The organism is Amphibacillus cookii (assembly GCF_016908375.1).
Lineage (GTDB): Bacteria > Bacillota > Bacilli > Bacillales > Amphibacillaceae > Amphibacillus_C > Amphibacillus_C cookii.
In genome coordinates, this window is record NZ_JAFBDS010000010.1 from 1 (window position 1) to 115,343 (window position 115,343).

At 38.1% G+C, this 115,343-nt stretch carries 95 protein-coding genes and 1 pseudogene (1 of these 96 running past the window's edge); 22 read left to right on the top strand and 74 right to left on the bottom strand.

Annotation, left to right across the window (positions count from 1 at the left end; genetic code table 11):
- Positions 1-113: 113 nt before the first annotated feature.
- Complete coding sequence (locus JOE23_RS14135; RefSeq protein ID WP_204439345.1) at positions 114-749, bottom strand: nitroreductase family protein; 636 nt, start codon at positions 747-749, stop codon at positions 114-116.
- A gap of 167 nt (positions 750-916) precedes the next feature.
- On the opposite strand from JOE23_RS14135, the gene pdxK reads away from it, so the two are divergent.
- The 3 genes from pdxK (at position 917) to JOE23_RS14150 (ending at position 3,291) form a co-directional block, all read left to right on the top strand.
- Positions 917-1,711 (top strand): pyridoxine/pyridoxal/pyridoxamine kinase, encoded by a 795-nt coding sequence (gene pdxK, locus JOE23_RS14140; protein WP_204439348.1) that lies wholly within the window; start codon positions 917-919, stop codon positions 1,709-1,711.
- A 373-nt stretch (positions 1,712-2,084) separates the two neighbouring features.
- A complete protein-coding gene (locus JOE23_RS14145; protein ID WP_204439350.1) occupies positions 2,085-2,498 on the top strand; it encodes an Rrf2 family transcriptional regulator in 414 nt (137 codons plus the stop codon).
- 154 nt (positions 2,499-2,652) lie between these two features.
- A complete protein-coding gene (locus JOE23_RS14150) occupies positions 2,653-3,291 on the top strand; it encodes an NAD(P)-dependent oxidoreductase (protein WP_204439352.1) in 639 nt (212 codons plus the stop codon).
- 406 nt (positions 3,292-3,697) lie between these two features.
- Here the strand turns inward: JOE23_RS14150 and JOE23_RS14155 are convergent, their stop codons facing one another.
- The gene (locus JOE23_RS14155) at positions 3,698-4,231 is read right to left on the bottom strand and encodes a transposase (RefSeq protein ID WP_239585444.1); all 534 of its coding nucleotides are present in this window, start codon (positions 4,229-4,231) and stop codon (positions 3,698-3,700) included.
- Positions 4,232-4,804: 573 nt separating this feature from the next.
- On the opposite strand from JOE23_RS14155, the gene JOE23_RS14160 reads away from it, so the two are divergent.
- Positions 4,805-5,218, top strand: coding sequence for a DUF2188 domain-containing protein (locus tag JOE23_RS14160; RefSeq protein ID WP_239585445.1), 414 nt, complete (start codon positions 4,805-4,807; stop codon positions 5,216-5,218).
- 112 nt (positions 5,219-5,330) lie between these two features.
- Here the strand turns inward: JOE23_RS14160 and JOE23_RS14165 are convergent, their stop codons facing one another.
- From JOE23_RS14165 to JOE23_RS14265, 21 genes are all read right to left on the bottom strand, one after another.
- Positions 5,331-6,098 (bottom strand): MurR/RpiR family transcriptional regulator, encoded by a 768-nt coding sequence (locus JOE23_RS14165; RefSeq protein ID WP_204439355.1) that lies wholly within the window; start codon positions 6,096-6,098, stop codon positions 5,331-5,333.
- 113 nt (positions 6,099-6,211) lie between these two features.
- Positions 6,212-7,540 (bottom strand): 6-phospho-alpha-glucosidase, encoded by a 1,329-nt coding sequence (locus JOE23_RS14170; protein WP_204439619.1) that lies wholly within the window; start codon positions 7,538-7,540, stop codon positions 6,212-6,214.
- Positions 7,541-7,542: 2 nt separating this feature from the next.
- Entirely contained in the window at positions 7,543-9,132 is a 1,590-nt protein-coding gene (locus tag JOE23_RS14175; RefSeq protein WP_204439357.1) for an alpha-glucoside-specific PTS transporter subunit IIBC, read from the bottom strand.
- A gap of 572 nt (positions 9,133-9,704) precedes the next feature.
- Complete coding sequence (locus JOE23_RS14180) at positions 9,705-10,052, bottom strand: DUF4260 domain-containing protein (RefSeq protein WP_204439358.1); 348 nt, start codon at positions 10,050-10,052, stop codon at positions 9,705-9,707.
- Positions 10,053-10,124: 72 nt separating this feature from the next.
- A complete protein-coding gene (locus tag JOE23_RS14185) occupies positions 10,125-11,072 on the bottom strand; it encodes an ABC transporter permease (RefSeq protein WP_204439360.1) in 948 nt (315 codons plus the stop codon).
- A gap of 12 nt (positions 11,073-11,084) precedes the next feature.
- Positions 11,085-11,981, bottom strand: coding sequence for an ABC transporter ATP-binding protein (locus tag JOE23_RS14190; RefSeq protein ID WP_204439361.1), 897 nt, complete (start codon positions 11,979-11,981; stop codon positions 11,085-11,087).
- Positions 11,978-12,691, bottom strand: coding sequence for an ABC transporter ATP-binding protein (locus tag JOE23_RS14195; protein ID WP_204439363.1), 714 nt, complete (start codon positions 12,689-12,691; stop codon positions 11,978-11,980). The genes JOE23_RS14190 and JOE23_RS14195 overlap by 4 nt, the downstream gene beginning before the upstream one ends.
- Positions 12,681-13,025, bottom strand: coding sequence for a GntR family transcriptional regulator (locus JOE23_RS14200; RefSeq protein ID WP_420827545.1), 345 nt, complete (start codon positions 13,023-13,025; stop codon positions 12,681-12,683). Before JOE23_RS14200 ends, JOE23_RS14195 begins: the two co-directional genes overlap by 11 nt.
- A 39-nt stretch (positions 13,026-13,064) precedes the next feature.
- Entirely contained in the window at positions 13,065-13,844 is a 780-nt protein-coding gene (locus JOE23_RS14205) for a hypothetical protein (RefSeq protein WP_204439367.1), read from the bottom strand.
- A 737-nt stretch (positions 13,845-14,581) separates the two neighbouring features.
- Entirely contained in the window at positions 14,582-15,562 is a 981-nt protein-coding gene (locus tag JOE23_RS14210) for an endo-1,4-beta-xylanase (RefSeq protein ID WP_204439369.1), read from the bottom strand.
- 31 nt (positions 15,563-15,593) lie between these two features.
- Positions 15,594-17,087: a xylulokinase gene (gene xylB / locus JOE23_RS14215; RefSeq protein ID WP_204439372.1), complete on the bottom strand. Its 1,494-nt coding sequence runs from the start codon at positions 17,085-17,087 to the stop codon at positions 15,594-15,596.
- Between the two features lie 64 nt (positions 17,088-17,151).
- A complete protein-coding gene (xylA, locus tag JOE23_RS14220) occupies positions 17,152-18,465 on the bottom strand; it encodes a xylose isomerase (protein ID WP_204439375.1) in 1,314 nt (437 codons plus the stop codon).
- A gap of 215 nt (positions 18,466-18,680) precedes the next feature.
- On the bottom strand, positions 18,681-19,526 hold the full coding sequence (locus JOE23_RS14225; protein ID WP_204439377.1) for an SDR family oxidoreductase: 846 nt from the start codon (positions 19,524-19,526) through the stop codon (positions 18,681-18,683).
- Entirely contained in the window at positions 19,523-20,593 is a 1,071-nt protein-coding gene (gene uxuA / locus JOE23_RS14230; protein WP_204439378.1) for a mannonate dehydratase, read from the bottom strand. The genes JOE23_RS14225 and uxuA overlap by 4 nt, the downstream gene beginning before the upstream one ends.
- A gap of 19 nt (positions 20,594-20,612) precedes the next feature.
- Entirely contained in the window at positions 20,613-22,661 is a 2,049-nt protein-coding gene (locus JOE23_RS14235; protein WP_204439381.1) for an alpha-glucuronidase family glycosyl hydrolase, read from the bottom strand.
- A 168-nt stretch (positions 22,662-22,829) separates the two neighbouring features.
- Positions 22,830-23,750 carry a carbohydrate ABC transporter permease gene (locus JOE23_RS14240; protein WP_017472994.1) on the bottom strand — a complete coding sequence of 307 codons (921 nt, stop codon included), beginning with the start codon at positions 23,748-23,750 and terminating at the stop codon, positions 22,830-22,832.
- 13 nt (positions 23,751-23,763) lie between these two features.
- Entirely contained in the window at positions 23,764-24,765 is a 1,002-nt protein-coding gene (locus JOE23_RS14245) for an ABC transporter permease (protein WP_204439383.1), read from the bottom strand.
- 233 nt (positions 24,766-24,998) lie between these two features.
- The gene (locus tag JOE23_RS14250; RefSeq protein ID WP_204439385.1) at positions 24,999-26,684 is read right to left on the bottom strand and encodes an extracellular solute-binding protein; all 1,686 of its coding nucleotides are present in this window, start codon (positions 26,682-26,684) and stop codon (positions 24,999-25,001) included.
- A 150-nt stretch (positions 26,685-26,834) separates the two neighbouring features.
- Positions 26,835-28,583 (bottom strand): sensor histidine kinase, encoded by a 1,749-nt coding sequence (locus JOE23_RS14255; RefSeq protein ID WP_204439387.1) that lies wholly within the window; start codon positions 28,581-28,583, stop codon positions 26,835-26,837.
- Positions 28,584-28,592: 9 nt separating this feature from the next.
- The gene (locus JOE23_RS14260; protein ID WP_204439389.1) at positions 28,593-29,306 is read right to left on the bottom strand and encodes a YesL family protein; all 714 of its coding nucleotides are present in this window, start codon (positions 29,304-29,306) and stop codon (positions 28,593-28,595) included.
- A 19-nt stretch (positions 29,307-29,325) separates the two neighbouring features.
- The gene (locus JOE23_RS14265; protein WP_204439391.1) at positions 29,326-29,874 is read right to left on the bottom strand and encodes a type 2 periplasmic-binding domain-containing protein; all 549 of its coding nucleotides are present in this window, start codon (positions 29,872-29,874) and stop codon (positions 29,326-29,328) included.
- A gap of 285 nt (positions 29,875-30,159) precedes the next feature.
- On the opposite strand from JOE23_RS14265, the gene JOE23_RS14270 reads away from it, so the two are divergent.
- The 4 genes from JOE23_RS14270 (at position 30,160) to JOE23_RS14285 (ending at position 36,090) form a co-directional block, all read left to right on the top strand.
- Complete coding sequence (locus tag JOE23_RS14270) at positions 30,160-31,704, top strand: glycoside hydrolase family 43 protein (RefSeq protein WP_204439393.1); 1,545 nt, start codon at positions 30,160-30,162, stop codon at positions 31,702-31,704.
- A gap of 115 nt (positions 31,705-31,819) precedes the next feature.
- Positions 31,820-33,319 carry a GH39 family glycosyl hydrolase gene (locus JOE23_RS14275; RefSeq protein WP_420827546.1) on the top strand — a complete coding sequence of 500 codons (1,500 nt, stop codon included), beginning with the start codon at positions 31,820-31,822 and terminating at the stop codon, positions 33,317-33,319.
- A gap of 20 nt (positions 33,320-33,339) precedes the next feature.
- Entirely contained in the window at positions 33,340-34,470 is a 1,131-nt protein-coding gene (locus JOE23_RS14280; protein WP_204439397.1) for a family 8 glycosyl hydrolase, read from the top strand.
- A gap of 15 nt (positions 34,471-34,485) precedes the next feature.
- On the top strand, positions 34,486-36,090 hold the full coding sequence (locus JOE23_RS14285; protein WP_204439398.1) for a glycoside hydrolase family 43 protein: 1,605 nt from the start codon (positions 34,486-34,488) through the stop codon (positions 36,088-36,090).
- A 545-nt stretch (positions 36,091-36,635) separates the two neighbouring features.
- Here the strand turns inward: JOE23_RS14285 and JOE23_RS14290 are convergent.
- The 13 genes from JOE23_RS14290 to JOE23_RS14350 form a co-directional block, all read right to left on the bottom strand.
- The gene (locus JOE23_RS14290) at positions 36,636-38,258 is read right to left on the bottom strand and encodes a response regulator transcription factor (protein ID WP_204439400.1); all 1,623 of its coding nucleotides are present in this window, start codon (positions 38,256-38,258) and stop codon (positions 36,636-36,638) included.
- A complete protein-coding gene (locus tag JOE23_RS14295; RefSeq protein WP_204439401.1) occupies positions 38,251-40,002 on the bottom strand; it encodes a sensor histidine kinase in 1,752 nt (583 codons plus the stop codon). The genes JOE23_RS14290 and JOE23_RS14295 overlap by 8 nt, the downstream gene beginning before the upstream one ends.
- A 36-nt stretch (positions 40,003-40,038) precedes the next feature.
- A complete protein-coding gene (locus tag JOE23_RS14300) occupies positions 40,039-41,724 on the bottom strand; it encodes an extracellular solute-binding protein (RefSeq protein ID WP_204439404.1) in 1,686 nt (561 codons plus the stop codon).
- 956 nt (positions 41,725-42,680) lie between these two features.
- Entirely contained in the window at positions 42,681-43,625 is a 945-nt protein-coding gene (locus JOE23_RS14305) for a carbohydrate ABC transporter permease (RefSeq protein WP_204439405.1), read from the bottom strand.
- 60 nt (positions 43,626-43,685) lie between these two features.
- Entirely contained in the window at positions 43,686-44,600 is a 915-nt protein-coding gene (locus tag JOE23_RS14310) for a carbohydrate ABC transporter permease (RefSeq protein ID WP_204439409.1), read from the bottom strand.
- Positions 44,597-47,152 (bottom strand): DUF5696 domain-containing protein, encoded by a 2,556-nt coding sequence (locus JOE23_RS14315; protein ID WP_204439411.1) that lies wholly within the window; start codon positions 47,150-47,152, stop codon positions 44,597-44,599. The genes JOE23_RS14310 and JOE23_RS14315 overlap by 4 nt, the downstream gene beginning before the upstream one ends.
- Before the next feature lie 20 nt (positions 47,153-47,172).
- Entirely contained in the window at positions 47,173-47,799 is a 627-nt protein-coding gene (locus JOE23_RS14320; RefSeq protein WP_204439413.1) for a YIP1 family protein, read from the bottom strand.
- Positions 47,789-49,246 carry a hypothetical protein gene (locus JOE23_RS14325; RefSeq protein WP_204439415.1) on the bottom strand — a complete coding sequence of 486 codons (1,458 nt, stop codon included), beginning with the start codon at positions 49,244-49,246 and terminating at the stop codon, positions 47,789-47,791. The genes JOE23_RS14320 and JOE23_RS14325 overlap by 11 nt, the downstream gene beginning before the upstream one ends.
- A 17-nt stretch (positions 49,247-49,263) precedes the next feature.
- Entirely contained in the window at positions 49,264-50,118 is an 855-nt protein-coding gene (locus JOE23_RS14330; RefSeq protein ID WP_204439417.1) for a carbohydrate ABC transporter permease, read from the bottom strand.
- Between the two features lie 2 nt (positions 50,119-50,120).
- The gene (locus JOE23_RS14335; RefSeq protein ID WP_204439419.1) at positions 50,121-51,104 is read right to left on the bottom strand and encodes a carbohydrate ABC transporter permease; all 984 of its coding nucleotides are present in this window, start codon (positions 51,102-51,104) and stop codon (positions 50,121-50,123) included.
- A gap of 17 nt (positions 51,105-51,121) precedes the next feature.
- A complete protein-coding gene (locus tag JOE23_RS14340) occupies positions 51,122-54,040 on the bottom strand; it encodes an extracellular solute-binding protein (RefSeq protein WP_204439421.1) in 2,919 nt (972 codons plus the stop codon).
- A gap of 251 nt (positions 54,041-54,291) precedes the next feature.
- A complete protein-coding gene (locus JOE23_RS14345) occupies positions 54,292-55,659 on the bottom strand; it encodes an ABC transporter substrate-binding protein (protein WP_204439424.1) in 1,368 nt (455 codons plus the stop codon).
- 184 nt (positions 55,660-55,843) lie between these two features.
- Positions 55,844-57,433 carry a glycoside hydrolase family 43 protein gene (locus JOE23_RS14350; protein WP_204439426.1) on the bottom strand — a complete coding sequence of 530 codons (1,590 nt, stop codon included), beginning with the start codon at positions 57,431-57,433 and terminating at the stop codon, positions 55,844-55,846.
- 276 nt (positions 57,434-57,709) lie between these two features.
- Here JOE23_RS14350 and JOE23_RS14355 point away from each other — a divergent pair, with 276 nt between their 5' ends.
- A complete protein-coding gene (locus JOE23_RS14355) occupies positions 57,710-58,483 on the top strand; it encodes a response regulator transcription factor (protein ID WP_204439428.1) in 774 nt (257 codons plus the stop codon).
- A gap of 655 nt (positions 58,484-59,138) precedes the next feature.
- On the top strand, positions 59,139-60,416 hold the full coding sequence (gene xynC, locus JOE23_RS14360; protein WP_204439430.1) for a glucuronoarabinoxylan endo-1,4-beta-xylanase XynC: 1,278 nt from the start codon (positions 59,139-59,141) through the stop codon (positions 60,414-60,416).
- Between the two features lie 278 nt (positions 60,417-60,694).
- Here the strand turns inward: xynC and JOE23_RS14365 are convergent, their stop codons facing one another.
- The 3 genes from JOE23_RS14365 to JOE23_RS14375 form a co-directional block, all read right to left on the bottom strand.
- Positions 60,695-62,245 (bottom strand): glycoside hydrolase family 43 protein, encoded by a 1,551-nt coding sequence (locus tag JOE23_RS14365; RefSeq protein WP_204439432.1) that lies wholly within the window; start codon positions 62,243-62,245, stop codon positions 60,695-60,697.
- Positions 62,246-62,383: 138 nt separating this feature from the next.
- Positions 62,384-63,928 (bottom strand): response regulator transcription factor, encoded by a 1,545-nt coding sequence (locus tag JOE23_RS14370; RefSeq protein WP_204439434.1) that lies wholly within the window; start codon positions 63,926-63,928, stop codon positions 62,384-62,386.
- A gap of 705 nt (positions 63,929-64,633) precedes the next feature.
- On the bottom strand, positions 64,634-65,269 hold the full coding sequence (locus JOE23_RS14375) for a pentapeptide repeat-containing protein (RefSeq protein WP_204439436.1): 636 nt from the start codon (positions 65,267-65,269) through the stop codon (positions 64,634-64,636).
- A 506-nt stretch (positions 65,270-65,775) separates the two neighbouring features.
- Here JOE23_RS14375 and JOE23_RS14380 point away from each other — a divergent pair.
- Positions 65,776-66,567 (top strand): Nif3-like dinuclear metal center hexameric protein, encoded by a 792-nt coding sequence (locus JOE23_RS14380; RefSeq protein WP_204439438.1) that lies wholly within the window; start codon positions 65,776-65,778, stop codon positions 66,565-66,567.
- A gap of 54 nt (positions 66,568-66,621) precedes the next feature.
- Here JOE23_RS14380 and JOE23_RS14385 read toward each other — a convergent pair whose 3' ends face one another.
- From JOE23_RS14385 to JOE23_RS14400, 4 genes are all read right to left on the bottom strand, one after another.
- Positions 66,622-67,167: a DUF6944 family repetitive protein gene (locus JOE23_RS14385; protein ID WP_204439440.1), complete on the bottom strand. Its 546-nt coding sequence runs from the start codon at positions 67,165-67,167 to the stop codon at positions 66,622-66,624.
- Positions 67,168-67,290: 123 nt separating this feature from the next.
- Complete coding sequence (fosM, locus tag JOE23_RS14390) at positions 67,291-67,755, bottom strand: FosM family fosfomycin resistance protein (protein WP_204439443.1); 465 nt, start codon at positions 67,753-67,755, stop codon at positions 67,291-67,293.
- Positions 67,756-67,797: 42 nt separating this feature from the next.
- On the bottom strand, positions 67,798-68,454 hold the full coding sequence (locus tag JOE23_RS14395) for an endonuclease III domain-containing protein (protein ID WP_204439445.1): 657 nt from the start codon (positions 68,452-68,454) through the stop codon (positions 67,798-67,800).
- 1 nt (position 68,455) lies between these two features.
- Complete coding sequence (locus JOE23_RS14400; protein WP_204439447.1) at positions 68,456-69,256, bottom strand: YusW family protein; 801 nt, start codon at positions 69,254-69,256, stop codon at positions 68,456-68,458.
- Between the two features lie 325 nt (positions 69,257-69,581).
- On the opposite strand from JOE23_RS14400, the gene JOE23_RS14405 reads away from it, so the two are divergent.
- Positions 69,582-71,147, top strand: coding sequence for a SulP family inorganic anion transporter (locus tag JOE23_RS14405; RefSeq protein ID WP_204439449.1), 1,566 nt, complete (start codon positions 69,582-69,584; stop codon positions 71,145-71,147).
- A 100-nt stretch (positions 71,148-71,247) separates the two neighbouring features.
- The gene (gene rarD, locus JOE23_RS14410; RefSeq protein ID WP_204439451.1) at positions 71,248-72,162 is read left to right on the top strand and encodes an EamA family transporter RarD; all 915 of its coding nucleotides are present in this window, start codon (positions 71,248-71,250) and stop codon (positions 72,160-72,162) included.
- Positions 72,163-72,377: 215 nt separating this feature from the next.
- Here rarD and deoC read toward each other — a convergent pair whose 3' ends face one another.
- From deoC to JOE23_RS14465, 11 genes are all read right to left on the bottom strand, one after another.
- Positions 72,378-73,049, bottom strand: a complete 672-nt coding sequence (deoC, locus tag JOE23_RS14415; protein ID WP_204439453.1) for a deoxyribose-phosphate aldolase — start codon at positions 73,047-73,049, stop codon at positions 72,378-72,380.
- Between the two features lie 5 nt (positions 73,050-73,054).
- The gene (gene cdd, locus JOE23_RS14420; RefSeq protein WP_204439455.1) at positions 73,055-73,459 is read right to left on the bottom strand and encodes a cytidine deaminase; all 405 of its coding nucleotides are present in this window, start codon (positions 73,457-73,459) and stop codon (positions 73,055-73,057) included.
- Positions 73,460-73,472: 13 nt separating this feature from the next.
- Positions 73,473-74,291, bottom strand: a complete 819-nt coding sequence (locus tag JOE23_RS14425; RefSeq protein ID WP_204439457.1) for a purine-nucleoside phosphorylase — start codon at positions 74,289-74,291, stop codon at positions 73,473-73,475.
- Positions 74,288-75,481: a phosphopentomutase gene (deoB, locus tag JOE23_RS14430; protein ID WP_204439459.1), complete on the bottom strand. Its 1,194-nt coding sequence runs from the start codon at positions 75,479-75,481 to the stop codon at positions 74,288-74,290. The genes JOE23_RS14425 and deoB overlap by 4 nt, the downstream gene beginning before the upstream one ends.
- A 22-nt stretch (positions 75,482-75,503) precedes the next feature.
- Entirely contained in the window at positions 75,504-75,671 is a 168-nt protein-coding gene (locus JOE23_RS14435) for a XapX domain-containing protein (RefSeq protein ID WP_204439461.1), read from the bottom strand.
- Between the two features lie 18 nt (positions 75,672-75,689).
- The gene (locus tag JOE23_RS14440; protein WP_204439463.1) at positions 75,690-76,994 is read right to left on the bottom strand and encodes a pyrimidine-nucleoside phosphorylase; all 1,305 of its coding nucleotides are present in this window, start codon (positions 76,992-76,994) and stop codon (positions 75,690-75,692) included.
- A 323-nt stretch (positions 76,995-77,317) separates the two neighbouring features.
- Positions 77,318-78,043 carry a GntR family transcriptional regulator gene (locus tag JOE23_RS14445; protein WP_204439465.1) on the bottom strand — a complete coding sequence of 242 codons (726 nt, stop codon included), beginning with the start codon at positions 78,041-78,043 and terminating at the stop codon, positions 77,318-77,320.
- Positions 78,044-78,228: 185 nt separating this feature from the next.
- Positions 78,229-78,741, bottom strand: a complete 513-nt coding sequence (locus JOE23_RS14450; protein ID WP_204439467.1) for a GNAT family N-acetyltransferase — start codon at positions 78,739-78,741, stop codon at positions 78,229-78,231.
- A gap of 9 nt (positions 78,742-78,750) precedes the next feature.
- Positions 78,751-79,266, bottom strand: a complete 516-nt coding sequence (locus JOE23_RS14455; protein WP_204439468.1) for a GNAT family N-acetyltransferase — start codon at positions 79,264-79,266, stop codon at positions 78,751-78,753.
- A gap of 6 nt (positions 79,267-79,272) precedes the next feature.
- Positions 79,273-80,412: an N-methyl-L-tryptophan oxidase gene (solA, locus tag JOE23_RS14460; RefSeq protein WP_204439470.1), complete on the bottom strand. Its 1,140-nt coding sequence runs from the start codon at positions 80,410-80,412 to the stop codon at positions 79,273-79,275.
- Between the two features lie 13 nt (positions 80,413-80,425).
- Entirely contained in the window at positions 80,426-80,668 is a 243-nt protein-coding gene (locus JOE23_RS14465) for a putative signal transducing protein (RefSeq protein WP_204439472.1), read from the bottom strand.
- 348 nt (positions 80,669-81,016) lie between these two features.
- On the opposite strand from JOE23_RS14465, the gene JOE23_RS14470 reads away from it, so the two are divergent.
- The gene (locus JOE23_RS14470) at positions 81,017-81,460 is read left to right on the top strand and encodes a hypothetical protein (RefSeq protein ID WP_204439475.1); all 444 of its coding nucleotides are present in this window, start codon (positions 81,017-81,019) and stop codon (positions 81,458-81,460) included.
- Positions 81,461-81,514: 54 nt separating this feature from the next.
- On the opposite strand, the gene JOE23_RS14475 is transcribed toward JOE23_RS14470, so the two are convergent.
- The 3 genes from JOE23_RS14475 to pxpB all read right to left on the bottom strand — a co-directional run bounded on the left by JOE23_RS14475 (position 81,515) and on the right by pxpB (position 84,229).
- On the bottom strand, positions 81,515-82,258 hold the full coding sequence (locus JOE23_RS14475; RefSeq protein WP_204439477.1) for a LamB/YcsF family protein: 744 nt from the start codon (positions 82,256-82,258) through the stop codon (positions 81,515-81,517).
- Between the two features lie 159 nt (positions 82,259-82,417).
- Positions 82,418-83,503 (bottom strand): 5-oxoprolinase subunit C family protein, encoded by a 1,086-nt coding sequence (locus tag JOE23_RS14480; protein ID WP_204439479.1) that lies wholly within the window; start codon positions 83,501-83,503, stop codon positions 82,418-82,420.
- Positions 83,504-84,229, bottom strand: a complete 726-nt coding sequence (gene pxpB, locus JOE23_RS14485; protein ID WP_204439481.1) for a 5-oxoprolinase subunit PxpB — start codon at positions 84,227-84,229, stop codon at positions 83,504-83,506. It abuts the gene before it with no gap.
- Between the two features lie 422 nt (positions 84,230-84,651).
- Between pxpB and JOE23_RS14490 the strand changes: the two genes are divergently transcribed.
- On the top strand, positions 84,652-85,734 hold the full coding sequence (locus tag JOE23_RS14490) for an AI-2E family transporter (protein ID WP_204439483.1): 1,083 nt from the start codon (positions 84,652-84,654) through the stop codon (positions 85,732-85,734).
- Between the two features lie 201 nt (positions 85,735-85,935).
- Here JOE23_RS14490 and JOE23_RS14495 read toward each other — a convergent pair whose 3' ends face one another.
- From JOE23_RS14495 to JOE23_RS14520, 6 genes are all read right to left on the bottom strand, one after another.
- Positions 85,936-88,095, bottom strand: coding sequence for a heavy metal translocating P-type ATPase (locus JOE23_RS14495; RefSeq protein WP_420827544.1), 2,160 nt, complete (start codon positions 88,093-88,095; stop codon positions 85,936-85,938).
- Positions 88,079-88,471, bottom strand: coding sequence for an ArsR/SmtB family transcription factor (locus JOE23_RS14500; RefSeq protein ID WP_204439487.1), 393 nt, complete (start codon positions 88,469-88,471; stop codon positions 88,079-88,081). The genes JOE23_RS14495 and JOE23_RS14500 overlap by 17 nt, the downstream gene beginning before the upstream one ends.
- 439 nt (positions 88,472-88,910) lie before the next feature.
- Positions 88,911-89,318 (bottom strand): GNAT family N-acetyltransferase, encoded by a 408-nt coding sequence (locus tag JOE23_RS14505; RefSeq protein WP_204439489.1) that lies wholly within the window; start codon positions 89,316-89,318, stop codon positions 88,911-88,913.
- Positions 89,319-89,377: 59 nt separating this feature from the next.
- Positions 89,378-90,361: an HD domain-containing protein gene (locus JOE23_RS14510; RefSeq protein ID WP_204439491.1), complete on the bottom strand. Its 984-nt coding sequence runs from the start codon at positions 90,359-90,361 to the stop codon at positions 89,378-89,380.
- A 159-nt stretch (positions 90,362-90,520) separates the two neighbouring features.
- A complete protein-coding gene (locus JOE23_RS14515) occupies positions 90,521-91,342 on the bottom strand; it encodes an ABC transporter permease (RefSeq protein WP_204439493.1) in 822 nt (273 codons plus the stop codon).
- Positions 91,339-92,322, bottom strand: a complete 984-nt coding sequence (locus JOE23_RS14520; RefSeq protein WP_204439495.1) for an ATP-binding cassette domain-containing protein — start codon at positions 92,320-92,322, stop codon at positions 91,339-91,341. The genes JOE23_RS14515 and JOE23_RS14520 overlap by 4 nt, the downstream gene beginning before the upstream one ends.
- A 507-nt stretch (positions 92,323-92,829) precedes the next feature.
- Between JOE23_RS14520 and JOE23_RS14525 the strand changes: the two genes are divergently transcribed.
- A complete protein-coding gene (locus JOE23_RS14525) occupies positions 92,830-93,123 on the top strand; it encodes a MazG-like family protein (protein WP_204439498.1) in 294 nt (97 codons plus the stop codon).
- A gap of 93 nt (positions 93,124-93,216) precedes the next feature.
- On the opposite strand, the gene JOE23_RS14530 is transcribed toward JOE23_RS14525, so the two are convergent.
- On the bottom strand, positions 93,217-93,780 hold the full coding sequence (locus tag JOE23_RS14530; RefSeq protein ID WP_204439500.1) for a DNA-3-methyladenine glycosylase I: 564 nt from the start codon (positions 93,778-93,780) through the stop codon (positions 93,217-93,219).
- 579 nt (positions 93,781-94,359) lie between these two features.
- The gene (locus tag JOE23_RS14535; protein ID WP_204439502.1) at positions 94,360-95,199 is read right to left on the bottom strand and encodes a CsxC family protein; all 840 of its coding nucleotides are present in this window, start codon (positions 95,197-95,199) and stop codon (positions 94,360-94,362) included.
- A 452-nt stretch (positions 95,200-95,651) separates the two neighbouring features.
- Here JOE23_RS14535 and JOE23_RS14540 point away from each other — a divergent pair, with 452 nt between their 5' ends.
- Positions 95,652-96,347 (top strand): hypothetical protein, encoded by a 696-nt coding sequence (locus JOE23_RS14540; RefSeq protein ID WP_204439504.1) that lies wholly within the window; start codon positions 95,652-95,654, stop codon positions 96,345-96,347.
- A 588-nt stretch (positions 96,348-96,935) separates the two neighbouring features.
- Here JOE23_RS14540 and JOE23_RS14545 read toward each other — a convergent pair.
- The 4 genes from JOE23_RS14545 to JOE23_RS14560 form a co-directional block, all read right to left on the bottom strand.
- Positions 96,936-98,084, bottom strand: coding sequence for a mannitol-1-phosphate 5-dehydrogenase (locus JOE23_RS14545; RefSeq protein WP_204439506.1), 1,149 nt, complete (start codon positions 98,082-98,084; stop codon positions 96,936-96,938).
- Positions 98,085-98,519 (bottom strand): PTS mannitol transporter subunit IIA, encoded by a 435-nt coding sequence (locus tag JOE23_RS14550; protein ID WP_204439508.1) that lies wholly within the window; start codon positions 98,517-98,519, stop codon positions 98,085-98,087.
- Positions 98,520-98,533: 14 nt separating this feature from the next.
- Positions 98,534-100,633 (bottom strand): PRD domain-containing protein, encoded by a 2,100-nt coding sequence (locus tag JOE23_RS18210; protein WP_204439510.1) that lies wholly within the window; start codon positions 100,631-100,633, stop codon positions 98,534-98,536.
- 278 nt (positions 100,634-100,911) lie between these two features.
- On the bottom strand, positions 100,912-102,327 hold the full coding sequence (locus tag JOE23_RS14560; RefSeq protein WP_204439512.1) for a PTS mannitol transporter subunit IIBC: 1,416 nt from the start codon (positions 102,325-102,327) through the stop codon (positions 100,912-100,914).
- Positions 102,328-102,674: 347 nt separating this feature from the next.
- On the opposite strand from JOE23_RS14560, the pseudogene JOE23_RS18000 reads away from it, so the two are divergent.
- From JOE23_RS18000 to JOE23_RS14585, 5 genes and pseudogenes are all read left to right on the top strand, one after another.
- Positions 102,675-102,845 (top strand): annotated as a pseudogene (locus tag JOE23_RS18000) (LytTR family DNA-binding domain-containing protein); the annotation flags it as partial.
- A 214-nt stretch (positions 102,846-103,059) separates the two neighbouring features.
- Entirely contained in the window at positions 103,060-103,875 is an 816-nt protein-coding gene (locus tag JOE23_RS14570) for an ABC transporter ATP-binding protein (RefSeq protein ID WP_204439514.1), read from the top strand.
- A 25-nt stretch (positions 103,876-103,900) separates the two neighbouring features.
- Positions 103,901-104,878 (top strand): ABC transporter substrate-binding protein, encoded by a 978-nt coding sequence (locus JOE23_RS14575; protein ID WP_204439516.1) that lies wholly within the window; start codon positions 103,901-103,903, stop codon positions 104,876-104,878.
- A 4-nt stretch (positions 104,879-104,882) separates the two neighbouring features.
- Positions 104,883-106,868, top strand: coding sequence for an iron ABC transporter permease (locus JOE23_RS14580; protein ID WP_239585447.1), 1,986 nt, complete (start codon positions 104,883-104,885; stop codon positions 106,866-106,868).
- Between the two features lie 665 nt (positions 106,869-107,533).
- Complete coding sequence (locus JOE23_RS14585) at positions 107,534-108,691, top strand: hypothetical protein (RefSeq protein WP_204439518.1); 1,158 nt, start codon at positions 107,534-107,536, stop codon at positions 108,689-108,691.
- 654 nt (positions 108,692-109,345) lie between these two features.
- Here the strand turns inward: JOE23_RS14585 and JOE23_RS14590 are convergent.
- The 5 genes from JOE23_RS14590 to JOE23_RS14610 form a co-directional block, all read right to left on the bottom strand.
- Positions 109,346-110,188: a metal ABC transporter permease gene (locus JOE23_RS14590; RefSeq protein ID WP_204439520.1), complete on the bottom strand. Its 843-nt coding sequence runs from the start codon at positions 110,186-110,188 to the stop codon at positions 109,346-109,348.
- Positions 110,125-110,841: an ATP-binding cassette domain-containing protein gene (locus JOE23_RS14595; protein WP_204439522.1), complete on the bottom strand. Its 717-nt coding sequence runs from the start codon at positions 110,839-110,841 to the stop codon at positions 110,125-110,127. Before JOE23_RS14595 ends, JOE23_RS14590 begins: the two co-directional genes overlap by 64 nt.
- A 283-nt stretch (positions 110,842-111,124) precedes the next feature.
- Positions 111,125-112,699 (bottom strand): metal ABC transporter solute-binding protein, Zn/Mn family, encoded by a 1,575-nt coding sequence (locus JOE23_RS14600; protein WP_204439525.1) that lies wholly within the window; start codon positions 112,697-112,699, stop codon positions 111,125-111,127.
- 286 nt (positions 112,700-112,985) lie between these two features.
- Positions 112,986-113,957 (bottom strand): metal-binding protein ZinT, encoded by a 972-nt coding sequence (locus tag JOE23_RS14605; RefSeq protein ID WP_204439527.1) that lies wholly within the window; start codon positions 113,955-113,957, stop codon positions 112,986-112,988.
- Positions 113,958-114,788: 831 nt separating this feature from the next.
- Positions 114,789-115,343 carry the 3' portion of a MurR/RpiR family transcriptional regulator gene (locus JOE23_RS14610; protein ID WP_204439529.1) on the bottom strand. 258 nt of this gene lie beyond the right edge of the window, so 555 of the gene's 813 nt are visible here — the last part of the coding sequence; its start codon lies beyond the right edge, outside the window; it ends in the stop codon at positions 114,789-114,791.

Below are 115,343 nucleotides of genomic sequence, written 5' to 3' on the forward strand. Positions count from 1 at the left end.
TCTTTCCCCATTTACTGTTTTTTCTCTAATTATACACAAAAGTACCCTATAGGTAGACTTTTTTTAAAGTGTCTACTCTATAGGGTACATTTTAAAAAATCCCTGCTTTTATGTTAAACCCATTCAGTTATTCGCTCAACCGGAAGTCGGACTGATTGATAGCCTTCTTCTGCTGCCTTACCAATAGAGAGCAGCATAATAGGCAGATAACGTGTTTTATCCATCTTCAAAAGTTCAGCAACAGCTTCCCTGTCAAATCCGCCAATTGGATTGGTATCATAACCATGAGACCTTGCAATAAGCATGAGCTGCATCGAGACGAGACCACCATCTATTAAAACCGTTCGTTTATTAACTTCTGGTGCAACTTTACCAAAATGCTCAGTCAAAAAAGAGAGTTGTTTCTCTTTTACTTCCGCCGGCATAAGCCCTTTCTCCACTGCTGTTCCATAAATCTCTTCAGCATAATCAAAATTATTTAAATCACCAAATATGGCAATCATTGCTGATGAAGTATCTAATTGCTTTTGATTAAATTGCACCAACGGCTTTAACTTTTCTTTCATCTCTTCGGTCTCGATCACTACAAACCGCCATGGTTGCATATTGACAGAAGATGGTGCCCGAACCGCCTTCGCTAATATATCTGCCATTTCTTCTTTACTAATTTTTACATTCGGGTCGTATTCTCGAATTGAACGACGTTGTAACACAATATCATTAAAATCATTAGTCAATGATTTTGACATTTCGCTTCTCTCCTTTTTTATTTAATTTTTTCACTCCATAACGTACCACTATTTAAAAATGCAAGAAAACAATTTGCTCATCGTTGGATCGATAACAAATCATTTCTATCCTCTCTTTATTAATGATATGATAGAAATAAATAGACATTCTTGAGGAGGTATAAATCTTGAAAAAAGCATTGACATTGGCTGGCTCAGATTCCAGCGGCGGTGCTGGCATCCAAGCTGATTTAAAAACATTCCAAGAGCATGATGTATATGGGATGACAGCACTCACTTCTATCGTTGCTATGGCCCCAAACAATTGGAGTCACGATGTCACACCGATCGACGTCAAAACCGTGGAAAAACAACTTAACACCATTCTATCCGTAGGTATCGATGCAATGAAAACTGGCATGTTAGGATCAGTAGACATCATTGAACTTGGTGCCTCAAAAATAAAAGAGCATAAACTTGATAAAGTCGTGATTGACCCTGTCATGGTATGTAAAGGGGAAGATGAAGTCCTTCAACCTGAAAATACAGATGCCATGCGTGAACTTCTGCTTCCTATTGCAACCATTACTACACCCAACCTGTTTGAAGCTGGACAGTTAGCAGGAACTGGACCCATTCATGATGTTGACGGGATGAAAGAAGCTGCGAAAAAAATCATTGATCTCGGCGCTGAAAATGTTGTGATCAAAGGTGGAAAAGCTCTTGAACATGATAAGGCAGTCGACCTTTTCTATGATGGATCTGACTTTCTCTTATTGGAAAAAGACAAGGTTGCGACAAACTATAACCACGGCGCTGGTTGTACGTTTGCAGCTGCAATTACGGCCAACCTCGCGCATGGTATGCCAGTAAAAGAAGCGGTCATTGCTGCTAAAAATTTTGTTCATGCCGCCATTACTCACGGTTGGAAACTTAATCAGTTTGTTGGGCCCGTTATGCACGGTGCCTTCAATACAAAATAATAAAGAGAGGGTCTGCATGAAAATAAATGCACGGCTTTGATTTCCATCATTTTTTCATGGAGCTCTAAAAGCATAGTTACACTTAAAAATTTCTGCTTGGCTAATCGAGTGAGGTCACCTTCACATATAAAGCGAACCTTCAATCAGTGGGCGGAGGGCTACAGGATGTAGGTCATGCAGACGTTGCCACAGGATGTGGCGGTTTTAGCCTACGATCTTACCCGCCCACTGATTGGTAGTTGAGTGATAGCGTCCGTTATCGTCCACCTATATAGATTTACTTCTGCTCTCTATATTTACGTGATAAAGTTAAGTAAACATTTCATCTGACTTTCTGTCAAGAGCTTCATAAACTTATAATGGTGGTGAAATTATGATAAATACTAAGCTTTCTGTCGCTATTCATATACTAACACTAATCGCTACAAATCCTCACGATCCTGTGACATCGGAATCTATTGCCAAAAGTGTTAATACCAATCCTGTTGTTATCCGTCGACTAAGCGGACAATTAAAACAAGCTGGTTTAATTTCGTCACAGGCTGGGAAACCAGGATTCACCCTATTAAAAGCGCCAGGTCAGATTACAATCCTGACAGTATACCAAGCGCTCCAAACCAAGGGAGACCTATTTTTAATACACCCAGACCCTAATCCTAATTGTTGGGTTGGTAAGAATATTCAATCGGTATTGGAGACAACATATAAACGAGCACAAGACGCATTAGAACAAGAGCTTGCCCAGCAAACATTGGCTAATATTATTAAACAACTAACTAGCCACTAGCAGTTTTTCCTGAGCGAACGCTCCTGTTTGTCCATTAAAATTAGACTTTTCTATAGAAGTACTGTCAACAAACTTTCTTAGAAAACGTGTGAGTTGACATTTCAGCGATATGTAACTAAAATAGTTACATATGAAAATAAGAGGAGGATATTTTATGAAAATCGGTATTATTGGAGCAACAGGAAAGGCCGGAACACTCATTTTAAAAGAAGCAAAACAAAGAGGACACGATGTAACTGCTATTATTAGAAATAAGAGCAAGTTAACCGATCAAGATGTCGCTGTAATTGAAAAAAATATCTTTGACTTAACTAAAGAAGATTTAACTGACTTTGATGTTGTCGTTAACGCGTTTAATGCCCCTCAAGGCGAAGAACATTTACATGTTGATTCACATCATGCATTGATTGAGGCTCTAAAAGGAACAGATACCAAGCTTATCGTTGTTGGTGGGGCAGGCAGTCTGTTTGTTGACCAAGAAAAAACGACACGCCTTTTTGATACACCTGACTTTCCTGATTTTGTCTACCCCACTGCCTCTAACATGGGGAAAGCACTTGATATCCTTTCTTCCACAACTGATATAACATGGACCCATTTGAGTCCCGCGATTAATTTTGATCCTGAAGGAAAGCGAACGGGAAGCTATCAAGTCGGAAAAGATCATGTGATTACCAATCGTGCAGGTGATAGCTATATTAGCTATGCCGATTATGCCATTGCAATTGTCGATGAAATAGAAAATCCGAAACATGAGAATGAACGCTTTACTGTCGTTGGAGAAAAAGCTTAATTATTTAACGAGGCCGGGACATAACAAAAATATGCTCTTCAAATACGAATGATGTTATCATGTCTAGGTTTATCACATATCCGCAGAGGAAATATACTCCCTTTCTGCGGGCACGGCTTCAGCTAATTCAGCTCGTGCTGTTCCCGCTAGAGTGTCGCATATTTCCTCTGCTAATTGGTATCATTCGTTTTAATATAATAAAGACGAATCATCCATTCACAAAACAAACGGATCATTCGCATTTGATCTTATGTCTTTTACTTTTGTCCCAACCTCTTTCCTACGATTAGTCAAGTACTTAATCGAAATTAATTATATATTTATGGATTTTTCTGCTGGTATTAATTTTGTGCATCGGAAATAAACCTCAGCTATTTTATTTTTAAAACTGAGGCTGGGTATGGTATTACAAAATTATACTATTGGTCCTTAGAGACCGTGCCGAGTAATCGTACTTCGTATTATTCTTGACCATGGAATAGATACATTTCAGTAGCTTGTTCATGCAAGCTACAGTGGCGACCTTATCCTTTTTGGATATAGGTTGCTTTTTTAATTTATAATAATAATCGACGATATGATTGGGTCCTGCCTTTTGTTGACGGATCATATTCCTAACAATCAGATATAGAATTTTCCCTTTGGGATTTCCTCGTTTATTGATGTGATCTTGTCCAGTGTACTTACCTGATTGATACCTGCGGATATCAATCCCAATAGATGCGTTGACTTTTTTATGATTTGAAAAGCGTGATAAGTCGCCAAACTCTCCAATAAAAAGTGCAGCGCTAATTTCACCAATTCCCGGCAAACTTATTAGTATTTCAAACTCAGTAAGCAATCTGGAACGATCAATTAACTGTATAGAAATTTTCTCTTTCTCTGCCAATAGATAAAGGAGTTGCTGTGCATAACAGTAACGCAACTGTTCTTTTGACAAAAAGCTTCAACTGGTTGCGAATAAATGCCTGTTGATTCAAAGACTAGAACAGGCGCTTCAGGAAGAAGCTGAATTTCATTAAGTAATGTTTGAAAACCCTCCTTATTGTGAAGTATTTCTTTTTCTGAAAGGCATGTTTGACCATCCATATATGACTTTAAAACTTTTCCCCATAGAAACATCTAAAGCAACGACTAATCCCATGTTTTTCCTCTCTCTTCTTTTTATGATTTGAAAGACCTTCACTTATTCATTTTGATTCCAATTTCCTTTACACGAACTCAATGGCCCCAACATACTTAAATCTGATTCAAAAATGAAAGTGAAGAAGCTCGGTTTTTTATACGGATTCTATGACCCCTGAGGCTTTGGTCGAGCTTTCTTTCACTTCTCACTATAACTCTAAAAAGAAAAATAGTGGGCAAAATCATCCGTCGATGATCTTACCCACTAATCTTAGTATGTTTTTTTGCACTTGTTTAAATAGGGTTTAACACCGATAAAGACGGGTAATATCAAAGAATATAAGGAGGCGATATTATCACGTGGGATACAAATGATTATCCAAGTTCATTGAAGAATTTAAATTTAGTAATACGAAAAAAAGCAATTGACATCGCTAACGCAATGGTTGAAGAAGGCTATCAGGAGAATCAAGCGATCCCAATTGCCACAGAACAAGCTAAAGAGTGGTATGATAATGCAACAGAGGCAGAAAAACAAGAGATTAAACAAAAAACAGATCAAGCATTACGAGCAACCGATCATGAGAGATCAAGTCGACCAGAACTGCTTGATCATGGGGTACATGTGTTACCAGATGGCGATGAATGGATCGTAAAAACTGCTCATGCAGAACAAGCAGCAAACCGTTATCAAGTTAAAGAAGAAGCTATTGAACGCGGTAAAGAGATCGCTAAAAACAAAGGTGAACAGTTAGCGATTCATAAACAATCTGGACAAATCCAAGATGTTTTATCTTATTAACTAATTAAAAATTGAGTGGAACCGGTTGACTCACCGGATACTAGTGGATAGGACACACCTAAAACTAACCTTAAGGCGTACATCATGTTACGAGAGAAGCGGCAATGTCTATTTAATCCTTCCCAGCGCCACTCTTTAAATTTTTTCGATATTGTAAAAATCCTCGAAACAATAAGTCAATCATAACCTGTAATCCAATGAATGATTTTTGCTCCACGCCAGAATATGTACCTAAATCTGTTGATTGATAGTAAAGGTGGTAATGCGATAATTCGGCTAGATGATTATTTTTAAAGCTCGTTATGGATAACGTTGGAATGGCTCTAATCGCTAGAGCTTTTAAAACTGTTATGATGTTTTCCACATCACCACTCAATGAAATAAAGATCACTAAGTCAGTTGGTTTTATTTTTGACAATACAATATTAAGCTCTGTTGCGGCAGGAATGATGTGCATGGGTTTTCCACACGAAATTAAATAACGGGATAATTCTTCTAATGCATTCCTTTGTCCCCACCCTGTTGCAAACCCATAGATTGAATCAGCCTTGTCAATCCCATTAAAAATTGGATTTTTGTCGATTTTATTATAAAGCTGTTCAGTAAATTGAATGTCCTTATGACTTAACTCATAAAAATCAGAGCTTCTATCAACATTTTGAATTTCTCTTTTCAAACTGAATTTAAACTCGCTATAACCGCTAAAACCAAGCTTTTGAGATAATCGGAGTATTGAAGACTTTGAGATCGAACAAGCATTTGATAACTCATTTATGGTCATGCTTGAACATTGAGCAAGGTGAGATTGAACAAAATCTAAAACGTAGAAATCATTATCAGATAACTGATCATAATGTGTGTTGATTAAATCCTTTAGCATCGCTTTCCTCCCTTTCTGTAATTATAGTATAGCTTTTTAAAGCAATTGATTCGAATATTTATTTAATCTATTAAGAAAAAGACATGAACGAAAAGTCGTCCATGTCTTTTATGTTAGCTTAAAGCCGGCCAATAGGCGTGATTAGCTTCAATTAAATCATCTAGTATTTGCTTAGCGATACGTGCATTCGGTACTGTACGAGATAAGATTAACGCTTGCCATAGCTTTTGGTAGGAGCCTTCTTCCCATGCCTCTACGACTAACTTCTCTACCGATACTTGTTGCTCCATTAATCCTTTTTGGAATTGAGGAATATTCCCCTGTGTAATTGGCTCTGGCCCCTCGGAACCGACTATACACGGCACTTCTACCATTGCCGATGAATCAAAGTTATGAATAGCACCCTTGTTTTCAACAATTAACAGCATACGTTCTTGTGTATTATAGGCAATTGCCCTTGCTAAATCAACAATATATGAGGCGTGCTCATCAATTTCTAATGTAGAATTTTGCGTTGAATCGCACTGAGCAATTCGGTTACATTCTGTAAACACATGCTTCTCTCTTCCATCCATCACTTCATTTGCTCTTGTATAGTTTGGATCAGCTTTTTGCGCTTCATCCTGCGGATAAAAATAATACTTTAAATACGTATTAGGTAAGGTATCTGGATCAAGTGCATAAACATCCTTTACCTTTTTAAAGGTCGCTTGCCAGCTTTCATCAATGTGCTGCCCCGCTTCTGAGAAGTTTACAGCATAGCCATGATCTTTCACATGTGCTTTTAATTTTGGTAAAAGATCATGCCCTTGGCGATCACGAACTGCTGTCCACCAACCAAAATGATTTAAACCATAATAACTGATAACCATTTCCTTTCTAGATTGTAAACCTAGTATTTGCGTCATTAGGTTCTCAATAGCAATTGGCATATCACATATATTCAATATTTTAGCATCAGGTCTAAGCTTTCTTGTCGCTTCAGCCACAATTGCTGCTGGATTGGAGTAGTTTAACATCCATGCATTTGGTGCGTATTTTTCCATATAATCAACGAGCTCAAGCACGCCGCCAATTGAGCGCATACCGTATGCGATACCGCCAGGGCCACAGGTTTCCTGACCAACCACTCCATATTTTAATGGAATCTTCTCATCCTTTTCTCGCATCGCATATTTGCCAACACGGATGTGTGCCATCACAAAATCAATGTCGCTAAATGCTATGTCAGGTGTAACAGTAGCAAGAAAATCAATTTCTGGGGCCTTCTCCTTTATAATGACTTGACAAGCATCAGCTATTTGTTGCTGTCGTGCTTCGTCATTATCATAGAGCTTAATTTGTTTAATTGGGAACTTATCCATATTTTCTAAAAGCATTAGAATAATCCCTGGCGTAAACGTACTTCCTCCACCTGCAATGGTAATCGAGAATTTTTTCATCATTAGATCTCCCCTTTTGTTTTATTTTCAGTTAACTTCTCAAACTGCTCCCTGACTTGTGCAACAGACAATCCAACAATGACTTGGATTGCATTCTTATTTCTTACCACACCATGGGCACCACCCTCCTTAAATGCTGTATCATCTTTTACAAGGGTAGGATTTTGAACACTCACCCGAAGTCTTGTTGCGCAATTATTTATTGTTTCAATATTTTCTTTACCCCCTAGGGCTGATAAAAATGCTTCTGCTTGTACTTTGTATTGGGAACTAGAATCATTTTTTGCTTGTTGCTTTGCTTTGTAATCTGATTTACGGTAAAGCTTTGGTCCTTGATCATCACTTCGACCTGGCGTCAGAAAGTTAAACTTTACAATTAAATATCGAAATAAGAAAAAATAGATGCAGGTAAACGTTAAACCAATTAAGATTTGGATAATATACACACTACCATGACTATTAAATAATGGAATCCAGTTTTTTGAAGCTATTTCGATTAAGCCACCGCCCATGTCACCAACAACACCGAAAACATACATTGTCGCTGCCATAGTTGACGCTAATAATGAGTGAATGACAAATAATACGGGTGCGACAAATAAAAATGTAAATTCCAAAGGTTCGGTTATTCCTGCTAGCACAGCTGTCAAGGTTGCTGGGATAACCAATGCTGCTACTTTCTTTCGATTTTCCTTTTTAGCGGTAAAGTAAAAAGCGAGTGCAATACCTGGTGTTGCAAACATTTTTGAGTTCCCATGCAAAGCAAATCCACCAGCCGGAAAAAGCTCTTTTAACGGTTGTGTTGAATTTGCAAATGTCGAAAGATTTTCCATAAATGCTGTAACAATTCCACCTTCTACCGCGGCGGGGCCAAATATAAAGGGGGTATAGATAAAATGATGCAAACCTGTTGGAATGAGTAAACGTTCTAAGAATGTATATAGCCAGACACCTAGTGTCCCAGATGAAACCATGAGATGCTGCATCGATTCAATTCCAGATTGAATCACCGGCCAAATCCAAGCAACTAACACTGCTACCGGTAACATCGTAAAAAAGCCTATAATAACGACAAAGGATGAGCCTTGAAAGATACCTAGCCACTCAGGTAGCTTCGTATCAAAGAAGCGATTATGAAGCCAGACAGCCAGTGCAGATATTAATATTGCGCCAATAATACCTGTATCAAGTGTCTTAATGCCTGCAATAAGCTTCAATCCACTTGTACCACCAACATCAGCTGTGACATCAACACCAAAGGTCGGTCCGAAAAATTCTAAAATGCTTGAAAGAAAATAATTAAAAGTAAAATAAATAACGAGGGCTTCCATCACAGCTCGTGCATTAGCTTTGTTCGCTAAACCAAGCGCAATTCCAATGACAAAAAGAATTTCCATTTGGTTAAATACAGTCCAAGCGCCATCTTCAACAATACTCCAAATCGCATGCCAAACCGTACCTTCGTGCGCAATCCCACCAACCATATCAGGATTATTTAACATTAGGGAAAGTGCAACCATAATCCCCGAAAATGCAAATAGCAGGACTGGTGTAAACATCGCACCTCCAAACCTTTGAAGCTTCTCTCTCATATTGCATCACCTCTTTCTTTTATTAACACCCATTTAACCATTGAATAAAAGCGCTTACAATAGTTGAGAAGGACTTAGGTACGCTTATTCACCGGTAGTTAAATTTCCCATGAAGCGGGAATTTTCCCAGCTATATTTTTAGGTTTTTAGACTAGCGATATCACAGTACTAACGCAAGCTGATCACTACCAAACGGCTTCACTTGTAAAAAATATAGCAAAGCGATGCTTTCATAAATGATTTGCTTAACAGATAGGATGAAAGAAATATATGATCGCTTCTACTTGTGTTAAAGTATTAGGAGCAAGTCATTTGGTTGAAGCTTGGTCATCTAGGAAGGTTTGAAAGGCATTCAAATGAGGACGCATAAATCCAAAATTTTATACTCTTTAAGCCGTACGCCTAGTGTGTTTTAGACTCAATAATATTTAATGGCGTTGAGGAATAATAAGGATCTTAAAACGAATCTTTGAACAAATTTGCTCAAAGATTCGTTTTTTTAACATATTATTATAGGTATTCGTCAACTTAATATATGTTTGTTGAAGTTTTCATTATCACCATTTGATGATTTATATGCGATTTAAATGGGTGTCTTTAAAAGTAGTTGGATACTTTAAACCATACCCACATAAGCGATCGACACCAATATGTGTTACCCAAATCAAACAAACAGCTAAAAGGGGCGCACTATCTATAAATATAGCCAGCAATATCAATAACACAGGAATTATATACGTATGGAAAAAATTATAAACAACCGCTCCTATTCGTACACTGATTAAGTATGCCAACATCGATAAGTCAGGGGCAAGAGCTAAGAGAATAAGTAACCACCAGCTAAAACCATTTAAGTGATAGAAATATAGACTTATAAAAACAACAACTAAACCTTCAAAATGTAGCAATAGTTTGGCCATAACGCACGCTCCTTTAGTAATATAAGCTTATTTATGTGAATTAAAATAGCTCTTATTCTAACTACTCACCTTTTAAGCTGCAACATCTCTTCTTTTAAAGAAAAAGAACGCCAAAGCGTGAAAAATAAGAAAATACAACGCCAACATGATGATCGAGAAAGTTAATGTCATCCCTTCAATTGTCGGTATTCCATCAAAATAAACCGTTAAATCGGTATTTAGAAACAATAAATACTTTGCCCAGTCAAATTGCATGGCTAGAATGTTTGCTACGGTGTTACCTACAAACAGTAAGAACATTGATAAACCAATGGCAAGTGAACTATTGCGAAATACTGCTGATATCATGAACGCCATTGTGGTTAGCATAAGAATATCGATAGAATAAAGTAAATACGTCACGATTAATTGCAAGCCTTGTGAACGTTCAACAACCTCACCATTTTGATAGGCAAGATGAACAGCATCATCAGGTGGAAAACCATATAGAATAACGCCAATTATACTTGATAAACCATAGACAATTGCTAATAATAACAAGCTAAATAAGATAACCGTTAAATACTTCGATAGAAGAATTTTCGTACGACTCATTGGGCGAATAAGCAATAGCTTAATTGTTCCAGTAGAAAATTCCCCTGCCACTATACCTGCAGCTACAACAATGGTAAAGAGACCTATAAAACTCGTTAACATTTTGGCTTCATCAACAAGTGTCCAAACGTTTGATTCGACAGACGGGGAAATCTCGTGTTCAAGGCGATATTCATTAATCGCTAAATTTCGTTGATAGTACGTACCCACCTGTCTATCCCCGTATTCTTCCAAGCCCTCTCGGTCTGCTTCTATTTGTTGTTGAAGATCCACTTGCCAGTCATCACCTGCACCTTCATCATTGTTGTCAACATATTTTAATATACCACTCAGTGCTATAATAGCTAATATGAGCAAGCCTATCATCACGAATGTGCTTTTCTTTTTAAGAATCTTCTCCCATTCATTGCGTATCAAGTTAAACATGTTACACCCTCCTTACGATCCCGTAATTTCCAAGAAACGTTCTTCTAATGTTTTTGTTAATTTTTGAACAAGGTAAATACTAACATCTGCTTCGGTTAATTCTTTAATTAACTTCGCTACCTCTTCTTTTTCAGCATCAATAATAAATCCTTCTCCCTTTAAGGCAATCATCCATTTTTCTCGCAATTGTAGTAGCTTTTTACCTAGATCACTCGTTTCAAAATAATAAGTTGACTTTTCCTCAAGCTGTTGGTCTGCTATCGTTTGTACATCAATGAGCTTTCCTTGCTGAATGATCGCAATACGATCACACATCATTTCCATTTCTGAAAGCAAGTGACTTGAGACAATTACACTTAACTGTTTTTCTCTTGTTAAATATTTAAGATGATCACGAATCTCTCGAATACCAGCTGGATCTAAACCATTTGTTGGCTCATCTAAAATCAAAAGCTTGGGATCATGAAGCAGGCATTGAGCTAACCCTAGTCTTTGTCTCATTCCTAGCGAATACGTTTTAACCTTTTGGTGAATATTCTTCTTTAATTTTACGAGCTCAACAATCTCATCAATTTTCTGCTTAGTAATACCTTTATACATGCGGCTATACTGAATCAGATTTTGATAGCCGGTTAAATGTTGATACATCTCTGGATTTTCAACAATAGCACCGACATGTTTAATTGCTCGCTCGAAATTATCCTTTACACTATCTCCACAAATAACAACGTCTCCTGCGCCTAAACGCATCAGGCCAACCATCATCCGAATCGTCGTCGTCTTACCTGCTCCATTTGGCCCCAGTAAACCAAACACTTCTCCTTCTTGAACCGACAAGCTTAAATCATCTATTATTCTCTTTTTGCCAATAGACTTACTTACATGCTCTAATGATAAAACAGTTGTCATACGGCTCTCTCCTCCACTTCCTGTACAATCGTTTTAAACCACTCTAGTACTGATAATCCTTGCTCTTCTCGTAGTTCCTCCACATTTTCTTGCCCTATAATATCGCCATAATATAAGGCGATCACTTCGTCTAATAGTGATTCAATTTCATTAATTTCGTGTGTAGCAATGACTATGATCTGTTGCTCAAGATCGACATACCGTAATAAGCTTTTCACTGTTGCTTCGCGCACCATAGGGTCTAAGCCCGAAAAAGGCTCATCTAACAAAACAACATCTGTATCTCGCGCCAAAGCCGTAACCAATTTGAGACGACCCCGATTCCCTTTTGATAACTGCTTAACTTTTTTTGAGGGATCAAGCTTTAACTCGGCTAACAGCTGCTCTGCCTTATGGAGGTCAAAGCTTGCAAATTGGCTAGCTACGTAATTGATCGTCTCCGCAACGGAGAAATTATCATAAAACATATCCAACTCTGTTAAATAAGCAACCTGTTCAGCCGTACGTCGTGTGACCTTTTCATTACTCAAGCTAACCTCTCCTCGATCTGGAAAAACAAGGCCAGCAATCATTTTCAATGTTGTTGATTTACCACTTCCATTCGGACCAAGCAAACCGTATATCTTCCCTTTTTGCAAACTTAAATTGACCTCATTTAGTGCATAATCACGCCCATATTTTTTCGTGACACCTTTTAACTTAATCGTCATGCTCTTCCTCTCCCTCTACAAAAGCTTTAAGCTGATCGATCATCTCAATACTTGAAACACCAAGCTGTTTCATATCTTTGACATAGCGATTAATAATTTCTCTTTGCATATCAAGTTTGATCGTAGCAAATAATTCAGGGTTATTTATAACAAATGTCCCTTGACCTCTCCTCGTTTCCACAGCTCCCATCCTCTCCAACTCGGCATATGCTCTTTGAATCGTATTAGGATTCACACCCATTTTCACAGCCATTTCACGCACAGACGACAATTTGTCGCCCACCTTTTGTGTTCCTTGCAAAATATCAATAATAATTTGATCAACAATTTGCATATAAATTGGTTTTGAAGCTTGAAACTCTTGTACCAAGGGTTACACCTCAACCTTCTTAGTAAGTAGCATTGATGCTAACGAAAACAAGAGCACTGTCAAAGCGAGAGAGTATAACAAATAGATTATCGGGACATCAACACTTTCGAACTCTACAAACCATGAACCTTCATTATTAACGAATAATGGATTTGAGATAATCGGTAGTTGGTAACGGGCTACTAACCTTTGAATAAAAGGGATTTTTGCTACTTGTGTTTCTAAATAGTTATAGCCAAAATAGAGAAAAAGAATTAATAACCAACGCACATTCTTTATTTTAGGCATATGGTCCATTGAGCGATAAAGTGTCCAATAAAACAATACCCATGTTGTTAGATAGATGCCTATTAAAATAAGGCCGATGTTAGTCATCACAACCAATTGTGTAAAAGTGCTCATATTTGTGTACTGTAAAACATCTTGGCCAAACACATGAAGACTTAGCATTAAATAACCGACAACAATTAATTGCAACAAAACTTGATACAGCAACAACACGGCTATTTTTGAAATGAGCAACGTATGGGACGGACGTGGACTATAGAGCCAAAGCTGTGTCTTTCCCTCTTTGATTAATAGTGAACCCATCATAACTGGCATAAACGCCATCATCGCTAATGCAGCCATCGTTACTGCCATAAATGCACCTGCACCTTTTTCAAGTCGAACCGAACCCACATAGCCTATCGTTAACAGAAGAGCTAATAAAATACTAAAGAAAATGATATTCAATCTAGCTAATCGATGATCTTTCTTCAACAATCCCCAAAATGCTTGCATGCTTTTTCCCCCAAAAGTATTAGTGTTCTATTTAGATAGTACACTAATACAAATTTTTTTTCAAGACTAATTTAAATTTTTTCCACTTGCTCCAGTTGAAAATGTCCCCGCAGAAGTCTCACGCCTTGCTTATCTCCACTTAGACTGGGGGTTTATACTAAATGCGATTTCTCCATTTTGGGCGATCACAACTAATTTTCATGCGATTTTCTCGCTTTTGCGTGCGATCGCGGATTCATGCGATTTCCTAAGTAAGCCCAACCGCACGAAATAAAGCACTATTTAGCAGGTAAGCTATGTGTAGACTCCTGTGGGAGTAGCGTGAGCTTGAGATCCACTTTGCCAAGTGGTTTTGACTTGGCAAAGTGGATCTCAAGCCACGCCCACGGAAAGCGGAACATAGCTCACCTGCGCGTCTAAAACGAAAGGTTTATAATCAATCGAAAATCTATATTCAAACACAACGCTTATATTTAATATTAGGTTTACCCTTATGCTTTCTTGGCTGAACCTGAACATTCAAATGAGAAAGTTGAGTAAATATTTGAATGACTTACATCCACTCAATCTTTATCGAGTGGGCTAGCTTTTCTTATACTTAGTACTTGCATCGTTCAACTTCGCCTTCTTAACAACGAACAAAATATCCTTAATGTATATATATATCACTGCCCCATTGAGACGAGATAAACTAAAAAACCCCTAAGCATATGATTGCACTCAGGGGTGGGGGAACATTATTTTATTATATGATGAAAAGCGGGTTTAGCTTCTCCATTTCGATCAAATAGAAACGGCCAGTTCTTTCTACCTTTTACAGGAAAGTCACTTAACCATGTATATCGATCGGAGACGCCCCAAAACGTGACAGAAGAAATAGCTTGAGCATACATCATAAACAAATCAAAAAAGTGAGCATAGCGCTCTGCTTGCAAAGCCAACATTTCCTTCGTTGGTTTTTCTAAATCTGTCCGCTTATCATCAAATCTAAACATAGAAACATCCATTTCAGTAATGTGAAGTGTTAAGCCTAGCTCAGCATAGCGTTTAATGGCAGCCTCTATATCTTGCAGGCTCGGATCATAAAGATTCCAGTGGGCTTGTAAACCAATGCCGTGAATGGGCACATCACGTGACAACAATCCTTCAGCTAATTGATAGATTTTTTCCCGCTTCTGTGGATCTGACTCATTGTAATCATTATAAAACAATAAAGCATCAGGATCTGCTTCATGAGCAAAACGAAAGGCATATTCAATAAAATCATCACCAATAATCTCTAACCACTTTGATTGACGATATAACGCATTTCCATGGTCAGAAATGGCTTCATTAACAACATCCCAAGCATAAATCCGCCCTTTATAACGTGTCATCACGGTTTGAATATGAGCTTCCATCCGATTTAGCAATTCAAGACGTGACAGTTGCTGACCACTATCATCATAAAAAAACCAATCTGGTGTTTGATTATGCCAAACCAACGTATGGCCCCGCATTTGCATATGATTAGTTTCAGCGAATGCTAGAAATTGATCCGCCTCCTGAAAATCATATTCGTCAGGTTTCGGATGAATATTTTCAAATTTCATCTCATTTTCTGCGGTAATCGAGTTAAAGTGTGTTTTTAATAATGCTTGATCTGCTTTAATCGTCTCACTATTCACAGCCGCTCCAATTAAAAATTGATCTTTAAATTGATCTTTTAAGGCTTTCATCTTTTAAAAAGCCACCTCTTCCTTTAAAAGGTTATCTAAACATTGCTAATTGATGATTTAATTGTTTAGTTGAATGATATACTTGTTGATATAACTTGAATAACGCCTGATATTTATCAACATTTGTTTTAATAGGCTGATAGATTTTCGACTGTGAAACAAAGTCATTAGCACAATCCTCTAATTTGTTATACCAGCCTGATCCAACGGCAGCCAATATTGCAGCACCCATTCCAGGACCTTGTTCATTAGATAAAGTGACGACCTCGGCATTAAAGATATCCGCTTGAATTTGTAACCATAAATCGCTTTTAGCGCCACCACCAATAGCGACAACTTTATCAATCTTTTTTCCTTTGCTCCGAAAAATTTCAACGGACTCATTCAAACTAAATGTAATACCTTCAATAACTGCTCGAGCAAAATCACCACGGGTATGATTAGCATGAACACCAATAAAGCTCGAACGAATCGCACTATCAGGATGCGGGGTCCGTTCTCCGACAATGTATGGGGTGAATAACAAACCTTTTGCACCGACGGTAGATGCCTTCGCTTCCATTACTAATTGATCAAACGAAATATCTTTAGCAAACGTATCTTTAAACCAACTTAAACTATAACCTGCAGCTAACGTGACCCCCATCGTATAAAATGCTGATGGATCACCATGATTAAAGTAATGCACTTGCCCTTGAAAATCTTTATCACCCGTGGCCTCATAAGATAAGACCACACCTGATGTACCGGTACTACTTAATGTCACACCATCCTCTAAAATACCAGCTCCAATAGCGCCGCATGCGTTATCAGCACCACCAGCAAAAACTTTACACGTGCTTGATAAACCTGTTTCTTTTGCCACCGCTTCAAGAATCGTTCCTGTTTGTTGGTAGGAACCCACTAATGGGGGACAAAGTGAAATAGGAATATCATTTTTTTCACACATTTCTTCACTCCATGCTTTTTCTGCAACATTCAATAACAACGTACCTGCTGCGTCAGAGTAATCCATACTTATATCACCAGCTAAGCAATAGCGTAGATAGTCTTTTGGCAGTAAAAATGTGCTTGCCTTTTGAAACAATTCCGGTTGGTGTTTTTTAACCCAAAGTAATTTAGGCAGTGTAAAACCTTCTAATGCTGGATTTTTTGTAATTAAATGCAATTGCTCTAACCCTATATTCTGTTCGATTTCACGGCATTCACCGGTTGTTCGTGTATCATTCCACAGTATCGCTCGGCGAAGCGGCTCTCCATTTCCATCAACCAAAACAAGACCGTGCATCTGTCCAGAAAAACTTAGTCCTTCAATTTTTGCTGGGTCGTCTAAACGATCGGTTATCGCTTTAATTGCAAGTTTTGTCTGTTTCACCCAATCATTTGGCTCTTGTTCACTATAGCCTGGCTGATCATGATAGAGCGGATAGGACTTGGATTCTTCATCAACGACTTCACCCGTTTTTGAAACGAGAAGAACTTTGACAGCGCTAGTTCCCAAATCAACCCCGATTACGTAACTCATTAACAAACCTCCTTAAATACAAACCATGCGAATAGCGCTGAGCACGATCCGCATGGTTTTTCCATTAAATGTTTAACAAGTATTGATTGATTCTTGCTTTAATCTTTTCAACCTGACCCGAGCGGACATTGATATCTTTTAAGTCTATCGCATGTGCTTCAAGTTCTTTTAAATTCGTCTGTCCAGCAATAATTTTCTTGCCAATCTCAGTTTGATACGTTTGATAACGTTGATCAACAATATTTTCAAAGAAGTTATCATCAATCATTTTTTGGGCGACTTTCAATCCGATCGCAAACGCATCCATACCAGCAATATGTGCATGGAATAAATCTTCTGTTTCAAATGAACCCCGGCGCACTTTAGCGTCAAAGTTTAGCCCTCCACGACCTAAGCCACCATTTTTCAGAATTTCATACATAGCTAATGTGGTTGAATATAGGTCTGTTGGAAATTCATCTGTATCCCAACCTAATAAAAGGTCACCTTGGTTAGCATCGACAGAACCTAACATCCCACTCTCACGTGCAACACGTAACTCATGCTCAAATGTATGGCCAGCCAATGTTGCATGATTAGCCTCGATATTAAATTTAAAATGATCTTGTAAATCATATTGATGTAAAAAGGCTGTAGCTGTAGCGACATCAAAATCATATTGATGTGTTGTTGGCTCTTTTGGTTTCGGTTCAATTAAAAACTGTGCGTCAAAATTAAGTTCTTTTGCATAATCAATTGCCATATGATAAAGATGAGCAAGGTTTTGTTGCTCAAGCTTCATATCTGTGTTAAGTAGAGACTCGTAACCTTCACGCCCTCCCCAAAAAACATAATTTTCAGCGCCTAATTCTTTACCAACCTCTAGACCTTTTTTGATTTTGCCGGCTGCATAAGCATAAACATCTGCATGCGAGGACGTACCTGCTCCATGAGTCCATCGTGGATTTGTAAACATATTTGCTGTATTCCATAATAATTTTGTTTTGCTATCTTTCATGTAATCTTTAATCATGTTAACGATTACATCTAGATTTTTATTTGACTCCCGTAGCGTGTCACCCTCTGGTGCAACATCAACATCATGGAAGCAGAAAAATGGAGCGTCTATTTTCTCAAAAAATTCAAATGCAGCTTCAACGCGAGCTTTAGCTAAATCCATACCTTTCAAGTGATCCCATGGACGTTGGGCCGTACCTGCTCCAAATGGATCACCACCATCCCCTGTAAATGTGTGCCAGTAAGCGATTCCAAAACGAAGAATCTCTTTCATCGATTGGCCACCAACCTGCTCCTCCGGATTATAAAATTTAAAAGCATATGGATTACTTGCATGGCGTCCTTCATAAGTTACCTGAGGAATATCTTTGAAATATGACAAATGAATAACCTCCTAAATATAATAGTTTAAGTTTTAACACTTGTATTCTATCACGTTTCACTTAGTTAGTCCATTGAATTAACTAAGTTTTTATATAATTTTTAGTCAATATAACTATTTGTTTTGTCTCTCTAAATATAATGCCTTTAATCAGCGGCGTTTACAGGCGGTTATCGATGAACATCACTAACATTAAAGAGAGAGTTGCTCATTACTTAAACACCTGAATAAGCCATAAATCCGCCATCAATGGGGACACTAATACCTGTCACAAAACCACTATAACTGTCATCAGCTAGCCACAATAAGGCCCCATGAAGATCTTCAGGCTTTCCAAGTCGGTCCATTGGCGTTTGTGATAAGATTTTCTTCGTTCTTTCAGTATAAGAACCATCTTCATTCGTTAATAATCGTCGGTTTTGTTCGGTCAAGAAAAAGCCTGGCGCCAGCGCATTAACTCTGATTCCTGTCTTACCGAAGTGAACAGCCATCCACTGCGTGAAATTATCTATACCCGCTTTCGCTGCACTATAGGCTGGCACTTTTGTCATCGGAGAAGGGGCACTCATCGATGACATATTAATAATTGAACCTTTGGTTTTTAATAACGCTTTGGTAAATACTTGTGACGGTAAAAGCGTCCCCATCAGATTGAGGTTAAAAACATGATTAAAACCTTCTTGTGTTAAGTCAAAGAAGCTTCGCACTTCTGGGTCCTCAACATCTTCTTGATCGTATACTTCATTTGTCGTAGACCCTTCTGGATGATTACCTCCTGCGCCATTAATTAATAAATCAACACGACCAAATGCCTCTACGACCGCATCCTTTGCCTGTTCAACAATGTCACGCTTAGTTACATCACAAAATATCGAAAGCGCTTCTCCCCCTTTTTCCTTAATAGCCGTTGCCGTCTGATCACCAAATTCCTTAGGATAATTTAAAATCGCAATTTTCATACCATGTTTGGCGAGCTCACGTGCCATCGAACCACAGAGAACACCGCCACCCCCTGTAATCACCGCAACCTTTCCCTTTAGTTGTTGATGTATTGGTCTCATTTTTGTTCCTCCTCTAATGCGTCCCATATCCCTTGCAAATAGACAGCCCCTAAAGCCCGATCATATAAGCCATAGCCGGGCCGACCTTCTTCTCCCCATATCATTCGGCCGTGGTCAGGACGTAAATAACCTTTAAAATGATTTCTAGATAAAACCTCTATAAGCCCCTTAATATCGACAGTACCACTAGCGTCTTTATGTGCGACTTCATGGAAATCACCATCGGCATTGTGGGTAACATTACGAATATGAATGAACGGCACACGATCCATCGCAACAAACTTATCAAAGATATGAACTAAATCATTCGAACGGCTTGCACCTAACGAACCGGAACAAAGTGCTAATCCGTTCTCCGGTTGATCGACAGCGTGAATGATCCGATCCAAATCAGCTTCATTTTTCACAATTCTCGGCAAACCAAAGACCGACCATGGTGGATCATCCGGATGAATCGCCATTCGAATGTCGCAAGCTTTTGCAACAGGAATAATTTGCTCTAGAAAATAGACAAGGTTATTAAACAGACCTTCCTCTGTCATTCCTTCGTATTGCTTAAACAACTTCGCAATATCAGCAAGTCGCTCTGGCTCCCATCCTGGCATGACATGACCTTTAGATCCTTCTTCTATACGATGAATCAATTCTATCGGTTCAATGCCTTCAATCTTAGCACGCTGATAGGCAAGTACAGTAGAGTGATCCGCCAGCGGCATCGCTAAGTCTGAACGCGTCCAATCAAAAATAGGCATAAAATTATAACAAATTACTTTAACTCCATACTTACTTAATGTGCGTATCGTTGCTTTATAATTTTCAATATACCGATCACGTGATGGCAATCCTAATTTAATATCATCATGCACATTAACACTTTCAATGACTTCAAGTGCTAAATTCGCTTGCTTGGCTTGTTCGACAAGTGCTTTAATATCTGCTTCCGGCCAATTTTCACCAGCCGGTATGTGAAAAATTCCACCTACCACACCTGTCATACCTGGAATCTGTTTGATATATTGAAGCGGAATCTGATCGTCACGACCAAACCATCTAAATGTCATCTTCATTGTATTAATCCCTCCTTAATTAATAAATGATACGACCCTGTTGATCTTCTATGCCTGACTTTCGATAGAAATACGTATTTATAATATCGCGCCATTCCTTAGCTGACGCCAATTGATGATCTAATCGCGCCTTCACATCGTGATAACGCTGCTGATCCACAAAATCCTGAAGGCGCTCCCAAGTTTCAATCATGGCTTCAACTTGCATAACACCCTTAAAATGGCTATCATAAATATGCTGAATAACTGTTTTTCCACTTTTCAATTTATGGGTATAAGGCACATGATGAAAGAACAATACCAATTCATCTGGGCACGTCTCTAACGATTCATAAAGCTCACGATTTTCAGGGTGATATTGGCCAGTGTAACCTGTTCCTGTCTTTATGGTTCGATCAACACCAAGACCTTCTCGATCTGCAAAATGATACGTTCCCCATGCCATGTATTCATAGCCATCCACATTTGGGCCATAATGGTGATTAACATTAACCATCCAACCAATGCCAAGCGGAGAGGTGTAGTTCTCGTAGGTCTCCCATGAAGGCATAATCATTTCCATCATTTTTTCATATTCAGGATGACAGCCAAAGGTTTGCTTGATCCATTCTAAAGCAATCTCTTCAGCAGTTAAATTAGGATTCCAAACCAAACGTCCATAACCATACAAGTTAAGTTGTGCCATCGTATGACCAGTCCAATTATAATCTTTGCCAACATTAGAAACAGCTGCAATACCCGCGATTTTATTTTGAAAAACATCTCCACTTACAATATCTTGAACCTTTGTCCCTGCCCCTTTTGCATACGTATCAAACGCCAATACTTCCTTCCATTGGGGAATCAAATAAACAAGATGGCGCTGTTGCCCTAAATATTCTTGAGCAATTTGAAATTCTAAAAATTGATTGGTGTGTTGTAAACCACCAATTAATGGGGAGACTGGCTCTCTCACTTGAAAATCCATTGGACCATTTTTAACTTGCAAAACCACATTATCCTTAAATTGCCCATCAAGTGGCATAAAATGATCATAAGCCGCTCTAGCACGATCTGTTCTTCGATCACGCCAATCTTGTTTACAGTTATAAACGAAACAACGCCAGATCACCTTCCCTCCATAAGGGGCAATCGCATCAGCAAGCATATTAGCTCCCTCCGCATGATTGCGACCATAAGTGAATGGTCCTGGGCGATTTTCTGAATCAGCCTTAACTAAAAAACCACCTAGCTTCGGCACCTTTTGATAAACATGTTTGACTGTTTCTTTCCAAAACGCAATCACTTTCGTTTCTAATGGATCAGCACTATCTAATCCGCCTATTTCAATAGGGGCTGCATAATTAATACTTAAATAAACGGTAATCCCGTATTGATTAAATATGTCTGAAGTTTGCTTAACATCTGCTAAATACATATCCGTAATCAACTTTGACTCGATTTGATGCACATTAACATTATTAATCGTCAAAGCATTAATCCCAATTGAACTGAGCAATCTAGCATAATCATGAATGCGTTGGCGATCTTTAATAAATTGATAATCTTTATAAAAGAAGGATGGTCCTGCATATCCTCGCTCCACCGATCCATCCATATCATCCCAATGATTAATCATTCGAATTGAATTTTTAGGTTTTTCTTTAATGGATAGCTGGGATACGGGCTCTTGCTGTTGAATCAATCGTAACAAGTGAAAAATTCCATATAGAATGGCGCGACTTGAACCACCGGTGATACTAATTCGTTGCTCTGTCGATTCAATTGTGTATGCTTCTTCTTGGTACGATGAATCACACAAAAGGGCAAGCCCTGTTTCATTATGGTCTGCTAAATGAACAGCTGGTTGATAGCCAAACATCGCATCAAGCGCTACATCTAATTCATCTAAACCTCGATCAATGACCTCATCTCTTTTAGTGACGGTAACAATGGAAAGGTACCGAGTCGTAGCTTGTTTATAGCTTTGCACCTTAATCGCTTGATATTGTAGCCAAGCGCGATAACTCGTTAATTGGTTTTCTTCCAGTTGATCAACTAGCCACTCTCCATTTCTATGTTTACACATATATACACTCACTCCCCTCAATTAATGTATAAAACGATCTCCCTAGCATTGCACGCTCCTCTTGCTGTTAATCTTACAGCAAAGGTTTTCTTAACTATTTATAGTTTATGATTTAATTTTAAAAATAGAGCGCCTTGACTTTATAAGCCCAAGGCGCTTGACTTAGCACTAACCTTTTACTCCGCCTAAAGTTAATCCTTTTACAAAGTATTTTTGCAAAAATGGATAGACCATAATAATAGGCACTGAAACCACAACAGTCATAGCAGCTCGGACCGATTGCGGTGTTACCATTTCTACCTGGCCCCCTAAAGAATCTGCAAAAGAGTCTGCTGCGCCACCTCCAGAAGTATTCGTACTTTGTAGTACTTTCATGAGCTCATATTGGAGGGTACTTAATTCAGGTATTGATGAATTGTAGATAAACACATCAAACCATTGATTCCATTGACCCACTGCTACGAATAAAGAAACTGTAGCAATAACTGGAACGGCAAGTGGTAATGCGATCTTAAAAAACTGAACAAACTCTCCTGCGCCATCCATTCGTGCAGATTCGAAGATCGTCTCTGGTAACCCTTCAATAAAAGAACGAATGACAATTAAATTGAATACCCCTATAAGGGTAGGTAGAATATAAACCCAAAAAGAACCAATCAATCCGAGTTCTCTATTAAGTAAATAAGTAGGGATTAATCCTGCATTCATATACATCGTTAAAACAAACGCTAATGTTGTAAATCTTTTCAAAATGAAGTGTGGTCTTGATATCGTGTAAGCGACCATAGCTGATGCAAACACACCTAGACCTGTACCTACAACTGTTCTTAAGACAGATGTAATCCCAGCCCGAATAACCTGCGCTTCATTAAAAACATGCGTATAATTATGCGTTGTAAATGAACGCGGTAAAATATGCAATCCACCACGAACGGTATCTGTAGCATCATTTAATGATATAGCTAATGTATTTAACATGGGGTATAACATAACTACCACTAAAATCAGCATTAATAGAATATTTACTGAATCAAAGATTAGATCATCAATCCCTCTTCTTTTGCCTGCAAGCCTTCTTAAGAGACTCATTATATCCCCTCCTCTAGAATAATCGTGCTTCTCCCAATTTCTCTGCTATCTTATTGGCCCCAAACAAAAAGATAAAGCTTATGATGGTCTTGAACATGCCGGCAGCGGTGGCAAGTGAAAAGTTTGCCATCGATATACCATATCTCAACACATAGATATCTAAGTTTTCCGCAAAATCCATATTCATTGAATTCATAAGTAAGTACTGTGCCTCAAAACCAGATTCAAGAATATAACCAATATTCATGATTAGTAAAATAACCACAACTGGCTTAATACCTGGTAATGTAATATACCATATCCGTTGCATTCTCGAGGCCCCATCAATCTCTGCTGCTTCATATTGTTCCTGATCAATCATCGTCATGGCAGCTAAGTATATGATAGAGTTCCACCCAACGCTCTTCCATACATCTGAAGCACCAATAATTCCCCAAAAATAATGACCAACGCCCAGCCACATAACGGGTGTATCAATAATGCCTAAGTTTAATAGTACGGTGTTAATAATTCCATCATCCATTGATAGCGCAGTTGAAACAAGTCCAGCTACAACTACCCATGATAGAAAGTGAGGCATATAGCTAATCGTTTGAACGATCCTTTTAAATGTAATATTTCTAAGTTCATTTAATAACACCGCTAATGTCACGGCTGTTACAAAACCAAGCACGAGATTAATGATGCTCATCGCTAATGTATTTCGCATAATTTCTAAAAATCGTTCACTTCCAAATAAAAAACGAAAATTATCAAACCCCGCCCACTCTTGATCCAAAAAACCTCTGGCTGGACGGAAATTCTGGAATGCCATTACCCATCCACCTAATGGTAAATATTTGAATATAAATAACCAGATTAAGAATGGAACACTCATCCATAGTAATTCTTTTTGCTCTTTACACTTACGAAAAAAATATTTAGGTCCTTTTTTCGGACGCTGCAGATTGACCTTTTGTTTGTCTTTATATTTTAAACGCTCCTTGACTTGTATGGGATTTACTGGTTGTGCCAAAGTCATCTACCCCCTTCGTTTTTTAGTAATTAATTTAGAAAAATAAACCTACTAGACTATTGCTAGTATTCACTTGTTTTTATAACTGAAAAAATACTTTAATAATTAATCTTCTAAAAATATTTTCACTTCAGTTCGTCTATTTTTCCAAACTAATATTACTTGCAGTGGTGATTGCATAATGGTTATGGCAACTATAGTTACCATAACCATTACGCTTATTATTTCAACAGTTATTCTTCTCCAAACTGCCAGTTACCATTAAGACGCTCTTCAACCGTTCTTGTGAAAAATTCTTCATACGCGTCGACATTTAGCGATCGGTATGCCTCAACAAATGTATCCCACTCAGCTTCAAAGTTACTCGGATCAGCTAAGACTATCCGTGGATAGTGACGTTTTAATAATTGATCAGAATTTTCCTCGAAAATATCAGCATCTGATCCTGGCGCAATATTTGCACTCCATGCTGGGTACCATGGACGATCATCTGGCAATGAGAATATTTCAGAAAAAGTATCTATATCATAAGCATCAAGGTACTCACGATCACCTTCACGGTATTCTAAGGTTGCCACTTCTGGTTGACGTCTTGGTTCAATAGAATTCCCATCAGAGAAAGTCCCGTTGATACGCGGCCAATCCCATGAGAAAGTCGTCATTCCAAATTCTTCTTGAAAACTTTGTGGGCGCACAAGTTCAATTTGTTCTTCTGTACGATAATAACGACCTTCATCATTAACTTCGTAATGTTCACCTTCGATTCCCCACATGATCAAGCGCTGGTTTTCTTCCTTAACCATGTTATCCCAATACTGAACGATGCGTTCAGGATTTTCTGCATTCACTGTAATACCCGTCCCTCTATTTTGAACAAAGGCAGGCGGGTCAATATATTGGTCTTTAATATCTTCATCAAAGACAATCGGTAGCGCCATAAACTCTTTATCCGGATCATTTGCTTCTTGAAGCGCGTTTCTTGCATCTCCAAATGCCCAACCATAATCAAAGAAACCTAACACGCGCCCTGACGATAGTTTCGCTAAATAATCATCGTTATTCATAACAAACATCTCTTGATCTAAATAACCTTCAGCATTCAATTCATTTAATTTCTCCAAATAACGTTTTGCATGCTCAGAATCAGCATAGACAGAAGCTTCATGTGTTTCCATATCAATCATAACCCCACCGTCATTTGGATAACCAGCTAAATGATTTGGTGCATTAGAAATTCTAAAGAAATTTGTGTCATGTCCTATACCGGTAAAAGGGACCGTAGTCATTCCATCTATCTCTGGATTTTCATCAGCATATCGAGTAATTAGGTCAAAATATTCATCAAGGGTTCTCACTTCAGGAAAATCATATTCTTTTAACACGCCACGTTGAATCCAAAAAGCACCCTGATCAATATTAGCCATTGGCTGGTACTCATTAATCTCTGCACCAAACGGAATATAATAAATGTTCCCATCTGGGTAAGTAAAACGATCTAAATATTCACCATACATTTCAAGAATATTTGGACCGTGCTCTTCTAATAAATCATTTAGTGGAATAAAAGCACCTGCGTCAACAAGCATATCTTCTGTTCCAGCTCCAACCACAACGTCTGGGTACGTTCCGCCAGCTAACATAACGCCAATACGCTCGTTAAGATCACCGACAAGATACTCTACTTGGAAATTAACACCTGTTTGTTCTTCAAAAATTTCCCCTATCACCGTTTCATTCGTATTGACATCTCGACCTGAACCACCGATAAAGTAATGGTAAGTTACATTTTCATCACTGGTTTCACCAGAACCATCACCGTTATCAGTTACCGTCTCTTCATCTGCATCTCCACAAGCTACAAAAAACCACATCAGTGCCACCATTAACATAAACAATAAAGATAATTTCTTAACTTTCATTAATCGACAACCCCTTTTCCCTTTTTGTAAGCACTTTCATTATAACGTTGACCATGGTTTACATCACCATAACAAACTAAAGAGCGACCCTAAAAAAATATAGGTATTTCGTTAGGGGCGCTCTTAATTATTTTATTATTTTCTATTGTGTTAGCGGGTGTGATACTTAATCGGCAACTGCAATATGATCGTGGTTCCTTTGTTCAATTCAGTGGATATTTTGAATGTGAATTGTTCTTGAAAGTATAGCTTCAAACGGTAGTAAACATTCTGTAGTCCAATACTATTGCCCATATTTTCATCATTTTCAAGTTGTTCCATAATCGCATTTAACCTTGATTTAGCTATTCCTACACCATTGTCACGAATTTCAAATAGAATGAATCCATCTCGTTGACCGATTGTTATCGTTATTTCTCCTTGCCCTTTCAGTGGCTCAATACCATGGATACTTGCATTTTCTACAAAGGGGAGGAATGAAAGATTTGGAATATAACTTTTTATAATTTGATCATCAACATCTAAATGGTAAGTTAGTTTATCCCCAAAGCGATAAGCCTGAATTTCTAAAAAGGCTTTAATGAGCTGAACTTCATTTTCAATGGTGACCCATTCTCTATTCCATGTGATGGCATTTCGGAAAATCCCAGCCATATGCTCAATAATATTAGCTGTTTCTAGTTCGTTTTTCATTAAACACCGCATTCGAATCGTTTCAAGAGAATTAAAAAGGAAATGTGGATTAATCTGACTTTTAAGTGCACTTAATTGTGCTTGTTTCTCCTTTATTTCCAAATCTTTTTTCGCCAAATTTGCTTTAAATACTTCATTGAATAGCTGATTGATTTTGCGAGTCATTCGATTGATCTGTCGGGTTAACTGTCCAATTTCATCTTTAGATTTGACATAAGGATATTCTTCAAATTTCTGATCTTCGATGCTTTTCATATGCTGCAATACTTTCGCCAAGCGTGAATGAAAAGACTTAGAAATAAAAACAATGATTAATGTTGGCAAAATAAAGTTAATAATACTTAAAACAATAATAAACCGACTTGATTCAAATAGCTCACCTATAAACGCAGACGTATCTACTACCCCTACAATCTGCCAACCTTCTAAATAATTATCACGTATAACCCGTTTGGTTATCAAATCATTTCTCGAAACATCGAGATCATTAAATGAAAGTCGATTTCCTTCCCAATCTACATGTTGATTATTTGTATAAACGATCTGATCCCGTTCATCTAATAAGTATAGATCGCCTTGCAATGTGACATTATGAAAAACTTGCTTAAGTGCCAATGGATTCATATCAATTCTTACGATGGTTTCATATTGATCATACAAGTAAAAATAATTGAGCTCTTGAAATATTGACAAATTAATGGAAGTACCTTCCGCTTCCTCTCGGTAAATAATCGGTTGATGATTATTCTTTAAGTGCCCGTACCATAGCTTCGTTCGCATTTGATCAGTAATGGGGTGTACGCCTCCTGAAAAGATAACGGTCGGATTTTCTGTAAAAAAATTTATATTCTGAATAGAATGATAGAGGGGCGTCGACGTACCATATTGCCTAAGCACATAATTATAGGCTTCGACATAATCAATAGTTGTATCATAATTTTGATCAAAGAAATCGTAAAGTCGAACATCTAAATAGAGTGTAGTTGCCATTCCGATCGCTTGATCAGTTAAGCGTCTAAATTCTTCTTGCGTTTGATTAACGACCAATTCGATGTCTGTTTCCTTCTGATTTAAAAATCGTTTTGTTGTCGTCATATAAAAGAAGGAATTAGATACAACAATAGGAAGAAAGACAGAAAGAATATAGACAATTAAAAACTTGTTACGTATTTTTAAATCGTTAAAAGACTGCATAAATGTTCTCATGTTCCGCACCTAGTCATTAACTGATCGAGTAGCTGAGCTTATTTTTTCTTTAAGTTGTCTTGTTCTAAATATTAAAGAATCCTCATTATTAGCAAGGCGTTGCTTCTTTCGCACAATACGTTCAAAAGCATGCACAGCATTCCACATGATTAACCATAATAGAACACTAACTGAGAAAAAAGGAATTAAACCCGGTATAAATCGAAAGAGATAAGATCCTATTATTAAAGCTAATGCCATGGATACTAGTGCTAACGGATTGGCAACAGCGATCAAAACAGCGACTTTGAAATATTGAAAGAACTTAAGTTGATAATGCACGTAGACAGGGAATAAAAAAAGCACTAGTAAAATATAAATAGTGACTGTAACATACCAAAAAAACAATATCACTGTGTGCTCTAAACCAGAAATCACAGCTAGATAATTATAATTAAAATACAAAATGTAACCCATGACTATTAAACAATAACCTAAGCCATTCGCACCGAAAAAAGCAGCTTTATAATTCGACCAAAACACGCTAAACATCGGTGTATCTGGATCTTTTATCAACCACTTTCTTATCACCGAATAAGCAGAAGCTGTCGCTGGAAATAAACCGAAAACGCCAAGTCCTAATACAGTAAATGTCAACCAAAGTATATTTAAATAAGCAAATCGCCAAATCCATTCCATTAATCGATAAAAACGCGTGGATAGAAAGCCATAATTATTCTCCATCTAAGATCCCCCTCAATATTTATAACCATTCTTCAATTAACTGTCTAGCAAGGCTTTGATGCGGAGATGTCGCAACAACGCCTACTAACCATTCATCTTCCAAGTCAAACCCCATGTCTTGGATAAATGTCATTTCTTCACTTAAAGGAAGTGCATAAACATGTTCAGCGGTTCCCTCTTGATTCTCCCGTATAAATGGATTGAGTCGCGCTGTATTATCAAAATGATCTACATAATCATCAAGAGGTATTAAACCGTATGGATCAATTAACACTTGATCTAGCCAACTGTCAACGACAAACATATCAACCTCTTTATTAAATATCTCGATGGTGAGCTTATCATAAGAAGGTAAAGTTACGGCCACGTTTACTGATATATGCTCATCTAATTGGTCACTCAATAGCTCTTCAATATAAGCTTGTAACGGCTCTTGATAGGACTGAGATATACTTGAAATAAACATGATCTGAAATCGATCTGCATCATGATTACCATCTGTACCACTTCCTTGACAGCCTACCAAAGAAACGAACAGTATCAAGGCCCATATATACTTTTTTTTCATAACCACTCACCTCTTAAATATTTACACCAATTTATAATAAATATACCACCCATGTGAAGCGCTTACAAAATATAAATTAAAGAAGTTACTTTAAAATGTTTAGAAAGTATGAGCTTTCTCATACAATTGTTGACATTCAATAAGCACGCGACTATACTAGCTTTAATTAGTTTGTTCGACAGACAAACTTACAAAAGATTAATCTGATTGTATCATAGTTTAATAGTTGGTGTTTTTATTTTTTTCACATACATTATTTTATTTTAAAGATAGGAGTTGTAAAAAATGAAATATTTAAATCCTGTTATTTCTGGATTCTATCCAGATCCTAGCGTGACAAAAGTTGGTGAAAATGATTATTATTTGGTTAATAGTTCCTTTGAATACTATCCAGGCATCCCCATTCACCACAGCACAGATCTCGTTAACTGGACTCAGATCGGACACGTGCTTTCGAAGGAGAACAAATTCGATTTAACAACAGCTAAAAGTTCAGGAGGTATCTATGCGCCAACGATTCGTTATCACAATGGCACATTCTATGTGATAACGACGAACGTATCAGGTGGAGGGAATTTTTATGTAACAGCGACCGATCCTACTGGACCATGGTCCGACCCAATCAAAATCCCTTATGGCAATATCGACCCATCAATCATGTTTGACGATGACGGTACCGTTTATATTACGACACAATATGGGGCAGGTTACGATTCGCATATTATTCAATATGAGATCGATATTAGCACAGGTCAAGCACTTACTGAACCAGTTACCATTTTTCGTGGCGATGGTGATCAATGGGTAGAAGGCCCACATTTATATCATATTGGTGATACTTATTACTTATTATGTGCAAGCGGGGGGACAGGAGATGGGCATAAAGCGATCATGGCAAAAAGTGATAAACCTTATGGGCCATATGAGCTTTGCCCCTACCCAATTCTAACCCATAAATCTTTACCTGACCATCCGATTCAATGTATTGGGCATGCTGATTTAATCAATGATCACAACAATAACTGGTGGGTTGTCTTTTTAGGGACACGGCCTGTAAAAAACAAATACACGCTTATGGGTAGAGAAACTTTTTTAGCTCCTGTTAAATGGAGTAGCGAGGGCTGGATTGAAGCGATTGATAATAATAGCGGCTATGTAACGACAGTGATGGAATCCAATCTTCTGATCGAAACAAACTACAATAAACAAATTGAAACGACTTACACTTTCGATGATGCACCATTAACGGATTGGTTCTATTTGAGGGCAAAGAAAGAAGAAAAGTATTCACTAACAGATCGTAAAGGTTGGTTGAAAGTAACGAGTAGTGCTGATACGTTGCATGATCGCCTTGGTATTCCTACGTTTATCTGTAAACCACAGCAGCATATTCATATGTCCTTTTCAACTTTAATCGATTTTACACCTGAAAAACAAACGGACGAAGCAGGGATAGCTGTACGTCTAGATGAAGCATCACATTTAACATTAGCAATTAGACAAATCGATAACAAACCGACTATCATCGCTACACGTTATTACCAAGGGGAAAGCACCATCATTGCCGATCACCTGATTGAGGATAACGAAGTTGAATTACGTATTTCTTGTGATCATACAAACTATACTTTCCAGTTCAAGTCCACGCATGGTGAATGGATCACACTGGGTAAAACATCGATTAAATATTTATCCAATCAACTAAATGGTGGCGCAGGGGGCAGCTTCACTGGTGTCTGTATCGGTCTATATGCAACAACAAACGGTGAGGAAGAAGCAATAGATGCTTATTATAACTGGGTGAAATACGAGGGCAAAGAAAATCTTTAATTTCACCATATAACGTTATCTATACTTTTTACACCAAAACCTAGCATTTAACCCCTTTAATTTAAGCGCTTTCTTTTGTAAGCTATAACTTATAATGATGACAAAATGGAGGGATATTGATTTGATTAGAGCTGATATGTATCAATCTAAAAAACGCAATCAGAAGTGGAAATATTGTGTTGGGACTGGAAGATTGGGGCTCGCATTGCAAGAAGAGTATGTTAAACACCTCAAACAAGTTCAAGAAGAAATTGGCTTTCGTTATATTCGAGGGCACGGTCTATTCCATGATGATATAGGTATTTATCAAGAAGTTGAGATTGATGGCGCTATGCAACCTTTTTACAATTTCACTTATATTGATCGGATCTTTGATATGTTTCGTGAGTTAAAACTTAAACCGTTTATCGAACTTGGTTTTATGCCAGGAAAATTAGCATCAGGTATGCAAACCGTTTTTTATTGGAAAGGAAATGTAACGCCACCGAAAGATTACCAAAAATGGGCCGACCTTATCCAGGCAACCATTGAGCACTTCATTGAACGCTATGGTTTAGAAGAAGTCCTTACCTGGCCTTTTGAAGTTTGGAATGAACCTAACCTGACCGGATTCTGGGAAAATGCTGACCAACAAGAATACTTTAAACTTTATCAAATAACAGCAGAAACGATAAAAAGGATTCATCCCGACTTGCAAGTGGGGGGACCTGCTATTTGTGGTGGATCAGATCATTGGGTTGATGCATTTCTAGATTTTTGTCGTGATGAAAAGGTGCCAGTTGATTTCTTTAGTCGACACGCCTACACATCTCGCCCGCCAGAGAAAACACCTGACTATTATTACCAAGAGTTAGAGCCACCCGAAGATATGCTTGAGCAATTTAAATCGGTTAGAAGACAAATTGAAGCATCTGATTATCCGGGACTACCCTTTCACATCACTGAATTCAACACATCGTATAGCCCGATTAATCCGATTCATGACACATTGTTGAATGCCGCTTACTTGGCCAAAATCTTAGTTGAGTCTGGGGACCTTGTCGACTCGTTTTCCTACTGGACATTTAGTGATGTTTTTGAAGAATCTGGAGTGCCAAAAAGTTTATTCCATGGCGGCTTTGGCATGATCGCTTTACACCAAATTCCAAAGCCAACTTATCATCTTTATCATTTCTTTAATCAGTTAGGTGAAACGGAACACTTCAGAAATGATCAGCTACTTATTACACAAAAGCAGGATGGTACGGTGGTCGTTCTTGCTTGGAATCTAGCCATGGAAAAGGGGAGTGGCTTTAGTACAACCGTGTCGTTTCAACTACCATTCGAGACGAATAAGCCTATTTTCAGACAGAGAAAACGTGTAACTGAACAGTTCGGGAATGCATGGAATGTCTGGAAACAACTTGGGCGTCCGCGTTTTCCTACCCAACAGCAAATTGAACTTATCAAACAGTCAGCCATGCCAATTATTGAAACGGAACAAATCCTTAGTGACCACTTAACAGAGTCTATCGTTCTAGAAAAAAATGAAGTCACTCTATTAAGCTATATACCCGTAACCGATGAAACAGCGAGCTATCCACTGTTAAACGATCGGCAATTAACATCCTATTAACTAACAAAAGAGGTGATATCATGACGAAGGGCGCTTATGAAACAGGCAAATATCGTAATCATTTTTCAAGACTGGGTATTAGCAATAACGACGTCGAGGCCAAAGTTCAAGATACTTGGAATCGCTTATTTACGAATCAACACCCAGAAACACAGATCTATTTTGAAACGGACGATAACATGGGCTATCTCGTCGATACCGGTAATCATGATGTCCGTACTGAGGGGCAGTCCTATGGCATGATGATGGCTGTGCAGATGAACGAGCAAGAGGTGTTTGATCGTATTTGGAAATGGTCAAAGGTTCACATGTACATGGATGAAGGTTACCATAAAGGCTATTTCGCTTGGTCTTGCCAATTAAACGGTGAAAAAAACGCCCATGGTCCAGCCCCTGACGGCGAAGAATATTTTGCAATGGCGCTATACTTTGCCTCAAAACGATGGGGGGATCGTGAAGCACCTTTTAATTATGCTGAGCAAGCGACGACGCTTTTAAGGGACTGCATTCATAAAGGAGAAAACAATGATGGCTCTCCAATGTGGGACCCCGATAACAAATTAATCAAATTCATCCCAGAAGTTGATTTTAGTGATCCCTCATATCACCTGCCCCATTTTTATCAGCTATTTGCTGAATGGGCAGATGAGTCAGACCGTCCGTTCTGGAAGCAAGCAGCGGAAGCAAGTCGAGCTTACATTCGTTCAGCCGCCCATGGCGACACAGGTTTGTCACCAGAATATGCTTTTTATGACGGTACACCTAATCATGTCCGTGGTTTTGGAGATTTCTTTAGTGATTCATACCGCGTCATCTGCAACATAGGCCTTGACTATGAGTGGTTTCGAGACGCTGAAACACCTACAGAAGTGAATCAGAAGGTGCAAGCTTTTTTTAAAGACAAGGCTGTCGAAGATTACAGACGCTATAAGATCGACGGTGAACCGTTCGAAGAAAAATCACTGCATCCAATTGGTCTTCTTGCATCATTAGCAATGGCTTCGCTAGCGACAGACGGTCAATTAAGTGATCACTATATCGAAAAATTTTGGGAAACACCTTTACGCACGGGAGACCGGCGTTACTATGACAACTGTCTCTATTTCTTCAGCTTACTCTCACTAGCAGGAAAATTTAAAATTTGGCGATAAACGGAGGTTCTTTCTATGAAAATCAAAAACCCTATTCTAACAGGCTTTAACCCAGATCCTAGTATTTGCCGGGCAGGTGAAGATTACTACATTGCGACATCAACATTTGAATGGTTCCCAGGTGTAAGCATTCATCATTCAAAAGATTTAAAAAATTGGAAGCTTGTTTCACGCCCTTTAAATCGAATTTCTCAACTTGATATGAAAGGCAATCCGAACTCTGGGGGAGTATGGGCGCCTCAATTATCCTATCACGATGGCCAGTTTTGGCTGATTTATTCTGACATCAAGGTAACAGATGGACAATGGAAAGATGCACATAATTATCTAACCACTTGCAAGACCATTGATGGAGAGTGGTCTGAACCGATCTATATGAATAGCTCGGGCTTTGATCCATCACTATTCCATAACCCAAACGATGGTAAAAAGTACTTTGTTAACATGGTATGGGATCATCGAGAAGGTCACCATAATTTCTATGGGATCGTTTTACAACAATATGATCATCAACAACAAAAATTAGTTGGTGAAAAGAAAATAATTTTTAAAGGAACGGATGTAAAATTAACTGAAGCACCTCATCTCTATTATATTGATGGCTACTATTATTTACTGACAGCTGAAGGTGGGACTAAATTTGATCACCAGTCAACGATCGCGCGCTCAAAAACGATTGATGGTCCATATCAAGTTCATCCTGATAACCCTTTAATTTCGTCTTGGGCACATCCTCGAATTACGTTGCAAAAAGCAGGCCATGGATCAATTGTCCATACCCATACCGATGAATGGTTTTTTGTCCATCTTACCGGACGTGTCTTACCTAAGTTAACAGATCCTTTAATTGACCCGCGAGGCTATTGTCCACTTGGACGCGAAACCGCTATTCAACGCTTAGAGTGGAAAAATAACTGGCCATACATTGAAGGTGGCAATTATCCTAAAGATGAAATTGACGGACCAAATATTAAAGAACAACCCTTTGATCCTGAACCTGTAAAAGAAGATTTTGATGGTGACGACTTGCCACTTGATTTTCAGTCATTGCGCATCCCCTTAGGGGAAGACATCGTTTCATTAAAAGCACGCCCAGGTCATTTACGAATTTTCGGGCGCGAATCTTTAACATCTTTATTTACACAAGCATTAGTCGCCCGGAGATGGCAACATTTTAAATTCAATTCTGAAACAAAGGTGGAATTTAATCCGAATAGCTTCCAGCAAGCAGCTGGACTCGTTAACTATTATAATACAGAGAATTGGACCTACTTAAATATTACCCATCATGAAACAAAAGGACGTATTTTAGACATTATGGTTAGTGATAATACAGCTTTCTCTCAACCTTTAAAAGGGGATGAAGTCGTGTTACCGCAAGATAATAGTCCTGTCTATTTACGCGTAACAGTTAATGATAACGACTATCGATATGCTTACAGTCTTGATGGCGTGTCATGGCAGGATATTGGTCCCGTATTTCGTTCTTACAAACTATCAGACGATTACATCCAAGGTGGTGGCTTCTTTACTGGTGCATTTGTTGGTATGGCTGTCCAAGATACTTCTGGTGAACAGCTCCACGCTGACTTTGATTATTTCACCTATGATCCAAGCTAATCAACACTTTTCCACCTAGAACAAGGAGGTTGGGACAAAAGTAAAAGACATAAGATCAAATACGAATAATCCGTTTGTTTTGTGAACGGATTATTCGTATTTATTACATTAAAACGAATGATACCAAATAGCAGAGGAAATATGCGACACTCTAGCGGGAACAAATCATTTCGTTGGGGCGAGTAATCGCAGCCCAGCACGAGCTGAAGATCCATTGTGTGAGGCGCCCTTCTTCACACCGTGGAATATTAGACTAAACCCGTCACCTCGTGTGACAACGTCTAATTGACCTACATCCTGTAGGCCCGAAGCCGTGCCCGCAGAAAGGGAGTATATTTCCTCTGCGGGTACGTGATAAACCTACACCTGCTAACATCATTCGTATTTGGAGAGCATATTTTTGTTATGTCCCGGCCTCCTCTTAATCTCATCAAATGAGCTACCGCTATCATGTAGACGAATACCATTAGCAACATCTACGGTACGAGGGTGAAGGGAGAGATTTAACATACACTCATCCCTTAACTTAAAGCTTTCCCTTCCGCTCATTTAGCACTTTTCGTAAGGTTTTCACGATATTCTTTCGGTGTTAACCCCGTCATCTTTTTAAAAAAGCGAGTAAAGGAATGGGCAGCATTGTAACCCACATGTTTACTTACTTCACGAACCTTTAAATCTCCGTTTTGCAATAATTCTTTTGCCATCCTAATCCTACACCTATCAATATACTCTGATAGGTTAATACCTTGCTCTTGCTTAAAAAAATAAGATAAATAGGAAGGGTTGAAGTAGTGTATTTCAGCTAATCGAACTAAGGATAAATCCTCCTCTAAATGATTTTCAATATACTGACAGATCCGATCAATCACTTTCGTCGCACGATTGCGATCATCCGTTTTTTTGAATTTAAAGATTTGATTTGCTACTTGTTTTAAATATTGAAAGCTACTTTTTATAGAATTATGTTCGTCCATTTTTAGTAGTTTTTCATAGTTAGTGATTCGATCATGCAAACCATTTTGGCTAATATGACTGTATAAAACCACAGCAATCGTGTAATAAATCCCAATCATTTCATCATAGTTGCTATTCTGAGCTGACTTTATAAGATCAGTGAACACTTCAAAGAAATCATCGATCCGACTTGCTTCTAAATGAGCTGTTAAAATATCGATCTTTTGATTAGAAGGTAAATCCACCTTCTTTGGTTCATCATTACATTCCTTCTCCTTAATAATACATGGGTAGCCGTCACTCATCTTTAATTGTTGTAATTGGCGAAGATGCTCATATTTTTGGGAAATGACCACCCAATCTTCTATTTCTCTACTTATAGTAAGTTGAAGTGTTAATCCAATCTTATCTAAGCATTCCTCTTGGTGAATCTCCAATGTTCCCTCCAAATATTCTACTAAATGAGGATGTGGTAATTTGTTATGTTGAGCGGGTTGAATAAACCAAACCATATCACCGTATCGGTCAACGATACCCATGTTATTTATGTGTTTAGATAAATGTCGATTCCAATTTGCTCTAACAAAACTAAGCATCTGCTGGCGTTCTGTATAAGCTTTTCCTTTTGGATAGTCTAATCGTCCAAGCACTAAGTAAACGCGTTTAGTGGGGTCTAAAGAAATGTTTAATTTGCTGAATTCAGTTAATAAACCTGTTGAATTATGACAAAGCATCTTACTTTTATACAATATATCTCTGAAAAAATCGCTTTGTGCTATTAATTCATAGGCATGTTTTTCTTCTTCAGTTTGCTCAACGTGTATACCGTTTAAAGACATCTTTCTCAGTTCTGTGACCACTTCTTTTACCGTCTCCGTCACCTTATCGTAACCTTCCGTTTTTAAAAGGTATCTCACATCGTTCAATTGAATAGCCTGATAAATATATTCAAAATTATGATGACCCGTTAGAAAAATAACCTTGCATCTCGGCCAGAGTTCTTGGATCTTTTCAATGAGCGCTAAGCCACTCAATCCTGGCATAGCTATGTCTGTTAGAATAATATCAATGCGTGTTCTAGACATCCATGCTAATGCTTCTTTTCCCGAGTATGCTTTACACACATCAAGTTGTTCAGGCATTAGGCGGCTGAATACATCATATAAAGTATCTGTAATAATTTCTTCATCGTCTACGATTAATAGTCTATACATCTCTTAATGCCTCCTTAAGTATAAGTCGGACGTTAACCTTTAAGCCATTCATTTCGCTCTTTGATAAGTACAATCCACTACCCTCTGCATAAGTTAAGACAATTCTGCGATGAATATTAGCCAATCCTGTTAATTCTTGCTGTAACTCACGATTTATTATACGTTCCTGTAAATTTTTTATTTCATTATCGCTGATAGCGCCTCCATTATCTTCAACAATAATGTTCACTTCGTATGGACTTATATCAAAGCTAACCTTCAAAATACCTGAATCAGATTTATTTTCAAGACCATATTTATATGCATTTTCTATAATGGGTTGAATAATAAGTTTAGGTACTTTGATACTTTCAATCTCTTTTGGTAATTCATCAAAATAAAAGGATAGCCGTCTCGAAAAGCGCATATTCTGAATTTCGGTATACATTCTTGCATGCTTTATTTCATCTACTAGAGGAACCAAACTCTCTTCATTTCGTGTTATAAATTTGAAGTACTCACCCAACATCCCGGTAAATTGCTCAATACGCTCAGTATCTTCAGTTTTTGCTAATGAATTTAATATGAAGAAACTATTATATAAGAAATGGGGATTTATCTGTGACTGTAGCTGCTTTAGTTCCGCTTGTTGTACCATAAGGGTTTGCTTATAGTCCCGATCAATTAACATCTTTAATCGCATCAACATCTTATTATAACGATTATATATATGACCAAACTCATCCCTGTTATCATGTTTAATTGGATGGTTTAAGCATCCATTTTCCATTCTTTCAAAAGCATCTACAAGAACTAACAATGGCCGATGAACCAATTTATATGTTGTAAATGCATAAATAACAATCGCGATAACGACAAAGATACTAAATATCCAAAACCACTTTCTAAAAATAGTTAACGGACGCATGACCATGGCTTCAGGTAAATAACTTACAATAGATAATCCACGCTCTTCAAGGTAGACCTGGTCAAAATGATAGCTATGACCGTCAATACTTAAAAGCTGGTTACGCACCTCTTGATCTGGATTAGCCCCTTCTAAATATTTCTTTAAAATAGCTTTCGATGCTTCATTAGAAGACCACAATACCTCTCGATTTTCTGAAAGTAAAAAAAATCCATTGTTATCATACATGTTAATTGAATCAAGTGATCGTTCAAGCTTGTGTTTATCTAACTCAATCTGAATCAAATAAAAGGGGATGCCTTCAATATCCCTATTCATATTACCCACCACTAAATTTAATGAGTCGTCTAACACATTTATAAATTGATAATTTTCAACTGCATTAGAATATATTGAAGCATATTGTAGTTGTTCAAAATCTTGAACGGCATGAAGTGCAGAGATCGATTTGTCAATTGATCGAATGTGAATACTAATGTCTTCAATATATGCACTTGTTCCTTTAATAGAAGTTAGGCGATTGACCAAATGATTTATACTTGTCTTTCTTTCAACACTACTCATCATTTCCCACGTTAAGGCAACCTTACGTAGCTCATGATCATGTAACAGGTCATACTGTTGACCTTCCATCCAACTCATTTCACGGTTCAAGTTTTCCAAATATGTGGTTAATTGATTCTCTGTGTGCCTTGAGATCTCTTCACTAGCATTATGATAACTCCATAGATATAAATATAAACCCATAATGACAATGGGAAGAATGATGATATGATACATAACGAGTAATCTTACAAATAAATATTTACTTAAGCCATAAATGGTTTTACTTGTCATATCTATCTCCCTCCCCAATTTAAACGTATAATCCTTTTATTTTTTATCGTTTTCATTTCTTTGTTGAATTAAATTGACCTCTTTCGTCATATTGTTGCCGCCCATCCTGTTCCAATCCTCAACAAACGCATCAAACTCACTCACTGGATTTCCTAATATAATATTTTGATACGTATCAAGTTGACGATCATCTAGCAAAGCCTTCATATCAATCATTGTCTCTGTAGGTGGCCAAATAAATTGATCAATAAGCAACTGATCATTTTTAATATAATCATCTAAAATAGAAAAAGCACCATCAACTCCGTACGTTAGCGACCAACCCCATCCTGTTTTATCGCCTACATTAAAATAATTTTCAATCTTACTATGGATGGCTGCCGCTTCCCCATTAAGAATTGAAAGATCGTCATTATCTCTAGCTTCCTCTAACTGATAGAAGGCCTCTAAGTTCTTTAATACAGGATATGGGGTAACCGGGGAGAGCTGCCAAATCGAATAGGGGGTACTGTAATAAACGTCATATTCAGCAGTCTCCCCCCAATTTTTCTCTAAGTGCAAATTTATCAGTTTAACTATAGCTTCAGGATATTCGAATCCTTTCCTAACCACCCAAAAGTTATTTGTTTTGTTTTGAATAGGTATATGAGGTGAATCAGGTGTTGCCGATACAATAGGAAAAGGCGCCCATTTAGCTTGCGGATTATTTTCAAGACTTTCCTCAACATAAAAGGGAGCCCACTGTTCGCCGTATAGCATGCCTACTTCACCGTTGGCAATCTGTTCTTTAACTTTACTCCCATCTTTAAACATAAACTCGCTATCTATTTGTCCACTTTTATACAATTCTTGTAAAACAGTCAAAGCTTCCTTGACCTCTGACTGAATGCCACCATATACAAGTTCCCCAGCATCATCCATTATCCAAATATTCGGATAGGCGCCGTAACCTGCCATAAAACCCACCAAACCACCCATATTATTCCACAAGTAATTTGTTACAGCTAAACCGTAAGTATCATCTTCTCCAGTTTGGTTTGGGTCATCAAATGTAAACGCTTTCGAAATTGTTAATACATCATCCATTGTTTTTGGAGGATTAAGATTAACTTGTTCCAACCAATCCGTTCGTATCCACATAAATTGAGCTGTTTCAATTGATGACTCTACTTCCGGTATACCCATTAACTTTTCGTCAATGGTTGCTGCTTCTAATGGATGCATACCTTCTTGAATCATCACATCCTTTGTCAAAGGCGTAGCATAATCATCAAATACGTGAGACAAATCTTGTATCAATCCAGCCTCTGCTAATTGTTGTAACTGCTGAGCATTGACTTTAAAAATATCTGGTAACTGACCAGACATGAGATCAATAGCTAATTGCTGATGGTATAATGGTGTTTCAGCTATCCAATCATACTGAATGTTAATACCTAAAACCTCTCTGTACAGATTAATCCAACGATTGTCCGTTAACGTTTCATCTGGAAAATGTTCAACTAACCTTGCCATGTTGTCACTGGTCTCTCGCACCAGGTGAACGTCAATTACCTCTTCATACTTAGCAAGTCCGGGGTGATGATAGTCGTCTTTTACTTCATTATCCATTAATACGAGCTCGTCATCAATCTTTACCGGTGATTCACAACCCATCAAGGCGTAACTTAAAAGTAATACAATAAACCAACACAAAGATTTATGCCTACCTTTTATTTTCAAAATGCACACCTCGTCTTATCAAATTTTGATATCGTCCACTAGTCTCGTAAACATTTAGTAGATTGAGTAAAATAGCCACAAGCGTAAATAATATGACGTTATGATTACTTCCAAATAGGGATAACACCTTTATAATAGCGAATAAACTGCTATTTTAGCAACTAACGATTTAGTTGTACTTGAAAGTTTCTGTTCACTGATTCAGAAGTAACCATTTATAATCGCTCAATTGACTGATCAGAAAGGAGAAATGGCTTAATATGAACAGTTATAAAAACTAAATAAAACTCAGTGGGCGGGGGGCTACAGGATGTAGGTCATGCAGACGTTGCCACAGGACGTGGTGGTCTTAGTCTGTAATCCTTCTTAAAGACGTGGCGGGCTTAGTCTGTCTTCCTTCTTAAAGATGTGGCGGTTTTAGTCTACGATCTTACCCACCCACTAAGGGTTCGTTGAGTAGATCAGAACATTAACGTCCGTTATCCCACGCCTAAATAGATTTGCTCTACTCTCTATTTTGAGGCAAGCGTTTTACGGACGGTTATCCGTGATAAAACTTGTTTGACATAAGAAAACACCTCTATTTTTTTGATCCATAGCATAGGAAGTCTTCCTAGAAGATAAACAGCTAAAGCTATTTAAATACTATTGGCCAAAATCTAAAAATAGAAGCGTCAATCTTTTGGAAAAATTTAAATATTCTTCCTTGAAATAAGAATAGCTTGAATACGCACTAACCTCCACGTAACCTTTTTTCCACTCCTTCCAAAAAGCAAACGCGTTATATATGTTAACTATGACCTAATTCAATAAAATGAACCTTCAATCAGTGAGCGTTTTACTGAAGGCTATCTGTGATAAATACCTCCTACTCTTAAAGATTTGATAAGTTTTTTAATCGTTTTTGAAGGTTATACAAACACCTTTAATTAGGAAATGGCTCCATGGCTATTTCGCTATCCAACAACACCGGTACGTTCAATACTTTGGACAAAATAACGTTGCACAAAAAGATATAGAATAATAAGTGGTAATATAGCTAACAAAATACCGGTATCTTGCACCATACTTAAATAGAATGGATCAGAACTTGCCGCATCACCACCGTCTAAAAACATCTCTAAATTATATGGCAATGAGGATAACTGTGTCGACATAACATGACTTGATGTCAAATAAGTGGTCGTATAGAAACTATCATTCCATTGCCACACAAATGAAAACAAAACAACGGTAACAATCGCAGGAAAAGCATTAGGTAACATAATTCTAAAGAATGTAGATCCGACACCTGCACCATCTATATATGCAGCTTCCTCAATTGCTTTAGGCACACCCCTAAAGAATTGAGTAAATATAAAAATGTATAACCCTGCCTTTAAAGAATTAGCGGTAATCGATGTTAAAATAAATGGCCAATACGAGTCTAATAGATTAACCGTGTTCCCCGTTAATAAAGGGATTAATCCACCCAAACTAAACTCTCTTAAGTTCATGTACACAGGGATCAAAATAGTAGTTGGTGGCACTAATATTGTTAAAATCACACCAAAAAACAAGATATTACTTCCCTTAAATCTTAGTCTTGCAAAAGCATAACCAGCCAGTGCACAAGAAGCCGCCGTTAAAATGGTTGTCATGCCCGATAGCATAAACGTGTTAAATAATGTCTCCCAATAATTCATAATCGACATCGCATCTCTAATATTATCAAATGTGAAATTCTCTGGTATCCAAACAACAATCGGTGAATAGAGGTCACTTTTATGTTTAATAGCTGTAGAAATCTTTTGTAAAATTGGATAAAGTATAACAAAAGATAAACCAGCTATTAATACAAATCGAACAAATGACCAAACCCAACGCTTTAGTTTATCAAAAGAAAATCGTCGAGTTAGCATCAAATTACTCATCCTTCCTTGTTTCATTAGTTTTAACTTTACACCAATCATAGGGCTAACTTATTCTTGATAGAAAACCTTTTTAGAGATCAAATACGTGCTGATTGCTAATATGAGCATAATTGAAATAAAATAAACCCAAGCCATTGCAGAGCTAAGTCCGAAGTTTAAGTTGTCGAAACCGGTAGACATAATCAATTCGGTCACCGGACTTCTAGAAAATGAATCAATAATTGTGTAAATCAAATTGACGAGAATAAGCGGACTTACCATGGGTAATGTAATTTTCCAAAAAGCCTCATACCCTGTTGCTCCTTCCATTTTTGAGGCTTCATAAATCTGTGGTGATATCGTTTGAATACCCGCAAGAAAGATTAAAATTTGTACCCCTGATTGACTAACGATGTCATAAATACGGCTGACCGCACCGGTTAAATAATTAACAACATAATCATTCACACCAGCTCTGAGCATAATTCTTTCTAATTCAAATGCGCCTAATGCGTTAGCTAACCCACCAGCATTAGCATTTTGCTGATTAATCTCTTGTACAAGACTCTCAGCTTCCAAACCCAATATAACCCCCGATGCTAAAATAACTGGTAGAAAGAAAATAGAACGTGCAACTGACCTACCGAAAAATTCTTGGTTCAAAAGCACCGCTATAAACAAACTAAAGATTAAGATTAATGGTACATCAATAACAATCTCAAATAATGACTCCACTAATTGTCTGTTAAAATTGGGGTTAACTGCTAATGCTTCAATGTAATTAGATAAACCCGTAAACGTAACGTTGAGCCCTTCTGAACTAGCCTCAATCGTACTAAAACTATATTGTAACGAGGTAAGCAAAGGGACGAAGAAGAAAAATATAAAGCCGAATAGCCATGGTGAAACAAAAAGCAACCCCCAAAGTACTTTCTGTCCATCATACGACTGTAGTGACATTTTGACCTTTCTCACGGCGTTCATTTTTCTTCACCACCTGTCATATAACTTTGAGCCTTAATGGTCAATCCGTCTACTGTAACTGATTCCGTATTATAGTTCACCACAATGTAAAGCCCATTACCGTAAACGGTTTTGTATACACCTTCAACAAGGCTTTCGTGTGAGATAATTGGTTCACCACGCACGTGTTTAAGCACATCATTAACTTCATGATAGAGCTCTGTTGCTTGTTCTAGCCACTGCTGATAATTCACTGAATATAACTGATTAAATCGCGTATCCTTTAATTCTTCATTAGGTTCATAAATCCACTTAAAATTCACATATGAACCATATTCTAATACTTTTAAAACATAATCGCGATCACTTAAATAAGTCGATAAATTGAAAGGGACCGTTGCATAATCAACATATCCGCGAATCACCATTTGCAGAAATGGAATCGACTCATCTTGAAGCTTAAAACTGCTACTATCCATGGGTATATCAATAATGTCCGTAAGATATGGTAATGAATAAGCATTTCCACCATTAGCCATAATCGACAGTCCTTCTTCATAAATCTGTTCTAAAGCATTTGTAGAAATCGTTTCTGATTCTGTCCGATCAATTTGATCATTTCTTCTAAAATCACTATTTAATATGTCAGCCAAATCTCTAAGTGCAATCCCAGCTGTACCAAATGCCCTGAACTGTTCTAGCATGTCCTCTGTATATTCTTCTACCCGTCTTGGTGATAAAGGATACGAAGGTTTTTGTGATCGATCACGCCTATTCATAGATAAGTCAACCGGATATATGGCGGCAGGGACATTTGTTAATGTCCGCGAAGCCTCCTGCCTCACTTTAAAACCAGATTCTGAATTGACCTTTAATATAGCTGTCTCAGGAAAGAGTGTAATCCCTTGTCCTTCAGTGTATGCAATAAAATCTTTAAAGCCTCCCATCCCACCTATAGCACGATCAACACGAATTTTTGTCGGCACCTTATGATTGATGCCTTTATTAAACCAACCTATATAATTTAACCTAATATCATTAATATCACTTTCTTTCATTTGCCTAAGGATCTGTTCAGCTTGATCAAAGCTCGTTAGTGATGTCGAGGATTGATAAGGAATACCAGCAAAATGCTGTTGTTTCGTTATACTTCCAACTAACTGCAAATAAAATGGCGTATCTTCTGGCAATGCTTCATTATCATGAGAACGAAGACCGTTGTTCTGGATTAAATAATTTTGATAATAGTTAGCCATCCCCTGATAAGACGCTTCTTCACCATCCAAGAACACATATCTAACTGAAAAATCCGTCTTCATAGGTCCTTCCTGGAACCTAGGCAATGTCCGTTCTTGTTGATCGGCACGCAAGGTTACATCACCTTTTGACACGACTGTAAAGCTAGGGTACACATAGTTATAACTATTCACTCTACCACTAACATCAGCACTTATAGTGGCGACAGAAGCACCTTCTTCAATAATGGCTAACCATGCGTCGCCTTCATCTTTTATCAAACCGAAAACGGGAAGCCTTACCGTTTCTTCCATTCTCACGTCGTCTCTTGATAAGGTTGATAAATCTGTTCCATAAACAGCTTGTTGATAGGAAGGTAGATTTGTCCTGCCATTGTTAAAATGGATTAAAGCACCTGATCCATCTGGCACAAATAGTGATCCACTTTCATTGCTATCAGCTGCACCAAAAAAATTAAAAAAGGATATACGATTAACAGGATATTCTGGCGTATAGTGAATACTGTCATTTGGGACAGTGACCAAAATACTATCCTCGTCTAGCCTATATTCAATGGCAGCTAAAAACGTCCTCCCTTCTGCTGATTCTTGAGTGAAATTCAATTCCATCATATCTTGTTGTAAATCTTCCTCTGTGTATCCAGCTTCTTCAAATGCTGTAAAAGCACGTTCTAATTGAAGACCACGTAGTGCGTTATCATTTCTTTCATAAACGCCTGTATCCGTGTTTTCTGTATAGGCGATGGTTAATGCCCGTTGACTCGTATTATCTAGCCGACTTAACAAGTCTTCAATTCTTTCACTACTTAACATTAAAGGCAACTCATCAGCCGAGCGTTGAGCTTTACCAAATTGGTAATTGACACGTAAGCCATCTGGAATCACCTCAATGTTAAACTGATCATGAACGACACTGTCAGTATAGGAATTCATATTACTACTTTGTCCGAAATTGTTAAAAAATTGTAATTGTATTTGCGAAGATAACAAATCTTGATGGACACCTGAGGCGATGGCATCATCACCTCGATCAGTTGGATTACTGTACCAAATCTCCCCACTCGATTTATTATGGACAGCAATACTAGCTGTTTCTTCATCTACAAATAATTGTAAATGTTCATTTTCAACCATGCCCTTCATTCCCTCTACACGACTATCCACAAAAGCTGCTTGTAATGGTTCCATTTGCGTAACCTCAACTTCAGACAAATCTTCTTCAAGTCGATCTTTGTCCGTCGCAGGATCTGAACATCCCACCAAAATGATCATCACTAGCAACAATGTGAGTAGTCGCATGATTATGGCTTTACTCATTCTATCTGACGCTCCTCCCATTAGTACCTAAAGACAATCTCTTGATAAATAACACTGAAGAAAGCTATTATTTGTTGAATTAGGCTAAAAAATAATAGACATAGAAACGCTATAAACCCCATCGCAATGATCGTTAATACGATGGTACCTACCGTTTTAGACGGCGTATATTGATGTACAGTCATATTTCCAACAAATATTAAGAAAAAAAACCAGATGACCGCGAAGCTCTGTGATAAATAATAAAACATCGCTTCTTGCATTGAGATAAAATTACTTAACCAAATCCACGGAAAATTAATCATAACAAGGGGGACTAAAGCAAAACACGTTGCAATAAAAATCTCAACAAATTTCCCCTCCCCATCCATCAGTGTTGTCAACGACCAATTAGCCGTACACCAAAATAAAACGGGAATAAGGACATAAACAATTTCCATTAAACTATTCATTTCCTCTGGGTTGTATATATTGACAATAAACCCTGCATATTGATTACTTAGCACATTCGTCACCATTAGAGACAATAAAATAAAAAAGGAAATGGTTAAATCTATTCGCGTATTGCGTTCATATTTCAAATCCCAAAACCCTTGGAATGGATGGGTAGTTAAATGAAAAGGGTATTTAATATTATCACTGTTCAACCAAAACCCTCCTCTTTCTTTTCGCTATCTTTCGATAAACCACAATGATAGTAATAATTGTTATAGCGCCTAGTATCGTTGACATGATCACGGTAAAATGGTCACGTAACAATCGATTACGATACAATAAATACGCCTTTGAATAGTTATTTTGATCTAAACTTTGCTCAAAATTATGCATTGCCTTTTCGTATTGATCTTGCTGTAAAAGCGCTTTTCCAATGCCAGTGTAGGCAAATTCCAAATTGACATTCATATTGACCACTTCTTCAAAAAGTTGATGTGCCAGGTCTTCATCACCTTGTTCATAACTTCTGACCGCTTCATTTAGCGTTTGACCATAGATCGTTGCTGTGAAAATGGTAATCTCTCCAAGTTCTCGATCAAGCACAAGAAAATAATCATCATATCTCTCGATAGCAATTGGTGTATGAAATTCTCCTAAGCGATTACCTATCCCTCCAAATACATACAATAGATGACCATCACCATTATAGGTGAAGATACGCCCTTTTCTCGAATCTAAAACGGAATAAATCTCATAATCTGCTACACTTATATCAATTAATCTCGAAGCGCCATCTGTTTCGGTATAGCGAACATCACCAATTGGACTGAAGTAACCTTCTCTTCTAAGAATGTCATCACCTCTTGCATTAATTTTTTTTATTACATCATCCGAATTATCCACGTTTGTAGCATAGAGAAAACCTTGTTGGTTAACATCCAGGCTGGTAAATTCAGTCGGCACATAATTGACCATTTGACTTCGCTGCTCCCTCGTTGCAAATCGTTTCCACAAATATTCAATGGGATCCACACGGACACGGTTAGCGCCGATGAAAGTGGTAAAGTACCCATCGACACTAAATTCCATAAATCCGTCAAATACACCATCTGCCATAACAAAAAGGCGTCCAGCATAATCGACCGCCACTTTTAATGGCCGAAAGGTAAAATTATCACTTAGTAGTTCAGACTCTGGTTGCTCAACGATTTTTATAAGATCAAAGTTTGCATCGAGATGAACCACACGATTGTTTCCTGTATCAGCGATAAATACATGATGCTCATCGTTGACGAAGATGCCCTGAGGACTTGAAAATGTTTCTTTTGACTCCTCTATAAAAAAGGATTCAATAACATCAACAACATTAAACGTTTCATTTAAAATAATGATGCGATTATTTCCTGTATCTGCTACGTAAATAGTTCGATCAGTTGATACATGAAAATCATTTGGCTCACTTAATGGTTCAATCCCCAACCGATCACCGTCAATGATTCTTACCGCTTGATAGGCCGGTGGCGCAGGAACCGCGTCTGCCCAGTATGAATAATTATAAGAGCGTTGGTCAACACTTGCTTTAACCACTGGTATTCCTGTACCAAATGCTAATATGATCACGGTAAGAAGGGTTATATATCGTTTCTTTATCAGATACACCTCATACACGCTCCCTTCTAATCTTTCATACCAGAACTTGACATCGTTTGAATGACATTGCTTTGTGAAATGATAAAAAGTGTAATGGGCACAACCATTAGTATCAGTGCAACTGCTGCACCAACACCTGCACGCGCAATGCCTCCTAATATGATTTGTTGCAGAGCATAATTTAACGTTTTTAATTCTTCACTATAAACAAAATCCCCGCCATTTGTACCCCAAAGCACCGGAAATTGTAAGATTAATAGTGTTAACCAGGCAGGCTTAACATTTGGCATAACAATCTTCCAAAAAATGCGATATTCGCTTGCGCCATCAATTTTTGCAGCTTCAAGCATTGCATCTGGAAGTTGCTCCATAAATTGTTTCATCAAAAACAAACCTAGTGGGAATGCCATTGCAGGTACAATGAGTGATAAGTGTGTATCAATCCAGCCAAGCCTTGACATAACCATATAGTTTGGTATAGCAGTTACATGAGGTGAAAACATTAAGGATAACACCACCACCCGAAAAATAGCAGAAGAACCAGGGAACTTATATTTCGCCAATGGATAAGCAGCCATTGAAGCTAAAATAATATGCCCCACTGTTCCGAATAGTGTGATGACAATGGTATTAAAGAAATAACGTGATAAAGGAACCCATGAATCCCCCATGACCGCTGCTAAATCAAAGAAATTATCCAATGTTGGATTCCTTACAAAAAATCTCGGTGGAAAAATAAATAGCTCATCAAGTGGCTTAAATGCATTGTTAACCGCATAAACAAGTGGCAAAGCCATAAAAGCGCCAAATAAAGCTAGGAACAAGAAGAGCATCAGACTAACAGGCAAAGATCGATTAAGCCTTTTTTTAATAAGCGCCATGATCATGTTCCTACCTTTCTTAATAATTTTTGAATAAGCATATTTGTACCCAACATAAGTCCAAATAAAACAGTAGCAATCGCTGAAGCATAGCCCATTTCAAATCGAATCGTACCATAATCCATCAAGTGTGTGACTACTGTATGGGCTGCATAGTTAACGCTTGGAAAACCGGCGAGAGCTATAGAAATATCAGCTACGGCAAATGATTGGGTAATCTGAAGGACCGCCCCAAACAACAATTGAGGCTTCATAGATGGCAACGTAATATACCAAAGCTCCTGCCATCTATTCTTTATTCCATCAACCGCGCCCGCCTCTACCAATGAGTGATCAATGGTCTGTAATCCCGCGATGAAAGCAAGGAAACTTGTACCCAAACTCAACCACAATTGAACTAAAATAACGACCCCTAATACATATTGCTCATCTCTTAACCATTGAATAGGTTCTAATATAATACCTGTTCTCATCAGGAAACCATTTAAGTATCCATAGGCATCACCAGAAAAAATAATGAGCCAGATAAAAAAGACATTACCTGCAATTGAAGGTGCATAAAAAATTACTGTCATAAAAGCCCTAATTTTAGGAGATAGCTCATTAATTATCCAAGCAAAAAGAAAACAAGCTAAATAGCTTAGCGGTCCGGTAATGACAGCAAACACTAGCGTGTTCTTTAAAGCTATCATAAAGACATCATCGCTTAGAAATAAGCGCGAATAATTTCCCCATCCAACAAATTGTGGTAATTCAAGCATGTTAAAGGAGAAAAAACTAAGAAACAATGACACAATAACTGGAACGACCGTAAATAAAGCAAAGATTATCATGTATGGAGCCATTAAAATATAATAGTGTTTCCCTCTTTTTAATTCACTTTTAAATCTATTCATTTTTGATCTTTTATTTGGATGATTAACTTTAACTTTCTTCTTCGGATAGACTGTGCTCTCTATCGGTTGTTCCATTTGTTCCGCTTGCATCTACCCCACCCCCTATCCTAATAAGGTAAATCAAATTCTTTACGTTTAATTTCAATTTCATCATTTATATAGCGTATATAATCTGCCAAAGCTTCTCTTGGATTCTCATCAGCATTAACGACTCGTCTAAAAGCATTGTCAATGTGACGACCAGTGAAGTAACCTCCAGGTACTTGTGGAATACCTCGAACCCACTTCCATTGGCTTTCCAAGTTATTATAATCCTCGATAGGCCAAGGGAGTTCTTCTAACGCCTCAATATTTGCTGTTGGATAACGTGCAGCTTCTCCAAGTAAGCTTTCCATTTCCCTACCAAAAGAAATCTGTGTTTCTTTTTCAGTCCACCATTTTAGGAATTGCCACGATGCTTCTTTGTTTTCTGCATTCTCTAACATCATTGCTGCAGTAGAGAAACTCGGAACATTGTGATTGATCGTACCATCTTCCATAAGCGTTCCTGGTACAGTGGTGAATTCCCATAACCCCCTGATTTCAGGTGCCAAAACCGTTAGCATGTTATAAGTCGCATAATCAGCAATACCAATCGGCATTTCACCAACTCTTAATCGATTAGGGAAATCAGCCATTAATGGGAATTTATAATTGGTATAGAATTGCGTCCATTGATTAAATGCTTCTATCGCAATCTCAGAATCTAATGCACTTGCTTTTTGATCAGCTTGATAGAATTGCCCGCCTTTTTGATACAATAACATCGCAAAAGCTCGATTAGGAATAAGCAACGTATTATTTTGTGCCATTGGATCGTCAATTGGTAAGAAAAACTCTAAATTTTGCCTTTGTAAAATAGAAATCATACGATAGACATCGTCCCATGTTTCAGGTGGGGTCAAATTCAACTCTTCTAATATATCTTTTCGATAAAACATAACAGGAAACATCTGTGTCTCAGGCAATGCATAAACACCATTCTCAAATTGGAACGGAACAATAGCACTTTTGCGAAAGCGCGTTAAAACTTGTTCGTGGTCTGGAAATACAGTCAAATCTGCAGCAGCATTACGCATAGCATAATTAACTGGGACATCCTCACCCATCTGCAAAGCAACATCAGGACCCTCACGAGCTAACGTTGCTGGTAAGAGGATATTCGGTGGCACAAGTCTTAAGTTAACCGATATACCTGTTTCTTGTGTAAATGTATCATCGATTAGTCCTTTCAAGATCTGAGCTTGATCTCTCCCTGTTGTGAGCCAAACCGTAATCGATTGTTCTAGATCCTTGTTTTCAACCGTACTGCCAATACTATCGTAATCTTCAGTGTATGAAGCAACAAAAGCACCTACCTCATGTTTCAAGCGTTCGAAAACAGTCGCCTCAGCTCGTGGCATCTCTTGATCTGGAGATGATACGATCAAATAATCAAGCGTAAGAGGTTGTTCACGAACAGTTTGAATCCAAGTGCCTAGCCCCCCGACATTTAATTTGAATGTATCAAGTCGACGCGCAATTGTATCTGGATCCTTAATCATTTCTTCTAGCTGAACAATTGTTGAATGCAAAACAGCAACTTTATCGCTTCTTTCTCCCGTTGACTCCTCCAAATAAGCGGCTACATCTCCAATAATTGCCGCTTGTTCAGTAAAGACGTCAATCATATCAGGAATACGTCGATCCAATTGATAATCTCTTAACGGATCAGGTGTATTCGATGTAATCATTAGTATTTTTCGATACATTTCATTTAATTCAAGCACACTCGACTCAATCGTCCTTAATAATGGCGCTACATCTCCTAGCGTAACCATCATACGGATTGTATTGGTTCCTTCTTTTAAATGGAATAAATAAGGTTCCTCCTCCGAAATACCAAGAACATCGGTACGCCAATCCAAGTTGTAGTTAAATCTTAGAAGGTTCATTTCCTTAAATGGCTGTTCCCCATTAATCGTTAACGATCTAGACGCATATACCCCGCGCAATTGATCTTGCTTTCTTTTTAAAGCAATTTGATACAGCCCATCTTCTTCTACTTCAAACGCCCATTCAATCCACTGACCAGGTTGTTGCCAGTTTGCACCACCAATTGTATTAACCCGCAATTTCGAAACATGATAAGGCTCAACCGTTGGACTAGAACGATCACTTAAAGGAAATAGAGTTGGGGAAGATTTACTAACTGCATCTTGCGCTTGGATCTGAATAAAGTAACCCGTAGTTGGTTCAATTCCTTTTTCTTGATATTCCTGTTCTATTTCTTGATACGCCTTTGCTGGTACGTGTTGGTACAACTCAATATAGTCGATCACCATTGGCTCCCGTTTTGAAGTTAATGTAATCGTCTGAACACCTTCCTCGAAATAAAAGAAGTATGGTTCATTAAAATAACCTTCACTATCTTTAAAAGGTGCCTTTAACCAATCAGGTTGCTCTACTTGACGTGGACGCAATTCATTATCACGATCATCCTTTATAAATTCTTCATATTGGTTACCCCAAATGCGATCAAAAATCATATAGTCAGCACCAAAAAAGGGAACTTCACCATTAATATTTAATTCTCTTTGTATCGCTGAACTCTTTCCTTCAACGGGATAATAGTGGATTCGCATATTATATAGACCTGGAGATTCAACCTGAACATCCCAGCTTATCGAACCTTCTTCTGGGGTCATCACTGATTGACCATCTAATCCATTAAAGTGATTGAGAACTTCAAACCCCTCTCCTTCTATTTCTGTGTAGTCTTCACCTTCAATACGAATCGTTTGGCTAGGGTGTTCGGCTTCTGAATATTGTTCCAAGTAATGATCGTAACTTTCTTCATTATCTTCGTTTATAATTGCTGTAAATTCAGTTATCGTTTGAGAATAATGTTGATTAGACTCCCTGTTAGCGCTTAAAAACCATATGGAAGAAAAAAGTATCGTAAATACTAAAATGACACGCACATATTTATTTTTTAATATGTACAATTTTTCTCCCTCCTTTTGCTTAGTATCAGCGTTTTATAAAATGAATTTTCAATCAGTGAACGTTTTCGTTCTTCTCCCACTGATTGGTCGTTGAGTGAATCAGGACATTAGCGATCGTTTTCTCCCGCCTCAATAGATGGCTTTACTCTCTATTTTGATCCGGGCATTTTACGGACGGCTATCTGTGATAAAGTGACTGACTTAGCCGATTAATGGCTAAGTCAGATGAATGCTTTCTTAATGCATTATCACTAATCACTATAGACTTCGTCTATTGCTGCTTGGAAAGCTTGACCATAACTCTCAACAAGCGTTGATACAGCTGTTCCTTCCAGTAAATCATGCTCAAATCCCCAATAGTCTAAATTGGGAAAGGCAAAATGATCGAGTACAACTAAGTTTGGACCAACCATTCTTGCATTTTCAATGTCTTCCTCATATACAAATGTTGACTCATACGAAGCTTGTTCTGGGTAATCATAGATCGATTCAATGTCATGGATTTTCTCCCAAATATAAACAAGTTGTTCCGGATTCTCCACTGTTTTAGGTATAGCAATGGCTTGTAAAGCAGATTCAAATGTATAGTAGTCTGAGACACTAGGTCCTTTCGGGAATGGAAGGAAGCCTAATTCATACTCAGGCATATCTGTTTGGAATCCGTCAAATTCATACAAAGCACCCGTATATAACAATGTATTTCCCTCACGGAAAAATTGTTGCGGTTCCGTCCAATCCCCGCCTTCGGTCGGCCGAGCTAGCTGATCATTCGTTATCTCCGCTACAAATTCCAAGGCTTCAAGCGTTGCTGGATCTTCTAAATTTTGTTCATTTCCATCAGTCAAAGCTGTATTATTAGATGACAAAGCTTGCTGAATAACAGAGCGATTAGCTAAACCCCAAGTATCCAAGCTGCCATCATTATTCGTATCTTGGTTTGCTTGTCTCACGACGTCAATAAATGTGTCCCAATTCCAATTATCTTCATCTACATACTCCTGCAAAGGCTTGATTCCGAGCTCGCTCATTAACGTACGATTATAGAAAAGACCCTGGACTAAGATGGTTTGTGCTTCAGTAAAAGCATAGCCTTGCCCTTCGTGCGTAAAGAGTTCGTTAGAAACAAGTTGGTTGAACACCCGATCGTTTTGTGTGTACTCATCAACTGGCCATAACAAGTCTTGCTGAACAAGGGCTGGAATCGTATAGTTTTTACCTAGACGAACCAGATCACCTATTGGCTCACCCGCCAACAAGGAAGCTGTTATTCTTTCTTGATACTCACCATAATCAATGGAAATATATTCTACATCAAAATTATGTTTTTCCTTTAATGCTTCAAGATTCTCTTTAAATTGAATACTGTCAGGGTTATCTTCAGAAAATTCCATATCCCACCACGCTACAATCTTAATTGTTCTTCCATCCATATCAAAATCCATTTCTGGTGTTTGATAATAATCGACTTCATCCTTCTCATCTTCTGCTTGATCATTAACGTCCTCAATTGGATCAGCAGCTTCTGCATCTTGATCATTGTCACCGCTTACATTATCGTTGTTACACGCTACAAGCATTAACATGAAGAGACAATAGATAACCAGCTTCCATTTGTTCAATTTAATACCCCCGTTTACTTTATATTTTGAATGCCTACTGCTAAATATAGCGCTTTCATAATTGCTAAACAACCGGTGAATACTTAGCTTAATTACCGGTCTAATTCTAGCTTCTTTCCTAGAAAGACAGGGTTGACGAACCGCTAACACAACGTTTTAATCGTTTGTTTCTAAACAGATATAGCTATTGATGAAAGCGCCAATAATCAAAATTGAATAAGTGTTTGCCCGATTGACTTCCGGTAAAGACAAAGTATACATCACGAACACCTGCTACACCGGATACAGTTGTCGAAACCGTTTGCCATTGCTCCCATCCGCCAGTATTCGGAACTTCAACCTCACCAATCAGCATTCCTTCTGGGTTATCCAAACGGACTTCGATTGTCCCACCCGTCGCACCACTTGAAACAACTGCTGAAAATTTAGTGGCACCCTGACCGAAGTCAACAGACGAGACAGCCGTCCAGCTTCCTGCTTCGATTTTTGTTAATGCCAACCCTTTCCCTTCTTTTGTTGTTTCAAATACATCAACATCAATGCCAGCATTCCACGCCATCGTTTCAGCTTGAATATTATCATAAGGATTTAACTTTTTAACAGGCTCTACACCTCTTAGGTCTGCATGAATCTCCTCAATGCTACCATCTGCATTGAAAAAAACTTTATTTATATGTGTGGAACGATAGCCTTTTGCCACTCCCATCGCATCAGATAGTGTTTGAGCATGGTATGCAATGTACCATTGATCATGAAATAAAAACAGATCTTGATGGTTATTACCTCCTACACCAAAGAAATGCCATGGATTTTGCAATATTGTCCCTTGATACTCCCACGGTCCCATGGGATGATCACTTGTCATATATGCAATTTCACCACCGCCAGGACTGCCCGGAGGTCGCTCACCACTGTAGAAATTTGTACAGTAGCTATAATAATAAACCCCATCCCTTTTATTAATACCTGAACTTTCAAACATAAACGGTGCTGGAATAGGAACGGCTGAACCAACCGTGCTAGTCATATCTTCACCCAACTCTATGACACGTGCTGTATTTGGCATGGCATGTTCACCAGCAGGTACGCCTCCACCAAAATAGAGGTAGGCTTTCCCATCATCATCAACTAAAACGGCGGGATCAAATAGCCATGTAACCCCAGCCACACCTGGTGTAGACCACGAAATTAGCGGCTTATTAATTGGATCTTCCCAAGGTCCTGTTGGACTGTCACTTGTTAACACGCCAATTCCACTAGCATTATTAGCAAAATACAAGAAAAACTTATCTTCACCATCAATGACTTTATGAGCGGCAGCTGGAGCCCATGATTGACTAGCCCATTTGGCAGCCCCTTCCCTACCAGCTGCATAAACAACACCATGATCCGTCCAATTCACTAGATCATCCGAAGAAATCATCGATAGTCTATTAATGTTGGCATAACTATTTTCAATGATTTCACCGTTAGCATCATACTCAAATTCATCATGTGTATTATAAATGTAAACACGATCATCAAACACAAGGGCATAAGGGTCAGCACCAAATTGATGTGCTAAAAGTGGATTCCCATTAGGAGGTTGCTTGCCAATTGCCGGTCGAGCCGTTAACTCAGCTTTGTCTTTAGACGCAATAACCTCACTATTATTGTCTACCGCGTTTTCATTTCCGCTGTCTGCATTAACCATTTGATCCCTACCTACCTTTCCACCAAAAATAAGAATGATCAATAAACTCACTAAAAACAATGTCACTTTTGCATTTTTCATTTATCCTCCTCCTCTTGATTCAGTATATCCAAACCCAAATATAGCGCTTACATTTAAAGAAAACAACCTGGCATTATTCGTATTTTAGCCCCCTATATTCTATTTTTTAGAATTTTTAAAATTAACATTTATCTACGATAAATAAATTGTTGTGTGAAATATAAAGAAAAGCACATTCTTTGTAAGCGGTTCATTACTTATAATGGAAACATATAGTTAAAGGCTTTATCGCATAGTGTTTACCCATACTTGCTCCATTTAGAGGAGGATCATTTCATGTACAACGTTTTACTGGTTGACCCAGATCGACTGTCAAGAGATGCAATCAAGAATATGATTGATTGGCCTTCCTATGGTTTTGTTATTCAGTCATCCGCTGGCACCATTTCAGATACATTATCCTTAATAAATAAAGATGTTTATAGACTTATTGTATTAAATTTGACAGAGATAACTTTTGATGGATTAGAGTTATGTGCCCGTATTCGTAAAGTTAGTCAAACACCTATTTTATTAGTGGGTGGCGAAAAAGATTTTAATTTTGTTCGTCATGCGATTAGTCTACAAGTCAACGATTACTTACCTAGCCCAGTCCAACCTAACGAATGTATTAGTAGTTTATTAAAGATTAAGCAAACAATTGAAAATCAAAGCAAGATTAGTTTTTATACAAAAAGAACAACTGCTTATCATAGAAGAGATGCTAATATCATTGACGCTGTTAAAAGTTATGTTGAACATTCTATCCATAAGCAAATCACGCTAAAAGAAATCTCCAATCATCTGCATTATAATTGTTCATATCTAGGACAAAAATTTAAATGTCAAGAAAACATAACTTTTAATCAATACTTGCTGAAGAGGCGGATGGAAAAAGCCCAATTTTTATTGGATAACACAGATATGAAAATTTATGAAATTGCTTACGAAGTGGGTTATACAGATTTAGATTGGTTTTATAAGAAGTTTAAAGCGCACACGGGTGTGAGTGCTTCGAAATATAGAGATAAACACTACTTAACTTTTTATGAAAAACAATATAAAATTTGAGTTCGTCTGAATACTTTTCCTTTAACAAAGGCTAAAACAGCCTTCAAAAATAGAAAATTCGATTACGATAAGTTGCCCTCACTCATACGGATCCTTATTTGCACCCCAAAAAACCTTTACCGACACGGGGAGGAAAGCGCCTCCCCGTATAATGGATGCTCAGCACAAATTCACATGTGGAAATACCTTTAAATATAACCCCATTAATCTAGCAACACCTTTCCCTCCCCTTTGATCCCCCCATTCTTTCCTTAGCTTTTATCAAATCAAAAAAATAAAACTTATTAAAAATAAATAAAGGATTTAAGTTATTTGTGGAGAAGATTTTAAATAGTCAATATATGTAAGCGCATACTAACAACTACCTTGCAGAAGATACTTCTTAAACATCCAAATTCTCATATTCTTTAACTTTCCTTACGAATAAAACAAACCCTAAACCATCTGGTATTTTCGTTGTTCGTCTATTGATTGATCATTGAGTGAACGAGGACATTAGCTTTCGTTATCTCTGGTAAAAATGGACCGTCCAGTTTAAACCGCTCCAATGTTAAATTAAACGTTAACTCTATAAAGGAGGTGATTTCTTTCATACAAAGATAGATTTAAGTGCAGAAGGGAACGGCCGATTCAATTTAAAAAGGAGATGAAAATGATGGGTTTGCGTTTTAAAAAAGGTAAGCGTTTATTATTAACGTGTATCATTCTACTCCCACTCATGTTAATCAGTCTAACACCTTCGGAAACACTAGCGGCTAGTGATGTTAACATTAATTTATCTGCAGTGCGTCAAGAGATTCGTGGTTTTGGGGGAATGAATCATCCGGGCTGGATTGGTGATTTAACCGGACCTCAGCGTGAAACAGCTTTTGGAAATAACCATAATCAATTAGGCTTCTCTATTTTGCGTATTTATGTCGACGCCAATAGAAACAATTGGCACAGAGAGGTTGCAACCGCTAGACGAGCGATCGAACATGGCGCTTTAGTCATTGCTTCACCATGGAATCCTCCAAGTGACATGATTGAAACTTTCAATCGCCATGGAGATCGAAATGCTAAACGTTTGAGATATGATAAATATGATGCCTATGCACAGCACCTTAATGATTTTGTTGCATTTATGAGAAATAATGGGGTTGACCTCTATGCCATATCTGTTCAAAACGAACCTGATTATGCGCATGATTGGACTTGGTGGACACCAGCAGAAATGCTGCGTTTTATGAGAGAAAATGCAGGATCAATTAACACTAAAGTGATTGCACCGGAGTCGTTTCAATATTTAAAAAATATGTCCGACCCTATTTTAAACGATCCACAAGCACTTGCAAATTTAGATATTCTTGGCGCTCACACTTACGGAACACGATTTAGTGATTTCAGCTACCCTTTATTTAAAGAGAAAGGGGCAGGAAAAGAGCTATGGATGACAGAAGTTTACTACCCTAACAGTCATGATAATTCAGGCGATCTTTGGCCCGAAGCTTTGGACGTTGCTTATCACATTCACCATAATTTGGTTGATGCAGAATTCCAGGCCTATATATGGTGGTATATTCGTCGCCAATATGGACCAATGAAGGAAGACGGTACTATTAGCAAACGCGGATATTCAATGGCACACTTCTCTAAATTCGTCCGCCCCGGATATGTAAGGGTTGATGCGACCAAAAACCCAGAGACAAACGTTTACACCTCTGCATATAAAGGTGACGGCAAAGTGGTTATTGTAGCTATTAATAGAGGAACGACACCGGTAAATCAAAACTTCGTCGTTCATAATGGCGGTATATCAAATGTAGGTAGATGGATCACAACAGGAAGTAGTAATCTTCAACCAGGAACTAATCTTAATGTAACTGGACGTAATTTTTGGGCACACCTGCCTGCTCAAAGTGTGACCACTTTTGTTGGAGATATTAACAATTAGTCATATTATTACTCAACAATATAAACACTATAATAGCTTTCACACAAATGCTAAACAATCGCTTTATGTTAAGGATGAAAAGCGCCATTTCTGCACCTTTAAATAAGCGATGCGCTCTTGTTTACAGATAAATTTTTTGTTTATTGATAGCATGAACACATTGAATGACGACCGCGTTCATGTAAAATTAAACCCTCAGCAGGCAATAAAGCGCCTTGCTGAGGGTTTAAGCTTTCTTATCGTTTTACGCGCTACATGTCAGATACGTAATTAATACTTCACCTTACTTTAAACGATTTATTCACACTAAAATAATCAAAATCGACATATCCACCCGCTTGCTTTGTTGCATAATTGAAAAGTGCAAATCGATAGCCCATAAAATGTTTGGGTAAAGTATATTTCATTTGCAGCACATCTCCAATGGCATGCCATTGTTCCTGATCTAAACTATAATAAAAAGAAGCTTGATCCTCCATATTTTCAAATTGACAATCCATTCTTAAATAAATACGACCTTGTGTCAGAGGCGTGGATTCAATTTCATTTTCTTCTGATGCATTTCCTCTTACCATAACTAAATATTTTGCTTGATCACAAACCTTAATGCCAACAAATCCGTAATGTTCCTGAAGTGCGGCCAGTCCCGCAATATCCCCATCTTTCATATTATCGATTTCTACTGCTACCTGTCCTGTACAAGACGGCCCAAATGTCCGTTGGGTTAAGGTATTCCTCGCATAAAGAAGTGACTCACTCATACGACCATTAATTAACCTTAAATAGCTAGGGCGATCGGTAAGGTTCCAAAAACGATGATCTGGGTTGTGATTCCACTGCCATGTTCTTTTTAGAACGTCTTGATTTATGTGATCAATATTATTGGAACGTGTGGCGATATCAAAATGATCAGACGCTACAATATTAGGAATCCCGTAATTATTGTTTTGCTCGCATGCATAAACCACTTTCGAACGATGATGAATAGGCCAACCATCCTCCCAAGTTACATCAACTAGGCAAGGACTACGTCCGACGGCACCTCGATCTTGAAACAATAAAGCATACCATGATCCATTAATGGTCTCGACTAATCCACCTTGAGCAATGCCAGCATCGGATAAAGCAATACGTCCTTCGTATTTACCATCAACTCGATCCGATCGAAACATTAACTGTGTTCGGCCGCCTTCTTGAGGGATCATAATTAAAAAGACAAAATACATACCATTAATCTTTTGAAAGTGAGACCCTTCTGCTGGTAAAATACAGTTATCCCCTAATATCTGGCTTGAATTCGGAATCAAAACTTTACTTAATCCATCTTCTTTAATAGCAGTAGCATCCGCTGTTAATTCAATAATTCTAATATCGCCACTACCATATGTCATATAGACCCGATCTTCATCAAAGAGTAATGACATATCATGATAGACACCTTCCAAGGTTGACTTCTCCCACTGATGTTGTTCTATGTTATTGGTTTTAAATATATATGTCTTTCCCGCACTAAACGAGGCAACAGCTAAATAAAATACACCATCATGATAGCGTAAACTACTTGCCCACGAACCTTTTCCATACTCATCTTGTTTGTTAGTTAATGTTTGCTGTTCTCCATCTTCTAAAATATCATACACGTACGTTACAATTTCCCAGTTGACAAGATCAGTTGAAGTCATTATGGGTACACCTGGATTCATATGCATCGTTGTACTTGACATGTAATAAACATCTTTGACTCGAATCACATCCGGATCAGGTACATCAGCCCAAATAATTGGATTTTGAAAATTTGGAGGTGCATTTACACTTCTTTTTTCTACCATTCATTATTGCTCCTTTAATCCTCATAAAACGACCCTTCAATTAACGGACATTTTACGAAAGGTTATCTGTGATAAAAATAATAGTTTTTTGATTAGACTTACGTATTCACGGAACAAGTTAAACAATCGATTAGCTGATTAGTTGATAATCTTTTGTCGATATTTGGACGGTGTACTCCCTTCCATCTTTTCAAATTGGGTAACAAAATAATCCGGGCTTCCAAATCCCACCTCTTCCGCTACCTCATAAATACGCAAATCGGTTTGACGTAAAATTTGTTTTGCTTTCTCAATCCGGACCTTTAGTAAATAATCTTTGAAGTAGACACCATAGGTCTTTTTAAATAATTGGCCTAAATAGACAGGATTCATATAAAATTGATTAGCTATCTTCTTTAATGTTAACGGTTCAGTGAAATGTTTATGAATATAACGTTTTACCTTATAAATATCACCATTATACTTCTCTTTACTAAGCGCACATATAAGGCTACTTCCCCTCAATGCATAGTTTAGTAGAGCTTCCTTAAGTTCATTTAATGTCTTTTTCTCATTAAATATTTCAATTAAAGCTGTGATTTGTTTAGTCGGTTCGTTATGTTCAGCAACGCGTTGAATGGTCGCTTCTAATTCTTTATCTAAATGAAAAAGGAACATTTTTATGGCGTCAACCGGTGCAGCAACGTGCTGGATATCTTTAATCCATTGATTAATTTGTTTTTTTATTGCTTGAATATTATTTTCTTCAATTTCCTCTAGTAATTTATCAATCATTTCATGATTAAGCGGTTTATTCTCCAAATGACAGCGAGCAAGTTCATTATTATACATTAGCGGGGTATCATCACGTCTGTAATATCTCCGATTGCTCGCAATGATAGCAGTTTGGTATGAAGATCGCATCCCCTCTAGCCCTCTGTCTACTACTCCAGCAAATAAAAATATCTTTAAACCAATTTCCTTTTCAATAAATACTTTAAGACGTGATAAGAACCAAGGTACTTCATTTACATTTTGCGGAAGGTGTTTTTCTTGTAAGATCACACCGTAACCTTCGCGCTCAAATGGATGGATAAACACGCGGGGATCACCGACAAAGTTAGCAATTGATCGATTGATCTTTTCATCAATCATATCCGTAATCATCTGGTTTCGTACATCAATAATTAAATAACAGCTTTCTTTATTAATATCTTCAGTAAGGATAGCAAGATCATTAAGGTTAGGCTCCTCACCATCTACAATGATGCGCTGATAGAGACCATAGTTAATAAAGCGCTGATTAGCCTGTTCTTCCAAACGTTCCTTTTCAATCACTTCAGTTAAAATTGAAAAAGTATCCTCTAGTTCCTTCTTGTCAATTGGCTTAAGAAGAAAATCGGTAACACCTAAACGGACAGCGCGTTGAGCATACTCAAAGTCACTATAACCACTAATGACAATAAATTTGGGAGGGGTCTTAGCTTTTTTCTTTATTTGCTGAATAAGCTCTAGACCATCATATACCGGCATCCGGATGTCGGTAAGAACAACGTCAGGCCTTTGTTCAAGAATGAGCTGCAAAGCATCTTCCCCATCACTCGCTTCTCCTACTACTTCATAGTCGATGGCCTCCCAATCAATAAGCGTCATGATGCCTTTCCTTACAAAATGTTCGTCATCTACTAAAACGACACGATTCATTATTAAACCACCCTCACTTTGTAAGCGTTATCAATAAATTACAGAATAATAGTGCAATTATCCTCGTAAAACCTAACCACTAGACTATATCAACTGATATTAAGCATATTACAGTGAATAATTAACAAAGGTGACTTACTACTATATAATAAGTTACCATGTTTTCGATACTTAGATCTGGGCATATTGACTATCGTACGGTGAAGAAACGATTGGCGTTGATTGGAAACTTTCTCTTGCATTTAGCGGCTCGAATCCTTTGTTTATCCGAGTTCGAAGCATCTTTCTTTTTTCGAGAGATGACATTGTTCGGTGCTATTAAGCATTTGTCGATAGCAACATCGGTCATTGACTTTCTTACCTGTCGCGCTGTTGACAAATATAACGAGCCCTCAATTAGTGGGCATTTTACGGATGGTTATCTACGATAAATCATCCATTGCAATATCCAGTCAACAGCATCTTCAAGAGCTTTGCTTTCTATCTCGTTCTCATACACGGTAAGAGTAGAAATATAGTCTTTTACTGATGCAATCATCGAAACGGTACAAAATTTAGTGATATGTTCTGCTAATCATATAAATAACAAAAATAGAACTTAATCATACAAAAATTCTAACCCCACACTTAATATAACCATTGAACAAAGATTTGTCAAGAGCTGGGATTGCTATATTATTACAATATTAATCTTTCGAGTCGTGCTTATTTAACGATTAAACCAAGTAGTGTTGAAAGAACTTTTGCTTGTTCTTCATTTACAATACAACCTTTAAGGTTTGCTATACCGACTGTGATATGATCAAAATACGATCGACTTAAATCAACCCCTGCCAAGCTCGTATTAGTAAAGTTAACTCCTGTTAATTCACATTTATCAAACATTGTATATTTCAAGGTATTTTCGTATAAATCCGTCTGTTTTAGTATACATTCGTTATAGCTAGTATTCTTTTGATTACAAAAACCCAAGCCAGCAAATTGTAAATTACAGTTTTCTAACATCACATGATTGAATCGACCATCTGCCATAATAACACCTGTCATTTGACAATGATAAAATGCAACACGATGCATTGTTACCTCTTCAAAGTGGGCATTAGACAAATCGCACTTTTCAAAAACAACATCTCGTAAATACATTTTTGTTATCTTTGCTTCTTTAAAATTCACATGACGAAAGCGGACATTAACAAACTCGATCGCTTCAGCATCCTGAACCGAAATGGTACAGTTCTCAATGATCACCTCTTCAATATAAGGATCATTTCGATCATATATAGTACTAAAATCATTTGTTACTTTTTCTGCTGTCACGTTTGGTTTATTCAATGGCTTCATTACTATTCTCACTCCCATTACAATATAGATGATTAACATTTAATCCAAGTATCTTCTACTACTTCTCCATTTCGTTTGCCATATAAAACGAACCTTCAATCAACCAACGGGCGGAGGCCTACAGGATGTAGGTCATGCAGACGTTGCCACAGGACGTGGCGGTCTTAGTCTGTAATCCTTCTTAAAAGAAGTGGTGGTTTTAGTCTACGATCTTACCCACCCACGTATGGTTCGTTGAGTGAATCCGTACATTAGCGTCCGTTATCTGTGATAAACATTATGATTATATATGAATAGACGCTCTTTTTCACCACCAATATATGAATTTGCTCCTTAATCTATATTTATTTAAATAAAAACTTTATTTTCAACTGCCCTATTTGATTACCATTTTTAGTACAATATTAAGCAACGTAAACTTTTTCAATAAATCTAAATTAAATGGTGGATTTTCCATCTTTTTAAACTAAACAGGACGACTTATAAATCAAGAAAGGGAGCTAGAGATGACTTTACTTGTCAAAGATATTATCAATTATTTAATTCCCACCGCTGAAGCAACTCACCATACCGTTGATACACTCAAGTTCGGGAATGAAAATACCCCCATTACCGGGATTGCAGTCACCTTTATGCCAACGTATGAAGCGATTGAACGTACGCTTGAACAGCGTGCCAATTTATTAATCTGTCATGAAGGTCTGTTTTACAAGCATTTAGATGATCCTCTACCTACCCATGACAAAGTCTATCAAGCGAAAAAGCAACGGATTGAAGAGACAAATTTAAATATATTTCGCTTACATGATTATATTCATCGCGTTGAACCTGATCAAATCACTTATGGATTAATAGCCAAATTGGAATGGCAACCGTACATCATTGAGCATAAAACAGAGGCCAGTATTATATCGCTCCCGAAAAAATCCCTTTATCAGGTTATCACTGATTTAAAGGATAAGCTTAACTTATCGCACGTTCGTTATACTGGGAACCTTAATCAATCTTGTCAACGTATAGGTTTATTCGTTGGCTATCGAGGTGGAAGTCACCAAACCCTATCATTAATCAATCAATACAACCTTGACCTCGTTATTTGTGGTGAAGGACCTGAATGGGAAACACCTGAATATATTCGTGATGCTCGTTATGTCGAGGGAAATCGAGGGCTAATCGTCATTGGGCATATGGAAAGTGAAGAGCCTGGGATGAGAGTAGTTGCTCAACAGTTGAGTGAAGCCTTTCAAGAAGTACCCGTTTTCTTTATTCGTAACAAAACCGCTTTATCACTGATTTGACTTTTCTGCCCTGTTGCACCAACAATTAAGAAACGATTCCTAATCAAAAAACGGCTACTCACTCCATTCTAGTCTTGCTATATAATTACCACCAATAGCTTGCAGAGTTGAACCAATCACAACAATTAGCTGACCACTCTCTGGGCTTTCATTGATGATTAACAGTGTGCCGATTGCTTCTAAACCAGCTCCTAGGGCTTGCGTTACATTTCCACGCGCACTGTTAATGTTGCCATCTTCATAATCAGCCAGTGCGCTTATCGAGGCCCCCATCGATTGAAAGCTATCACCAACCACAATAATACGTTTACTTTGATCAGAATCTACTGTATTTGTATGTGCTAAGTAGCTACCAAGGGAGGACATTGCAGCCCCAACTCCATCAATCCAATTCCCAGAAAACGATAGGAAATCATCATCAGGTATCGTCCCTATTAAGAAAGCACCAATGGCTTGAAGTCCTTCACCAATTGTTGCAAGCAAATCGTTATAAGCTTCAATACCCATCGCTTCTCTTGTTTCAGCAACTACACTAATATTAGTACCCAATGCTACTATTAAAGATCCCGCTTGAACAATCTCCTGACGCTGCCTATCCACCATTTACACCCACCTCCAATCCATCTTCTCTATTATATTCATGCACAGCAGATTGGAAATGGATGTATATCGTTAAAACTTTAATTAGACAAGGTTTTGTCGCTAAGGAAAAGCTCTATATTTTCAATTTTTAGGGTTGACCGTCCCACCATTATCGTTTAATACTGGTGGATAGAAGGTCATATGTTGCTTGTCTTCTTGATAATAATCTAATCGATCCTGTAACGTCCCGGTATGAAACTCAAACTTGTGTCCATCAGGATCAGTAAAATAAACAGAGCGTTTATCACGCTGATCTCGCTCTCTTCCAGGTAAAATATTGACGTTTAATTGTTTTAATCGGTTATGAACATCATCAAAATCGCTTTCTGCAACAGTGAAGGCAATATGGGTATACGACTGAGCAATCTCATGGCGCGGAATATCTTTTTCTTCATTTAAAGCAAGCCATAACCCATTCAGATCAAAATAAGCTGTTGTTCTTCCCTCAACTAACAAGGTTGCCTCAAATACATCTTGATAAAATTCAATTGATCGCTTTAAATCAGAAACAGAAAAGAGTAAGTGATTAATGCCTTTAATTTTCAAAAAAAACACCTCATTTTTTGGATTTTTAAAAACTAAACAAACTTATGATCCAACGTTTTGCTCACAACGGTCTAATAGTGGACAGGTTGGACAGATCGGTTTCACTTTGCAATGCACTTTGGCATGTTGAACAATTAACGCATGATACTCGTTATAAAGTTGGACATCTTTGACTAAGGCGGCTTCAAATAAATAGCGAAGATCTTGATACTTTTTCGGTAGGTCAAAACCTAATCGTTTAAAGATTCTCCTTGTGTAAGCATCAATGACAAAAACAGGCCGATGCAAAGCATAAAGCAAAATGGAATCAGCGGTTTCTGGACCAATCCCGTTAATGGCTAACAGTTGATTCCGTAATAGATACGTATCTTGACAATGAAGTTGTTCCATTTTAAAATCATAGTTTTTAAACCAAGTTAAGAAGGCATGTAACCGTCTTGCTTTGATACGAAAAAAACCACTAGAACGAATCAACTGCTCTAATTTTTCAATCGGGAGATGAAACATTTGAACCGGATCAAGGTACGGCTCCAATTGCAGCATTGCTTTTTCAACGTTTTTCCAAGCCGTATTTTGAACCAAAATCGCTCCTACCATCACTTCAAAAGCTGTTTCAGCAGGCCACCAATGTTGGCAACCGTAGGTTTGGTATAATTGATTATATACAACTGGAATTTCTGTTAACATCCTATTCGTCATATTATTCATTCAACTCATGTTTTATCTTAATAGCCTGCTTCGTTTCAAATTCAACTTCCAACTCAAACTTAACCACTTCATCTCCATCGATATCAATAATATCTAAAATATCACGCTTAATCGCATTGATCGATTGATCAGTGGCAACATTCATTTGATTTAACAGTATTTCAGTTGCAGCAAGAGCATCATCACCATTTAATTCACTCCCATCACGTTGTTCAACCTCTACTTGATTAGCGAGGCCGTCAAAATAATAATCGAGCTCCTCTCCATTATCGAAAGCAATATCTAACTCAAACATAAATATATTCGGATATTCAACATGATCGTCGTCTGATAAAACATGATCAAACTCGAGTTCTTCTCCATTATTAAAAACAAACTCGACAGCTAGATCCTCAATATCACTTCCATCTAGATCAAGATGACTCAAAATCGTATTTTGAATTTTGTTTAATGAATGCTCTGGCGATATTGATAGAGCTGCCAATAGTTCTTCACTCTCTTGAATGGCTGAATCCCCCGTAATGGTTTCACTTCCTACAATTTGATTGGTCCCTTGATTATGGCGGTCATATTGATAGTGTTTATTATCACCATCACTAACATTGATCGTAAGCTCAAATTCATCAACGGTTAACTCTTCTTCTTGAGTAGCGGTCACTTCTTTTCCTTGTTGTCCCTCTTCAGTTGAATGCTCAAGTGCTGAATCTTCATGATCAATCAACTCATCTGTATCCCCAAGATTATTACAACCAACAAGTAAGGTTAACGTCAATACAACAACTAATAACTTCATGCTTTTCTTCCTTTCCAAACATATTCGTTAGTCTAAATATTACCTTAATCTATAATAAAAAAACACATTAAACACTTAAAATAAGACTAAACGCTCAAGTTTGTTACCTTGTAAAAATTAAATACATCCTGTAAGAGGTTACATTTCTAAACGGTATTGTAATTGCATAAAACATTTGCTATAGTTAATTCTTATGTAATATAAACAGAAAAAAACTCGCTTGCATAAATACCAGATACGAAACTTAAAACACGTTTCTTATCCCTGTCCAGCGACAGGTATTTTTTATGCGTAAACTTATCATTGTGAAGGGGATGGTTTTATCGTGAAATGGCGCCAATTGTCATTAAACAAAACTTTAATTAAAAACGAATGTCTATCTGGGATTACCGTAGCACTTGCCTTGATTCCAGAATCTGTTGCATTTGCCTTTGTGGCTGGCGTTAGTCCCATATTAAGCTTACAAACCGCTGTTATGGTTGGATTAATCGCTGCTATTTTTACTGGCCGACCAGGTATGGTCAGCTCCTCTACTGCCGCTATTGCTGTTGTTTTTGCCGCACTTATTGCCCAACACGGGCTAGATTATTTATTTGCCACCGTCATACTCATGGGAATTATCCAAATCGCCATCGGTGCACTTAAACTCGGAAAGTTTGCAAGGATTATTCCTTATCCGGTTATGCTAGGATTTCTAAATGGATTATCAGTGGTTATCTTCTTAGCGCAATGGGATCAATTTAAAATTAATCAGGTCACCATTGTTAACGGCATTGAAACGATCGAGCGTGTTTGGCTACCGCAAGCTGATTTATTGATCATGTTGCTCTTTGTTGGTTTAACCATGTTAATCATCTATTTAGTCCCTAAATTTACAAAAGCAATTCCTGCAAGTTTAGTTGCTATTATTAGTTTAACGATTATATCTATTATTTTAAGTCGAACAGGTTATCATATGCAAACCGTGCAAGACTTTGCAGGAATGGAACTAAGTGGAGGATTACCTCGTTTTTATCTTCCTCAAGTCCCTTTGAACTTTGAGACCCTGCGTATCATTGCACCTTACGCACTAGTAGGGGCATTGGTTGGTTTAACCGAAGCCGTCTTAACACTTCAAGTCATTGATGAAATGACCGATACACGCGGACGGACAAACAAAGAATGCCTCGCACAAGGTTTAGCTAATACCGCAAATGGCTTCTTTGGTGGTATGGGAGGTGACGCCATGATTGGCCAATCAATTATTAATATTAAATCTGGAGGGCGTACCCGTCTATCAGCCATTGTCGCACCTGTAACCTTACTGGTCTTCTTGATGTTCGGATCTGGTTTTGTTAATGCCATACCACTCGCAGGCTTAGTCGGCGTTATGTTCATGGTGGTCGTTGGTACTTTTGAATGGGAAAGCTTAAAGTATGGTGGGAAAATTCCCTTTCAAGATATGATTGTCGTCATTACCGTAACTGTTATCACTGTCGTTGTAAACCTTGCATCAGCTGTTATTATTGGTGTGATCTTATCAGCATTAATGTTTGCTTGGGAAAAGGGAAAAGTTATCTATGTAAATATTGAAAATGAATCTGACGGAACAAGAATTTATAAAGTAAATGGTTCAATATTTTTTGGTTCAGTCTTAAATTTTAAAGATTTATTTGATATTAACGACGACCCTAACCAAGTTATTATTGATTTTAAATATGCAAAGGTAATGGATCACTCGGCTATAGATGCGATAAATTCAATTGCTTCTCGCTACGATCAAGTTGGCAAATCGGTAACACTCATTCGATTAAGTGATGAGTGCCAACGCTTATTTAGAAATGCTGAAACGATTACGTCAGTTAAGATTGATCACTCGCAATCCATGCAATCAAAACATCGATATGTATAATACAAAGGCGCATTTTCTTAGGAAATGCGCCTTTGTATTGCAAAAGCTGATAACTAAGCGTAAACTAATTCTTATTATATAGAGAAATGTGGGATGTCTTATGAATGAGAAACAAATGAAATCTGGTAGCATCGCTGCCGCTGGGGCATATTTAATTTGGGGATTTTTACCCCTATATTGGAAGGCTGTTGGAGGGATCTCTGCTGGCGCACTACTCGGTCATCGGATTGTTTGGTCTTTTGTATTTATGTTATTAATCATTTTCCTATCAAAGAGTACCAAACGTTTTTTAACAGAAGCTCGACTGATTTTTAAAGATCGAAAAAAGCTTACCGGTCTCATCCTTGCGTCTCTTGTTATTAGCGGAAATTGGCTGATTTTCATTTGGGCAGTAAATAGCAACTACGTGATTCAAGCGAGTTTAGGCTATTATATTAATCCATTACTAAGTATTTTATTAGGTGTAGTTGTTTTGAAAGAATCACTAGCTAAAGTCGAGATTTTATCAGTTATCCTTGCTGGCTTTGGCGTTCTTTTTCTTACTTTCTATTATGGTGTTTTTCCATGGATTTCGTTACTTCTTGCATTAACTTTTGCTTTATATGGTCTAATAAAGAAGACAATTGATATTTCAACAATGAGTGGTCTAACACTTGAAACATTAATTGCACTTCCGGTTGCGCTTGTCTATCTTATGATCGAGGGAGACTCTTTAACAACCATGCAATCATCATTTCGGATGGCACTATTATTAATTGGTGCAGGGGTTGTAACAGCTATACCATTACTTCTTTTTGCCACTGGTGCTAAACGCATTCCACTTTCAATGATTGGCTTTTTACAATACATTGCACCCACCTTTATGCTATTAATCGGTGTCTTTTTATTTAACGAACCGTTTACATATGCACATATGATTGCCTTTTTAGCCATTTGGATGGCACTAGTGATCTATTCAACATCACGTTTTATGAAATTAAGACAATTAAAAAAGAGCCGGCTCAAAGCAAGTTAATAAAATTTCACTTAAAAAAACGGTGTTAGCCAAAAGGTTAACACCGTTTTTTACTTTATCTCAGATAACCGTCCGCTAAACACCCGCCTTAAAAGCAGAATATTGAATCGTTTGTTTAGGCGAAAGATAACGGACGCTAATGACCTGATTCCCTTAACTAACAATCAGTGGGTGAAGAAAGAAAATGCTAACTGATTGAAGGTTTGTTTTATATTTTAATAATCTGCATCTGAAGAGCCACCGCTAACGATAGCAATGCCTGCACTTGCACCAATTCGCGTTGCACCAGCCTCGATCACCGCTTTAGCCATTTTCTGATCACGTACGCCGCCTGAAGCTTTGACACCAATATCTGGCCCAACTGTTTTTCTCATTAATGCAATATCTTCGACAGTAGCACCACCTGTAGAAAATCCTGTTGACGTTTTCACATAATCAGCGCCTGCTGATACAGCTAGCTCACATGCCTTGACCTTCTCTTCATCGGTCAGCAAGCTCGTTTCAATAATGACTTTAACAAGTGCTTTTCCCTTAGCTGCCTCAACAACAGCTCGAATATCTGTTTCTACTAGCTTAAAGTCTCGATCTTTTAAAGCACCGATGTTAATGACCATATCTACTTCCGTCGCACCATGATCAATTGCATTTTTTGTTTCATATGCTTTGGTAGCAGAAGTGGAAGCGCCTAATGGAAAGCCAATAACGGTACAAACTGCCACCTCCGTTGCCGCTAACCTTTCTGCTGCAAACTTAACCCAAGTGGGATTGACACAAACGGAGAAAAAATGATATTCCTTTGCCTCATCACACAATGTTTCAATCTGGTCTTTCGACGTATCAGCTTTTAAAGCGGTATGGTCAATCATGTTTGCTATTTTTTTATCCATAAAACTCATTCCTCCTCTTTTAAATCACTAGCTAAAAAGGCACCTGGTAAAAGGCCAGACACTGTTGTTTCTAACACCTCACCTTTTAAATTCGTTAATACAACTGGCATATCCTGTTCGCAAAGCTCACTAATGACTTGTCGACAAGCCCCACAAGGTGAAACCGGTCGATCGGTATCTGCAACAACCACTAATAAGTCAAATGTTCGCTCACCTTGAGCAAGTGCACTAAATAAAGCGGTACGCTCAGCGCAATTGCACATCGAGTAAGCTGCATTTTCAATATTACATCCATGATAGACATTCCCACTCTTTGTCCGCAAAGCAGCCCCTACTTTAAATTTTGAATAAGGTGTATATGCTTTTTTACGCGCTTCAATGGCCGCATCAATCATTCGTTTCACCGTCATCCCCGTCCTTCTATTATGCTAATTTGCCTAGAATAGCCTTTACAAAATTAAGAAAATCTCCTCTTACTTTTTCTGTCGTTTCTATGACTTCTTGATGGTTTAATGGTTGATCCAAAATGCCAGCTGCCATATTTGAAATACAGGAGATGCCTAATACTTCAATTCCAGCGTGACGCGCAACAATAACTTCTGGAACGGTCGACATGCCAACTGCATCACCACCCATAGCTTGGAGCATATTAATTTCTGCTGGTGTTTCATAACATGGACCGGTATTCCAAACATAAACCCCTTCTTTCAGATCTAAATCAATTGTATTTGCCACTTGCTTTGCCAACCGTTGCAGCTGACGATCATAAGCTGTAGACATATCAGGGAAACGCACACCTTGCTCACTATCATTTGGTCCTATCAATGGATTTTGACCTGTATTGTTGATGTGGTCTGTAATCAGCATTAAGTTACCGGGTTCAAAATCAGGATTCACCCCACCAGCAGCATTCGTAACAATCAAGCGCTCAACACCTAATGCCTTCATCACACGGACAGGGAAAGTCACTGCTTCTAGCCCATAGCCCTCATAATAATGAAAACGTCCTTGCATAGCGATAACAGATACACCTTGCAGATCGCCGATAACCAATTGACCTGCATGCCCTTCAACGGTAGAGACAGGGAAGCCAGGAATCTCCTCATATTTAATGTTAATCGGTGATTCAATTTCGTTAGCTAATTCACCTAGACCTGAGCCGAGAATTAACCCAATTTCAGGCGTTTGAGATAATCGGTCTGTAATAAATCGCGTTGCATCTTGTAATTGTTTTGATTTCATGATCGATCCCCCTTAATATTTGCAAGAAAGCTTTCACCGTATTCAGGCATTTTAACACCAAAATTATCAGCAATGGTCGCACCAATATCGGCAAATGTTTTGCGAATAGGTAGTGCTTGCCCTAATTCAATACCTTTATGATGAACAAGTAATGGTACATATTCACGCGTATGATCGGTTCCATGGTGGACAGGATCATTACCATGATCAGCAGTAATGATTAATAAATCATCTTGACGTAACTTGTCTAGAACTTCAGGCAAGCGTTGATCAAATGTTTCTAACGCTTCGCCATAACCTTGTGGATCCCGACGGTGACCATACTTTGCATCAAAATCAACAAGGTTCAAAAAATTCAACCCATGAAAATCTTGATCAATAGATTGAATGAATTTTTCCATTCCATCATCGTTATTCGCTGTTCGGATTGATTCTGTCACGCCTTCGCCATCATAAATATCTGAAATCTTACCTAAGGCAACGACATCTAATCCTTGATCTTTTAACGTATTCATAACCGTACGCCCAAAAGGCTTCAGTGCATAATCATGCCGATTTGACGTCCGTTCAAACGCACCTGGCTTGCCAATAAAAGGACGAGCAATAATGCGTCCAATCATATATTTGTCATTCATCGTTAACTTACGCGCCGTTTGACAAATTTGGTATAACTCATCAACGGGTACAATGTCTTCATGTGCTGCAATCTGCAAGACAGAATCAGCAGAAGTATACACAATCAACGCACCGGTACGCATATGTTCTGCACCAAGCTCATCAAGAATTTCTGTCCCTGAAGCCGGTTTATTCCCAATGATTTCTCGGCCCGTTTGCGCTTTAATTTCATCTAATAGATCATCAGGAAAGCCCTCTGGAAATGTTTGAAACGGTTGATCAATGTGAAGGCCCATTATTTCCCAATGTCCAGTCATTGTATCTTTTCCATTTGAAGCTTCCTCCATCTTTGTATGGTGCGCTATTGGGGTATCTACTTTTTCTATCCCTTTAATTTCTCTAATATGGCTTAAACCCAATTTCCCTAGCGTCGGCATGTTTAATCCACCCATATGCTCGGCAATGTGCCCTAATGTATCTGCACCAACATCATTAAAATCAGCTGCATCTGGTGCTTCTCCAATTCCAACTGAATCTAATACAACTAAAAAAATTCGCTTAAATATCCCTGACATGGTGATTCCTCCCTGTTCTTATTCAACTAAAAAATACCCGAATATGTTCTGCAATAACGCCACCTAAATAAACACCAAAGACGCCAACAACAGCAGAAAAGACAGGAGGTGCTGGCAATGGCAACTTTAAAAATTTAAACAAAATACCAACCATTACCCCTGCTAATAGTGCTAAAAATACTTCTCTCATCGTTTCTCTCCTAAATTCTTATTCAGTAATAATATCATAAATCAATTGATGCGGTTCCGGCTTTTCAGTTGAAAAGGTATAAGCTTGTTCAACTTTATTTTTAACCTCATTAACATCTTGCTGATTACTGTGAATGACGGCGATGGTATCACCGCTTTCAACCTGATCACCGACTTTCTTTTTTAAAACAATCCCAACGGCTAAATCAATTTTTGATGCTTTTGTCATCCGACCAGCTCCAAGCATGCTAGCAGCAATACCGAGCTCATCAGCAACTATTTCGGAAATATAGCCTGTCTGATGAGCTGCAACGTTGATTTGATAGGCAGCCTGTGGTAATCGATCAGGATCAGCAACGACTGAATCGTCCCCACCTTGCGAAGCAATAAATGCTTTAAACTTTTCAATCGCTTGTCGATTTTCAATAGCAGCTTCAAGCTTTTGTCTTGCTTGTTCAATTGATGACGCTTGTTTGGCTAAGTAGACCATATGACTACCTAGTGTCAAACAGAGCTCTGTTAAATCTTCAGGTCCTCGACCATTTAATGTATCAATCGCTTCCTTAACTTCTAGGGCATTCCCAATCGCAAAACCTAATGGCTGGCTCATATCTGAAATGACAGCAATCGTTTCTCGACCTGCCCCATCACCAATGGCCACCATCGCTTGAGCAAGTTCTTTAGCGTCAGCTAAATCTTTCATAAACGCACCCGATCCTGTTTTTACATCTAAAACAATTGCATCAGCGCCCGACGCTATTTTTTTGCTCATAATCGAGCTTGCTATTAATGGAATAGAATTAACGGTTGCTGTAACATCACGTAAGGCATACATTTTCTTATCAGCAGGTGTCAAGTTGCCGCTCTGACCAACAACAGCAATTTTATTTTGATTCACTAATTTATTAAATGTATCACTATCTAATTCCACCTGAAAACCATTAATTGCTTCAAGCTTATCTATCGTTCCACCTGTATGGCCTAAACCTCGCCCTGACATTTTAGCGACAGGGACTCCGACTGCAGCAACAAGTGGCGCTAAGATAAGGGTGGTGGTATCACCGACACCACCGGTACTATGTTTATCGACTTTAACCCCTTCAATGTCTGATAAATCGATTTGATCGCCGGACGCAACCATCGCCATTGTTAAATGGACACGCTCTTCCGTCGTCATATCTTGAAAATATAAGGCCATCGCCATGGCTGACATTTGATAATCTGGAATATCACCATCGGTATAGCCTTTGATCATGAAATTTATTTCCTGTTTAGATAAGGGCTTACCATCACGCTTTTTTGCAATAAGATCAACCATTCTCATCGATTCACTTCCTTCCTCCATACCTTGGTATTTATGTATAACCACTTCACCTTAATTGGTGAGGTGACATACCGACATCTACACCTTCTATCCATATAGTATAACCAAGTAAATGCATTCACTCATTTTTAAGGGGTAGGACGTCCAACAACTTGTTTAAAACCAATTTAGATAAAGTGCATTACGACACTTTTCTAACATGTAGAACATCTATATATTTTCTAGTTTGTAACAATAAAGCGCCTCTTAATTAGTATAATGATCAGAGGTCGATACAGTCAATTATGAGAGAAGTTTGCAAGTCTAAATCATTAAGGCCATTTTTAAAAGATACGTTTTCTAAGCACATTAAAACTAACTTGATCTGATCTAAAGAAATTTAGTGAATATAAGACAGGTTGATCATTGGCATCATAATGTGTTTGTTTTAATACCAGTAATGGCACCTCAAGGTCACAAGCTAATATTTTTGAAATTTCTTCATGATAACCAATCGTTTTAATTGCTGCTTGTGCATAACTAATGGTGATGTTCGCCTCTTTTTCTAACGCTCGTAGCATCGATTCATCAGCTAAGTGATTTATTCCATTTAATAACTTGGCTGGAATTTTATCAATACAATAAACAAGAGGGACACTATCTGCTTTACGAACGCGTTTAACTAAATAAACGGGTTCCCCTTTCTCTAAATGAAGTTCTAGCTGATCTTCACTATGAGCGTTAGTGTAACCGGTAAAGTGGCATTCGGTTTCTGGTTGTTTTCCTTCACGTTTGATCATGTCGGTAATACTAAATAATTCTTCCAGCCCACCAGAGAAAACAGGCTTTTTGTTAACAAATGTCCCCACACCATGTTTTCTTAATATAATGCCTTCTTCTTCTAAAATACGTAAAGCTTCTCTTAATGTATTTCTAGATACATGTAATTGTTTCGCCAATTCCATTTCTGAAGGCAGGCGTTCACCAGATTCCAACTCACCTTTAGTTATTTTTTCTTTTATTTGTTCAATAACCAACAAATAACGCGGTGTTTGATAATTGTATTCCAAGTTAATCCTTCCTTTATACACACATTTTCATACGTTTATCACAGATAACCAACCGTCAGCGGGAGAAGAACGCCCCTACTGATTGAAGGTTCGTTTTATCATTTTTCTTCATTTAACATCTGACCTGATCGTAGACTGTGATGTTTTATCTTGCTGCACGTTAACGTAAGTGAGTGAGCATAACACTAATCTTTAGACCACGTATAATAAACGAAGTTAACCCGTTCCCCATTCATTTCAAAATCGTTAGCATCTGCCCCTTGATAAGTAAAACCGTTCTTCTCTAATACGCGTTGTGAGGCTAGATTATGAGAGGTTGTTTTTGCCTCTAAACGTATAACTGGTAATTCGTCGATACGGCCGAGCAATAATGCGAGTGCCTGACTAGCTACGCCTTTACCCACACTACTTTCACCGATTCGATAGCCTAAATCGCCCGTCTGTGTTTCGAGATCAATATCTACTATATTAAGACGGCCATGTATAGCTGACGCCTGATCTTTAATCAAAAAAAAGTGTGACTTCCCAGTTTCTTGTTCTGCTAATAAGGCTTGATTATTTTTCTTAAATTGATCGTATACAAAATAATTATCCGGTCGAGGCGGGACCATCTTCTCAAAGAATACTTTATTTTCTTGTTCGAACTTAAAAAGGGCCTCAAAGTCGTGCTGATTTAATTTTTCTAATCTGATATTCATATACTTACCTCACTCATCTTTTAACTTTCGATAAAGCCTTAATGAAATGTATGATTCAATTTCACTATTTCCATAGCTAGATTGTTCATGACTAAAAATAAAACCTTTAGCTTGATAAAAAGGAATAGCTTTCATATTGCCTTTTTGCACAGAAACCCATTGCTTTCTTGCACCTTGTTGCTTCTGTTGTGCAGTAATCGCATCTAACAACTTTGTTCCTATCCCTTGATTTCGCCGTGAAGGATCAATATACAATACAAACAACTCACTAATTTGGCGATCTGTCATACCACCGCCCCCAGCTCCAACCACTTGATCATGATCTAATGCAACAAAGTAACCTCCCCAAGAGCGACTTGTCTTAGTTACCTCATACCATACGCGCTCTGGATGATAAAATGTCTTAACTACTCTATCAATATAAGCCTCTGAATGTGTAGCTTGATAAGTGTCCCAGTAGGCTGACCGACAAACATTGATAATTCCTGAAACATGCGCTTCTGTCGCTCTAATCACTTCAACCATTGCAAATCACCTGTTAAACCGATCGAAACTGAACATAGCTAGATCAATTGTACTTTCTCGCTGCATGACACGGTCGGCTAAACTTTCACCAATGCCACTTGCAAATTTAAAGCCATGACCTGAAAAGCCAGCCGCTATCCAGACTTGTTTATGAATAGGGTGTTGATCGATAATGAAATCTTCATCGGTTGTCATCGTGTATAAACAGGTATTACCTTTCTTAAGCTTCCCTGCTGCTCTTGGCATCCATTTTTCTAGAAAAGATCTTAATACATGTTCGTCTTCAGGATAATAACCAAAATCTCGCTCAAATTGATTGGGATCAACTGGCATACCATAATCATGGCGACCTAGCTTAACACCACTCCCATTCATACTAGGGAAGCCATAAAACAACCCTTCATCTGTTTCCGCTGTGAACCCAGGAAAAACACTGGCATCGAATAAATTAGGATCTGCATCGAACCAACCAATCACTTGTCGTTTCGGTGTTAATTGGATATCTAAGTTTAATTGCTCAAACCATTGCGCTTGCCAAGCCCCAGTAGCAATGACTACCTGTTGGCTTGTATACTGTTGAGCTTGTGTAACAACACGGACACCACCATGATCTATAACAAGGTCTGTCACGGGTTGATTAACAATAAGGTCCGCTCCTTCTACTTGAGCTAAGCGACGATACGTTTTCATGCACTGATCGACAAACAACACACCCGACTCCGATTCAAAGCATCCAATTTGCGGTGCTTTATCCGTTAAATCTAAACTGGGGAAGTTATGCTTAAGTCCATTGTGATCATATAGTGTCAACGGTAATTGATAGTGACTAGCACTTTGTTTTATTTCATTTATAAAAGGAGAGTTTTCGTTAGCAAAACTTAAAATGCCTGTTTTTTTAAAAAGAGGGGCTTCACTTTCGATCTGTAGTTGATCCCAGAGAATTTGCGACCTTAAAGCTAACGGTGTATAAGCTCTTCCTTCTCCATAAGCGTGACGTATCAGACGGGTATCCCCACCGTGACTTCCTTGTTGATGCGGCGGATCATATGTATCAATCATCAACACTGTCGCTCCCTGCTTTGCTAAATAATAGCCTGTGGCCAACCCTATTGTGCCTGCCCCAATAACAGTGACATCATACTTCATCTCGCTTCCCCCCTTATCTCCTTGAATCAGCAATCGCTTGTAATGCCTGTTGTTTATCCTTATCTTGGACATAAATTAAATATTGTGTAGGTGTTGAACCGACAAAAGCGCGTGCATTCACTTGTCTCTTTATATCTGTTTGATAAGCAATACCCTGTGCTTGCAGATGGCTAACACTCCGATAATAACTTGCTTCATCAAATGTAGTAAAAACTTCATGTTTAAACTTTGAAAACAAATAGCGGAATAACCCCATCTTACCATCCTTTCGTAACTTTTAACATGGTGTTCCATAATGTTCAATTTCATTTCCATTATAACACTAGCTGCAATATGTAACTGCTTCATGTGAAACGAATTTTCAATTAGTGAGCAATTTCGTTCTTCTCCATGGATAGCTGAGTGAATCAAGACATAAACCGCCGTTAACTCCCGCCAAAATAGATTTGCCTACTCACTATTTTGTGATGGAAATGTTAAGGACGAGTATTCGCGATAAAAATGCTGTAAATAAAATTTATATATTGACTTAAACTTAAAAAGAAACTAGCATTAAAATTAATCATTAATGCTTTAAACTTAAGATAATAAAGGAGTCTACAACATGAAAAAAATTCTTTTGTTAGTGAGTTTATTATTTCTAGTCGCTTGTCAACCAGCAACAGACGATGACACAACTCAAAAAAAAACAGATGATGAGCTAACAAATGAAGAAACTGTCGAAAACGGCGATGATAAAGAGGAAGACGCAGAAGACCAAGCTGACCTAGATCAAGAGAGCGAGCCAGAGACCGATCAAGGAATTGAGCAGGGTGAGGGTGGCACATATAGTTCGGATGATGCGATTATTCTTGTTCAAGAATACCTCAATGACGAAGGTGTCAACATAGATATGAACTATGTTTATGACGGCGATGATGAGCAAGGGCATTATCGTGTTCAAGTTTTCGAAGTTATTGGCGACGGTGACGGCGAGTCTCACACTGCTACCTACGGTTGGTACATTGTAGACCCTGAAACAGGAGAAGTAACAGATCTTTTTGATTAATTTTTTACTGTGTTAAAAACGTGCGCACTTAGATTAGGTGTGCACGTTTTTGCTTTAACCAATCTTAATCTGATGCCCTTGCAATGCGTCGGTTAATTTTCGAGCGAACTGAACCGCGTACGGGTGATCGCCATGAAGGCAAATCGTATCAGGATCTAGATCAAGCCAATTTCCGTTGATCGTCTTTACACGTTTTTCCTTTACCATAGCTAAAACCCGTCCAATAACTTCTTGTTCATTTCGAATCACTGCACCGTCTTCACTCCTGGATACAAGGGTGCCGTCATCATGGTAGTGACGATCGGCAAAGACTTCTTGAGCATAGGAGAGACCAATCGCTTGCGCTTCACTTATCAATGCACTATTAGCCAAACCGTATAAAATCAACTCAGGATCGAAAGCTTTAATCGCTTCACATATCGCCCTTGCTACCTTTTCATCTTGGGCTGCCATGTTATACAGGGCACCGTGTGGCTTAACGTGATGAAGCTTTTTCGCTTGAGTAAAAGCTGTTAACGCACCTATTTGATAGGTTACGTCATTCGCAATCTCTTCTGGAGAGGCTTGTAGCACCCTTCGGCCAAAGCCAACTCGATCATGAAAACCTGGATGTGCACCTATCTTCACCTGATAACGCTCAGCTAAGCTGACTGTCTTTGCCATCACCATCGGATCAGCAGCATGAAATCCACAGGCAATATTAGCTGATGATATAAAAGGTAAAATGTCTTGGTCATGCCCGAGCGTATAACGGCCAAAGCTTTCGCCCAAATCACCATTCAAATCAATCTTCACCATAAAACCACCTCCATCATTCGGTTAATATAAGATGTATCTTCAATTAGTGAAACGTTTCGTTCTTCTCCCACTGATAGGATTTTACGTAAATCAAGACATTAGCGAACGTTTTAAGGATGGTTCTCTATGACAAATCGTCTAACTTCAATAGATCGGTTTTTATTTATTATGCTTTTTTAAAGTTATTTTAGAATTGTGACTTCGGTAGTCAAATAAAGTTAACTCCGTTAAATCAATCGCTTCAATCAATGCCTTAACATCAGTGAAACTGAAGTCATCAGTTGGTTCAACAGTCGTTAGCTCCATCGTTTCCATCATCATACGGATATTTTCTTTTTGCTTTCTTATTAATGCTTGTGCTTGTTTGACGGTTATCATTTTAAACTTAATGGTGCATCGGTCTGGGCACTGAACCAATTTCCCTAGGTCAGCCATACAAACAACACCAATGATCGGATACCCCCCCGTCGTTTGCCGATCAGCTAATAGTACAATCGGTTGTCCCTCAGGTGGTATTTGAATTGCCCCAAACACCGTACCTTCTGATAACATACTGGCTTGCATCTCTGTTTCTAAACGCGTACCTTTTAAGCGATAGCCCATTCGATCAGATTGTCTCGATGTATGGTAGCTCCCGTCAAAAAATCGTTTGACTTGATCTGCAGAAAACATATCAATATGGGGTCCCTTAATGACTCGAACCGTTAATTCATTGATTCGATCTGTACGAGTTATTTTAGGCCATTTCCTTAAAACATGTGGTTGATCAAGGTCTATTTTTTGACGGAAAGCGAGATTATCTCCAGCTTGCAACGGCCTTCCTTCAAACCCGCCAACAAAGTAACGGGTGCTTGTGGATCGACTCCCCATTATAATAGGAAGATCAAACCCACCCGATAACGCTAGATAAGAAAAACGGGCATTTTTAATCGCTTTTGTCGCCAATTGGTCACCTGCTTGCACCATCACCCCTTGATACATCGGGATTTCCTTGCCATTAATATGTGGCTGACAATCTCCTCCAGTCATAGCAATGATAGCAGGTTCATCAAAAAGATACGAGCCGCCTGTTAACATCATTTCTATCCCCGCTTCATCAATCGGGTTATTCACTAATCGATTCGCTATCTCCAAGGCACGACGATCCATCGCGCCAGCTTCAGAGAAGCCACTATGCTGATACTTGATCCGACCAAAATCTTGAATCGTCGTAAACGCACCGGGGCGCACAACTTGAAGTCCCATCTATTCTCTCACCTCATTAATTAGCAAACGATAAGTACCCGCCTCAACTTGGTTAGCTACAACTTCATAAGTGGAGCGATCAATCGGTTTAAAACGTATATAGTCTCCAGGTTGATAGAGCACCGGTGGTGATTGCTTAGGATTGAAAAGTTTTACTGGTGTTGCACCAATTAATCGCCATCCACCTGGAGAAGCGAGTGGATAAATGCCAGTCTGTTGTCCTGCTATGCCTACTGAACCTGCTGGAATTTTTATACGCGGTTCCTCTAAACGAGGCATTGCTATCGTAGGGTCCAGTCCACCTAAATAAGCAAAACCAGGTAAGAAACCGAGCATATAAATAAGATAATTGTGTTGGCTATGACGGTTAATAATCTCAGCTATCGATAACTTTGTAAATGCTGCTATGGCTGCGAGATCTAAGCCAAACGCTTTATCATAACAAACCGGGATTTCGACGATCCTCTTTGTTTGTCGATGAACACGACCTACGTTATCTATCAAGGGTTTTAATTGATAAGATAATGTTTGAAAATCAATCTCGAGTGGCTCATACAAGACCGTTAGGGTTCGAAAAGCTGGAATCACTTCTTTTATGCCTTGAGTACCACTAGACATAATGAGAGCTGCCGCCTGATGTACACGCCCATTAATTTCTGGGTCAACTTTTTCTTCAAACTGAATTTGTAGACCATGATCACCAAAGGGAACGATTCGTGACTTCATTGGCAACACCCTCTTTCTCTAAAATAAGCGATTCTATTATCTTTGCTCTGCCTTACAAAACCGTCTTTTATAGAGAAATAGACAAGCAACAGCTTGTCTATTTCTAATTTAGTTGATATCAATCATAATGATCATATGTTAATTCATTAACCAATTGCAACGTTTAATTGATGGTCAGTAAAATCACTTTGAATTAAGGGTTCTTTCAACCTTTCTGCCTGAGTCAATTCTTGCTCAGTACGTTCAACTGCAAAAGTTATTATATCTTGATTTATCTATCCAATTAAATCGATAAACAAACTTATCACTATTATTATAACATTTTATCACCTAATAAACTTAACCAATTTGTGTTTACGCTTTAAATAATTAGGTAATGGTTATAAATAGATATTTATCAATTAAAGGAGGAGGCTAATCCAATGACAGATCAGAAAGTTTTTCGTTTTCTTATCTATGCTGTTTTAACCTTCACATTAATTTACTTACTAAACCTCACTGGATTTGTCTTTAAGCCGATCGGGACGTTATTAGCTGCGATTGCTGTTCCCGTGATTGGGGCAGGATTTCTCTATTACATTACCAATCCTTTTGTTAACTTATTAGAAAAAATAAAAGTACCACGTCTTCTAGCTATTATCATAGTCTTCCTCCTCATCATTGTGGTTATTGTTATCAGCGTTTATTTTATTATACCGCCGATTCAAGATCAGATTAATAGCCTTGCCGAAAGTGGACCGGACATACAACAATGGATTGAGGAAATGATTAACATCTGGCGCAATGGACAAGAATTTATACCTGAAAGTGTCCAAAATGCAATCGACAACATGGTTGATAATATCGGACAATACACCGAACAAATGGCTACGTCTGTCTTTAGTTTTTTAGGTGCTTTTTTTAGCTTTTTATTTTCATTCATATTAATTCCATTTTTCTTATTCTTTATGTTAAAAGATCGCGAAAAATTTATTCCTTTCATCACCAACTTCTTTAGTGAGTCAAAAGCGGAAAGTCTGACGCGATTATTAAAAAACATTAATGAAACACTCGGCTCCTTTATTCAAGGGCAAGCCTTAGTTAGTCTTAGTGTGGGGATTATGTTGTTAATAGGTTATTTAATCGTTGGCCTCGACTATGCATTAATCTTTGCTGTCTTTGCGTTGTTCATGAATTTAATTCCTTACCTAGGCCCTTGGTTATCTGCTATTCCTGCTGTTGTTGTTGGATTTTTTCAAGATCCAATGACAGGGGTTTGGACAGCTGTTGTAATGATTGTTGCTCAACAAATTGAAAGCAATTTAATTGAACCGAATATTATGGGGAAAGTGTTAAAGATACACCCGCTAACCGTAGTCATTATAATTCTAGCAGCCGGAGCAATCATCGGTTTTGTGGGCTTAATTTTTGCCGTTCCTGCTTATGCTGTCATTAAAACGATAGTTACTCATTTCTATCAAGCATATAAAAAGACACGACCCGTTGGCAAAAAAAATATTTGGTAACAGGAAAAGAGGGAGTCATTTGAGACACCCTCTTCATTATTAACACCTATTTTACGAATCCATTTCAATAATTTTATCTTTTTCATCATTATATTGATAAAAGAATGTTTGATCAGGTTGAGCATGCTACACGACGGTTGTTAATAATCACCAATTCTCTTCAGCTGATCGGCTTTGCTAACATATAATTAAACAGATGTGCTATGGTTTTACACGCATGAGTCGCATACTATTTAATGAGACAAGCAGAGTAGCTCCCATATCCGATAAAATAGCAATCCATAAGGTGAGCCAACCCGGAACAACTAATAACAAGGCCACCAACTTAATCAAAATTGAGAATGTTATATTGGACTTAATAACACGCAGTGTTTTGCGGCTTAACTTTACAACAAAAGGCAATTTAGTCAAATCATCACCCATCAATGCTACATCAGCCGTTTCTAGAGCGGTATCTGTTCCAGCGCTTCCCATTGCAATTCCTACAGTAGCAGCAGCTAAAGCTGGTGCATCATTTACACCATCACCGACCATTGCCACTTTACCAAATTGATCGCTTAATGCCCTGATTGCATTTAATTTATCTTCAGGCATAAGCTCTGCCTGCGTTCGTGTTACACCAACCTGTTCGCCAATTGCATGAGCGGTTATTTGATTATCACCTGTTAACATAACCGTTTCTTGAATATTAGCTTCATGTAGATGACGCACGACGGATGCACTCGATTGACGTACTTGATCAGCTACAGCAATGACAGCCAGCAATGCTCCCGTTGTGCCAACGAGCATAACCGTTTGGCCCTGTAATTGAAGAGCTTTGATACGCGTCTCAATCGATCGATCAATTCGTTCTGAAAAGTGTTCCTGAAACAAATGTGGGCTCCCAATCCAGTAAACTTCTCCAGCTATTGTCCCCTTAATCCCCTTACCGGTTAAAGACTGGAACTCTCTGACATCAATCGTTTCAAATCCAGTACCCTCAGCTTGCTTTAAAATAGCGGAGGCCAGTGGATGTTGCGATTGATATTCAAGTGCAGCAATGTTTTTTAACAATTCATCCTTATCTCGTTGATCGGATAAAACCTGATAAGTTGTAACAACAGGCACACCTTTGGTTAATGTTCCCGTTTTATCAAAAGCGATTGCCTTTAAAGATCCGAGCTCTTCTAGATAGATACCACCTTTTATCAGAATGCCATTTCTAGCTGCATTTCCAATCGCGGAAACAATCGAGATCGGCGTTGATACCACTAATGCACACGGACAGCCAACAACAAGAACAGCTAACCCTTGGTAGATCCATGTTTGCCAACTCAGCCCGAATGACAGTGGAGGAATGATCGCAACAAGTAATGCAATGATCATGATCGCTGGTGTATAATACTTAGCAAATTTATCGACAAAAGCTTGAGCCGGTGCCCGCTCTGCTTGTGCCTCTTCAACCAAATGAATGATCTTAGCAATTGTTGTATCTTTAACATGCTTAGTCACGCGTACTTCCAATAATCCTTCTTCATTTAACGTACCCGCAAAAACAGTGTCCTCGACATGCTTTTCAACAGGGACGGATTCACCAGTGATCGCTGCTTGATTAACAGAAGAATGCCCTTTGACTACAACGCCGTCCATCGCAATTTTCTCCCCCGGCTTCACAATCATATCATCGCCAACTTCAATCGACTCAACCGGTACCATTTGATCTTGCCCATTCCGTCTAATTAATGCTCTTTTCGGCGCAATATTCATTAACGATTGAATGGAACGACGGGCACGATCCATTGAAAAACGCTCCAGTTCTTCACTAATGGCAAATAAAATGACGACGACCGCAACTTCAAACCACTCCCCAATAATCGCACCACCGATTACTGCCAATGTCATCAATGTCTTCATATCAAAATCAAATTGGCGTAAATTTATCAACCCTACTTTTAAAAGGTCTGATCCAGCAGCGAAAATTGTTATCACAAATAGAAGAATCGTAACGATATTTTCTTCTCCATTAATGAAAAAAGAGATGATACCCGTGAGTAAGAACAGCATCGAAAACAACAAATTATAGTATTTTTTGTAGAAAGGTATTTTCCCTTCATTATCGTAATCGGCACTTTCACCAGCCGGTAATGATTGCTCGTGTTCAGGTGTAACCTTTAAGTGTTCAAAAGCACCCGCTTTCTCTAATTGCTCCACCGAAGCTTCGCCATAAACAGAAATTTTTGAAGCACCGAAATTTACCTTCGCTTCCGAGACACCAGGAAGTGCATTAACATTTCGCTCAAATTTTCCAGCGCAGTTAGCGCATGAGAATCCTTGTACTCGGTAAACATGCTTATTAGCTGGATCATTATTTTTCTGAATCACGATCATCAACCTCTTTTCCATGAACAATCCCAATGGTAATTAATGTTTTCACATGATCATCATCTAACGCATAGTAGACGAGCTTGCCTTGCTTCTCACTTTTCGCTAAACCTAGCTTTTTGAGATGACGCAAATGATGCGATGCTGTTGCTGTTGATGAGCCAATAATATGGGCCACATCACAGACACACAATTTTTCTTCTTGTGTTAAAGCATAAGCAATTTTCAAGCGTGTCTCATCACATAAAGCTTTAAACATATCTGCTACAGAAGCAAGACGCTCACGCTCAACCATTGCCTTGACGCGATATACTTTATCTTCATTAAAACTGAGTACTTCACATGTATCATTTGTTCCTTTATTCTCTTTACTCATATGATCCACCTTCATTCAAATGTTTGTTTGATTATATTTACATTCTAATAATCATTTGAATGTTAGTCAATAGACATTCAAACTATAATTTGAATATATAATTAAAAACGCTTATTTGCTCTTCCTAAGCACATGAATCTAAGTATACAAAAAGGACTTGATCATCATATTGATGACCAAACCCTTTTTCGAACTTTTATCACAGTTAACCGACCGTAAAACACCCACCTCAAAATAGAGAACAGCGGTCAATCGATTGAGAGGGGCCTGATTCACGCAACGAACGTGCAATCAGCGGGCGAAGGAAGAGCCCACCACTGGATTGAAGGTTTGTTTTATTTGTTTTTTTGAATACTCACTTCTTTAAAGCCATTTTACATATTGAAATTATTATTTAAATTAACGCCTACTCTGATAAATAAATCAACAGAACTCCAGGTCATTTATACATCTTAAACATGCCTTGTGAATAAGGATATGTATAGGTAAAGCCAAATTGAGCATATAATTTATCGGCTGGACCATCAGCGATTAAACTTACATAAGAACCTGGGTAAGTGTGTTGATCTAAATAGGTCATTAATTCAGTCATAATGACTTTACCCAATCCTCGACCTTGATAACTCGGTTTAACGACAACATCAACGATTTGAAAAGCGGTGCCCCCATCACCGATGATTCGCCCTAACCCTATTAACATTTCTTGATCATAAATACATACTGTAAACAGCGCATTTTTTAACCCTATTTCTGCCGCTTGCTGTGACTTTTCGCTCATCCCACCTTCAACCCGCAAAGCAATATACGCCATTGGATCTGGTGCATGATAATGTATGGCGTAGTCCATCAAATCTACTCCTTTCTTTTTTTAAGCATTCATACTCAGTCATTAATTAAGATTAAATTTTATTTTACAGAAAAAATCTTAACATAAGCACCTGTTTGTGCTTTTTGATACGTCGTTTCCTTTACTGCCTTTGCGTGTTCTGATAACTGTGAGGCGCTAACTAGCTGATAGCCATCCCATATAGAGGGGTCGACAAGGCGGATTTTGCTCTTTCGATACACATCATAATCACACTGATGACCTGCTTGTACAATCACATCTGAATGTAATTGAGATAAATAACTCTGTATCTGTGGTTGTTGGGAATCTTTAAGTTTAGTCATAACGGTGTTGTCATCTGTTAAAAGATCATTAAAATGTATTATCTTTTCAGTTAACGCTATTTTTAAAACGCGCGCTAATCGATCATAACCATATACATTTAATGGGTCTAAGAAAAAATCAATCACTTCTTTATGATAGGTTTCCATAAACCACGTAGCTGCATCTAACTGATCAAGATAGAGCCTACCGTTCACGACAATTAAATGATCCAGGAAAGTTTGCACTTCTTTTATCGAAATATGACCATACCTGTGCATGTCCCTTATCGTATAGTCGATACGATCAGCACAAAGCTCAGGAGCAGATTGTTCAAGTAAGGTCCATTTCTTTTGATTAAACAAAATATCATCACTATCATAAGCATACTTAGCAAGTATTGATGGGATCTCTGATTCCAATACGACATGTTGATAAATCTGTTCATGATAATCTTCATGTTGGTTATCTAAAGCAAAATCAATCACATGAGAAAATGCCGTATGGGAAATATCATGGAGTAATCCAACAATTTGCTCAGCAATTGAACCACCCACTTTTTTGATCAATAACATCACACCAACTGAATGCTCGTAACGTGTGACCTCCCAATCTGGGTTGACTAAATAGCTGGCTCCACCTTGATGGATCTTCTTTAACCGTTGCACAGGTTGACTCTGGATAAGTTCGACTAATACGTTGTCCAACTGAAACTCACCATATAATGGATCTGCGATATGCAAATTCTCCCCTCCCTTTCTAATAAATAAATTATAATTTATTATACTGAGCAAATCAAGAACGCACGTTCTCTTTTTGGGTGTTTACGGACGGTTACCTGTGATTAAATAAATGAAGAGGCTATATTTTTCATATAGCCTCTTTATCTCCAACCCCATTTTTTATTTGCGTTTATATAAAAACATCGTTAATGGTCCAAAAATGGCAATTAATAAAACTGAAACCACACACACCCACAATAAAGCATGATAATCTGGTGTGCCCTCCATAAATCCTCTAACCGCATCAACTAATAATGATATAGGATTTACCTTAACAAAAGCGGCTAACCAATTTGGCATCGTTTCAGGCGCCACAAATACATTACTGACAAACGTTGTTGGGAAAAGAATCATCATACTAGCTGCCATTAATGACTTCTCTGAACGCATAATTAAACTAAGTGTTGTCCAAATCCATGAAATGCTGAAGGAAAAAAACAATAGAATAGCCAAACCTAAGATAATACCTAAAATACCACCATCTGCTCGAAAGCCTAGTAAATAACCTAAAATAAGCATAATCGTAGAGGCCATTAAGTAACGAACAACATCAACGATCAAAGCACCGACCAATACAGATGGATTCCATATTGGCAACGTTCGAAAGCGATCAAAGATCCCTTTTTTAATATCGTTATTTAATTCAATTCCCGTGTACATGGTGATCATTACAACTGTTAAAACTAAGATACCAGGTAAAACAAATTGCAAATAGGCACTTGTAGAACCGGCAATAGCGCCACCAAACAAATAAGTAAACATAAGCAAATAAATAACAGGAAAAGCAGTGACATCAAATAATTGCTCAGGAACATATTTTATTTTCAACAGCATTCGCCCACTAAAAGTTGCACATGTCGATAATGGACTTGCTTTTTTTGGACGTGAACGATTAGACAATGCTTGTTTAAGGGCTTCTGTTTGATTTAGATTTTGACTCATACATTCCCCTCCGCTTCTTTTACTTGATCCTCAACTGGTTTTCCGGTTAATGTTAGGAATACTTCATCAAGACTCGGTTGACCTAGCGAAAAATCTGTAATCGTTATATTAGCAGATGCCAAATCTGTCAACGCTCGGGCAACATGTTTATGATCTGACACTTGGGCTGTGATCACTAACGGATCCGAACCAAGTTGAACATCCACTTCTAGGGCCCCTTTTAATATCTGTGCTGCGTCGTCACGAGCTTCAGGATCTAATACGCGAACATGCAATTTACCGCTTCCAACAGATGCCTTCAGTTCACTACTCGTCCCCTCTGCAATCACTTTTCCATGATCAATCACCGCAATTCGGTCAGCAAGCTGGTCGGCTTCATCTAAGTATTGCGTGGTCAAGAGGACGGTTGTTCCAGCATCAACCAACAAGCGGATAATATCCCAAACTTGGTTTCGACTTCTAGGGTCTAGACCGGTTGTTGGCTCATCCAAAAATAGTATTTCAGGTGAAACAATAATACTTGCAGCTATATCAAGGCGCCTTCTCATACCGCCCGAATAATTTTTCACCTGTCTTTTGGCCGCATCCTGTAAGTCAAAAGCAGTCAAAAGTTCTTGACCACGTTGTTTTGCTTCTTTTCGTGTGAACCCCAATAAGCGACCTATCATCACCATATTTTCCATCCCTGATAAATCTTCATCTAATGAGGCAAACTGGCCCGTTAAACTAATGCGCTGTCTGACTTGATCAGCATCTTTACTCACATCAAAACCAAGTACTTTGGCCTTGCCTGCGTCAGCTTTCAACAATGTCGTTAACATACGAATCGTTGTCGTCTTACCTGCACCATTCGGCCCTAGCACACCGTAAATGGTGCCTTTTTTTACAGATAAATCTACCCCATCAACTGCTCGGTTCTCGCCAAAATGCTTAACAAGACCCACTGTTTCAATCGCCAATTCTTCTTTTGAATTTGACATCGAACTCACATCCCTTTCTCTAAATATGTAGTAGTATAAAAAACAAAACTTCGATCAGTGAGCGGAGGGCTACAGGATGCAGGTCATCTAGACGTGGGCCTACAGGATGTAGGTCATGCAGACGTTGCCACAGGACGTGGCGGTTTTAGTCTGTCATCCTTCTTAAAGATGTGGTGGTTTTAGTCTACGATCTTACCCACCCACTAATGGTTCGTTGCGTGAATCAGGACATTAGCGTTCCCGTTAGCGCCCTTCTAAATAGATTGACCTCTACTCTCTATTTTGTGATGGGCGGTTTACGAACGGTTATCTGTGATAAAATTCAAATTAAAATAATAGCAATCACAACATCGTCTCGAAAACTCTAATAATAAAGTACTACTAGAATAAATTCGGCAAACACCCGAACAAATCCTTTATCTTTTTCTTAAAGTATCACCATTCTATCCATCTAACAGATAAGATATAATAAAGGCTAACGTCTATTTAAAGTAGGGAGAGATACAAATGGAACAACTCATTCAAGACATTAAGCAAATGAGTGCACATGAGAAAAAGACACTCGAACAAATGGGACTTAAGCTGTCTGAAGAAGTCGGTGAAACAAATCAAGCGATCTTGTCTTATTTAAAAGCAAGTGGCAATGCTTATAAACAGCTCGGCTTAGACGACGTCAAAGAAGAGTGTGTCGATGTTATGTTAATTGCTTTGGCGTTATATTTTAGATTGTCTGAATCAGACGACGAACTTAAGGCGCTCATACGAAAAAAGCTTAAAAAATGGCAAGAGAAAGTAAATTAGGTTAATGTATAATCCACATTATAATTATTATGGCGTTTATCCATTAAAACGTCATAATAATTCACGACCATTTACCTTAACCATAACTTTTACTTATCGCTTATTAATAGAATGATACTGGCATGTTATCAGATGATCGTCTACCATACCTATAGCCTGCATGAAAGAATAGATAGTGACTGGTCCAACAAATTTAAAACCGCGCTTTTTTAAATCTCTACTAATCTGTTTAGATAACAGCGTCTCAACAGGGATTTGTTTTTCCGAACGCCAACTATTTACAACTGGCTTATCATCCAAATAGTGCCAAAAGAATTTTGCTAAACTACCGAATTCCTCTTGAATCTTCAATACGGCTTTAGCGTTATTTCGAACAGATTGCAACTTGGCCAAATGTTTAATTACATCACCCTCTGCTTTAATCTGTGCTAATTGTTGATCAGTTAACCTTGCGCAATAGTTGATATCGAAATTGTGAAACGCAGCTCGATAACCTTGGCGCTTTGATAAAACAATATACCATGACAAACCTGCTTGTGCACCTTCTAATGATAACATTTCAAACAAATAACGATCATCTTTACTAATCACACCCCACTCATTATCATGATAGCTTTGCATGAGTGTATGATTGCCAGGCCAAGAACACGATCCCATTATGTATTCCCCCTCGTATAATATGTTTTTAAACCTATTAATTCTACTCACTTTTCCGAATGGCAGCTTAATAACGCGTTAGCTTTCACTGCTGAAGGACACTTTCCGAAAGACAGATTTAAAAAGTATTAGCTAAATCTTTGAACGAAATTCCAGTACAACACTTCATTTTACTAGTCTAGTTTAACTTTAATTTTAGCAAATTGAACCTTGACAATTAAATCATTCATTATTTACTGACATCATATCACAGGTTTTCTATTCCAAATATTAATGTAGTCGCTCAATATGATAACAGACACTAATTCCATTCTAACAAATTCAACCACCTATTCGCATGATTATTTCGATGATCATCTCCTCTAGCTATGATACGTATCGACCATGGGTCGCCCCCACCGATTAGTCGTTAAGTGAATGAAGACATTAGCGCCGTTAGTTCCCGCCTTAATAGAGGATCTCTGCTCTCTATTTTGAGCCAGCGGTTATCTGTGATAAAAAACGTCAATCCATTTATTAAAGAAGTAGTAATAGTAAATAAAAACTCTGTTTCATGAAGCAACAGAGTTTTTATAGACGTTATTTATCGAGACTCTCAATCCTAGCAACAATCGCTTTAATCCGTTCTTTTGCACTTTCATATTCCTGATCATTTGTCGTAGCTTGAGCTTTACTATCTTGTTTTTCGTTCTTAGCTACTTTGCCCTCACTCGGTTGATCAACTTGGGCTCCAAAGCCTCCTATCGGTAAAGAAGTTTGTTGCTTTTGATAAAGTTTAAAGAATAAGACAACTTCTGCTTTTTCTACGATTTTGTGAAAGCGCCCATATTGATCGACGTCTTTATGAAGATCTAAATCGTTGACCACGCTAAATAGCAACTTACACTCTATCGGTTCATTATAAAATTCATAACTGGCTCCACCTGAAACGTGGCGCTCCGCCCCATGACCTTTTTTGTCAAGATATATTCTCTCATTGGATATGGTAGATTTTTGACTAAACTGCTCTTCCGGTGATCGGAAAACCCGAAAGCTTTGGTTACAGCTGAACGGCACGTTAACAGCATAGTCATGCACGTAACCTTTATAATCATCTACATATTGAATATTTTTATGAACATAACCTGACACAAATACTTTTACTTCAGGAAAAAAGCCTCGCCCCGGAATGACTGATGGAATCGCTTTGCACTGCGTAATATGCACATTTCTCTTTATACTCTTAATTTCTCTAGCTTGAGAAGGAAGCTTAATTTCTGACTCGACTAATGCCTGTAATTCGGCATCTGCTAAAACAACAGGAATATACGCATTCCCACCAAAATAAGATGCGCTGTCACAGTCTACTCTGGTTGTCTTCGCTTCGTGCTGCTTTATTGGCTTCTTGCACATCGCTTCTAATTGATTTTTCTCCTCCAAATAAGTCCTCTCCTTTCTTTATCAATTATCTTTCAATATTGGTATATGCTTGAAAGAGAGGATTGGCATGGTCTAAGTGTGGAAGGTATATAACCATTTTCATAATGATGGCTAACACTAAAAAGAAATCAATCGGTCCTATCAAATCACATTTGTCCCCTTATGCATGCATTGAATGGTTTCACGTTTTTTCATAAAATAAAACTTCAACCAGTTGGCATTTACGTTTTTAACCCACTGATGGTTAGCTGAGTGAATCAGGACATTAACGTCCGTTATCTTCCACCTAAATAGATGATCGCTGCTCTCTATTTCGAGACGGACGCTTATCTGTGATAAATAATTTCATGGAAAATACGTTAATCTAATTAACAACTATGGTAAACTTTATTATACAATTACACGGTCGAATCGTGTTATAAATGAAACCATAAATATAAAGGAAGGTTTATATGTCGCATGATAAAATAGCAGCAACATACGATCGATTATGGCAAGAAGCGATTAAAGCGAAAGCATTTAATGTTGGCACAGACCTTTTAAATCAACAAGACGACTCTAAACGTGCTATTTCTCTGATCTGTCGTCCATCACGAGCTGTCCAACAGGCAATTATGCGTTTTTTAAAACAGGCTTACCAGTTAGAACCCGATCAATATTATTATCAACCGACTGAATTCCATACAACGATTCTTTCAATTATCTCATGTGCCTCGCATATAGATACGAGTCAACTCAGTTACACACCATACATAGAAGCCATTGAAAAAGCTGTACGCACTATTCCTTCATTTCAAATTAACTACGAAGGCATCACCGCCTCACCGGACGGTGTGATGATTCAAGGCTTTCCCGATGATTCAACATTGGTGTTATTACGAGACAACATCAGGAAAAATATTAAAGAAGCAGATGTACTGAATACATTGGATCAACGCTATAAAGCCCACACTGCCCATATTACTTGCCTCCGATTTCAGCAGTCTTATCTAAAACATAGGAAAGATTTTTTTAACTTCTTAGCAGAGAATCGATCCTTGTCCTTTGGAACAAGTAAAATTTCTGAGATAGAGTTGGTAAGAAATAATTGGTTCATGCAGCATGACCAGACAGAACAGATAGCGACTGTTCCGTTGCTATCCACATGAAAGTTTTTGAGCAAACGTTCAAAACTTAAATTTCTTTCACAGGCTGGAAAGCTTTAAATAATAAGAGGCTGTATTGTATAAAGGAAGGGGCTTGGGGATCAGGAATAGCGGTCGAGAATCGCAGGGCTACAAACGGTGAAGTTTTCTCCAGGAAAGGGTAAAAACGAACCTTCAATCAGTAGACGGAGGGCTACAGGATGTAGGTTATGCAGACGTGGGCCTACAGGATGTAGGTTATGCAGACGTTGCCACAGGACGTGGCGGTCTTAGTCTGTAATCCTTCTTAAAATTAAGGACGTGGCGGTCTTAGTCCGTAATCCTTCTTAAAGATGTGGGGGTTTTAGTCTACGATCTTACCCACCCACTAATGGTTCGTTGAGTGAATCCGAACATTAGCGTCCGTTATCACCACCTCAATCGATTTGCTCTACTCTCTATTTTGAGGTGGGGTTTTACGGACGGTTATCTGTGATAAATGAAGACCGAACATATCCGTTCGATCTTCATTTATGATCTTTGTCATAACTGCGACACCCCAACAGAAACTTAGCATTGATCAGTTCGCCAACTATCAAGGTGAACTAACCCTCAAGTTAATGCATCTAATTGTTTTATAACCGCTTCAATCAACGGATGATCTTGTCCTAGTTCAGCGACCTCTGCCAATGCTTGCGAATAACCCTTGGCGTTTACTTTTGTTTGAAGTTCAACTGCTTCTTGATCTTCTTGATAATCAAAACTTAATGCCGCAGCAATTGCCTTAGCTAGATAAACCGGCTCTTCGCCAAATAATTCAAGATACAACGTAGCCGGTCGAATGAATCGATCATTTTTACTCAATTTCCGTAACGGCCCTCGTGCTACACGTGTCACTTGATCAGATATATGTGGATTTAGAAAGCGCGAAATAATTTTCTCAATGTAGGCCTCGTGTTCTGCTTGATCAAATCCAAACTGCTTCACAATCACGCGCCCGGTTTCTTTTAAAGCACCCTTGACTAAACTGAGCACTTGAGAAGAATCCATCGCTTCCTTAATTGTACTGAACCCCATGTTATAACCTAAATAAGCAGCAACTGCATGACCTGTATTAACGGTAAACAGCTTGCGCTCTATAAATGGAGCAAGATCAGATACATAAGTAACTCCTGCAATATTAGGCTTCTCCCCTTTAATCGCTTCTTGATCAACCACCCACTCATAGTAAGGTTCAACCGACACGGTCAATAATTGTTCATGTGATTGATTAGGAACGATTCGATCAACAGCAGCATTTGGAAAACCAACACGTTTATTGATCATACTTTGATCCTGAGCAGACATGTTCTCAAGTATATGATCTTTTAATAAGCCACTTCCGCCAATCATATTCTCACAAGCAATCACGTTAACCGAGGGTTTATTTTCTTTTAGACGCTTTGCTAAGCCTTTAGCAAGTAATTCAGCAATAATCGGTAAGATAGAGGCGCCTACGGCTGTTGTAATGATATCTGCCTCAACAATTGCATCCACTACCGCTTCAGGGTTTGTTGCACTATTAATACCAGAAATATTTGTTACTTGTTCCTGATTTTGTGCTTGGTCAGCCAGTATCACCGTATACGTTTGTTTTTGATTGATTTCATCAATGACTTGCTTATTAATATCAACAAAAGTCGTGTGATATCCTGATCTGTCTAGCAGCAAGCCAATAAAGCCTCGACCAATATTACCTGCACCAAAATGAACAGCCTTCATTTAGTTCACCCCACTAAAAAGATCAATAATTTCTTGCTTTGAAGAAGCTTGAATTAAGATCTGAATATTATTTTCCTCTGCACAAACTAGGGCGATTTTTGATAAAATCTCCAAGTGTTCGTCTCCTTTTCCAGCAATCCCTATTAAAATATTGACCGTATTACCATTAAAATCGACACCATCAGGGCAAATAACAACAGATAACCCGGTTTCCTTCACTGCTTTTTTGGCATCCTCAGTACCATGTGGAATCGCCACATTATTGCCGATATATGTCGTTGTCACCTGTTCTCTTTCTATCATTTTATCGACATATGATGCTTCTACATAGCCATTATCAACTAATATTTGTCCAGTAAAGCGGATTGCCGCTTCTTTATCTGTTAATGTTGCTCCTAAAGTGATATTGTCTTTTGTCAAAATTTCTTTTGCCATGTTGAACACTCCAATCATAATTTTTCATTAATAAATGTATTTAACTGTTGAGATAAATAGTGCTTAATCTTCTCTTTATGGCTTGATTCAAACAATGCCGTGGTCTGTTGATCACGAATAATTAAGCCACTAATAAAACTGAGCACTTCTAAACATTCATCCTCTGCATAAAGAGGGGATAGCATAAACAACAAGGTGTCTGTTGTCATCTCACGATTATCCATGCCTTTAATAGATAGTGGTGTACTTAAATGATAAATAACAAACGCCGGCTTTTTTACTTGTTTTTGCCTTGTGTGAAAAAGCGATAGCCTTGTACCAGGGATCCCTAAGCCGCCTAAAGTTTCCCTATCTAACAGCGCTTGATAAACGTCTGGCGTATTGACAATATATTGACCGTCTAATAGTTGGTCACAGGCTAATTTAATGACTGCTTCTTTTGCAAGTGATTCAGTCACTTGATAAACATCAAAGGATAATAGAAGTCCTAATGACACCCGTGAATAAATTTGCATCCGTTCTAACCTTTTTTGTATGTCTGTTCCCGTCAATCTCTCAACATCACCCGGTTTCGATGGGTTCGATTGATTAGTTAATGTTCTTCTCTTAATAATTGACTTTAATTTGGCTATTTCATTTTCAGTTAAAATAGGCGAGACAAGTACATAATCTTTAATTTGCTCTCTTAAAGGAATTGTTGAAACCACTAAGTCATACTTCTCAACCTCAATATGCTCTAACTCAAATAAAGAGCAATGGTCAATGTTGGCAATTTCATTAATTTCTTGATTAATTCTGGAACCCAGCATTTTAGATGTGCCAATCCCACTTGAGCAAATCACTAATGCTGATAACTTATGTTGACTTTCCCTTTGAATTGAAGCCGCTGCAAAATGCAATACTAAGTAGGCTATTTCTTCATCTGGAAAGCTAATACTATCAAAAACGTTGCGACAGGCTTCTTTAATGATCTGGTATAAGTCTTGATAATCCCGTTTTATTTCTTCCATAAGTGGATTATTAATATGCATATCTTTCTGGATCCGATAGATAGTCGGCTTCAGATGAGTAATCAAATCATGAAACAGGCTTTTATGATTGGTTAAAGGCACCCCTATCTTTTCCTCTACTTCTGTAATTAATGCTTTTGTGTAATAAATAATATTTACGGCGGAATCCTCTAACAAATAATCTTGATCTGACCTTAACTTAGCACCTAGTAAATGCATAGTTATATAGCCTATTTCATCAGCGGGAATTGACAATTGAAAAGCGTGTTGTAATTCTATAATTATTTTCTCAGCTATCTTATATTCCTTTGTATCTTTTAATTCATTTAAATAGTTTAAGTCAAAATGAATCCGCTCTCCTTTTTGGAGGCGCTCAATGGCTAAGGCAAGATGAACCACTAAACCAATATATGAACGATCTGCCAACTCATAAGGAAGCTCTTTTTTTATATGCTCGATACTCTTTTTAATCGTCACAAGCTTTGATTGGTCAACAAGTCCTAATAATCGCTCTGAAATAGAATCTATTGGTGGTTCGTTTTGGTTTTCAATGTTTTTTTTGATAAACAAGATAAAATCTAATTCATCAACATACTTAGAGATTAAATGACTGAGTGCTGCTCGCTTATAAGACTCTTTCCCTTCAACCTTAACGCCATAGCCACGTTTGCGTATCAAGGTCAATTTATATTCTTCCAAACTCGCTTCAAGTTTATCTAAATCATGGCTGACCGTGGCAACGGTAACATTTAACTCGTTTGCTAAAGTAAATAATTTAATCGGTTCACTTGACTCTAATAAAGTTGTTAAAATAATAGCATGGCGCTCTTCAGGCGTGTAATCGGTAAATTCAACTTGAGCCAAAGAGAGATCTAACTGTTTCTTATCTACCTTATTCCCTTCTAACTTAACACCAACGCCGGCTTTTTTGCTTAATGATAGATGATGATCAACAACAATATCTTCAACAATTTTTAAATCCCGATGAATCGTTCGACTACTTACATCAAGTATCGCTGCTAGTTGTTCAATCGTGATGCCGCTCTCATTATTTAATAACTCTTCGATTATCTTTCGTTCACGACCCGATATATACACATTCACCACCCTTTTCTCATTGATTGCAAGCCAACTTTGTTAACACCCTTTACTTATTTCTACCCTTATACCATAATAATAAGCCCAAGCATTATAGTTTCTCAACAAAACAAACAACTAATTTCGTCGATAAAGATGTTGACATTATTTAATAAGTAGCTTTTCTTCTACTTAACATCTTTAAATGTCAACGGTACGTCATCCACTTTTTTGTTAATATTTTTACTTTTCTAACCTGCAAAAAACAACCTTGTCTTCAGTCACACGAAGACAAGGTTGTTTGATTAGGCTTCACTTAAATCTTTAACAAGTTCATCATATTTAGGACTATTTAAAAAGTTCTCAACTGAAATGTGATAAGCATCTGCTTTCTTAGCCTTAGCACGATCTGTTAAATCTTTGTGGGTAATAATAATATCAGCATCATTTGGAATATCATTAATCGCTTTATTAATGACCTCGATATCAATATTTGCTTTATTGAATTTATCTCTTAGCAAGGAAGCGCCCATCGCACTTGATCCCATACCGGCATCACAAGCAAATACGACTTTATTAACATCTGCTGCAGTCACTGATGTCACCTCTGTTTGATCAAATGATCCTGCTACAGAACTTTTCTTTCCTTTCATTTCTTCCATTTTGCCTGCTGCTGTACTAATATCATCCGCTTCTTCTCTCTTATCTGCCTTTAGAATCACAGAAGCAACAAGGAAAGAAACAGCTGCTGCGACCACAACGCCTGCAATAACACCGACATAATTACCTCTTGGTGTCATCGTTAATAACGCAATAATACTTCCCGGTGAAGGTGACGATGTTAAACCAGCATCAAATAATGAGAAGGTTAAAACACCACTCGCACCACCAGCAATAGCTGCTAAAATAAGCATTGGCTTCATTAACACATATGGGAAATAAATCTCATGGATCCCACCAAAGAAGTGAATAATTGAGGCACCAGAAGCAGAAGCTTTTGACGCACCTTTTCCAAAGATCATAAATGCTAGAAGGATACCAAGGCCTGGACCCGGATTTGTTTCAATTAGAAATAAAATTGATTTTCCTGCTTCTAAAGCTTGTTCTGTGCCTAGTGGTGTAAACACCCCATGATTAATCACATTGTTTAAAAATAGAATTTTTGCTGGTTCCACTAATAAACTAGCTGCTGGCAATAAACCGGCATTTACAATGGCTTCAACACCTGCACCTAATGCGCGATTTAGACCGCTTACAACTGGCCCCATTGCTAACACACCAAACCCTGCAATAATCGCACTTACAATACCAGCCGAAAAGTTATTATAAAGCATTTCAAAACCTGAACGAATTTTCGGTAAAAATGGCTTATCAAATGCTTTCATTAAGTAAGCTGATAACGGTCCCATAATCATGGCACCCAAGAACATTGGTGTTCCAGCTGCACCGACAATAACCCCCATGGTTGCAATCGCACCTACAACACCCCCACGGGCACCATAGACCATCTTTCCTCCTGTATAACCAATTAATAATGGTAGTAAATAATTAATCGTTGGCCCGACTAACTCAGCTATAGTTTCATTCGGTATCCAACCATCTGGAATGAATAATGCAGTAATCAGCCCCCAAGCAATAAATGCGGCAATGTTCGGCATCACCATCCCACTTAAATAACTACCAAACTGTTGTACTTTTGAACGAACCCCTTGTTTTGACATGAGACATTCTCCTTTCAAATAATAGGTATCATAGATAATGACTACACCTTAATAATAAAGCGGTTACAGGGTTGGATTCAATCTTTACTAAATCTAGATTTGTCAGTTTCTTTGTTGACAAGATTAAACTACACCGATAATTTAACCCGTTTTGCTTTAAAAATGTATATAAAACGAAACTTCAAACAGTGGTTAAACAGATATATCTGATCTCTATTTTGAGCCCTTTACGACCGGTTATCTGTGATAAAGTGAAATCTTGTTGAACAATCAGGATATTAAGCGTTTACGATCAAAAATCGAACGTTTACGACATTTGTAATTAATATTTTGAAAACCTCCACCCGCGTTTTTACCGTTCTCACAAAAGCTATCTTGTCAACCTTGATTATGTAGAAGATATCAATACAAAGCAACGTCACTTAACCATGAGAAATGGCCATCAATGCTTCGTGGCAGCACGCAAGATAAAGGGTCTACAAGCAAAAGTAGCTGATCATTCCATAATAAACGCTTGAAACAGCTTTCTGAATTAGACACCTGTTTATAACAGAAAAATCAATGTTATTAACAGGTGTTTTTTTATGAATTTTTTCAAAAAATTCGTAATTAATCGCATGCTTTCATAATATTAATCCCAGATAAGTATACAAATCTTTTTTTAGATTTTGTTGCTTATCTCATTGACATAAGCTATAATTTGATATTGATAATCATTTTCAAGTAGGAGGGTTGCAATTGATTTCAGTAGATCAAGTTAAAGTCGGATATGATGATGAACTGATTATAAATGAATTAAGTATTACCATACCCAAAGGACAAATCACGACAATCATCGGACCAAATGGTTGTGGTAAGTCAACACTATTAAAATCTATTGCTCGTATTCTCAAAACAAGTGGTGGAGCAATATATTTAGATGGAAAATCAATTAGTGAAACACCTACACGTGAGGTTGCTCAAAAGATGGCAATTTTACCCCAATCAGCTGAAGCGCCAGCTGGATTAACGGTTAGAGAGCTTGTCACCTATGGACGCGCCCCACATCAGTCTAGATTTGGAAAATTAAAGTCAATTGATATAGAAGCGATTGATTGGGCATTAGAGGAAACAGGGTTGAGTGAAATTCAAGACAGGCCAATCGATGCCCTATCAGGTGGTCAACGCCAGCGTGTCTGGATTGCAATGGCCCTGGCTCAAGATACAGAAATCGTCATCTTAGATGAACCGACCACTTATTTAGATCTGTCACATCAGCTTGATATTTTACAGCTACTTGAAAAATTAAATAGTATACAGAAGAAAACTATCGTTATGGTGCTTCATGATTTAAACCATGCCTCGCGCTTCTCACATCACTTAATTGCTATGCGTGACGGAGCGGTAGTTGAGTATGGTGAACCACATCAGGTCATGACGGTTTCCAATCTGCAACAAATTTTTCAGATTGAGGCGATGTTGGCTGTTTGTCCATTCAGTCAAAATCCAATTTGTCTTTCATATGGAAAAATCAAGCACCAAAAAGAAGCAAGTTCAGCTTTAGGATAAACCATACTATAAAGGGGAATACACAATGAAAAAACGATTAATTATTGCCATACTTTTATTTACATTATTATTAGTAGGGTGTATGGAGCAAGATACATCAACAGATGCTGAAGCAACTGAAGATAAAACAAACGAGGAGTTTGTCATTACGGATAGTCTGGGAGAACAGACATTTGAAGGTGCTCAAGAACGCGTCGTAGCCATTGAATGGAGTATTGCTGAAGAATTATTGGCATTAGGTGTTCAACCTGCTGGCGTTGCAGATGTTGAAGGATTTAACACATGGGTAACGATCGACGCTCAATTGGACGACACTGTCGTTGATGTTGGCTTAAGAACAGAGCCGAATATTGAAGAAATTGCCAAACTAGAGCCTGATGTGATTATTGGTGTAGCTGGTTATCAAGAAGCGATGGTCCCTGAATTAGAAAAAATCGCTCCTGTTGTTTTATATGAAACAGCTACTGAAGAGGTTTTAGAAGATTTATATGCAAATACACTTGAAAATTTACGAACTACTGCTCAATTGGTTGGTAGAGAACAAGAAGCAGAGCAAGCCATTGCTGATTTAGAAGAACGATTAGCAGCCGCAAAAGAAAATATCGAGGCAGCTGATTTGCCAACGACCGAATTTGTCTTTACTCAAGCGTTTTCCGTTAGTGACGCACCAACATTTCGTCTTTTCACACCAAACGCAATGGTGAGCCATGTGCTTGAAGGAATGGGGTTAACAAATAAAATTCAAGATCAAGATGCAGTAGACTATGGCTTTATCGAAGCAAATGTTGAGGGTGTATCAAATTACCAAGAAGCGCTTTTCTTGCACACTGTTCAAAAAGATGATCCTCTATTTGACAACTTAGCCGATAATAGTGCTTGGAATTCACTTTACTTTGTTGAAAATGATGCTATGTACGATATTGGTGCTGGCGTATGGACGTTTGGTAGCGTCTTATCGATGGAAACATTGATTGAAAATGTTGAAGAGGCACTAACGAAGTGATCGTATGAAAATGAAGCCTGCTTTCTTATTGATTGGGACATTATTATTATTTATTGTCCTTGGCCTTATTCATGTCAGCCAAGGGCAAGCCTCAACAGGCTTTTTTAGGTTTTGGCAAGAGGTATGGCACGATGAGCAACAAATGAATTTTCTACTACATAGTCGAATGCCTCGTTTTGTAATCGGCTGTTTAACTGGTGCCGCTTTAGCTATAGCTGGTATGCTTCTCCAAACCATGACAAAAAATCCGCTCGCTAGTGCAAGTACACTGGGCATCCATGCCGGAGCCTATTTTTTTGTCGTTTGTTTTACAATCTTTTTTCCTGCAATCGGCCATGCTTTTCCTCTGCTCGTTACGTTAGCTGGTGGATTTACTGCAGCATTTTGCGTGACCTTTTTGGTAGGGAAATCACTTGATCCTGTTCGAATTGCTTTAACAGGACTAATTATAACCATGCTTTTTTCTTCATTAACAAGTGCATTACAGCTCTTGTTTGCTAATGAAGTTGCTGGTCTGTTTTTGTGGGGATCAGGTACTTTAATGCAGTTAGATTGGGGTGGGGTGACGTTTGCCGCACCATGGATTATTATTTTAGTTTTTATCGGCTTGCTGATCAGCCATCGCTTCGACTTTCTGTTGCTCGGTGATGATGTAGCCATTGGACTTGGACAAAATATTACCATTACCAAAGCGGCTGGATGGCTAATTGCAATCTTACTCACTTCAATTACCGTTTCGGTCGTCGGTCCGATTGGGTTTGTTGGTATTATCGCTCCACATTTAGTTCGATTAATGGGATTCACCAAACATCGTTCGATGATTATTGGCAATATCATTGTCGGCGCAAGCTTACTCATTACTGCTGACATATTAGTCCGGATTATCTCCGAAACATCGGAATTGCCAGTTGGGGCAATGACCGCAATTATCGGGGCACCTTGGCTTATTTATTTGGCATTAAAAATGCGTAAGCAAACACGTGCTTCAGGTAGTGCTTTAGAAGGAAAAGTACGGATCGTACGTTATAAGCCTTTCTACTTTATGATCGTTCTAGTAACATTACTTTTAATCGTCATTAGTCTGTCCTTTGGTGGGACGAGCTTCACTAGGCTGATTGAACTCCCCCAAGAAATGATGCACAACAGCTATGTATGGGACTTTCGTGTTCCACGTGTGCTTGTGAGCTTTTTAATTGGGATGCTGATGGCAGGAAGTGGTTTATTAATGCAAACCGTTCTGCGTAATCCACTAGCTGATACATCTGTTTTAGGAATTTCATCAGGTGCTAGCGTCTTTGCGATGTTATTCTTGCTCGTCTTTCAACAAGCACCGATTTCCTTTGTGGCTGTTGGTGCTTTTATAGGTGCTTTTTTAACAATGGGGATGATTCTTGTCATTAGCGCAAGAAGCGGCTTTCAACCAATGATTCTTATTTTAATAGGTATTGCCATTTCTGCCGTTGGTTCGGCGATTATCCAAATTCTATTAGTACGCGCTAACCTTTATGCAGGACTTGCTTTAACGTGGTTGGCTGGTAGTACTTACGGGACCAGTTGGAATGACTTTATAATCATCGGCGTTGCTAGTTTCATTATTTTACCGATCATTATTCTATTTGCTTCTACCTTCGATATTCTTTCGTTCGATGATGAAGTCTCGATTGGACTCGGGGTAAAAGCAAGCCAGATGCGTCTTTTAATGATCATTCTTGCTGTTGCATTAACGGCGATAAGCGTTGCTGTTGTTGGAACAATAGGTTTCATCGGATTATTAGCACCTCATATCGCAAGGCAGTTAGTCGGACCGAAATTAATCCGACTGCTTCCGTTAAGTTTAATGATTGGTGGTATATTATTGCTTAGCGCCGATTTCTTAGGGCGATTTTTGCTGGCGCCAAAAGAAGTTCCATCTGGAATCATCGTTTCATTAATTGGTGCACCGTACTTGCTTTATTTGTTGAAGAAGATAAATAGTGTTAAGGTGAAATAATCCCTTGCCGTTCGCGCATAAAACGAACCTTCAATCAGTGGGAGTTTTCGTCCTTCTCCCACTAATGGTTAGTTAAGTGAATCAAGAGATTATCGCCGTTATCACCCACCTCAATCGATTTGCTCTACTCTCTATTTTGAGGGGGATTTTACGGGCGATTATCTGTGACAAAATCAAGCTCCAAAACAGAATCCGTTTTGATAAAAGAGAGAAGCCTTTACTCATTTTAAAATAAAGCTTATTACTTGCTCGTTTTAAACACCGTTTATTTCAATCCACTCATCTTATCTCTATGATAAGTACTGCTTATCATACCGAGACCTTTTTTTCTTTATTACTCAACTTTCTCATCCAAATTTTCAGGTTCAGCCAAGATAGCATAAGGGTAACCCTAATATTAAATATAAGCGTTGACTTTGAATATAGATTTTCGATTGATTATAAACCTTTCGTCTTAGATTCGCAGGTGAGATATGTTCCGCTTTCCGTGGGTGTGGCTTTGGCTTATTCATTTAACACTCAGAAAATTTCATGGAGATATTTTTCATTCCATCACTTTTATCTACTCTCTTGTGTTTGCTTAATACCTTTATTGGGTAGTAGTTATACAAGCATTTCAATTTGCAATGTTAGACGTTGAAAACAAAAATGGGGGAGAAAATGAAATGAAGAAACGGACCTTTATCGTATTTATTATCACAATATCGCTATTAGTCGCATGTGCTGACACTAGTGAAAACATGAGAGAGACAGAGAATGACACAACACCTACAGAAAATACTAGCGATCAAAATAATGATGAAGAACAACCTGATGCAGATCTAGACCACTATACAGAAAAAGAGGTTATCGAAGTTGACGGCTATGCAAACAATCAGGTCTTTTCATTTTCAGGTGAAGGAAATAGATTGCTTTGGGGAGAGGCTGATGAGCGACTCTCTAATACAGAGCGTGCATATGTCTGGATAAATGGGGAAATAACAGAACTTGATTTCAACACGGACAATATAAGTTCTATCTTCATGTCAGAACAGGGGAAAGTCATTCGGAATCAAGCGGATTGGGACTTGCCAGTTGAAGAGCGACATGCCATCTTAGCCTATGATCCTGAAACAGAGGAAACCACCAAATATGTCATGGACAATGATTGGGATGAAATTCTAACACCTTCTCGATCGAATTATAATGAAGATCCTCACTTTTATCATCGTTACTTAGATTATGATGAAAATGTGACCATAACATTTTGGGACATTGAAGAAAATGAAGTTACGGCATTAGATATTACTGAAACAGTCTATAACGAAACAGATGAAGAACTGAGCCATTACCCACGTATTGCATTAAAAGAAGGGGAAGACGAACTCATTATTCTTGTCTTTGATGTTGGTATATTAACCTACGATTTAGAGTCTGATCACTCAGAATTTATCCTTACTACTGAGAATTTATTCGCACATAATGAACGATCACAATCACGTATTTTAACATATGATGATCGCTACGCTTTATATGCTACATTTGATGAGAACGATGATATGACCCATATGGCTTTTGATTTAGAAGAAGAAGAGGAGATAGAAATTGGGATGGGTGTCGCCACTTTTCCATTGTATGATGGAACGATTATCCTTTTCGATTATAAAAACACATTTCAACATTTTGACCCTAGTAGTGAACAGCTAACAGCGTTACATACTCCTGAAATGTCTGACGATGATAGCATCGATAATTTCACTGTGAGTGCTGATGGGTCAACGATTGCTTATGTTATTCGTAACGAAGACAATGCATCCACCCTCCACATCATAGAACAACCTTGAGTTGGGACAAAACGAAGCTGAAGTCATGAACATCCAAACAATCTGGACAAAGCATAGGCAAATACGAAGACGCCTCGTAAATAAAGAACGATTTCCTTCGTGCGATGTATGGCTGACGACACTTCCCTTATCCTATGGGTATAGCACGAGCTGAAGATCCACTATGTGAAATATTCTTCTTCACACAGTGGATCTTAGACTAAACCCGTCACCTCGTGTGACACTGACCTACATCCTGTAGGTCAGTGGTCGTGCCCACGGTTAGGGAGACACCGAGTTTATCAAGATGTCTCCCTTGTGCTTGAGAGTGAAAACGAAGTATTTTGCTGAAGCGTTATATATGTTTAGATATTAATTGATCGGATTTTAGGTTTCTAATGACGCTTTTGTCTCAGGCTCTAACTAATCAATTGGGTTCACAATTATGTCTATCCTTTTCATATAGCTCAATTTCCAAACATTTAACGTTCTCACTTAACCATGCATTGCGCTTTCTGAGCTTGCTATCCAGCTCAATCATCCACTTACAGTAATCAGTAATTATATTGGCCAATGTTAATCCAAGACCATTGCGTGGTACGAGAAGCGTTGATGAAAAGAATAGGTTTAACTTGTGCCTATATATTGTAGCAGTTATTCTACATGCAAGCTAAACTATGCATCTCTTCTACTCAATAATCTTCCTCGTTTTATTTGGAGAAACCATTTCTTAACCAACACCGTTATACCAAAAATGATAATAAAGATTAATGTAATCGTTGCGCCAGGCGGCGTACCATATCCATAAGACCCAATAAGCCCCGTAAACATACCCGTTAATGCGATAATTACGCCAATCATAATTACGCCATTAAAACTTTTGCTTAGTCGCATTGAAATCGCTGCTGGCAAAATGAGAATCGCAGAGACCAATAAGGCACCAACAATCGGCATAATCACCGCTATTGTTACGCCTGTTAGAACATTAAACAAAATCGACATCGTTTTAATAGGTAAGCCAGCTGTAAATGCCGTTTCCTCATCAAACGTTAATATATACATCGGTTTTCGAAAGACTAAATATAATAGTCCAATCATAATGGTTAACCCAAGTAACATCCATATTTGTTGTTCACTAATCGTAACGATCGAGCCAAAAAGGAATTGATTCATACTTAAGGTTGCCCCACCTTGATTTAACCCCATTAAAACGAGTGCTAAAGCCATTCCCCCAGACATTAAAATCGCAATTGAGATTTCTGAGTACGTCCGATACAACATGCGTAAATATTCAAGTAAAATCGCAATGGCTACGACAACGAAAATATTTGTCCATGTCGGATTAACTCCAATTAACATCCCTAATGCAACACCTGCTAGCGAAACATGTGAAAGCGTATCAGCCATTAAAGATTGTCTACGTAAAATTAAAAATAGGCCGAGCATCGGTGCAATTAATGAAATGAGGAATGATGCTTGGAAGGCTCTTTGCATGAATCCATAGAAAAACATCTCCAAGGTGATCCCTCCTTCCGCACAAGCTGTATATGCTTATCAGCATAGCGCCGAAGCTCTTCATGGTCATGAGTAACCATTAAAACACCTTTACCATGATCTTTGCTATTATGCTTTAATAACTTATAAAATTGCTCTCGAGAATGAACATCCATGCCTGTTGTTGGTTCGTCCAATACAAACAAATCGGGATCTGTTGCAAAGACACGCGCAATGGAAATGCGTTGCTTTTGACCACCAGATAATTCACCGATTTTCTTATTACGCATGTCCCACATCCCGACTGACTCCAGGGAACGACGTACATGCTCTTTATCCTGCTTATCTAATTTTTTAAACCATTTGCCTCTCTGGAAACGTCCAGACTGTACGAGCTCAAGCACTGTACTTGGAAAGCCTGCATTAAATGATGCCACTTGTTGAGGAACATAGCCGACAACAAGCTTATCATTCCAGCGATTTTTCGTAGACACGTTAACATTTCCCTTGGTTGGCTTAAGCAAGCCTAAAATATTACGTAACAGCGTGGTCTTCGCTGCACCATTCTCACCTGTCAACATGACAAAATCCCCTGAATTGACTTCGAACGATATATTTTCAAGTACAGGTTCATCTTCATAGTGAAAGGCAAGGTTATTTACTTTAATATACTGCACTTTAATGCGACCTTTCTATAATTATATTTATGAATACTTTTTTATTATACGCTTACTTCACCATTTTGAAAAATATAAGCTTGCCACTTTACCCCATAGCGAATTGGAAACTGTTATATTCAACATGGCAAAACCCCAGTTTCTGTGGCATACTTTAATTTAGTAGAAAAACCGAGCGATTCATGCTTCCCCTAACATGCAAAAAGTCATAAGAACTCTATAAGCTTATCATTACAACTTATAGAGTTCTTTATGCTTTACTATTCTATTGAAAAATTTTACATTAATGAATACTTAACTGTAATGCTTCTAAGTTTTCACGCATGGCTTCTATATAACCTAAATCATCTGCCATTAGTTCTTCCGATAATACCTCTAAATCATGTAATACCGCTGTCTCTGTACCTGTCTCATTAGCCACTGTTTGAGCAATAGCTGAATTCGCTCCATGTTGATAATAGATAACAGGGACATCGTATTCCTCCACTAAACCACCAATCTCTGCAATACGAGACGGGCTTGGTTCAACTTCGGTAGATAAGCCGCCAATCGCGACTTGTTCCAGATTATAGCGATGGGCAATGTACCCGAATGCTTGATGTTGCACAACAAAGACACGATTTTCCGCATCTGTAAATGCTGTTTCAAACTCTTCATGCAATGTCTGTAACTCTGCATTAAAAGTTTCCGCATTTTCTTCATAAATCTCTTGTCCATCAGGATCAGCTTCAATTAAAGCATCACGAATGGCATTCACTTGCTCTTGAGCTAAAACCGGATCTAACCAACTGTGAGGATCTTCATCTTCATGATCATCAATAACAATTTGAATAGGCTCTGATTCAGCATAAGCATGGTGATCATCATCATAGAGGACGGCTTTGACTTCAAAGCTGGCTCCCGCTGTTTGATACTCTAAACGATTTGTTTCTTGATCAGAGATAATTTCCCATTCATCATCGCTTGAAGCTTCTCTTTTGTACCAATGCCAATCATCATAATTAACTTCTGAATCTAACTGTGCTTCAAGTGTGACGACATCACCTGTATGATAATGGTCAGCCAACCCCGTTATCTCAATTGTTTCAGCTTCATCCTCATGGTGGTTATGATCATGATCTTCATGGTTTTCATCGTCATGATCCCCGTGATGTTCATCGCCGTGATCATGGTTATCTATAACAATTTCTACGGGTTCTGATTGTGCATAAATATCATGACTATCATCAAAAAGGACTGCTTGCACTTCAAAGCTCTCATCTGTTGCTTCGTATTCGAACGCATTTGTCCCTTGACCAGATACAGTTTCCCATTCACTATCCAAATCCTCTCTCGTATACCAATGCCAATCATCATAATTAACATCTTCGGCTAACTCAGCTGTTAATTCAATCATATCACCTGTATGATAATGGTGAGCGACCCCATTAATCACTATACTTGACTCATCTTGAAGATCGTGACCATCACTACTTGTATCGGTCAGTTCAATCCCCTCAGCTGCTCGTGCAACAATAAGATCATCATTTTCAATCGTATTTAACAAGCTCTCTGCCCAGAACTCCATTTCTCCACTGCTATACACAAATACATTTGCATCATTGACTGCCGCTACATCTTGCGCACTTGGTTCGTAATGATGGGCATCTTCACCAGCCGAAACCATTAACGTTACATTAGCGCGATCACCCGCAACTTGTTTGGTGAACTCATACATCGGATAAAAAGAAGCAACAACATTAATTTCTTGTTCATCTCCTGCACCACTTGTATCTGCATCATCTTGTCCACACCCAATAAGAACAACACTTACAACGAACATAATTAAAAAGGCAATTAGCCATTTTCGCTTGAACATTTTTTTCTCCCCTTGATAAACATTAATTAAATCGTAATCATTACGAATGAAATGTTAACATCCTTTTCTTTCATCTGTCAAGCGTAAAGGACATCACCTGTTCTTCGTTGCTATCTCGCTCCGTGGAAACACGCTAGCAATTACATTTAATCTTTTATTCTAATAAATACTTAAAAATCAGTTTTATAACATTTGAAGCATACCATTAAGAAAAAAACTATAATGGTATGCTTATTTTATAGTCTATCGTTAAGTTATATGCTAAGTTCTTAAAATAAGTTTCTTCTTAATGAGCGAGCATGTCACGAACCAGACCATCAGCATCTAATTCAGATGGATAATACGTTGGCCAATGCGTAACTTCCTCTAACAATTCCTCGCGATCGTCTCCCCAATATAAATGGAAATGATGTGAATCTACTGGGAAAATATTGTGATCACTAAATTGAATGTATTGAGGCATGTCTTCTGATCCATCAACTAATGTAAAGATAAACCTTACACCTCTGTTCCCTCTCTCATACGTAAGAATTTCGTATCCGTCATATTCATACGCTCCAGAAGCTTCCTCTCCATCTCTATAGAAAGTAAAGACATCATCTTCAATCACAATACGTTCTACATCCGTTTCATAGCCGACCGTATAGTAATCTTTATATTCTTCAGCAGTCATATCTCCTTCTTCAGCTTTGTGCTCAAATACTTCATCTAAATCTCCTGAAAGTAGATATGGGTAAACCGACTGCCAATCTCCATGCCAATCAGATAGCTCGCGATCCTCAATTTGATCATCTTCAAAGTAGCCGTCATAAATTTGCTTACTTGCTTCATCATCCCCATGATGATCATCAATCACTACAGTAACAGGAGCAGATTGAGCATAAGCCTCATGGTCATTATCATATAATACCGCTTTAATTTCTAATCCATCAATCGTTGCTTCTCCAGTAAATACTTCAGTATCCATTCCAGATACAACTTCCCATTCATCATCTGCACCTTCTCTTGTATACCAATGCCAGTCGTCATACTCTGTTTCTTCATCGAAAACAGCCGTTAGCTCAATCGCATCTCCCGTATGATAGTGATGTGCAACCCCTTCTATCTCAACAACCTCTGGTGCCTCTTGGTCTTCGTCTGTATGTACTTCCTCTTCTGCATCGTCAGCTACAACGTCCTCTTCTTCTGTTGCCTGACAAGCTACTAAATATACACTCAAGAAAAATACACTAAATAAAAGAATAAGTGATTTCTTCATTTTTTATCTCCTCTCCATTCTTAAAACGTAATCATTACGCTTTATAACTTTACACCGATCTCACCTTACTGTCAAGAAATTTCCGAAAAAATTTTTCAAACAAAAAGATTGTTAAAACGTTAAGCAACGCTTCAACAATCTTCACTAAACCAATTTATAAAACAAACCTCCAATCAGTGGGCAGAGGGCTACAGGATGTAGGTTATGCAGACGTGGGACTACAGGATGTAGGTCATGCAGACGTGGCCACAGGACGTGGCGGTCTTAGTCTGTAATCCTTCTAAAGATGTGGTGGTTTTAGTCTACGATCTTACCCATCCATTAATGGTTAATTGAGTGAATCAGGACATTAGCCCCCGTTATCATCCAACTCAATCGATTGACCTCTGTTCGCCATTTTGAGATGGGTGGTTTACGGACGGTTATCTGTGATAATTTTTGTCGTATTCACATTTTTTTAAGTCTAATAGACAGTTAAAGACAGCAAGTGAACTTGGCATTCACTGCGACAAAAAGCTATCATTTTTTGCACCAGCGTCTGCATATAGAATCGAGCCAGTCCGACAGCCGATCAAAACGGGAATTGCAATCTAATTGCATCATGGATTTTCGACTCCGATATTTGCGAGCATTTTTTTGTGGAGACGAAAACCTCGACCTGGTGATGATTCGTCATCGATTTCATTAACACTTACACGTAATCTTCTTGTTTCCGTAGTTACAGCAAGCTTAAATTTAAACACTGCGGTTTTTTTGGCTGAATTTATTCCTTATCACAGCATATATTTCAGAGCAAAAATAAGCCCCCCTGACGGGCTATCCAAGCTAATGTTAGCAATCACAAGCTATATTTCTTAGATATCGATATCTCGCAATAATCATATCCGTAATGATTTGAAACATTATCGCATGTGTCTGATAATTTGTTTGGTGTGGGAAGATCACCGCTTCGCTCACAAATGGGAAATTTAGCACCTCTGGATTTGATGAAAGCACAATAACTTTCGCTTTAGTTTGAGAGAAACTGTTTTTTTTCGGTGTTCCTGTTCGGATTTGTTGTTTGGTTAAATAATTACCGGAGTTAGTGAAAACAATAATTAAAGCCTCTTCTGTTGCATTTCGTAAAAACTCATCTTGAGTCAAATCATTTTGAAACGTAGTAATAAATTTCCCACTATAGGCTAACTTAAGTTGGAAGTCTTGAGCAGCAGATTCTGAAAAAATAGTACCCAATGCGACAACTTTTTTATACTTATGAATTGCTTTTGCAATCCGATCAATTGTCGAGATATCTATGTTCTCCTTAAAATAAGAAACATCCTTTAGAATCGCATCAAAATATTGATCATAACCTTCTTTTTCCATTGAAGTTATGATATTCGATAT

Coding starts and splice junctions, on each gene's coding strand:
- JOE23_RS14135 (WP_204439345.1), bottom strand. CDS start 749: ATGTCAAAATCATTGACTAATGATTTTAATGATATTGTGTTACAACGT.
- JOE23_RS14145 (WP_204439350.1), top strand. CDS start 2,085: ATGATAAATACTAAGCTTTCTGTCGCTATTCATATACTAACACTAATC.
- JOE23_RS14150 (WP_204439352.1), top strand. CDS start 2,653: ATGAAAATCGGTATTATTGGAGCAACAGGAAAGGCCGGAACACTCATT.
- JOE23_RS14165 (WP_204439355.1), bottom strand. CDS start 6,098: ATGCTAAAGGATTTAATCAACACACATTATGATCAGTTATCTGATAAT.
- JOE23_RS14170 (WP_204439619.1), bottom strand. CDS start 7,540: ATGAAAAAATTCTCGATTACCATTGCAGGTGGAGGAAGTACGTTTACG.
- JOE23_RS14175 (WP_204439357.1), bottom strand. CDS start 9,132: ATGAGAGAGAAGCTTCAAAGGTTTGGAGGTGCGATGTTTACACCAGTC.
- JOE23_RS14180 (WP_204439358.1), bottom strand. CDS start 10,052: ATGGCCAAACTATTGCTACATTTTGAAGGTTTAGTTGTTGTTTTTATA.
- JOE23_RS14185 (WP_204439360.1), bottom strand. CDS start 11,072: ATGTTTAACTTGATACGCAATGAATGGGAGAAGATTCTTAAAAAGAAA.
- JOE23_RS14190 (WP_204439361.1), bottom strand. CDS start 11,981: ATGACAACTGTTTTATCATTAGAGCATGTAAGTAAGTCTATTGGCAAA.
- JOE23_RS14195 (WP_204439363.1), bottom strand. CDS start 12,691: ATGACGATTAAGTTAAAAGGTGTCACGAAAAAATATGGGCGTGATTAT.
- JOE23_RS14200 (WP_420827545.1), bottom strand. CDS start 13,025: ATGCAAATTGTTGATCAAATTATTATTGATATTTTGCAAGGAACACAA.
- JOE23_RS14205 (WP_204439367.1), bottom strand. CDS start 13,844: ATGCAAGCATTTTGGGGATTGTTGAAGAAAGATCATCGATTAGCTAGA.
- JOE23_RS14210 (WP_204439369.1), bottom strand. CDS start 15,562: ATGAAAGCCTTAAAAGATCAATTTAAAGATCAATTTTTAATTGGAGCG.
- xylB (WP_204439372.1), bottom strand. CDS start 17,087: ATGAGTTACGTAATCGGGGTTGATTTGGGAACTAGCGCTGTCAAAGTT.
- JOE23_RS14225 (WP_204439377.1), bottom strand. CDS start 19,526: ATGAGACCAATACATCAACAACTAAAGGGAAAGGTTGCGGTGATTACA.
- uxuA (WP_204439378.1), bottom strand. CDS start 20,593: ATGAAGATGACATTTAGATGGTTTGGTCGTGACGATCAGATTCCGCTT.
- JOE23_RS14235 (WP_204439381.1), bottom strand. CDS start 22,661: ATGTGTAAACATAGAAATGGAGAGTGGCTAGTTGATCAACTGGAAGAA.
- JOE23_RS14240 (WP_017472994.1), bottom strand. CDS start 23,750: ATGAGTCTCTTAAGAAGGCTTGCAGGCAAAAGAAGAGGGATTGATGAT.
- JOE23_RS14250 (WP_204439385.1), bottom strand. CDS start 26,684: ATGAAAGTTAAGAAATTATCTTTATTGTTTATGTTAATGGTGGCACTG.
- JOE23_RS14255 (WP_204439387.1), bottom strand. CDS start 28,583: ATGAGAACATTTATGCAGTCTTTTAACGATTTAAAAATACGTAACAAG.
- JOE23_RS14260 (WP_204439389.1), bottom strand. CDS start 29,306: ATGGAGAATAATTATGGCTTTCTATCCACGCGTTTTTATCGATTAATG.
- JOE23_RS14265 (WP_204439391.1), bottom strand. CDS start 29,874: ATGAAAAAAAAGTATATATGGGCCTTGATACTGTTCGTTTCTTTGGTA.
- JOE23_RS14270 (WP_204439393.1), top strand. CDS start 30,160: ATGAAATATTTAAATCCTGTTATTTCTGGATTCTATCCAGATCCTAGC.
- JOE23_RS14280 (WP_204439397.1), top strand. CDS start 33,340: ATGACGAAGGGCGCTTATGAAACAGGCAAATATCGTAATCATTTTTCA.
- JOE23_RS14285 (WP_204439398.1), top strand. CDS start 34,486: ATGAAAATCAAAAACCCTATTCTAACAGGCTTTAACCCAGATCCTAGT.
- JOE23_RS14290 (WP_204439400.1), bottom strand. CDS start 38,258: ATGTATAGACTATTAATCGTAGACGATGAAGAAATTATTACAGATACT.
- JOE23_RS14295 (WP_204439401.1), bottom strand. CDS start 40,002: ATGACAAGTAAAACCATTTATGGCTTAAGTAAATATTTATTTGTAAGA.
- JOE23_RS14305 (WP_204439405.1), bottom strand. CDS start 43,625: ATGCTAACTCGACGATTTTCTTTTGATAAACTAAAGCGTTGGGTTTGG.
- JOE23_RS14310 (WP_204439409.1), bottom strand. CDS start 44,600: ATGAACGCCGTGAGAAAGGTCAAAATGTCACTACAGTCGTATGATGGA.
- JOE23_RS14315 (WP_204439411.1), bottom strand. CDS start 47,152: ATGAGTAAAGCCATAATCATGCGACTACTCACATTGTTGCTAGTGATG.
- JOE23_RS14330 (WP_204439417.1), bottom strand. CDS start 50,118: ATGGCGCTTATTAAAAAAAGGCTTAATCGATCTTTGCCTGTTAGTCTG.
- JOE23_RS14335 (WP_204439419.1), bottom strand. CDS start 51,104: ATGCAAGCGGAACAAATGGAACAACCGATAGAGAGCACAGTCTATCCG.
- JOE23_RS14350 (WP_204439426.1), bottom strand. CDS start 57,433: ATGAAAAATGCAAAAGTGACATTGTTTTTAGTGAGTTTATTGATCATT.
- JOE23_RS14355 (WP_204439428.1), top strand. CDS start 57,710: ATGTACAACGTTTTACTGGTTGACCCAGATCGACTGTCAAGAGATGCA.
- xynC (WP_204439430.1), top strand. CDS start 59,139: ATGGGTTTGCGTTTTAAAAAAGGTAAGCGTTTATTATTAACGTGTATC.
- JOE23_RS14365 (WP_204439432.1), bottom strand. CDS start 62,245: ATGGTAGAAAAAAGAAGTGTAAATGCACCTCCAAATTTTCAAAATCCA.
- JOE23_RS14370 (WP_204439434.1), bottom strand. CDS start 63,928: ATGAATCGTGTCGTTTTAGTAGATGACGAACATTTTGTAAGGAAAGGC.
- JOE23_RS14375 (WP_204439436.1), bottom strand. CDS start 65,269: ATGAAGCCATTGAATAAACCAAACGTGACAGCAGAAAAAGTAACAAAT.
- JOE23_RS14380 (WP_204439438.1), top strand. CDS start 65,776: ATGACTTTACTTGTCAAAGATATTATCAATTATTTAATTCCCACCGCT.
- JOE23_RS14395 (WP_204439445.1), bottom strand. CDS start 68,454: ATGACGAATAGGATGTTAACAGAAATTCCAGTTGTATATAATCAATTA.
- JOE23_RS14400 (WP_204439447.1), bottom strand. CDS start 69,256: ATGAAGTTATTAGTTGTTGTATTGACGTTAACCTTACTTGTTGGTTGT.
- rarD (WP_204439451.1), top strand. CDS start 71,248: ATGAATGAGAAACAAATGAAATCTGGTAGCATCGCTGCCGCTGGGGCA.
- deoC (WP_204439453.1), bottom strand. CDS start 73,049: ATGGATAAAAAAATAGCAAACATGATTGACCATACCGCTTTAAAAGCT.
- cdd (WP_204439455.1), bottom strand. CDS start 73,459: ATGACGGTGAAACGAATGATTGATGCGGCCATTGAAGCGCGTAAAAAA.
- JOE23_RS14425 (WP_204439457.1), bottom strand. CDS start 74,291: ATGAAATCAAAACAATTACAAGATGCAACGCGATTTATTACAGACCGA.
- deoB (WP_204439459.1), bottom strand. CDS start 75,481: ATGTCAGGGATATTTAAGCGAATTTTTTTAGTTGTATTAGATTCAGTT.
- JOE23_RS14435 (WP_204439461.1), bottom strand. CDS start 75,671: ATGAGAGAAGTATTTTTAGCACTATTAGCAGGGGTAATGGTTGGTATT.
- JOE23_RS14440 (WP_204439463.1), bottom strand. CDS start 76,994: ATGAGAATGGTTGATCTTATTGCAAAAAAGCGTGATGGTAAGCCCTTA.
- JOE23_RS14450 (WP_204439467.1), bottom strand. CDS start 78,741: ATGAATATCAGATTAGAAAAATTAAATCAGCACGACTTTGAGGCCCTT.
- JOE23_RS14455 (WP_204439468.1), bottom strand. CDS start 79,266: ATGGTTGAAGTGATTAGAGCGACAGAAGCGCATGTTTCAGGAATTATC.
- solA (WP_204439470.1), bottom strand. CDS start 80,412: ATGAAGTATGATGTCACTGTTATTGGGGCAGGCACAATAGGGTTGGCC.
- JOE23_RS14465 (WP_204439472.1), bottom strand. CDS start 80,668: ATGGGGTTATTCCGCTATTTGTTTTCAAAGTTTAAACATGAAGTTTTT.
- JOE23_RS14470 (WP_204439475.1), top strand. CDS start 81,017: ATGAAAAAAATTCTTTTGTTAGTGAGTTTATTATTTCTAGTCGCTTGT.
- JOE23_RS14475 (WP_204439477.1), bottom strand. CDS start 82,258: ATGGTGAAGATTGATTTGAATGGTGATTTGGGCGAAAGCTTTGGCCGT.
- JOE23_RS14480 (WP_204439479.1), bottom strand. CDS start 83,503: ATGGGACTTCAAGTTGTGCGCCCCGGTGCGTTTACGACGATTCAAGAT.
- pxpB (WP_204439481.1), bottom strand. CDS start 84,229: ATGAAGTCACGAATCGTTCCCTTTGGTGATCATGGTCTACAAATTCAG.
- JOE23_RS14490 (WP_204439483.1), top strand. CDS start 84,652: ATGACAGATCAGAAAGTTTTTCGTTTTCTTATCTATGCTGTTTTAACC.
- JOE23_RS14500 (WP_204439487.1), bottom strand. CDS start 88,471: ATGAGTAAAGAGAATAAAGGAACAAATGATACATGTGAAGTACTCAGT.
- JOE23_RS14505 (WP_204439489.1), bottom strand. CDS start 89,318: ATGGACTACGCCATACATTATCATGCACCAGATCCAATGGCGTATATT.
- JOE23_RS14515 (WP_204439493.1), bottom strand. CDS start 91,342: ATGAGTCAAAATCTAAATCAAACAGAAGCCCTTAAACAAGCATTGTCT.
- JOE23_RS14520 (WP_204439495.1), bottom strand. CDS start 92,322: ATGTCAAATTCAAAAGAAGAATTGGCGATTGAAACAGTGGGTCTTGTT.
- JOE23_RS14525 (WP_204439498.1), top strand. CDS start 92,830: ATGGAACAACTCATTCAAGACATTAAGCAAATGAGTGCACATGAGAAA.
- JOE23_RS14530 (WP_204439500.1), bottom strand. CDS start 93,780: ATGGGATCGTGTTCTTGGCCTGGCAATCATACACTCATGCAAAGCTAT.
- JOE23_RS14540 (WP_204439504.1), top strand. CDS start 95,652: ATGTCGCATGATAAAATAGCAGCAACATACGATCGATTATGGCAAGAA.
- JOE23_RS14545 (WP_204439506.1), bottom strand. CDS start 98,084: ATGAAGGCTGTTCATTTTGGTGCAGGTAATATTGGTCGAGGCTTTATT.
- JOE23_RS14550 (WP_204439508.1), bottom strand. CDS start 98,519: ATGGCAAAAGAAATTTTGACAAAAGACAATATCACTTTAGGAGCAACA.
- JOE23_RS14560 (WP_204439512.1), bottom strand. CDS start 102,327: ATGTCAAAACAAGGGGTTCGTTCAAAAGTACAACAGTTTGGTAGTTAT.
- JOE23_RS14575 (WP_204439516.1), top strand. CDS start 103,901: ATGAAAAAACGATTAATTATTGCCATACTTTTATTTACATTATTATTA.
- JOE23_RS14580 (WP_239585447.1), top strand. CDS start 104,883: ATGAAAATGAAGCCTGCTTTCTTATTGATTGGGACATTATTATTATTT.
- JOE23_RS14585 (WP_204439518.1), top strand. CDS start 107,534: ATGAAGAAACGGACCTTTATCGTATTTATTATCACAATATCGCTATTA.
- JOE23_RS14600 (WP_204439525.1), bottom strand. CDS start 112,699: ATGTTCAAGCGAAAATGGCTAATTGCCTTTTTAATTATGTTCGTTGTA.
- JOE23_RS14605 (WP_204439527.1), bottom strand. CDS start 113,957: ATGAAGAAATCACTTATTCTTTTATTTAGTGTATTTTTCTTGAGTGTA.